This is a genomic window from Spirosoma migulaei (assembly GCF_054776855.1).
This window is the reverse complement of sequence record NZ_BAAHBG010000008.1, coordinates 155,807-249,779: the sequence shown is the minus strand read 5'-3', so window position 1 is coordinate 249,779 and position 93,973 is coordinate 155,807. Positions and strand designations below refer to the sequence as shown.

Sequence of the window (93,973 nt, the reverse complement as noted above, 5' to 3'; positions counted from 1 at the left end):
CATATTGGCTTCGGCCAGAAAGACCACGCCGGGAAAATGATCGTCTACATGTTTTCGAAGCTTTTTAAGAAAGGCATGCGTTTCGGGCAGATTTTCGCCGTTCGTCCCTTCGCGTTCAAATAAATAAGGAACGGCATCCAGCCGAAACCCATCCACACCCAGCTCGCACCAGTAGTCGATCATCCTGAACACTTCATCCTGAACCAGCGGGTTGTCGTAATTCAGGTCGGGCTGGTGATGGAAAAAGCGGTGCCAATAATATTGCTGAGCCTCGTTATCCCAGGTCCAGTTCGACTTCTCGAAATCCTGAAAAATAATCCGAACGTCTTTGTATTGAGTGGGATCGTCGGTCCAGACGTAGTAATCCCGCTCTGGTGATCCTTTGGGAGCTTTTCGGGCGCGTTGAAACCAGGGATGCTGATCGGAGGAGTGATTAATGACCAATTCCGTAATGACTTTCAGATTGCGCCGGTGAGCTTCATCGAGCAGGATTTTAAACTGTTCGATATCTCCATAGGACTTATTGATGGTGTAATAATCGGCAATATCATAGCCATCGTCGCGCAGGGGTGATGGATAGAACGGCAGTAGCCAAATGGCCGTCACGCCTAACTCCTGTAAGTAATCTAACTTTTCGAGCAGGCCCTGAAAATCACCGATTCCGTCGCCGTTACCGTCGCGGAAGGCTTTGATGTGTAATTCGTAAATAATGGCGTCTTTATACCACAGGAGATTATCGGATAGGTCCAGATTAGTTTTTGACATAAGGAGATATAATTAAGGGTTATTAGCCGCTTACCAGTAGGCTATGCAACTTTACCCGGCAGCATGGACTGGTATTTCTGGCTAAAACGTTGAGCAGAACTAAAGTGCAGCAAGTTGATTCATTAGACTAAGAATGCGCTTATAATCTGCTTAGAAACTGCTTAGAAGCCCAAAGACCTGCTTTGTTGGAATACAATCGGTGGCGTAGTGTTACCTGTTAGAAAACCTTATCCATAAGTGAACAGAAGTAAGAAAGATAACCACCTTTCTAAGGAGTTTCTAAGTATTGCTTAAGTCCCTTCTAAGTCGCTGGTACGTCCTTTGTTAACTACACTGGGCGTTCAGTAGCGCATCAACTCTATGAAGACTTCTAAAGCCTCATTTAAACGATTATTGATTGTTTCTTACCGGCTTCCGTTCACTATTCAGCAAACTAATAACGGTTCCGAACTCCAACAGAATTCAGGTGGGCTGGTTTCGGCTGTGCTGTCGATGGCGGAGCAGATGGGCCAGAATCAGGGGAGTTTACCCACAAAAATTCACTGGGTTGGGCATGGTGATCAGTCACTTCAACAACTCGACTCATCCGCCCTGGAAAATGATACATTTGTGGCCCATCCGGTTTTTATGGATGAAGCTGTTCATAAAGGGTTTTACGAAGGATTTAGCAATGATTTAATCTGGCCTTTATTTCACTACTTTCCGTCCTACGCATCGTTTAAAGAGCACGATTTCGACTGTTACAAGCAGGCCAATACCCGTTTTCTGGAGGAACTAACGGCCTTAATCGAACCCGGCGATTTAGTCTGGATTCACGATTTCCAGTTAATGCTGCTGCCCGATATGTTGCGCCAGGCCATGCCTGAGGCAACGATTGGCTACTTCTTTCATATTCCTTTCCCAACCTATGAGATCATAAAACTATTGCCCCGCACCTGGCGGCAAAGCCTCATCAATGGAATTCTAGGAGCCGATGTCGTAGGGTTTCACACGACCGATTACGTGCAGCATTTTATGCAGAGCGTTTCAGAGGTTCTGGATCTGCCGATTATTAATCAACGTATAATCCTGCCCGACCGGGCGGTGATTGTCAACGCTTTCCCGATTAGCATCGATTTTAATAAGTTCAACTCAAGTGGACAAGAGGCTGACGTTTTTGCCACCCAGCAATATTTCATGAATTTGCTACGGCACAACAAGATCATTTTTTCGGTTGATCGGCTCGATTACACCAAAGGAATTACCTCTCGATTGCTAGGGTATGAACGTTTTCTGATTCAGCATCCTGACTGGCATGATAAAGTAACCTTTGTGATGACGGTAGTGCCATCACGCGATAAAATCGCTCAATATCAGGAGTTAAAACGGGAGATCGAAGAAACCGTTGGCCGTATCAATGGCCTGTTTGGTACCATTGGCTGGCGGCCTATCGTGTATTCGTACCGATCGCTAACCTTTACAGAGCTAATGGCCTTGTATACGGCCTGCAATATTGCCCTCATTACACCTGTTCGCGATGGGATGAACCTGGTTTGCAAGGAGTTTGTGGCAAGCCGCCAGGATCTAAAAGGTGTACTGATTTTGAGTGAATTAGCCGGAGCCGCTCAGGAGTTACGGGATGCCATCATCATCAACCCAACCGACACTCAGGAAGTAGCTGATGCCATTAATCAGGCATTAGTCATGCCATTGGCCGAACAGGAACGACGCTTGCAGCATATGCGAAAGCATCTACAAAACCATAATGTTTTCCGATGGAGTCACGATTTTCTTTCCGCATTCAACGATATGATTACCAACCAGCCCAGTTTAGAAACCGACCTGCCGATTCAACCATTTATCAGTGCGTTTAGTGACGCCCATAAACGGCTGCTTTTAGTTGACTTCGACGGCACACTAGCCCCCATAGTCAATGATCCGGCCGATGCCCGACCCTCTGAAACATTACAGACTATATTACGGAATCTGGCCGAGAGTAGCGATGTTGTGGTCATCAGTGGCCGAAACCGATCGTTTCTGGAGAAGACGTTTGTGGGTATTCCCGTTTTCCTGGTCGCCGAGCATGGCGCTTTCCTGAAAAAACCGGAACAGCCCTGGCAACAACTCGATCTATCGGCCGATGATTGGGTCGACCCGGTGCGCTCAACGATGAATTATTATGTTGATCGTTTTCCAGGTTCATTTATTGAAGGAAAAGAAACGGCCATTGCCTGGCACTATCGGAAAGTGGAAACTGATGATGTTGAAGGACAGGCCATTGACCTGGCGACCCAGTTACGGCGCGTTTCTTCCTCTATTCCACTCACGGTTATTCAGGGCAATAAAGTGGTGGAAGTAAAACCCGCCCAACACAGTAAGGGAACTGTAGCACTCGCTATTGCCGAACAAAAACCCTACGACTTTATTATTAGTATCGGCGACGATACGACCGATGAAGATATGTTCCGGCAGCTTCCGAACTGGGCGTACACCATGAAAGTGGGGTCAGGGATGTCATTTGCCCGCTATCGGCTGGCTCGGCAACAGGATGTAGAAACGCTGCTGCAACGCATGAATGATGAATTGATCGAGGTCTGATTCTTCGGCTTATCGTTTCGTGACCACCTCATCTTTTAACACATTTTCTGGACCTTCACCCCGTTTTTCTTTTTCCTTTAAACGGCGGAGTAAGTGTTCGTAATGAGGGGGCAATTTGTCGGTATCAGAGGCTTTAACGCCAAACCTGGCGCTGGTAAAATAACTGAGTACACCGAGTATACTAATTATGATTGCGATAATAAGAAACGTCATCATGCTCGTTCGGTTTTAGTAGAGCGCGAGAAATCACTTATTCATGAGGGTTGACCCGACCCGATCAGTGAGAACGTAGGCGCACGGGTCAACCTCATGAATAAGTGCCTATGCACGCTTAATTCCCGAAAAGTATAGTCGAGTGATAAGGAGGAACTTAACGAAACCTTAGAATTTGATTAGAGCCCAAAACATTAGGCTCGCTAAGCGCTTAATTACCTGTGTACCCAGTTTACTCATCACCGTAAGACGGGCAACTGGGTACCGAACAAACTACCCGTTGCGCCACCAACTATGAAACTCCTAATCGTTGAAGACGAACCCAAAACGTTGCAGGCAATCCAGCAGGGACTGGAAGAAAGCCAGTTCGAGGTCGATATTGCCTACGATGGGCTCATTGCCAAACGACTGGCCCTGAAAAATAATTATGCCGCCATTATTACCGACCTGATCCTGCCGGGTTTGAATGGCTATGAACTCTGTCGGCAACTACGGGCCGAAGGGTTAACGACGCCTATTCTGATGCTGACTGCCCTTGGCGAAACTGAGGATAAAATTTCGGGCTTCGATGCCGGTGCTGACCAATACCTGACCAAACCGTTTCAATTTTCTGAACTGTTGGCGCGCGTACGATCACTGACAAAGCGCGGCACGCAGGTGTCGCTAACGGCTCAAACCTTACGCTACGGCGGCATTGAAATGAATCTGGATGCCAAAACCGTTACGCGCGACGAACAACCCATTGAACTGACCGCCCGCGAGTTTGCGCTCCTGGAATTTCTCATGCGCAACCAGGGACGGGTTCTATCGAAACCATCCATTGCCGAACACGTCTGGGATTTAAACTTCGATACAGGCACCAACGTCGTAGAAGTGTACATCAATTACCTGCGCAAAAAGATCGACCGCGATTTCCCAAAAAAGCTGATTCACACCCACTTCGGCATGGGGTATATGTTTAAAGAAGAATAAAAAAGGGGAGGAAAGGGAGGAGGGGGAGGAAAGGGAAGAGAGGGACGAAATTACCGAACCCTTCCTCCCTCTCCTTCTTCCTCCTCCTTTCCTCCCTCCTTTCCATGACCATTCGCAAACGGCTAACGTTACGCTTCACAAGCCTGGTATCCAGCATTATCCTGCTGGCGTTTGTGAGTATCTATGCCTTTTGCTGGTATTTCATTTCATCCGACTTTTACCGACGGCTCGATCGGAAAGCCAATACAACGGGCGATATGCTCATTCGGCATCGCCTGGATGCGCAACTGATTCGGCAATTGGGGCGAATCCGGAAAGATCAGTTACCCAATCAGAATATCATGGTGTTCGATAGCCGGGACTCGATCATTTTTATTACCAATGAACGTCTGCCGATCACCATACCCAAATCGGTGCTGGCCGATATCCGGCAGGATAAACAAAAGGATTTTCAACAGAAAGGGTACTATTTGTCGGGCACCCGGTTCATGACGGCGTCGGGCCAGTATGTGGTCATTGCCAGTGCGGTGAACGTTTATGGCGATGAGTTTCTACGGCGGCTTTTATGGGCCTTAGCGGTGTTGTTTTTCCTGATTGTGGGCATTACTGCCTTTTCGGGCTGGTTTTTCGCAGGAGATGCCCTGCGACCCATGCAGCAAATTGACCAGATTGTCAGTGATATATTCCCACGTAACCGGGATGAGCGCCTGCTCATCAATCAAGACGACGATGAGATCAGTCGGTTGTCATCGACTATCAATCGATTACTGGACCGGGTCACGGAGTCGTTTCGATTACAACGGATGTTTGTGGCCAACGTATCGCACGAGTTGAAAAATCCGCTCACACAAATCAGTTCGCAATTGGAAGTAAGCTTGTTAAAACACCGTGAACCGGAGGCTTACCAAAAAACGATTCGTTCGGTACTGGATGATGTAAGTGATCTGGCAACGCTTACCCATGAGTTATTGAAACTCTCTCAGGTGAATCAGGAAGATGCCATCGGGCTCTTAACCGATACCGTTCGACTGGACGAAATCGTTTGGGATATTCGGGATGAGGTAACAGCCATCAATCCTCGTTATCAGGTAACCATCGAATTCGGTGCGCTTCCCGATGACCCCGACCAGCTAGCGGTGCAGGGCAATAAAACCTTACTGGCAACGGCTTTAAAAAATCTGACGGAAAATGCCTGCAAATTTTCTGATGATGGGCAGGCGCTGATTCACGTTAGTTTTGATCCCAACTGGTTAACGATTAGCATTCAGAATAGGGGTCAATCCATCCCATCAGCCGACCTACCTTATATCTTTGAGCCCTTTTATCGCAGCCGCCAAACCGCCGATGTGCGCGGTTACGGGGTAGGTTTATCACTTGTAGAGCGTATCATTCGGCTGCATCAGGGCAAAATCCAGGTTACCTCAACAGCGGGCAAACCAACCGTATTTAGCATCGAGTTATCCCGGCAGACGCGCCAATTCTAAGCAGTTTCTAAGCAGTTTATCAGTGAATCCTAAGTCGTGCTTAGCAACTTTGGCTATCCCTACGTATCTAACTATAACGCGATGATGACTGAAAAAACCGCAATTCAACCCTACTCCCCGTTCTTTCCCCCAGGTCCGGCAACCCCATCGAAGACGCGCCCTAAATCAAAATACCTGTACGAAGAAGATCCAAAAAAGCCAGACTGGTTACTCTTATTAATCAGTGCTTTGGTGCTCTTGACCCTGCTCATTGCCTGGTTTGTCGATATTCCTGCCTTATTCCACTAGTAGTTTGATCCGCTTACTTTTGGTACGGCTCTGAAGCCACTTTTCAATGCGTTGCTTTTCAGCGTTCGTATGCTTTCGGGAGAACCGGGCATAGACGAGCATGACCGTATCGGGCCGGGTGCTGTTTCGGTTCATCACCAGCGATTGGGCAGCAGTAAAGGTCTGTACATCGGGCATGAGCGTCTTAAGCTCATTTCGCAGGTCGGTTACCGACAAATTCGCGGAATGAGTCAGATCGATATACCGGCGAAGGGAGTCAATGATATGGTCTTTGCGGGCAATAGACGACTGGCTGTATTTTATTACCTGGTCGGTTACTGTATTCTTGAGCGCATCCACATCCACTTCCGTATCTTTAAAACTTCCCTGTTTCACCACAAGACTCACGTTGCCCAAACCGTAGGCTGGCATTTTGGTACGTAGTAGGTTGATTGAGTCCTTTGGTAGCGGCTCTCCCACCAGCGAGAGTTCCAATGTACTCTGCCGACGATTAAAACGAGCTGCGTATTGGATGACCTGCCGGTACTGAAAATTACATTCAGTTGTTACAAATCGCTTTGCTGATTCCTCAAATATGGTTTTACGAACAATTTGATAGCCAAGATAGCTACTGGGTACCACCACAATGACTACAGCAAACCAGATCGTATGCCGAACCCGCTGTTCAACCTCAGGTGTAGGATATTGTTTCTGGTGGTAACCCAGAAATCGGACGATCAGAAAGGTGGCAATACTAATACATATAGCATTGATAAGAAACAGGTAAAATGCCCCGGCAAAGTAGTATAGATTACCGGTAGCTAATCCGTAACCGGCGGTACATAAGGGCGGCATCAGCGCGGTGGCTATTGCCACACCCGGAATCACATTGCTCACTTTCTCCCGGCGCGAACCGGCAACAATCCCAGCCAGACCTCCCAGAAAGGCCACCAACGCATCCCAGACCGTGGGGGATGTTCGAGCTACTAATTCAGATTGAGCCAAATGCAGCGGACTTACGAAAAAATAGAGCGTGGAGGTCAATAAACTAATGAATACAGCCAGACCTAAGTTCTTCAACGCTCGCTGGATCATCGTCAGGTCGTTGATACCCACGCCCAGCCCTATACCCATAATAGGGCCCATTAACGGAGAGATAAGAAAAGCCCCGGTAATAACAGCCGGGGAGTTGATGTTCAGACCAATAGAGGCAATAAATATGGCAAAAATCAGCGTCCACAAATTAATACCCCGAAACTCGATTCCCCGGCTAATGGCTTGTATCACATCCGTTTCGTCGTCTTTATCTTCTTCTAGACTAAACCGTTCGCGCAGAAACGCGCTGAATTGGGCTAAGGGTTCCGACTTTTTGATTTTGGGTTCATTTTGATCGTCTACAGTCATTTTTAAGGAATACGGTTACTAGTTATTAACGCAAAACAAGATGCGGTTTTAATCGAAAGTTAATGTAAACTTGCTCAACTCCGCTACTCACTTCATGGATCTATTCACCCTCATTACCTTACTTATTGTTATCTCGGCCCTCTTCGCTTATCTGAATACGCGCTGGCTTAAGCTACCCGATGCCATTGGCATTATGGTTTGCTCATTGAGCTTCTCTGTCCTCTTAATTGCCCTAAACTCAATCTATCCGGATCAGTTGGCCTCTGTTCGCCAGACTGTTGCCCAAATTGACTTTGGAAAAACGCTTTTCGATGTCATGTTAAGTTTCATGCTTTTTGCGGGCGCCTTACATACCGATTCTGCCAAACTTAAGGTCGAACGGCGATCGGTTATGCTGTTTGCGTTTGTAGGGGTCTTACTGAGCACATTTTTGGTGGGCTCCGGACTTTATTTACTAACCAGGCATCTCGACCTGAATTTATCGTTCCCACTTTGCCTGCTCTTTGGCGCCTTAATTTCACCAACCGATCCGATTGCCGTATTGGGAATCTTATCCAAGTTCAAACTACCCGACAACGTTAAACTCAACATTGTGGGCGAATCGCTCTTTAACGATGGCGTAGGGGTTGTTGTGTTTGCCTCTATTTACCGAATTGTCATCAACGGGTCCGATAGTGTTAGTGCTGGAGAGATCGCCTTGCTGTTTCTCGAAGAAGCCGGTGGCGGTATTGTGTTTGGCATTGCTTTAGGGTATGGAATGTTCTGGGTGTTACGGTCGATCAACCACTATCAGACCGAAGTGATTATAACGGTAGCCGGTGTTATGGGTGGGTACTTATTAGCCCAAAAACTGCACATTTCCGGGCCACTGGCTATGGTGGTCACCGGCCTGTTGGTTGGTGGTCATCATAGCCGTCAGGATGCCATGAGCCAGCTCACCGAAGAGTATGTCGATAAATTCTGGGAGCTGGTTGATGGGATTCTGAATGCTTTACTTTTTGTCTTAATTGGCGTTGAGCTGCTCCTGATTGATTTTCAACTTACACAATGGTCAATTTATTTATTGGTCGTGCTCCTGGTCCTGATAGCCCGGTATGTAGCCATTCTGATCCCCTTTACCCTGGCTCGTCGCTGGCTTGATCTCGACCGGAATGCCCCTGTTATGCTGACCTGGGGCGGGCTACGGGGTGGCCTTCCCATTGCCATGGCGTTGTCCATTGATGGTTCGTTACCACAAAAAGAGTTTATTGTGACCATTACGTACGCAGTCGTTTTGTTTTCCGTCATTGTACAGGGTTTGACGATGGAACGGCTCATTCGGCGGCTATATCCACCTGATAAAGCGAGCTAAGAACAGCTACTATAAATCCTACAGCCCGGCAGACCGGGCTAAAAGTGGCTAGCATAAGCCCCTCCCCTGAAAACTTAATCTTGTAGGGATTTCACGTGGATGCGATGAACTATTTATTTTGACAGCTTTTTCACCCCTAAATCCCCTGAAGGGGACTTTGTCTGACGTTGAAATAAGTCCCCTTCAGGGGATTTAGGGGTGAAAAAGCTGATTTAAAACTAGGCTTAATTCAATTCTCAAAACCTCTACAAAATTAGCCTGAAAACCAGGAGAGGGATTGAGATGGGGTAGAATGCAGCCAAACAATAGAACTAGCACTTAAGTAGGGCTATTTAGCTGGCTCTGGCTCCTATCACTTTCCCTCTTTGGGCCACTGCCAACGGGCTGCGCCATTGTTTCCTTGACAAACCCAACTTTCAGGTGCTCATAAAACGAAACTGGATCTACCAATGATGCGGCTCCCTGCGCCATTAGACCACCCAACAGTAATTGAAAAATTGCCGAATGCCGGTCCGTCATTTCCAGCACCAGAATGGCCGCCGTAAATGGGGATCGAACAACACCGGTCAGGAAACTCACCATACTCACCAGAATGACCAGATTCGTATCGCTGGGCGTTACCCGGATAAGACGGGCCAGTCCATCGCCCAGAATGGCTCCGGCACTCAGCGAGGTGGCGAAAACACCGCCCGCAGCACCACTGCTGTAACTGAGGGCCATCCCCGCAAAACGAACGGGGAAAAGATACCAGGGCGTCAGGTGATCGTTTTGAAACAGGAGCCGGTTAATGATGGGCTTTCCCGTACCAACCGCATCGGTACCAACCAGGTAAGCCAGCCCGGCCAGTACCAGCCCGCAGGAAGCTACCCATACAGCCTGCTCCCGACTGGTGCGGAACCGTCGCCGGTAGGCATTGACCCACAATAACGCTTTGGCAAACACGGCCCCCGCTAAACCGGAAACCATCGCCACCAACACAACAACACCCAAAAACCAACCAGTTGAGACCGTTACTTTCGGAAAACCCAGGTACAAATAAGGCCCCTGAATGGCCTGCGCAGTCATCCCGGCAATGATTACGGCGGTAAACACAGCGGTACGAAAGCGGGTAATGTGTGTTTGGGTCAGTTCTTCCACCACGAAGACAATGCCACCCAGCGGAGTGTTAAAGGCAGCTGCCAAACCAGCCGCTCCACCCGTGACGAGCGCAATTTGCCGGGACAGTTGCGGCCAGCCAGCCGGTTGCAGCCGATTAATGGCACGAAAAATGGCCGCTGAAATCTGAATGGTCGGTCCTTCCCGTCCAATAACACCACCCCCCATCAGCAGTAAGACACTACTCAAGACTTTCACAATGGCTACCCGCATACTGAGCAGATACTCGGTACGACCGTGGGTAACCGGATTCGAGAGTTCGATACCAGCCATCACCTGCGGAATACCGCTACCCCGTGCCGCCGGAGCCAGTTTTACCACCACCAGCCACGAAAGCAGGAGGGCTATCGGTGTGGTTACAAACACAAGCATCGGGTGCGTCTGAATCCAGGTAAAACTGGTTTTCTCCGCCCAGACAAACAGTTCTTCGTAGCCAACGGCCACCAGTCCGGTCAATAGGGAGGCTACCCAAAATGGCAAACTTTGAAGAATAACTCGGCGCACACGTTCGGTGTATAACCGCTTGATAACGTGCTGATCGAGCCAGGCCAGCACCTGCGCATATCGGGAAGGTCTTTTCGCCATGCAATAATGATGTGTATCCAGTTTGTAGTGATAACGCCATCGGGAAGCAGATGATTAGGCGAAACCCAAAGTCTAAGCAAATTCTAAGTAGTCTTTAATTCCTTTATAACCCGTGGAGGTCACCTTTGTCTCAGTCTCTCATACACCAACAAAACACGATCCGTATGGAAACAACTCCACGAACATCAACACCGCTGACCGCTATGCTGGCTATGCTACTCACCCTTGGTGTGGTTGGTGGCCTGTATCTGGATAAAACCCGAACCCTGGTTGACCGCTTTGATCAGGAAGAACGACGGGCCGATTCGCTGCTGTCAGTCAAACTTCAGCTCGAAGGCGATGTCCGCAGTCTAACAAGTCAGCTGGAAACGGCCACCGGGGAGAACGAATCGCTGGGCAAACGCATCAGTGACTTACATGGCCAATTGTACCAACGGGATGCGTTGGAGAACCAGCTTCGTCAGCAAAACAGGTTGCGTACTGGTACCATTCGAGGTCTTACTCGAAATCTGGATTCTATGACAACCATTCGCGATAGTCTGGAAAACCAGCTAGCTGCCATGAACGATAAAATCAGCTGGCTGAGCGACTCGAATGGACTACTGCTCAAAGAGACGAAAGATCTGCAACAAAAAATAAATGAACTGAATACATCTTTACAAACAAAGGTGCCTCGCTCAGCCGTTACAGGCGATGAGTTTATGGTCGAAACGCGGAAGTCGAATCGAAAAGAAACCGCCAAAGCCAAAAAGGTGCATACATTGACTATTTCGCTCGATGTACCGCCGGAATTAGAGTTAGAGAACATTCAGGACGTATTCGTAAGCCTGACAGACCCTCAGCACAATCCAGCAATGCCACCCTTGAGAACCACAACGGTTGTCTTGTCAGATATCAATGAAGTCGTACCGATTCACGCAATTCAACGGGTGATTTTTACCGGAAAGCCAAAACGAATTTCGATCAGTTTGACGCCTGACAAACCCCTGAAGCCGGGTACCTATCGCGCTTCGGTCTATACCAAAACCGCCTATCTAGGCTCCGTTGAGTTTCAACTCCGGGATAGTTTCTGGTTCTTTTAGTCAAATAAATAACAAACCAACTGAACACAATGGAGACACTGAATTTCAGAACCAATCTGACCGACAAAAAAGCCATTGCCGCCGTAACGCTGCCCCTCAATGACATCGAACAGGTAGACGGCTGGAATGTTGACACTGACTCGCCCGACAACCTGCTGACTGTACAGACGACCGATAATCGAATTGCTGACCTAGTCCGAAATGCGGTCGAGCAAGCGGGCTATTGGGCAAGTCCTGTGACGGTGTGATTGCCAAAGAAGAAAATGCTTATTGATCGAAAAATACAAACTTGGCTGGGGCAAATCCCAGCCAAGTTTGTTTAAAGGGCATTTTACTCCTGTAAACTACACCCTCAGCCCCCTTAACAATCAGATAGTCAATAGCTTATTTCTCATAAATACGGGATAATCCCCATTGTTTACCTGATTGGTGTAGGTCTATATTTGAGCCTGCATTTGTTTACTCCAAATCCTACTTATTCGACTAAGCAAATGACATGCACTTATTGATCCACCCTTTAATCAATCAAAACCAATGAGCGATATTATTTTGTACTGGAATGCTGTGGCTATAGAGGCAAATCGCATTAGCCACACCAACCGGAAAATGGAACAAACTGGTCCTACCCTCAGCTCTAGGGCCCTGGCGATTGTCCATATTGCTATGCACGATTCATTTGTCGCGACAACTCCCGGGCTGGATTTTTCGACATACATGCCCCTCACCCACCCGGTACCGGCCGGGGCTACGGCCCGGGCAACCGTATCGGCAGCTGCCCATGCAACACTTTGGGCATTATTTCCCAGCCAGCGAACTTTATTCGATACCTCCCTGGCCGAAGCCGGGGAGGTATTGAATCCAGGCCATGAGCTTGGTCTTATGATAGCAAAGGATATCCTGACACTGCGGGCCGGTGACCCGGGAGCTAAAGATGACGGCTATACACCGTCGCTGGCTCGGGGAAAACACAAAGTAGATCCCGACAATCCGAGTCAGGGATTTTATTCGCCTTTTTACGGGGCTCAGTCGGGTGGGTTTGCCATTACAACCCGGCATACCTTGCTTGATCCCCCATTTCAAAGTCCAGCCTATACGAAGGCTTTACGGCAGGTGCGCGAGAAAGGCATTGCGACCAGTTTATTGGGCACAATTCCTAACCGCGCCCATTCCCGTACCAACGACGAAACAGTGATGGGTTTGTTCTGGGCCTACGACGGTGCTGTTGGTCTGGGAACACCCCCGCGATTCTATAATCAGATTATCCGCACACTCGCTATAGCCCGCAACAACACCGAGGCACAGAATGCCCGCTTGTTTGCACTGGTCAATGTAGCAATGGGTGATGCCGGCATTTTGGCTTGGGATGAAAAATACCGTCATAACTTCTGGCGGCCGATCGTTGGCATTCGTGAACATGACCAGTCGATGGGTATGGCAACAGCCCCAAATAACAACCTCAATAACGACTGCGACTGTAACTGGCTTCCGTTGGGTGGCCCGGCAACGAACGCTATCAACCCACAATATGATGCGCCCGCACAATCTGACTCCGGTACCTACCAGCGCAGCCAGGTTGTGCGGGAACGCCCAAAAAACTTTACGCCCAACTTCCCCGCCTATCCATCCGGTCATGCAACCTTCGGGGCAGCCGCGCTGCACATAACCCGGCTGTTTTACGGGGCACTGAGCGTACCCGCTAATACCCCGAACCCCATGCTGGGCAACCGGTCGGACGATCATCTGTTCGATGGATTGTCGGTAGTGTCCGAAGAAATGAACGGAGTTAACCAGGATAATCAGGGTACTGTGCGCCCGCGCCATGTTCGCAATTTTCCTGGTGGTCTTTGGCGAATGATCGTAGAGAATGGTCTTAGCCGCGTCTATTTAGGCGTTCACTGGCTATTTGATGCGTTTGCCGTGAGCAGTGATGATGAGATGGATTTATCGCAAAACATAGGAGGAGTGCCGCTTGGTCTCACTATTGCCGAAGACATTTATCAGAGCGGTATGCATGTGTCTCCTCCAGCTGCCGGCCCGCGCATACCGCCTACCGTGGCTACAGTTAACCACCGCTAACCCATTGGCTTGTTGAGCCACATAAGGGAGTACGTCACGGTGCATATTGGCCCTTCTACCAAATAAAAATGGTGACTTCGCTATTCAGCCATGGTCGCCATTTTTATTTGGCTACATTCTCTAAGCCTTTTCTAAGCAGTCTTTAAGCCCCTTCTTAGGTCTATGTGGTAGTTTGCATATGCCTCTACCGATGACAGTCTTGTCGTCTGGACAGAGAAAACCCTATGCAACATGAACACGCAACGAATCATTTTATTTCTTTCTGGTCTGGCCGGAACTGCCCTCGCGCAAACGCCCACACCTGACCCAAATACCCTCATGAATCTGGGCCGCTTCGAGGAAGCCACTCAGTTTCTGAGTCGAAATGCGCAACAAAGTCCATCCGCCCAAACCATTTTCGATGCGGGCTACGGCTATCTCCGTGCCGGTAAGCCCGATTCGGCCCGGATCTGGTTCGAGAAAGGCATTGCGATGGATGAAAAACGGACACCGCTCAATGAAATGGGCGATGCCATCACCTATCTGGTCAAAAATGACCCGGCCAATGCCGAGCCCAAACTGGCCGAAGTCGTTAAAAAGAGTAAGGGTAAAAACGCCGACATCCTGTACCGAATTGGCGAGGCCTATACGGGCTATCTAACACCTGGAAATGGCTCTATCAAACCACTCTACGCAAAAGTGGTCAACGCTGCTACCGCCATTGATTATTTAAGCCGGGCTACCGAACGCGATAAGAAGAACCCCGCCATTCAACTGGCGCTGGGCGATGCCTATTACCTGAATAAAGATGCGGGTACAGCCGTTACCCGCTACGAAAGTGCCCTCGAACTAGGCATGGACCCATCACGCGTGTACCAGCGAATCGGCGATATTTACTGGCAGGGCCGTAACCTGAATCTGGCTGTGGAGAACTACAAAAAAGCCATTGAAGCCAATGCGAACTATGCTGCGGCCTACAACCAGTTAGCCGAGTTGTATTTCCTGGTTAATCGGTATAAAGAAGCAGCCACGTATATTGACCAGTACGTAAACGTATCGAAGGATAAACGGCAGGAGACCCTGTTGCGACAGGCTCAGTTTCATTTCCTGGCCAAAGACTACCAGCGAACGGTCAATCTGATCGACAGCAACCGCACAGCCTTAGCCCAGAACCCAATCGTGTATCGGATAGAAGGCTGGGCGTACTCGTCTCTGAAAGAGCCCCAGAAAGCCATTCAGAACATTAATACGTTCCTGGAAAAAGCGCCGGGAAAGGTGATGCCCGATGATTACAAATACCTCGGCCTGGCCTATATGGGTATCGAAAACCCCGGCAGTGATTCTCTAAAAGCAGTCAATGACTCCATTGGCGTGACTTACCTGGCCAAAGCTGCTCCCTTCGATACAATCGAGAATCTGTATAGCGACATGGCCAAGTATTATTACCGGGCCAAGAAACACCCCGAAGCGGTAGCCGCCCTGGATTCGGCCGCCAAGCACAACTTCAAAGCCGATGTACAGGATTTATTCCGCTATGGCATGAGCAACTATACGCTGGGTTTCCAACGCGACAGTCTGGGGAAATTAGTACGGGATACGGTTCGGTTTGCGCAGGCTGATTCGGCGCTGGCTTTGGCTCAAAAAGCCTCACCTGATTATGCTCCGACAGTCCTCTACCGGGCCAAAGCGAACTACTATGCCTATACCCCCGAAGAAGCCGTTCGGAATGGCAAAGCGAAGCCCTATTTCGAGCAGTTTATTGCAATGGTTTCGGATAAGGAAGACGAACGGAATCGCTACAAAAAAGACCTGTTACTCGCCTTTAAGTACCTGATTTCGTATAATGAACTGGTGACCAAAGACGATACTGCCCGAACTGAATGGTTGACCAAAGCAAAGGCATTATTCCCGGACAATCAGGAGTTAGCCAAAATTGGGGCTCCAGTCGCTGGTGAACAATAACGGTTTCTTTTTTCATAGTTGAACATGCGAGTCCGACCGCTACGGGAGCCTGATCTCCGGTAGCGGTTTTGTGTTTTTACGGGGCACATCCTGCCGATTAGCGTATCTCTAAGGAAATTCTAATAATTTTCTAAGCTGGCCTTTACTTGCCGTATTGTATTTGCACAGGTAGCAAACAGGGCAATCAGCCCCAACTTCCTTATGCGATCTTATTCAGGCATACTTGCCCTACTTAGTACGATTATACTGGCCTCCTGCTCGGCTCACAACGAGAAAAAACAGGAGTCGGCACCAACGCTTCCGGTGATTCAGTTGACTCCACAGGATGCCACACTTGACCATGACTACGCCAGCAACCTGGAGGCCGTACAGAATGTGGAAGTTCGCGCAAGGGTAGCGGGGTATCTGGATAAAATTTTGGTCGATGAAGGCAAGCCGGTTCACAAAGGCCAGCTGCTGTTTCAGCTAAACCCAACCGAATATCAGGTTGAAGTGGATCGGGCACAGTCCAGTCTGGAAAGCGCTACAGCCCAGGCCGAATCAGCTGAAGTGGAAATGGGCCGGGTGAAACTGCTGGTGGATAAAAACGTGATTTCGCCTTCCGAACTAAAGCTTGCCAAATCGAAACTTGAAACTGCTCGGGCGGGCATCAATGGAGCCCGATCTGCCCTGAACAAGGCCCGTTTTCATGTCTCCCTAACCAGCATCCGGGCTCCCTTCGATGGGGTTATCAACCGATTACCGTTCAAACGGGGCAGCCTGATCGAAGAAGGCGCGCTGCTCACCACCATCTCCGATCTGCGGGAGATGTATGCCTATTTTAACGTATCGGAGAAAGAGTATCTGTCCTTCATCAAAAAACGGCTCGACCCCGAAAAAACGACCGTTCGGGAAGTAGACCTGCTGCTGGCCGATGATTCGCCTTACCCCTACAAAGGCAAAATCGAAACCACCGAAACCGTGTTCGAAGGCAATTCTGGTACCATTGCCTTCCGGGCTACCTTCCCCAATCCCAAACGCTTACTCCGCCACGGGGCTACCGGCAAAATCCGCCTGACCACCGACGTAGACGATGCCGTTCTGGTACCGCAGCGAGCCGTCTTTGAGGTGCAGGACAAAAACTTCGTGTATGTCGTTGACGCCACGAATAAAGTCCGATCCCGAAGTTTTGTGCCCAGCAGCCGGGTCGATCAGTTCTACATCGTTCAATCGGGCCTTAAACCCGGCGACCGGATTGTGTATGAGGGAATCCAGAGTCTGAAAGATGGCATGCACATTACCCCGAAAGCACTTCCCGCCAAAAGCCTACAGGCGTTATATGCCGCAGCGCGATAATAATTAATGGATAATGTAAAATGAACAATGTAAAATGAATAGAACACGTAGTAATCTACTGACGATCAGCGAATAGCCCATCATCCATTTTACATTATTCATTACCCATTTTACATTATCCATTACCCATTATTCACCCATTTCTCAGGCTCCTATGTTTACAATCTTCGTTAAAAGACCCTTACTCTCCACCGCCATTTCGGTACTTATTGTGCTGATGGGTGTTCTGGCCCTGACGGGTCTGCCCGTTACGCAGTTTCCCGACATTGTACCGCCATCGGTCACCGTAACGACTAAATACACCGGGGCCAGCGCCGATGTCTGCGTGAAAGCCGTGGCTACCCCGCTCGAACGAGCCATCAATGGGGTGCCCAACATGACGTATATGACCTCCATTTCGGGCAATGATGGCACTACCCTGATTACCGTTTTCTTTAAAGTCGGTACAGACCCCGACCTGGCGGCCGTCAACGTGCAAAACCGCGTGACAACCGTCATGGACGAACTGCCCGAAGAAGTGATCAAGGCGGGGGTCGTCACCGAAAAAGAGGTGAACAGTATGTTGTTGTACCTCAATATTGTCAGCGACGATCCGAAAGTGGATGAAAAATTCATCTACAATTTCGCCGATATCAACGTACTGGCCGAGCTAAAGCGGATCGACGGCGTGGGTTTTGCCGCCATTATGGGTAGCCGTGATTACTCCATGCGGGTGTGGCTCAAACCCGACCGCATGACGGCCTATGATGTATCGCCCGACGAAGTGGTGGCCGGGATTCGCAAGCAGAATGTTGAAGCTGCACCCGGAAAAGCGGGCGAAAGTGCCGACCGAGACCCGCAGACGCTTCAATATGTACTCCGCTACACCGGTAAGTTTTTTGAACCGGCCCAGTACGAAAACCTCATCCTGCGTACCAACGCCGACGGCTCTCCCCTGCGCCTGAAAGACGTGGCCGACGTTGAATTCGGCTCGCTGGATTATGGCGTACTCTCCAAAAACGACGGACGCCCTTCGGCGGCTATCATGCTCAAACAACGGCCCGGCTCCAACGCCAGCGATGTGATTGCCAATGTAAAAACGCGCATGGCCGAACTGAAAGAAAGCTCATTTCCATCGGGCATGACCTATAATTACGCTTATGATGTATCCCGATTCCTGGATGCTTCCATTCACGAGGTAGTCCGTACGCTGATCGAAGCGTTTGTGCTGGTATTCATCATCGTGTTCCTGTTTTTGCAGGACTGGCGGTCTACCTTGATTTGTGCTCTGGCCGTGCCGGTGGCCCTGATTGGTACCTTTGCGTTTATGAGCCTGATTGGTTTCTCGATCAATCTGCTCACCCTGTTTGCGCTGGTACTAGCCATCGGGATTGTGGTCGATAATGCTATTGTGGTGGTCGAAGCGGTTCACGCTAAAATGGAAGAACTCCACTTAACGCCCCGAGCCGCTACGTTTTCGGCCATGAGCGATATTGCCGGGGCCATTGTGGCCATTACGCTGGTGATGTCGGCGGTGTTTATACCGGTGGCCTTTATGTCGGGGCCAGTAGGCATTTTCTACCGGCAGTTCTCGCTCACCCTGGCTATTGCCATTGTCATTTCCGGCGTTAATGCCCTAACGCTGACCCCGGCCCTGTGTGCGATTCTGCTCCGGCCCGTTCATGGCCAACAGACCGGGTTTCTAGGCCGCTTCTTTACCCGATTCAACCGGGGTTACGAATCACTGGCGGGCAAGTATCAGGGCTTATTAAGCCGAATAGCGAATCGTAGCGTCGTAACCTGGGGGCTCTTGCTGCTATTTATTGTGGCTACCTGGGGTATCAGCACCGTTCTGCCCGGTGGTTTTATCCCGACCGAAGATCAGGGCATGATTTACGTCAACGTAACCACTCCCGCCGGGGCTACCGTCGACCGAACGGAGAAAGTCATGGACGCCATCGAAGCGATTGCTGCGGAGCAGGAATCGGTCGAAAACGTATCGACGCTGGCGGGCTATAGTCTGCTGACCGACGGCGCAGGCGCTTCTTATGGCATGGGCATGATTAACCTGAAGCCCTGGGAGGAGCGCCACGTATCGATGCAGGAGTTGATTGCCACGCTGGAGGAAAAAACCAAAGGCATCACCGATGCGACGATTCAGTTTTTTCCACCCCCAACTGTACCGGGATTCGGTAATTCAAGTGGTTTTGAGTTACGGATGCTGGACCGGGGGCGTAGTGGCGATCTGACCCAAACGGCTAAAGTAGCGCAGGACTTTATTGCGGCATTGAAAAAACGGCCCGAGATCAGTGACGCCTTTACCAGCTTCGACCCCAATTTTCCTCAGTATTTATTGCATGTCGACCAGGAAAAAGCGTCGCAGAAAGGGGTCTCCATCGACAATGCCATGAGCACGCTGCAAACGATGATGGGCAGTTTTTACGCATCCAACTTCATTCGCTTCGGACAGATGTACAAAGTGATGGTACAGGCCGCTCCCAGCTACCGAACCAAGCCCGAAGATGTACTAAACATGCGTGTTAAGAACGACCAGGGCGAAATGGTACCCTATTCCAACTTCGTTACCCTGGAACGCGTCTATGGACCCGAGCAACTGACCCGCTATAACATGTACACCTCGGCCATGATCAATGGGGATGCCGCACCCGGATACAGTAGTGGTGACGCAATCCGGGCTGTTCAGGAAGTAGCATCTCAGGTATTGCCCAAAGGCTACGCCTACGAATGGTCGGGCATGTCGCGGGAGGAGGTCGAGTCGGGGAATCAGGCCATCTACATTTTCGCGATCTGTTTAGTGTTCGTGTACATCCTGCTGATGGCGCAATATGAGAGTGTGTTCTTACCCCTCTCCGTTCTGTTGTCGCTACCCACGGGTATATTCGGTTCCTTTTTCTTTCTGTACCTGCTGGGTTTACAGAACAACATCTACGCGCAGGTGGCCCTGGTGATGCTCATTGGCTTGCTAGGTAAAAATGCGATTCTGATTGTCGAGTTTGCCAGTCAGCGGCAGAAGGAGGGCCTACCCATTCTGAAAGCAGCGGTGGAAGGGGCCGTTTCTCGTTTACGCCCTATTCTGATGACCTCCTTTGCCTTTATCGCGGGGCTGATTCCGCTCTGCATGGCCTCGGGTGCTGGCGCGTTGGGCAACCGATCCATTGGAACGGCAGCGGCTGGCGGTATGCTCACCGGAACACTGTTCGGGCTGGTTATCGTACCCGGTCTGTACGTGTTCTTCGCCAAACTCGCCGAACGGTTTCAATCCAAACCCCCGGTCGATGGCGAATCGCAGGACCACTACACCCAGGAGACCGAAATCGACATCATGCATATATCCACCCAAACGCACGTAAATGGAAAAGTCATTCAATAAATCAGCTAAAAATAGCCTCAACATCTTGAATAGGAGAACTATTTCACGTTCTAATAAACCTTTTGGCCAGACAATACGTGCTATGAGCCTTGTCCGCTTATATACCCCTAAATCCCCTAAAGGGGACTTTGTCCAAAGACGAGTCAAGTCCCCTTTAGGGGATTTAGGGGTTGATCCTCGCAGAACGTTCATTAAGCCTTTGCTCCGGTTGTTAGCCCCGTGTAGTGTGGCCTGTTTACTCTTGCTGAGTAGTTGTCAGTTGCCCAATACCATACTTCAATCCGCAAACCGGCCTATGCCTGTTTCCTTTGCGGGTCATTCGGATTCGGTTGGGATTGCCAGCCAGAACTGGCGGACATTCTTTGCCGACCCGCAACTGACGCAACTGATCGACACTGCGCTATCCAGCAATCTGGATTTGCGAATTGCAACCCAACGGATCGAAATGGCCAGAGCTTCCTTTACCTACAGCCAGGGTTTTCTAGCCCCGCAGGTCAACGCGGTGGCCTCGGCGGGAGTAGATCGCTATGGTCAGTATACCATGAATGGCGTGGGTAATTACGACACGAACTTATCGGACAATATTCGGGGGAGTCAGCTGACGCCCAATCCCACGCCCGACTATTTTCTCGGTGCCCGCAGCACGTGGGAAATCGATATCTGGGGAAAACTGCACAACCGAAAAAAAGCGGCTTACCTGCGATTGCTGGCTTTCGAAAAGGGGCGTCATGCCGTTGTAACCGCCTTAGTCGCTGAAATTGCCCGGCACTATTACGCGCTATTAGCCCTGGATGGCGAACTGGAAATCCTGCAAAAGAACATCGATTACCAACAAAACGCGCTGGCATTAGTTCGTATTCAGAAAGAAGCGGGCCGGGTTACTGAGTTAGCCGTTCAGCAATTCACGGCCCAACTGCTGAATACGCGCAGTCGGCAGGGGCAGGTTCAACAGCAGATTGTGGAGAACGAGAATCAGATGAATCGGCTACTGGGTCGGTATCCCCAACCCATTGCCCGGGGCAAATCCCTTCAGGAGCGAGAGTTGCCCGGCCAAGTGCTGACGGGCATTCCGGCGCAAATGCTGGTTCGTCGGCCTGATATCCGGCAGGCGGAACTTGATCTTCAGGCGGCCAATATTGACATTGACGTAGCCCGCGCCGAATTTCTGCCTAGTCTTAACCTGACGGCTTATCTGGGACTGAACGCTTTCCGAACGGCGGTGCTGTTCAACCCGGCGTCCATCGCTGCGGGTTTGCTGGGTGGTTTGTCGGCCCCCATCCTGAACCGGCGTTCGGTGAAAGCCAACTACCAGCAGACGGTGGCCCAGAGTCGGGAGTCCCTGTATCGGTATCAGCAGGCCATTCTGACCGGTTTCAGCGAGGTGTCGACCCAACTGCGGGGCGTCGAGAATTTTCGTTCGGTCGCTGAGTTACAGGCGCAGGAGGTAGCCGTTTTAGAACAGGCCGTTTCAACCTCAAACGATCTGTTTCGGGGTGGGTATGCGTCGTATCTGGAAGTAATCACGGCTCAACGGAGCGTGCTGGAAGCCGAACTGGCCCTCATCACCACCAAACAGTCGCAGTTTCTGGCAATAACGGATCTGTATCGGGCGTTGGGGGGTGGTTGGGAGTAGATTGGAAAACTCTCGAAAAAAAACTATAGTTTTACTTAGTATCAACAAATCTGGTTTATTGTGAACAATCCAAATGAGTCTAACGCTATATTCATCCATCAGCCTCTCCAATGGTTTATAGTACTGCTTTTCCTCCTGCTTGGCGCAAAAGCAGACCAATCTGCAGACCGAATCATAGGCCGGTGGCAATTTCCTTCCAAGGGATCTAGCGTTGATATTTACCGAAAAGGTAATCTCTATTTTGCCCGTGTAGCCGAGGTTGATCAGGCAGGCGAGCAAAACTTTGGCTTAATGAAAGATAGTCTTCTCATCCGCGACCTCCGTTTCGATGGAGAGGTTTGGTCTGGGGGACGCTTAATTCACCCAAAGACTGGAATGTCCTTAAACGCTGAAGTACAAATGTTCAGGCCGCAGGTCATAAACGTAACCATCTATAAAGGCATCAAACTACTTCACCGGAAATTCATAATGACTCGTCAGGAAAAGCAATAGTTTTTTGCAACGTTCCTGATAATTCACGTTTCAAATCTGTCAACTACTGCCCTTCGCAACGGATTATAGATACCGTTCATAGTCGGCCCATTCGTCAATATCGGTCAACTCATCAAGTCGGGCGAAGGTCCGATTATGTTGTAGAATCGCCAGTTCCGTGAGTTGGCAAAGTTCCGGCTGGCTCCAGGGCATGTCCTGAAATAGAAAGGGCTGTAGCTGATTCATCCCCAGTAAATAATACCCTCCATCGGTAGCCGGACCAATCACTACGTCCGTCGTATCAAGTACATTAAGCGCCCGGCGGATGTGGTCGGGGGTGATGGGCAGGCAATCGCTGCCAATGATTACGACTTTTTTGGCACCGGCGGCAAACTGTTCCCAAAAGGCATTCAACATGCGCTCACCCAGATCGACGCCGGTTTGCTGATGCTTTGGGTAGTTGTTCCAGCCATCATCCGGGTTGATAAAATCACCGTAGTACACGACACACTCGTCGGCGAAATCTTTTACAAGTTGTTGGGTATAACCCAGCAGGTGCCGATACACCTCAACCGCTCTGGCATCCCCTACGGTACGGGCGATCCGGGTTTTTACCTGACCCGGAATTGGGTTTTTAACAAAAACAATCAGACGGTCGACGGTCATGGATACACGGGACAAATGCGTACAGAATAACTGGCAGCTATCCGCCAAACGGCTAACTTGCAGAAAAAGTTAGACTAACGATCCAGTTTATATGCTTGAACAGATTCAGCAGGCGACCCAGTTTATTCAGTCAAAAACGCAGGTAACACCACGTATCGGGATTATTCTAGGCACCGGCCTGGGTGCGCTGGCCCAGGAGCTGACCATTGAGACTACCTTACCCTACGAAACGATTCCACACTTCCCGCTATCGACCGTTGAGTTTCATTCGGGCAAATTGCTGTTGGGTACGCTGGAAGGCAAGCCGGTTGTAGTGATGCAGGGGCGCTTCCATTTTTACGAAGGCTATTCCATGCAGCAGGTCACCTTTCCGGTTCGGGTGATGCACGCACTGGGCGTTCGAACCTTGCTCGTGTCTAATGCAGCCGGGGGCCTGAATCCGGCTTTCCAAACGACTGATTTGATGGTCATTGACGACCATATCAGCCTGTTACTCCCGCAAAATCCACTGGTAGGCCCCAATCCCCCTGCGTTCGGCGACCGCTTCCCGGACATGAGCGAACCCTACAGCAAATCCCTGATCGATCAGGCGTTTGCCCGAGCCACAGATTTAGGCATTCCCCTCAAGCGGGGTGTGTATGTAAGTGTTACGGGACCTCAACTCGAAACGCGGGCCGAGTACCGAATGCTACGCCAATGGGGAGCCGACGCCGTAGGTATGTCGACCGTGCCCGAAGTGATTGTGGCCAACCAAATGGGAATGGCTGTTTTTGGGGTGTCGGTTATCACGGATATGTGTTTACCCGACACGCTGGAAAAAGCCGACATCACGAAGATCATAGCAGCGGCCGGAACTGCCGAACCTAACCTGACCCGACTCATGAAAGCACTGGTTGGTCAGCTAAGTGACTGACCGTTCATCCTGGCTCTGGCTGACTGTTTGAGGAAGGTAGCTTTTCAGCCCTAACAGAAAATGGGCTTAATCTCCTCTTAATCCTCCTTGGTAAACACTCCCGGTACGTACAGGTTAATGGATTAAGCAGCGGCAATCAAAATTATTGACTGTGCCTCTGTTTCTCCAGCGTATGGTCACACACTTTATGTTTGCCACGGGCATCGAAAATAGCAATCCAACGATTCAGGGTGGTACCTATCGTCAGGATGAATTAGCGAAATGCGGTCATTATCAGCACTGGCAAACGGATTTTGATTTGGTCGAGCAACTGGGCATTCACTTTCTGCGCTACGGCCCGCCCATCCATACCACCTTTCTGGGGGCCGGAAAATACGACTGGTCTTTTGCCGACCTGACGTTTGGCGAACTGCGCAAACGCGATATTGTGCCCATTGTAGACCTGTGTCATTTTGGCGTGCCCGATTGGATCGGCAATTTCCAGAATCCCGATTTTCCGGCACTTTTTGCCGACTATGCCCACGCATTTGCCAGGCGGTTTCCCTGGGTTCAGCTCTATACCCCCGTCAATGAAATGTACGTCTGCGCCGAGTTTTCAGCGCTGTATGGCTGGTGGAATGAGCAACTTCGAACCGATACTGCTTTTGTGAACGCCCTGAAGCATATCGTCAAAGCGAACGTACTGGCCATGAGCGCCATTCTGGAAGTAAGACCCAATGCCCTGTTTATCCAGAGTGAATCGTCGGAGTATTTTCATGCCGAAAATCCGGCGGCTATCAAACCCGCCGAGATTCTGAATGCCAAACGCTTTCTGTCGCTCGATCTCAACTATGGTCGCCGGGTCGATTCGGAGATGTACGAATACCTGATGGACAACGGCATGACCCGAGACGAGTATCACTTCTTTATGGGTCATAACCTGAAGCAGTATTGCATTATGGGAAATGACTATTACCAGACCAATGAGCATCGGGTATCGGCCGACGGAAGCACGCGGGCATCGGGTGAAGTATTTGGCTACCATGTCATTACCACACAGTACCACGATCGGTATCGACTACCGGTTATGCACACCGAAACCAATCTATGGCAGGGGCCAAACGGCGACGAAGCCGTAAACTGGCTTTGGAAAGAATGGGCCAACGTATTGCGGGTCCGGAATGACGGCGTGCCGATGGTGGGCTTTACTTGGTATTCGCTCATCGACCAGGTTGACTGGGATTCAGCCTTACGGGAAAACAACGGCACCGTCAATCCGCTGGGTCTATGCGACCTCAATCGGCAGATTCGGCCCGTTGGTCAGGCCTACAAACAGCTTATTGATGATTGGCGGCAAGTATTGCCGGCCCAGAGTGTTTGTCTGGAAGTGCCGATTGTCAGGCCCAGTGAGAGTGAGCAACCCTGGGCTTACCAGAAGCAGAAGGAGGCTAAAGTGGCTCGACAGAATGTCACCAATACCGTTTCCAAAACTAACCAGCCCGACGCGTAAATACGATGCGATTTAAAGATAAAGTAGCGATTGTTACCGGCGGTGCCAGCGGCATTGGCCTGGCGGTAGCCAAACGGCTGGCTTCGGAGGGAGCTCGACTGGTGCTGGCCGATCTGCATGAAGACGCCCTCAATAAAGCGTTGCCCGACGTGAAAGCAGCCGGTGCGCCCGATGTTTGGGGTAGTGTTTGTGATGTCTCTGTTGAAGCCCAGGTAGAAGCCACCGTCGAGGGTGCGCTAACACGATTTGGCAGGCTGGATGTGGTTGTCAATAATGCCGGACTTATGCAATTCAAGGCGCTGGAAGAATTGACCGGTGATGACTGGCTTCGTATCCTGACTGTCGATTTGCTGGGTGCGTTTTACTTCACCAAACAGGCCTTTCTGCATATGAAACCCGGCGGCAGCGTAGTGAATGTGGCCAGTATCCACGCGATTGAAACCGAACCCCTGGTGGCTCCTTACGCAGCGGCCAAGGCTGCGGTACTATCGCTGACACGTTCGGCTGCTCTGGAGGGAAAACCTAAAGGCCTTCGAATCAATGCCGTTTTGCCCGGTGCCATCGACACGCCCATGTTGTGGAACAACCCAAATGTAAAATCTGGCGTAGAGAAGATTGATCGGTCCACTGTTGGCAAACCGGAAGATGTAGCGGCTACCATTGCGTATCTGGCATCAGACGATGCAGCTTTTGTACAGGGAACTGAGGTCCGCGTAGACGATGGTCGACTTGATCGGCTGTAGGGCAGTTCTCCCCTTTCTAGCGCAGAAATTATAAGTAATCCAATCCAGTAGTAGCTAGCTTTTCGCCTGCCTGGCCGATTCATGGCTGGATACCCAGTCCAGCGAGGAGATGGCTGCGGCCAGCGACAGTTCACCAGCCGCTACGACACCCGCCACAATCTCGGCGAATTTATAGACCTGCCCTGTACCGGAACAACCCAGTATGTTCAGGCATTCCTGCTGGGTGGGTAGACCCGTGCCTCCGCCAACGGTACCGACAATAAGCGAGGGCAACGTAATGGAGCCGTATAAATCGCCGTTGGGCAATAGTTCAGACGTAGTAATAGCAGCCGACGACTCCGCCAGACAGGCCACATCCTGACCCGTGGCAATGAATAAAGCGGCCAGCCCATTGACCGAATGCAGGCCATTGTTGTTCGTTCCGGCCATAAACGCACCTACATTCCCGATGCGGGCGTGTCGGTCGAGTTGCTCCGGTTCGACCTGTAATTCACGGAGGAGTAACTCTTTAGGAATAGTCACCTCGGCCGTTACGCGCTTACCCCGCGTTTGCAGCGTGTTGACAAACGATGGCTTCTTATCGGTCGCCAGATTGGATTCCAGATAAAAATGCTCCACATCCGCCACCTGTTGAAGCAGAAAATTGCAGGCCGCCAGTGTGGCTTTACTAACCATATTCTGGCCCGCAGCATCGCCCGTTGTATAGCCAAACCGCAGAAAAAGCAGACGTCCCGCCTGATAGGGTGTTATATACTTGAGCTTAGCATACCGCGACGTTGCCTCGGCTTCCGAACGCAGCTCCGGTTCATGCTCAGCCACCCAGCGAGTCAGGTCACGGGCAGATCGGGCATCCCGCATGACAAAGACCGGTGCTCGCTGCATACCTTCGTCGATGACCGTGCAGGTAACGCCACCGCATTGGTTGAGGAGTTTTATACCGCGATTATAGGATGCCACCAATGTACCCTCGGTAGTTGCTAACGGAATCAGAAACTCCCCTTTAGCATATTCGCCATTAATGAGCAGGGGGCCAACCAGACCAATAGGCACTTGCGCAACCCCAACGAATTGCTCGCAATTGCCCCGAACAAGCGCCGGATCGAACGCGACCGTCGTGAGGTAATTGGGTGATGTTTGGGTATACTGACGCAGAAAGTCCTGCCGCTCCCGAATGATTTCCGGCGACATATCATCAACCGGATGGCGCGGAATCGTAGCGTTTTTTTGCCCTGGTACACCCTCAGGTTGGATTTGCAAATCATCCTCAATGGTAATCGTCAACGTACCGAATGGCCGCGACTGGAGAATTACTTCAATCATGTGCCGACCGGGAGCCAGCGGTGCGGCAGTTGCCTGAACCACAACCTTCCGGCGCAGGGGGAACGCCAGTGGATTCGCGCTGGATATGGCACTGACTCTGACGGCTGCGTTGCCATCCAGTTCAAGGGTAAAGGCTTCGGGTGGGTAGATTTGGCCATCAATACGAACCTGCGTCAGTCCCGTAAACTGGGCGTCGGCCAGGCGGTTCTTCAGCGAAAAGGTAAATCCAGTGGATGTATTGTGTAAACTGCTGCGGGTATAGAGCTGCTTTAACAGCACATTGGGTATAAATCGAAACATAGTTGTTTTCTTCTACAGCAAAGGGTCCAGCACAAGGTAAACTCTCCGAACAAGAAAACAGTTATTTGGCAAACAGCTTGTGACAAGTATCTCCATCATTATCCCAACGGTCAATGAAGAACGGACACTGGCCCGAACGTTTCGGCAGCTTCAGCAATTATACCCCGCTCCCGACGAGCTGATTGTGGTTGATGGAGGCAGTACCGACCAAACGGTGTCAATCATTAAGCAGCAGATCCAACTGCAAACAGGCCTGACTGATTATCCCCCAATCCGGCTGATCCAAAGTCCGGTTGCCCGTCGTTCCTATCAAATGAATCTGGGGGTTCAGGCAGCTACGGGCGAATACCTCTGTTTTCTTCATGCCGATACGGCCCTGCCCGATGATGCACTGCTGGTGATCCGTGACACGCTGGCCCAACCTACGGTAGCGGCAGGCGGGTTTATATCACTGATGCGCGGTCCACTGAAAACCCGCTGGGTTACCTCGTTTCATAACTTCATTAAAACGTATTACGCTCCGCTCTTTTTCCGGCCATATTTGTTCTTTTTCAAGGGGGCCAGATTACTTTTCGGCGATCAGGTTATTTTTTGCCGACGGCAACAGTTTCTCGATTGCGGGGGATACTCCGACGATTTACCCATCATGGAGGAAGCCGATATGCTGCTTCGTATAGTGCGTTTCGGACGAATCCGACAAGTAAACCGCGTGGTCGAATCGTCGGACAGGCGATTAGTCAAGTGGGGATTCTGGCGGGCAAACGCCCTGTTTTTGTACGTAGGCGTTTTATGGGGGGTAGGCTACTCTGCCGAGAAGCTGAAACAGTTGTACGAGGATATACGGTAAGATAAAATATACCTTAACCACTATAGCTTTCCTGCTTAACTGCCCGGCCAATCATTGTAAAAACTGAACAGTATGTCCACCATCCCTTTCTTCGATTCTGTCGGCTCACCGCTACTGGTTCTGTTTTTTGCTCTGATGCTATTTCTGCAATGGCGTCGTCCGTTACGGGTGTTGCATTTTAAGCCATTGCGCCGGGTGGTTCGAAATATTGGCTTTGCCCTACCGGCCTTTGTTACGCTCCGGCTGGCCTTATTGCCGATTCCGCTCCTGGCTGCCCGGTGGGCGCACGACCATCAGGTGGGATTGCTGAACTGGATACTCCCCTCAACCAGCATTGGCACATGGGTAGGTGGCATACTGGGGTTTCTGGCTTTCGATTATGCCTATTACTGGTGGCATTACGCGACCCATAACGTGCCGTTGCTCTGGCGTTTTCATACCGTACACCATACCGATCTGGACATGGATGTCTCAACGGCCGTTCGTTTTCATGTTGGCGAATTACTGCTCAGTATTGGCTTTCGGGTACTACTAATTCTGGTGTTGGGAATTAGCTTCTGGTCGGCAATCCTCTACGAAGTATTTTTTGACACAGCCGCCCAGTTTCACCATGCCAACTGGCGGTTACCCAGAAAAGTAGAACAGCTAATCAATATTCTCTTCGTAACCCCGCGAATGCACGGCATTCACCACTCAATTGTGCGCAATGAATTCAACTCCAATTGGGGAACACTTTTTTCGGTTTGGGACCGGCTCCACGGCACCCACCGCATGGACATTCCTCAGGACGATGTTACGCTGGGAGTTCCGGCCTTTCGGGAGGAGAGCGAACTGACAATAGGCCACTTATTTCGTATGCCATTTGAGAAACAACGGGATTGGAAACTGCCCAACGGCGTCGAACCCGTTTCGCGGAGGCAATCGCCTACAGCTACGAGCGTCAATACAGCCACCGAAGAATAGTCTTCGCCCAAGCTGGAATATTTCCCTTCAATTGCTCTAAAAGAGCCGATTTGCTAACCCTCGACGCGACCGGATACGGATAGATTTTCTTCTGAATAGCGCCTGCTCCCAACCCGACCGTGCTGGCCAGAATCAAGTCCTGAATCATTTCGCCCGCCTGGGGGGCTACAATAGTCCCACCCAGTACTTTACGTTTCCCGAACAGTTTATTTCCTTTAGCCAGGTAGAGCCACTGTTTGCCGTAGGTATAATTGTCGATAACCGCCCGGTCGTCCTCCGCAAACCCGTACACGATCTTCTCAAAAGCAATTCCCTGTTGGCTAAGCTGTTTTTCCGAAAGGCCGAAAGTGGCCACTTCGGGGTCGGTGAAGGTTACCCATGAAAAATGGGTGTAGGAAACTTTCTGTTTGAACGGCGACAGGAAGTTATTAATGAGCAGGGGGGCCTGCATTTCTGGGGTGTGCGAGAAATAAAGCTGCCCCGTTACGTCGCCAATGGCATAAACGCGTGGATTGGTGGTACGCAGATATGCATCTAGTTTGAGCTTACCAGACTCCGTTTCAATACCCGCAGCTTCGGGCTGTAAGGCATCTACGTTGATCTGACGGCCAATGGCGACCAGTACAGCATCGAAGGTAAGTTGTTCTTTTGCACCGGTGTTGTCCTCCAGGATGGCGGTGGTAGCCGAGTCAAATGCACTCACCTTCGTTTGTAGCCGAAAAACAATACCCTCATTCGTCAGGCGATCCAGCAACAGCGCAGACACTTCCGGCGACTCTTTATCCAGAATACGCGCACCCGACTGTACAACCGTCACCTGCGAACCCAGCCGATGAAACGCCTGGCTCAATTCGAGGGCAACTGGTCCACCCCCAACCACCAGCAATCGGTCCGGCAGGGTAGCCGCCGTAAAAATTGTCTGGTTATCGTATTGGACAATCTGCTCTACCCCCGGAACCTGAAGCGGAACGGGTTGCGAGCCGGTAGCAATCACAATTCGCTTAGCGGTGAAGGTTTCACCCCCCGCTTCCACTCGGTCCTTTCCCGTAAAGCGAGCCGTACCGATCACCACATCGATGCCCTGCTTCCGAAAGAAATCGGCATTTTCGTGTTTACGGATCAGGTCTATTCGCTCCTGAATGTAGTGCTTGACCTGCTCAAAGTCCGGTTTGCCGGTGCTTGTTAACCCAAATTCCTGGGCCGCTTTTGCCTGATGAATAAGCCGGGAAACGTGGATGAGTGCCTTGCTCGGAACGCAGCCAGTATTCAGGCATTCGCCCCCGATGTTCCCGGCATCTTTCTCGATAAACAGGACTTTAAAACCCAGTTCGTGCATGGTCAGGCCAATGCTGAGACCGCCCGAACCGGTGCCAATAACCAGCAGATCATATCGTTTCATAGGCTTCTCAGGCGGTTGTCCCCCCGCAACTTGAACCCGCTCCGGCCGTGCAGCCGTAGCAGTGCTGATTAACAACCACGGCCCGCTGACCCAACACAGCGCCATCAAAATCCCGAACATGTTGTACCGGACTGGCAACTTTTAAATCAAGCATCTGGTTAAAATCGCAGTCGTAGATAAAGCCGTCCCAGCCAATGGAAAGCGTATTTCGACACATCACGCCCGCAGCCGCAACTGGATTAAAGCTATTGACCAGCTTCTCCATGTAGTTGTCGTAGTTACCCGACGAGATAAGGTAATCGAGATACCGGCTGATGGGAACATTGGTGATGGCATAGAGGTCGTTAAAAATCACCCCGAACTCATCCAGCAACGCTCGCTTGAACTGACGTTTCAAACTTTCCTGCGAACCGGGCAAAAAAGCCCCGTTAGGATTATACACTAGATTGAGCAACAAGCCCGAATCCGGTTGCCCATACCCAACGGCATTGAGCATGCGCAACGACCGAATGGAACTATCAAAAACACCTTTACCCCGCTGCCGGTCGGTTTTATCGGCATTGTAAAAAGGCAGTGAGCTAACCACTTCAACCTGATGCTCCCGGAAAAACTCAGGCAAATCATTGTACTTCGGATTAGCGACGATGATGGTCAGATTACAACGCACCATCACCTTCCGACCCAGTTTGCGTATTTCTTCCACGAACCAGCGAAAGTCAGGATTCATTTCGGGCGCGCCACCCGTCAGATCGACCGTCGGGATGGTTGTCTTTGCCAGCGCATCGAGACACAGTTGCATCGTTTCGCGGGTCATGATTTCCTGACGATCAGGCCCGGCATCGACGTGGCAATGTTTACAGACCTGATTGCACATCTTGCCCACGTTGATCTGAAAAACCGCCGGTTCGAGTGGCTGTAACGGAAACAGCCCGGCACTAGCCAGTTTCTGATGAAAGGGCGGCAGTTGTAACGTATCGGCCAGTTCGCTCTGCAACGACTGCAACTGAACGGCTGAGTTTGCGAGAGGATGTCCGCTGGCTTTTAGGGATTTCATAAACAAAGGGAAGAAAGGGAGGAGAGGGAAGAAAGGAAGGAAAGGGACGAAGGGGACAACTCCTTCCTCCCTTTCGTCCCTCTCTTCCTTTTTCTCCCCTATTCTTACATAGATATTTCCTTGGCTTTGTTCATCATCTGAACGCCATGCACTAGGGATGCCCCGCCCCGAATAGCAGCCGCTACGTGAACGGCTTCCATCATTTCGGCTTCTGAGCAGCCTTTCTCCAGCGTATCGGTCGTGTAGGCATCAATGCAGTAGGGACACTGGACCGTATGCGACACCGCGAGTGCGATGAGCGATTTTTCGCGGGCAGTCAACGCACCTTCGGCAAATACAGCACCGTAATAGGAGAAAAACTTGTCGGCCAGTTCTTTTTGAAACTCACCGATTTGTCCAAATTTTTTGAGGTCTTCGGGATTATAATAGGTTTCCATAAGATTGGGTTATACGGATAAATATACGAAAAACAGCCGTATGTCGATTGTAACCCGACAGTCTGCCCTTTACATGAATTGACGGGCGACAGTGGCTGGTGCTTCTGTACCGCCACTATAGACATAAGCGATCGTCACCAGCTATTGATAGAACCCAGAAGTACCTTGTTAGTTTCCTACTCGCATCAGCCCTAGCCAAAAAACAATCAACTCATCTTAAGGTTAAAGTAAAGCTGACCGTTCGGTTTGCGGAGTTCTAACCTTCTAAAAACGGTTGCTTATGGAACGGAGCTATTCGCTTATTTTTTGCCTCATCGGGGGCCTATTAATTTCCCAGTACAACCTCGTTTTCGCCCAGTCTGCACCTCCCACGTCAATGCCCGGTGCCACGTTAAAGGCAAATGGCGTAAAGACCGGCACCAGCCTGGCGCTCAGCGCGGCCCAATCGCCTGATCATACGACCTTGCTTCAGTTACTGAAAGCATCGGGTTTAACTGAGCAGGCTTCAGGCAAAGGCCCTTATACCGTATTTGCTCCGAACAATGGGGCTTTCTCGGCGCTGTCGGAACCTTCGTTGTCTGAACTATTGCTGCCTTCGAGCAAAAACCGGCTTATCAAGCTGCTGGCTTATCACGTAGTGAAAGGTCGGATAACGTCTGATCAACTGAAAGACGGTCAGACACTGACCAACCTGACGGGCCAGATATTAACCATCCATAAACAGGGGAATGACATTACCGTAGAAGATGGGCGGGGTACCGTAGCCGACGTGATTCAGGCCGATGTCAGAGCAACCAATGGCGTAGTGTATTCGATTAACAAGGTGCTTCAGCGCGACTCGCCTAAAGGGCCCATTGTCCGATAACCAGTGCTCAGGTCAATTTTGTCGCATCACACGCCTATATGCCTACCCGCCTTCGCCAGTATTGGCAACAATTGCAGGAATCCCTCTGGTTTGTACCGGGTCTTCTGGTTCTGGCTTCGTTTGGATTAGCCTATGGTCTGGTAGGGTTTGATGCGCATACCAGTTGGCATGGCGAAAAACAATTCCCGCTCCTCTTCGCGTCGGGAGCCGATGGAGCCAGAGGCATGTTATCGGCCATTGCTGGCTCCATGCTGACCGTAGCCGCCCTGGCCTTTTCGCTGACACTCGCTACCATTTCGCAGGTAAGCAGCCAGTATTCGCCCAGAGTGCTGCGTAACTTCATGCGCGACCGGGTCAATCAGGTCGTTATGGGTTATTTCGTCGGTGTATTTTCGTACTGCCTGATTGTGCTGGGTACTATTCGGGGTACCGATGAGGTGAAGTTTGTACCATCAACGGCGGTTTTGGCGGGTTTATTACTGGCTTTGGGTGGTGTAGCCGCCCTGATTTTCTTTATTCATCATATTGCCGAATCGCTCCAGACGGGTACAATTGTCCAGCACATTTTTCACGAAACAAACAACGCCATCGATGAGCTGTTTCCCGACCGGTTTGGCGAACCCATTGATGATCCAGAAAAGGCGAAAGCTGCTCTGGATTACGCCGACGAGCAGACGGGCTGGCGACCCGTTATGGCCAGGAAGACAGGCTATCTTCAGCAAATCAATACGGATGGTTTGTTGAGCTGGGCCACCCGGCACCGAGTCGTATTACGAATTGAGAAAGAGATGGGTGCCTTTATCGGCGAAGGTTCTGTACTCTTTAGTGTACGCAGTGGTATGGAACGATCTGAACCTGAAGAAGCTGACTGGCCCGATGATCTGATGGAGTATGTGAGCATAGGGCGACATCGAAACGTTGAACAGGACGTTGCATTTGGCATCCAGCAGTTAGTGGATATTACCCTGAAAGCCCTTTCGCCCGGTATTAACGATACCACAACTGCCATTATGGCAATCGATTATTTGGGAGCTGTTGGTGAACGACTGGCCCGACGTGAGTTCCCAGCCCGGTTGCGCTCGGATGGGAAACACCTGCGCGTACTGGTACGTAGTACGGATTTTGAGGATTACATCCGGCTAGCATTTGACCTGCCCCGCATTAATGCAAAAGGCAATCACGCTGTATTTCGGCGGTTGCTGCGGGCGCTGGCCCTGGTCTATGCGGCAACCTGCTCCGATGATCGGAAGCCCATCCTCCGCCAACAAGCCGATCTACTGAAAACCTACGCCAATCAAACGCTCGCTACCGACTACGAGAAGAAAAATATACAAATCCTGTACAGGAAATTATTAACGCTGTGGGCATAAGCATCGGGGACTTAGCCAAAGCTGCTTCTAATCAAATTCTAAGGTCTCGTTAAGGTCTGCCTAAGTAGTTCGGTGTTTATTAACGTAATAGCCTACAATGAAATGGCTATATGGGCCGCTTAAGGCCCTACTGAAATTTCAACGAATCCTCTACGACAATGACGGCTGAACATCCTGCGAAACAGAAAACAAGTACCTCCAAGATTAACCCAAAGCATGTGTTTTATGGTATCATTATTTTGCTGGGGCTTGGCATTAGTTATCTTCTTTTCCGGAATTGGCAATTAACCAACCAGTTTCGGCATGAGCGTAACACAATGCGCGTAACAGCAAAAAACAACCAGCTACTTGTAAACCAGCAACAGCTTACGTTTAGCATGAAAACCTTTGCCTGGGCTGTCCGAAACGCCCTATTACAAAACAAAGCAGGGGAAATAAACGAGTATTTTAACACGCTGGTCAAAGACAAAGGCGTACAGGAAATGCTATTGGTAGACGCAAAAGGGATGGTTACACTCTCTACGAACAAGAAAAATCAGGGTATCTTATTCGCAAATCGCTTCCCAGGTTATCTGCTCCAACAGCAGACTATTTATTTCAACAATAAAAACCCGTACGAACTCTCTGCCCCGGTCATGTCCACCAATAAGCGACTTGGCACGCTGATAATGTTCTACAAACCTATCCCTATTTTACCTTCAACGTTAACCGACAATTAATTTTCTTCTCGACCTTTTTGCAACCCAAGCGGGCTAATGAACCGCCCTTTGTCGGGGCCAGTATACTATAGCTTATCCCATCAATGCAAATCGATACGTCTACGAAACGGTTGGGGATTCGGGCTGATCCTAAACAACCATACGACCTTCACCGTTTAACCTGATACGTAAAACTCAGAAAGAATGAAAACGATCTATATTATCGCTACGATTTTGGTTACGCTCATAGCACTTAATTCATGTACACCCAAAATGACGTTTGCTACGTCTTCTATTGTTCCGGCGGCATCTGGAGCGGCAAATGTAAAGAAGGACAAGAATAAAAATTACGTCATAAACGTTAATGTGCAGAATCTGGCGGAGCCTAAAAACCTTAGTCCATCTAAGAATACCTATCTGGTATGGATGGAATCGAACGAGACATCAGCCAAAAAATTAGGTCAGTTAATGCCAAGCGGCAAGACGCTCAAAGCAACCTTATCGGCTACCTCAGTAAACCAGCCAAAGCGGGTTTACATTACAGCAGAAGACAATGCCGACGTTCAATATCCAGATGGGCAAGTCATATTGACCACTCCATAGCAGCCCCTTAAAATTCAATCAATTACCATTACTAGACACCGTATTCAACGCATAGGACGGGCGACTCACTAGGGTTCAATCTGCCATCAAATTCATCCTATAAGGAGCGTATATGGACAACGAGTGCCCTGTACACGAAGTTGTTCGGGTATGATCAGGCAGATCGCTAAAATTTCTGCCGATATTCTTCAGTTCGTCCTCTTTAATAACATATACATTGCGCTTTGCGCTGTCATGATGTGCCAGGCAACAGCCCAATTGTTCCGGCTAAGCCTGTCGGGTACTTATCTATTATTCCTCTTTTCTGGCACGCTATTCCTTACATTGGTAGTTGACCGATTCATCGACTGTAGATACCAAGAGAGGCCGTTTCTCTTCGACTTACTGCCTGTTGTTTGGCTGACGTTTCTATACACAGCGCCTAAAATCAACTGGTGATTATTTATCATCCAGCGCCGAATTGCGGTATTCAAATCGGTCTACCTTTCCCTCATCTGGACCTATGTTACTGCGGCTGTTCCATTGCTACTAGCCAAACCCACCGAACTACCAGTCGGGTTATTCATAGGAGCCTGGCTCCTGAACCGATTTTTATTGATTTACAGCATTGCACTCTGGTTCGACTATCCCGATCGTGCCGTTAACCGCCAATCAAAGTGGTTAACGATTGCGTCTATGCTGACCGAGGCCCAGGTTCGCAGATACTGCTACGGCATTATGTTTTGCTTTGGATTAACTAGTGTGGTTTTGTACGAACTGGGATTAACAGTTCAACGCATCCTGGCTCACCCCTCGGATTATGGATATTACGTATACCTTGATGGATTACTCATGCTGTTCCTATAAATAAATTTGCCGTTCTAACTACGGTTATCATTTTTGCTGTTGTTCGGCTTATTAAATAAAAATCACGAATGAATAATTAAAAAGAAAATCTATAACAGTCCAACAAAAATTAATAAATCAACATTGCCTGAACGCATATCCATCTATTGATTAGAATAGTGCGTTGACTTCCAAATAAAGCGAAAACCATTCGCGAAAACCTCCGATTCAAATCGAGACCCCGTGCAAAAATTCTACTAGCTGTCAACCGCAATCAATTGTATACGTTATTCGTGTAAATCATAAGAATCTACGTGCTATACCAACTCCCGCGTTGATTTACGAATCACCAATGCCGTATCCAGTACATGCGTTTCGGGCATAAACTGTTGAGGAGCATTGATTTGCCGTAGCAGGAGTTGGGCTGCTAACTGGCCAATCTCGTGAATGGGCTGCACGACGGAAGTCAATGGGGGCGTCACAAACGTACTGTGGGGCGCATTGGAAAAGCCAACTAGCGCAATATCGTTCGGGATAGACAGGCCGTTTTCCTGAATGCAGATAAGGGCTTCTACCGCCGTTGGGTCATTGACGGCAAACAACGCATCGGGCCGGTTGGGCATATCCAGCAGTACTTGTGTACAGCTTCGGGCGCGTCCTTCCACAAAATCGCAGTGCATAATTAAGGCTTCATCAATAGGGAATTGATGGGCTTTTAAGGCATCGAGATAGCCATTTAGGCGATTTCGGCCGATGGTCATATTCTCCGGCCCTGCCAGATGGGCAATTCGTCGGCAACCCGTCTGAATGAGGTGCTGAACGGCCATAAAGGCACCTTTATAATCATCTACCATGACTTTAGAGCCTTGCAGCTCATCGACAATCCGATTAAAAAACACGATCGGCAAGCCTTTTCGCTGGGCTGCTATAATGTGTTCGTAATCATTCGTTTCCCGCGTAATGGCCAGAATCAGACCATCGACCCGGCTCGATACCATGGCTTGCAAATTATGCTTTTCAATGTCTAATGATTCGCTGGATTGCATAACCATTACTTTGTAGCCAGCCGCATTGGCCACTTCCTGAATACCCAGAATCACATTGGGGAAGTAAGCGTGAACAAATTCGGGTACCATCACGCCAATAATATCCGTCTTGTTCTTTCGTAGGCTGGCCGCAACGGTGTTCGGTTGGTAATCAAGTTGATGCGCCAGGTCCAGTACCGCCTTTTTGGTCTCAGGATTGATGTCGGGCGCATTGCGTAAGGCCCGGGAAACAGTTGATATAGAGACATTCAACTTAATGGCAATGTCCCAGATAGTGGGTTGTTTACTTCTCATAGCTCAACCAGTCCGATTGATGCGTTTAGCCTGTTCATTATTGTATTTTTTAACGATGGGCTTTCTCCTGGGAAATGCCTTGAAAAAAGCCTGGACTGAAACGATGATAGCTCATCAATTGACGATTCATCATCGTTTCTGAAAATTTAGGCATACCGATTCTGTTTCCGATAACGTTTCCGGTAACGTTTTTTCACAAGAAAACCTCAGAAACAGCCAATTCTACTTGTTATCCAGCCACTAATTCCTATAAATTCGATAGTGGTTCAGCCAATGGATCTGCTATCTGGAGGCAGTATACAGCCATTCCTAATCACCTCTATCTGGTACGAAAGATCTGTACAATATAACTATTCCAATCCGTATATACTCATGAACGAATCTCTAAAACAAGTAGGATGGGTCTTCCTCTTTTTATCCTTACTAACTGTCAGTACAACGCTGATGGCGCGTGGCAAAGACGGCATGGCTCCCAGGGCTATTCTCATTAAAGGGACCGTAACCACCGAAACCGGGGAGACTTTGCCGGGCGTGACCATTGCCGTAAAAGGCACCACCATTGGCACAACAACCAATGAGTCGGGCCAATACAGCTTTAGTGTTCCAGACGGGAATGCCATACTGGTGTTCAGTTCGGTAGGCTATGAAAAGCAGGAAGTGTCCATTGGTACTCGAACGACGATTGACGTCGTATTACAGCCCGATACCAAAGCGTTAAGTGAAGTGGTCGTGGTGGGTTACGGTACGCAAAACCGTCGGGACCTGACGGGATCGGTGGGGTCGGTAAAAGGGAAAGAACTGGAAAATCTGCCCGTTCGGGGACCGCTCGAAGCCTTACAGGGGCGGGTTGCCGGGGTACAGATTACGAACAACAGCGGATCGCCCGGTGCGGCTCCCAATGTTCGGATTCGGGGTGTTACGTCGCTCAATGCGGGTAATGATCCCCTGTACATTGTCGATGGGGTGCCCATTACGGGTGATATCAGCGTCGTGAATCCGAATGATATTCAGTCGATGGAAGTGCTGAAAGATGCCTCGGCAACGGCGATTTACGGTGCCAGAGGTGCCAACGGCATTATTATCGTGACCACAAAACGCGGAAAATCGGGTAAAACAGCAATTGGCCTGAGTACCTACACCGGTTTTATGGATGTCAGAAAAACCGTACCGATGCTGGATGCCTATCAGGAGCGGGATTATATCCTGAATGCCGTGGCCAACGCCGGAGTTCCTGAGGTACGACTGGGCCTGGACACGCTCTTTCGGAATGGCGTTGCCCTGTATAATACCAACTGGCAGAACGAGATTTACCAACAGGGGGCCGTTTCCAATTACGAAGTGTCGCTGCGGGGCGGAAACGACAAAACAACCTATGCGGCCAGCCTGGGGTATTTTAACCAGAAAGGCATTATCATCAGTTCGGGCTATGATACCTACCGGGGCCGCTTCAGCATTGACCACCAGGCTTCCGCCCGCTTTAAAACAGGGGCTAATATTCTGCTTTCTACCGCCAAGCGCGACCGCGTTCCCGAAGGCGATGACATCAATGCGATTATACCAAATGCCATGCGGAATCTGCCTTTCTCACCAGTGTATAATCCTGATGGTTCGTATACCTTCCTTGACCAGATTCAGCGGCCTAATCCCGTAGGACTAGCCATGCTAACTTCCTGGTTTACTGTCAGCAATCGCCTGGTGGGGAATGTGTACGGCAACTACGATATCTGGAAAGGCCTGACCCTGCGCTCGACAATCAATGTCGATTATGCCGGCACCCGCGACGAGCGCTTTACGCCCAGTACCATTCAGGGTGGATCGGCCCGCCCCGGTACGGCTTCGTATGGTGACGTATTTACCTGGGTCAACGAAAACACGTTGAACTACACCCATACCCTTGGAAAACACAGTCTGTCGGGCCTGCTGGGGTATAGTGTACAGCAATCGAAAAGTTTCAATCTGTCGGCGGCTGCCAGCCAGGGTGCCACCGATAACATTACTACGCTGAACGCAGCGGCCAGCCCAACGGGGGCTTCCAGTAGTAAATCGTCCTGGGGACTGGTCTCGTATTTTGCCCGCCTGAACTACAGCTATAACGATAAATACTTACTGGCGGCTACAGTACGTCAGGATGGCTCGTCCCGCTTCGGGGCCGACAAACGATATGGGCTATTCCCATCCGTTTCGGCGGGTTGGCGTATTTCGGAGGAGCCGTTTATGAAAAATAGTTCGTTTATCAGCGATCTGAAGTTACGCGCCAGCGTAGGTGTTGTTGGCAATCAGTCGATCAGTGATTTTGGCGCACAGGGCTTGTACAGTACCGGTAGTAACTACCTCGGAAAAGCGGGTATCGCCCTGTCGGCTATTCCAAACCCGTCCCTGAGCTGGGAATCGACCACCCAATCGGATGTTGGCCTGGACATTTCCTTCTTCCAGAACCGAATTAGCCTGACGGCCGATGCCTACCTGAAAAAGACAAACGCGTTGCTGTTATCGGTAAACTTACCCACCACAACGGGCTTTGGTTCGGCCCTGCAAAACGTGGGTAATACCCAGAATAAAGGACTGGAATTCAGTATTGCCAGTCAGAATATTGTAGGTGGTGCCGGGGGCTTTACCTGGAGCACAGCGTTCAATATCTCCTTCAACCGAAATAAGATCCTGAGCTTATCGAACAATAACGCCGACATCATTCAGACCAGTGCCGATGCCACCTTCTATGGCACGGCTCCGCAGGGGCTTGGTCGGGTAGGGGAGCCTATTGGTGTCCTGTTCGGGCAGGTCTATACGGGTCGGGTATATGCCACCTCCGAAGAAGCCAAAGCCGCTAACATGCGGGACGGCAGCGCGTCGGGGCCATTTTATGTAGCTGGCGATATGATCTACAAGGATTTGAACGGAGATGGGATCATCAATGATGCCGACCGGACAATTATCGGCAATGCGAACCCCAAACACATTGGTGGGTTGACGAATAATTTCTCCTACAAGGGATTCGATCTGTCGGTGTTTTTGCAATGGTCGTACGGCAACGATATCTTCAACGAGACCCGCGAGGCTTCGAACCGGAGTTTCGTTTATAATGCCGCCACCACCGAAGTGCTACGGAGCTGGCGCAAAGAGGGTGACATTACGGATGTTCCCCGCGGTACGCCCAGCACCATCAGCCGGAACGGATTTGCCTCCAGTCGCTGGGTTGAAGATGGCTCCTATCTGCGCGTGAAAACCGCTACGCTGGGCTACACGTTTCCGGCGGCTCTGCTCAAGCGCGTAAAGATCGATAATCTACGCCTGTATGTGTCGGGCCAAAACCTGTTCACCTTCACTAAATACTCAGGCATGGACCCCGAAGTAAACTTCCGCAGCACCTTACCGCTGCTCCAGGGAATTGATCTGGGCACCTATCCGCTGGTCCGTACCATCACCTTTGGCCTGAATCTGGGACTCTAAACCTGACCTTACTTATGAAAAAAATTAGCTATAGCACCCTGGCCATTACCCTGATTAGTCTGGCAACGGGCTGCACCGATGTGCTTAATCAGGTGCCGGTTAGTGCCCTGACCCAAAGTTCCTTTTTCCAGAATGCCGCCGATGCGGAAGCGGCTATCATTACCGGCTATGATGCCTTGCAGGGTGATGAAGTGCGGCAAATTGCCTGGGGGGATGCGCGGGCGGATAACCTCCGGGTGCCTGTGAATGAAATTGGGATTACCGATGGGGGCGTACTGGATTTTCAGAACGACAATATCAGTACCAGCAGTGGTTATGCTACCTGGAGTCGGTTCTATTCGGGGATTAACAAAGTCAACAACGTACTGGCCCAGGTGCCTGCTATCAAAAGCCCAACCATCACCAGCGTACGGGACCGGATTATGGGCGAAGCGTACTTTCTGCGGGCGCTCAATTACTTCTACCTTGTGCGGTTGTGGGGCGCAGTGCCGCTGGTGCTGGAGCCAACTCTTTCTCTGGATAAAGATTTGCAGCCTGCCCGAACCCCTGCCGATAAAGTACAGGAGCAGGTTATTGCCGATCTGAAACAGGCCGAGAAATTGCTACCGCTTACCTACGCTTCGGCAATTGAAACCCGGGGGCGGGCCACGCAGGGGGCTGCTCAGGCGCTGCTGACGAAGGTTTATCTCTGGCGGAGTTCGTACAACCAGACCAATGAGTGGCAACTGGCAGCCGATTACGCGGCCAAGGTGATTGCCAATCCAACCTACAGTCTGGTGTCAGGAGCCAACTACAGCACCATTTTCAGAACGAAAAACACGAGCGAATCCATTTTCGAACTCCAGTACAATTACAACAATCAGGAAACGAATGGTCTGTCGCCCTATTTCCTGCCCCGTAGCAGTAAAGTAACAACGGGAGGCAACCAAACCGTGATTCCGACCCAGAAACTGGTCGATGCCTTCGAGCCGGGCGATGTTCGGAAAGCGGCCAGTATTTACTACAGTGACCCAGCCACCGATCAGTTTCCCAACCTGCCCACGGTGGCTAAATACCTGGGTACCGTGGTAGGCACCACCCGCTATAGCGACAGCAATTTTATTTTTCTGCGGTTGGCCGATATAATTTTAATGCAGGCCGAAGCATTGGCGCAGTTAGGGCAGACAGCAGCTTCCATCGCGCTGGTTAACCGGATTCGGACCCGCGCCGGACTGGCTAATACCACCGCTACGTCGAAAGACGCTGTTTTGTTAGCCATTGAGCAGGAGCGTTTTGTGGAACTCTGTTTTGAAGGGCAGCGCTGGTACGACCTGCTTCGAACCGGGCGGGCGAAAGCCGTGCTAGGCGTCGATAAAAAAGCGTTGATGCCCGTATATTTCACCGAAATTCAACTGAATCCGAATCTGCTGCCTCAGAATCCAGGCTATTGAAAATGATCCCTAACCTCAGGCTGCGATAGTCCCTCTCCCATTCTGGGTGAGGTACGGTCCGACGCTTCGGTTGGGGTGAGGGGAGTCATTAGAAGAGAGTAACTTTAACCTCACTCCGTTATCACTCGGCGAAGCCAAGCGAGCACATGAGAACATGAGCCTGATTCCGTAGATTTTATCGTGAACGATCAATACATAGACTTTACTCCAAAAATTACAAACTTCATGCGCGTACTGTCAAGAATCGTATGTACCTGGCTGACGATTGTGGCTACCCAATTTTCTGGGACACTTTACGCTCAGGATAATCGGCACATCACAAGCGGAACCATTATCCCCGACGAAACCTACAGCGACCAGCCGTATATCGTAAAAACCAACGATGGGGCGTGGCTGTGCGTGCTCACCACCGGAATGGGGCACGAGGGGGCAACAGGTCAGCATATTATTACACAACGAAGCCTCGATCAGGGTAAAACCTGGATCGACCGGCGCGATGTGGAACCCGGTGATGGGCCGGAAGCATCCTACGCCGTGCTACTCAAAGCGCCATCGGGTCGAATTTTCGTGTTTTATAACCACAATACCGATAACATCCGGGCTGTAAAAGGCGACAACCCGCCCTATCCCGATGGGCTGGTGAAACGGGTGGATAGCCAGGGGTATTTTGTCTTTAAATACTCCGACGATAATGGCAAAAGCTGGTCCGCCAAGCGCGTGACGATTCCCATTCGCAACTTTGAGATTGACCGAAAGAACCCCTACCAAGGCAAGATTCAATACTTCTGGAATGTTGGAAAAGCATTTGCCGATAAAGGAGCGGCTTTCGTTCCCGTACATAAGGTGGGTGGTTTTGGCGTTGGCTTTTTTACGTCGAGTGAAGGGGCTTTGCTGCGAAGTGCTGATTTGCTGACCGTAACGGACCCGGCGAAGGCAACCTGGAGTACACTGCCCGATGGTGATATTGGTTTACGGACTCCCCCAAACGTAGGCGGCCCAATTGCCGAAGAACAGAGCTTTTCGGTTCTAAGCGATGGTACTTTCTACTGCGTTTACCGAACCATCGACGGGCACCCAGTTTACACCTACAGCCGGGATGGCGGGCATACCTGGGATAGCCCGCAGTATTTGCGCTACGCCAATGGTCGACTGGTCAAGCATCCGAGAGCGGCCAATTTCGCCTGGAAATGCGAAAACGGAAAGTTTCTGTACTGGTTTCACAATCACGGTGGGCACTTCATCCGAGACCATCCGAACCGCCGGAGTATGGCCTACGAAGACCGCAATCCAGCCTGGGTGATAGGTGGTATCGAAGCGGATTCGCCCAAAGGGAAAATCATTCGGTGGACACAACCTGAAATTCTGCTGTATGACGATGACCCGTTGATTCGGATGAGTTACCCCGATCTGGTTGAAGACAAGGGGGCGTATTACATTACCGAAACGCAAAAGGATATCGCCCGCGTCCACAAAATCGACGAAAATCTGCTGACCAAACTTTGGGGTCAATTTGATAACCGGACCAAAGCGACTGACGGACTGGTCGTTAACTGGGCCTATCAGAAAGGCGGCTTCCCGCAAACCGTTGACGCCCCAGCTTTGCCCGAATTTTACAAACGGGATACAAAAAAACTGGAGCAACCGGGCATGAGTGTTCCCAACGGCTTTACCATCGATCTGGCATTTACCCTGAAAAAATTAACCGCCAATCAGATTCTGGCCGATACCCGCGACAGTACAGGCAAAGGCTGGTATGTGCAGACCACAGCTCAGAAAACGATTGAGCTGGTGCTGAACGATGGCCGGACGCAATCGTCCTGGGCCTGCGACGAACGGTTACTAACCCCGAATCAGCCGCATTACGTCAGTATCATCGTTGACGGAGGACCCAAAATCATTGCCTTTGTGGTCGATGGCGTCATGAACGATGGGGGCGATACCCGGCAGTTTGGCTGGGGACGGTTTAGCCCATACCTGAAATCGGTGGCGGGTGCCCGTCAATTGACACTAGGCACTTCCCTCGATGGCCAAATTAGGCAGGTTTCGGTCTACAATCGGGCGTTGACTATTTCAGAAGCAATCGGCAACTACAATGCACAAAAAAAGTAAGCAAACCATTGAGCCCGGTGCTCACCAAAAGTACCCTTTAGATAGGTTGGTATTTAGTAAAGCCCCATCCACTTGTATGCCGGTTTTCTTAATTAAACTAATGAATAATGAATAATGAATAATGAATAATGAATAATGAATAATGAATAATGAATAATGAATAATGAATAATGAACTGATTTTCAGTACCTTGTTGATTGTGCATTATACATTTTACATTGTCCATTAATTCACTTAACCTTCTCTCCAATTTGTTCAAATGCCCTTAACCCCGTCTGTAGACGAGGATAGGCATCGCTTTTCCTGAAAAATCAAACACCACTAACCAATAAAGTTTATGCAGTTAAAACGATCCATTGTCAACGCCAGCATCAACACGGCGAAAACCGTTATTGCTCATTTCGGCATGCATTTGCCACCTTTTGCCCATTGGTCCGTTGAACAGTGGCAGCAAGCCGGGCCCGACTACAACGAAATCCGGGATTGCATGCTGGGTTGGGATGTAACGGACTTTGGCAGTAAAGACTTTTACAACATTGGCCGAACGTTGTTCACCGTTCGTAACGGCCGGACGAATAATTCGGCTTATCCGAAGCAATACGCCGAAAAATGGCTGATCGATCCTGAGAATCAGCGGGCTCCGGCTCATTTTCATCTCTCGAAACGGGAAGATATCATTTGCCGGGCGGGCGGTAATGTACTGGTTCAGCTGACCAAAGCCGATGCCGAGGGCAATCCGTCTAACGAAACATTTATAACCCAGGTCGACGGTTGTTCGCGTCGGTTAGGGCCGGGCGATATTGTCCGCTTACGACCGGGCGAAAGCCTGACGATTCATCCAAGAACGATTCACCAGTTCTGGGGTGAAGAAGGAACGGGCTGGCAGGTCGATGGGATCGGCTATACGCTGAGTGCCGAGATTTCGAGCGTTTGCGATGACCTGAACGACAACGTTTTTCTGGTCGATTACGGCGTTCGATTCCCGGAAATCGACGAAGATGAAGCCCGTATCTGTTATCTCTGTCATGAGTATCCATTAGCTCCTGCCGACCTTATTAACCACTAGTTCGCTTGCCTGACTCCTCATTCCTATGCGTTTCTCCTCAATTCTGTTGACACTGGCTAGCCTGCTACTGCTGGGTACGGGTGTACTCACGCTGGCAGGTAGCCCGTTTCCGGTAGGGCCACTGCTGGTGCTGGCCCTGGTTTTACTGGCCATTGCCTTTCGTGGCTTCTCGGCCCTGAAAGGGTTTTCGTATACGATCTGGATTCTGGCTGCGGTGAGCGTGGCCATGTTCTACCCGGCTTATTTCTTTACCGTCGGGGATTTTCAACTCAAGCGACTGATCGTCCCGTTTGTGCAATTGACCATGTTTGGTATGGGGGCGCACATGAGTTTCAATGATTTCAAAGGGGTGATTAAAATGCCAAAAGGCGTCTTTATCGGCATCGGCTGCCATTTCATTATTATGCCGCTGGTCGGGTTTTCGCTATCTCATCTATTCGACTTCCCTCCCGAAATTGCCGGAGGTGTTATTCTGATTGGTTGCGTGTCCAGTGCGATGGCATCCAATGTAATGTCTTATTTGTCAGGTGCTAATCTGGCCCTGGCGGTTACTATTGGCGCCTGCTCAACCATACTGTCGCCTTTTGTTACTCCGTTTCTGATGAAATGGCTCGGTGGGCAGTATGTCGAAATCGATATTGCCCACATGATGATCGACATCACGAACATGATCATCATCCCAATTGTGGCGGGTTTCATCTTTAACCTGTTCTACTACGGGCAGGAAACACAACGGGCTAAAACCATTCAGCTCGTTGCGTTCGCCGGAATTATTGGCCTGACCAATGGGCTGCTTCAACTCATTGTCAACCAACCGATCGGCAAGTTCCTGATGGCGCTGGGTACGTCCTTTTTCTGGTTTTATGGGCTACCCATGCTGGTTGCTATTCTCCTCAAAAAGCGACCACAGATTAGCCGGGCGATGATCGAAAACTGCCTTTCGTTTGCCGCCATGCTGGGTATTGTGATCAATACGGTGATCATTACTGCTTCCGGGCGCGATAATCTGTTACAGGTAGGGGGGCTGCTGATCATTACCTGTCTCTTACACAATATGATCGGTCTGAGTGTGGGTTATTTGACCGCCCTATTGGCTGGCCTACCCGAAAAAGACCGCCGGACGATTGCGTTTGAGGTAGGCATGCAGAATGGCGGAGTCGCTACAGGGCTGGCGTTGCAAATGGGCAAAGTGGCTACCGTCGGGCTAGCGTCGGCGATTTTTGGCCCGTTGCAAAATGTGACGGGTTCGGCGCTGGCTAACTGGTTTCGGAAACGGCAAGTGGAGGAGGCCAAACAAACCGAACTACCGGTTCAACAAAAACGAGGTCAGGAAAATTACCACAATATCCAGTAGCTTCACCCGGAGAACACGCAGGCATTTACTGATGTGAAATTCAATGGTTTTTTCGGCCAGCCCCAACAGTTCGGCAATTTCCTTATTGGCTAAACCACTCCGACTGAGTTCAAAAACCTGGCGGCTTTTTTCGGGCAGATTTCCCAGTTCCCGATCGTACACTTCCTGCACCTCGTTAAGTTGGATCCAGTCCTGCACCGTATTGGCGGAGTGCGCAACCAGCAACTCCGAATCCAGCTCGTTCAGGGAAAAGGATTGGTGAATTAGCTGTTTCCGCAGATGGGAAATAATTCGGTTTTTAAGGGCCGAAAACAGATAGACCGCAACGGCTTTTTCGATCGAAATATGGTCTTTCTGCACCCAGAGTGATACGAATAAATCCTGCACCAAATCTTCAGCCGCTTCACGATTGCCCGTTTTACGGTAGGCCAGGGCATACAGTTTAGCCGAAAAACGGCGATGCAACTCCGCAAAGGCGAGCGAGTCGGACTCTACCTTCACCAATTGCCACAACACCGTATCGTCAATATCGTCGTACTTGTTACTCATCGACTCGCCAACTCATGCAGTCGCAATACTACTAAACTTTCAAACAGCATTTATTATAAAATTTCTTCAAATCCCACTAGGGTTGTTGCCGTTTCGTGCGTCTTGTATCTATAAGCTGGTATTAATTGGGTATTTGACAGAACTAAATCATGAGCAAACATGCCATTTCGCCCGAATTGCTAAAACGGTATACGGAGGGAAACTGTACGGCGGAGGAGGTCTATCGGGTAGAAGAATGGTATGCATCACTGAATGAGGGAGAGGTTGACCAGTATGCGTTTGATCAGCCCCTGCATTTGAAAAAAGTGCAGGCTTTACTTGGCCAGAAAACCGATGGACAGCTACAACCCGTTGGCAAGATTCGCTCGCTTACAACAGTCTTTATTCGGTATGCGGCTGCCGCTATGGTGGTACTCGTAGCGAGTTTTGGCCTGTTCATGTATTTAAAGAAACCAAAAACGGAAGCCGTGTCCGTTGCGGGCGATGTCGTGATTGTAAATACCCAAACACGCGTAACCAGGCATCAATTGCCGGACGGAAGTTTAGTCTGGTTAAACCCAGATACCGAACTTCGCTATACGGCTGGCGCATTCTCTAAAACATCGCGTGAAGTAAGCCTTGAAGGAGAAGCATTTTTTGACGTAACCAAAGACCCAACCCGCCCTTTTCTGGTGAAGAGCCATGCCTTGCTGGTAAAAGTGCTGGGAACGAGTTTTAATGTCAAATCGACACCTGATCAATCCCGCTTTGAAGTATCAGTTGTAACGGGTAAGGTATCTGTTTCGATTCCGGATCGTAAAGGTCAGGAAAAAGCCGTGCTGTTATTGCCCCGCCAGCAGGCCGTTTTTGAGGCTTCGTCCGGTCAGCTAACCTCAACCGAAATCCCGAAAACGCAGGAGCAGGTGAACACCTGGCAACCCGTATCGCTCACGTTTGACGATGAGCCGCTTAGTGAAGTCATGAAGCGGCTGGAAAAGAAGTACGGCGTAACAATCCAGCTAGCCAATCCTAATCTGGCCAATTGCCGCCTGAAAGCCTCGTTCGATAACAGTCGCCTGTCGGAGATTCTGGAAATAACGACCCAACTGGTGGAGGCTAGTTATCAGATGCAGGGAAATCGCATTGTGATCAATGGCGAAGGCTGTAGTAACGTAGAGTAAAAAATGAGAAACCCTTAAACCTGTACCATTCTATGAGACAAAGAACCCCCCCGATCATTACCCGCTTCTAAAAAAAGGTCGGCCAAAACGAGTGATTGCAGCACTCGCTTTGGCAGCTCGACCTGATTCCGAACGAAGCCCCCTGAAATGCCATCACTTCTGAGGTGATGGAAGGCTTCTTATTGTTCAATTTAATCAATCCAAACTTATGAAGTTTTTTACGAAAAGCAAGTTGGCCTGCTTCATTATGCGGTTATCTGTACTACAACTTTTGCTGATTTCGCTACTCACAGCTGTTGCCTACGCGGGCAAAACCGATGCGCAGGATATTCTGAAAAAGCCTGTTAATCTGCGGTTAGACCATGTGTCGCTGCAAAAAGCGCTGGCCGAAATCGAGGGCCAGACCGGCGTTCGGTTTGCGTATAGCCGGAACATGATTCCGGTAAATGAACCTGTGAGTGTTAGCGTGGCTAATGAATCTCTGGCTACGGTTCTGGATAAATTACTGTCGCCACTACGCATCGACTATCGGTTTGTAAATGGCCAGATCATGCTCAAACGAAACCGTAAACCGGTCTCTAGTATAAGTCCCGACGAAGCCCAGAAAGTAGCTGCTGTTGTTCCTGTATTTTCGTCGGAGCAGGCAGACGACCGGCAACTCACAGGAACCGTCAAGAGCGAAACCGGTGAAGAGCTGCCAGGTGTTACGGTGGTAGTTAAAGGAACGACGCGTGGCACAACAACCGATGCGCGGGGTATGTATCGGATTGGCGTTCCCGATGCGAACGCCATTTTAACGTTCAGCTTCGTCGGTTATAACGCCAAAGATGTTACAGTGGGCAATCGAACCGAAATCAATGTTCAACTGGAAGCGAGTAATAACCAGCTCACCGAAGTAGTGGTAACGGGCTATACTACCCAGCAGAAAAAAGACATTATCGGAGCGGTGTCCGTTGTAAAAGCCAGCGATCTGAATGCGACTCCTTCCGCCAATCTGGTCGCGCAATTGCAGGGTCGGGCAGCGGGTGTTACCGTTAGTAGCACCGGCGATCCCGGTAGTTCGGCATCCATTCGTATTCGAGGATTTGCCTCCTATGGAAACAACAATCCACTTTATGTGATCGACGGTGTTCCAACAACCGATGCCTCACGAATTAATCCGCAGGATGTAGAATCGATCCAGGTGCTGAAAGATGCGTCCTCGGCATCGATCTATGGAGCCAGAGCTGCCAATGGGGTCATTATTATAACGACGAAAGGCGGAAAAATGGGCAAAACAACCCTGACCTACGATACCTATTATGGCGTCCAGTCAACCCCGCTCAACCGAATTCCTAAGCTGTTAAATACCAGTGAATTGCTGACGTATCTGGATAAAACAACCGCAACCACGTTTGTAGACCCAATTTTTGGGCAACATGGCTCGTTTGCCATTCCCGATCGCTACATCGTTAGCAATGGATTCAAAGGGGGTGTATCGGCGAGTGATCCCCGTGCGAATCCAGATTTATATACCATCGCTGATTATACGAATCCGTACCAGATTTTTCAGACGAGTCCGGGTACCAACTGGTTCGATGCCATGTCGCAAAAGGGCATTATTCAGAGCCACCAGTTAACGGCTAGCGGAGGCAATGATAAATCGACCTTTTCGCTGGGTATGAATTATTTTAATCAGCAGGGCACCTTTAAAAACACGGGCTACGATCGGTATTCGCTGCGGCTTAATTCCAGCTTTAGTCCGACCAGTTTCTTAACCGTGGGCGAAAACCTTCAGGTATCGTACGACAACCGGCGGGGTGATGCCACCGTAATTGGTGAAACCAGCGCCTGGGCGTATGCACTCCGAAGTGCCTCGTTTATACCCGTTTATGATATCAAGGGTGGCTACGGGGGCTCACTCGTTGGTGGAACGGCCGGTGTTGGCTATAATCCGGTATCGTATCTGGAGCGCCGGAAAGACTGGACCAACCAGAATCTGAGAGCGTTCGGGAATGTCTTTGCCCAGGTGAACATCCGCAAAGGTCTGGCCTTGCGAACATCCATTGGTATTGATGCACGCAACGGAACGCTTCAGCGGGCCTTTCTGAAAGAATACGAAGCCAGCCAGTCACGGAGAGTGACCCAGTTGACCGAAGCTTCGAATAATTACCTGAGCTGGACCTGGAGTAACACCCTGACGTACCAGAAAAAGTTTGCTCAGTTGCACGATATAAAGGTTTTGCTCGGTACCGAAGCCATTAAAAATACAGGACGAGGTTTGTTTGGGGCCAAAAGCAACTACGATTTTGAGTCCAACAATTTTCTATCGCTCAATACAGGTTTGCCACAGTCGCTGGGTGATGTTAGTGCCAACGACGCGGATATTAACCGGAACACGCTGCTATTCAGCAATTCATTGTTTTCCTACTTCGGTCGGCTCGACTATATTTTCAACGACAAGTATTTGTTCAATGCTACCTTTCGTCGGGATGGTTCATCGCTCTTTGGGCCCGATGTACGCTATGCTAATTTTCCATCTCTCGGCGTCGGCTGGCGCATTTCCGATGAAGCCTTCCTAAAATCGTTCAGCTGGCTCAATGAGTTAAAACTACGCGCTGGCTGGGGTCAGATGGGCAGTATCTCCAACGTGCCTGCCTTCAATCAGTATTCAACGTATAGCGCTGCACCGGGCAGTAATTACTACGATGTCAATGGCGTTAACATCGGCTCAACGCAGGGCTATGGGGCTAGCTCTCAGGGGAATCTGCAAACCAAATGGGAAACCACCGAAACCACCAATATTGGTCTGGATGCCACCATTCTGCAGGGAAAATGGAGTTTCGCGGTCGACGTCTATACAAAAAACACGCGCGACTTACTGGTGCCGAGTCTGCGAAATGGACTGGAATTGCTGGTGACCAAGCCATTGGTTAATCTGGGAACCATGCGCAATACGGGTATCGACCTGCAACTAACGAATCAGGGGCATATCACCTCAGATCTGAGCTATGATGCAACCCTGACATTTACTCACTACAAAAACCAGCTAACCAAACTCAACGACGAAAATACAGCGCAGCTGGTAGCCGCGAGCCGGATAACCAATGCCCTGATTACAACACAGGGGCAAGCTGTCTCGTCCTTTTACGGGTATCAAATCGATGGTTTTTATAATAACCAGGCAGAGGTCGATGCGGGCCCTAAAATCAATGGCGCGTCGGGTGTGGTAGGTTCCTGGAAATACAAAGACGTGAACGGAGATGGTAATATCACCACAGCCGACCGAACCGTACTGGGATCTCCTCATCCCAAGTTCCAAATGGGATTGAACCTCGGTTTTCGCTGGAAAGGGTTTGATCTGAGCAGTTTTGTGTTCTGGAACCAGGGAAATCAACTTTATAATTACACCAAGTACTTTACGTACATGGGCGTGTTAGGTGGCTCTGTTGCTTCTGGGAAGCTATATGATGCCTGGACACCCGAAACTGCCGCTACCGCCAAAACGCCCCAATTGGGGGTAGGGGCCACCAATGGCTATACGGCCTTTGTAACGGGTAATTCGAGTTCATTTTATGTAGAGAACGGGTCGTATCTGCGGGGTAAAACCATCCAACTGGGCTACAGCTTTCCCAAGGCGTTACTAAAGACTATCAAGCTGAGTAACCTCCGAATCTACGCGCAGGCGCAGAATTTCTTCACCATTACCAAATACACCGGAGCCGATCCTGACCTAGGACTCGTATCGGGCGCGTCGGTTGAGCAAACGGCCAGCAGCGACCAGAATCTGGGCGTTGACTACTCCGGCTATCCCAATCCGCGTCAGTTTTTACTGGGCCTAAACGTATCCTTTTAACTCCGACATTCCGCTATGAAACCGATTCTAACTAATACGGCACTCACCTTACTGCTTTCGCTGGCTACGCTTTCGGCCTGCAAGCAACAATTTCTTGACCTGGGGCCTCAGGGCGTTTATAACGAAAGTGATTTACTCAGCAAAAAAGGGATCGATGGGTTTTTAATCGATGCGTATGCGACGCTGGATGGGAATTTATCAGCCAATTTTCTGGGCCTGAGTGGAACCTACAACTGGATTTGGGGCAGCATAACCGGGGGAGATGCGTATAAAGGCGGCACTAACTTCACCGACCAAAGCGAAATTAACCAGGTGATGCAGTATGCAACTCCCACCACGAACTCTCAATTACTGGCCCGCTGGAATGGTATTTTCGATGGTGTTGGCCGGGCCAATATCGTCTTGAAAGAGCTAACGAAAGCAACCGATCCTGCCTTGACGGAGGCTCTGAAAAAACAGATCGAGGGCGAGGCTCGTTTCCTGCGGGCTTTCCATCATTTTGAGGGGAAGAAAATCTTTGGCAACATTCCCTTCGTGGATGAAAAAGCTACCGACTACAAAATCCCGAATACCGATGCAAGTGGTAACTATGTCAACATATGGCCCCAACTGGAAACCGATTTCAAATTTGCTTATGATAATCTGGACGAAGTAAAAACGGGAAAAGGCCGGGTCAATAAATGGACGGCAGGGGCGTATCTGGCCAAGGCGTATCTGTATCAGAATAAATTCACGGAGGCCAAGGCATTATTTGACGTTATTATTGGCCAGGGCAAAACCAGCCAGGGCGTAAAGCTGGACTTAACGACGGGTTTTGGTGAGAATTTTCGCATCGTGACCCAAAACAGTAAAGAGTCGATGCTGGAGGTACAAAGTGCCATTGGGGATGGGGCCAGCGACAATACGAACGGGTTTCGGGAAGCGATCCTTTGTTATCCCAACGGCATTGCGGGTGGTACGAACTCCTGGTTTTATCGGCCATCGCAAAACCTGGTCAACGCGTTTCGAACGGATGAAAATGGCCTGCCCCTGCTCGATACCTATAACGACGTTGATGTTACCTCGAATGAGACAGTGCCGGACGCCAGCCCGTTTACGCCCTATGCGGGGAATCTGGACCCTCGTTTAGACCATACCGTTGGACGCCGGGGTATTCCCTATCTGGACTGGGGTATGATGACGGGTGTGGCTTTCACGGCTCCTCCTGGCGAGTCGATTACCAATGGTGGACCCTTCACGGGGAAGAAACACGTTTTCTCCTCGGTCGAGTATAGTTCGGGGCAGGTGGTTCGGGCTAGTTTTGGCATTGCCAGCGCCTTGAATTATGATCTGATGCGGTTTGCCGATGTGTTATTGATGGCGGCTGAGTGCGAAGTAGAGGTGGGTAGTCTGGATAAAGCGCGTGAATACGTCAATCGCGTTCGTGCCCGGGCTGCGGCTTCACCCATCAAAACGCTGGACGGAACCGCCAATGCCGCCAAATATGTAGTTAGTCCCTATGCTACGGCCTGGGCCAGCAAAGATATTGCCCGAAAAGCCGTTCGGTTTGAACGGAGAATCGAGTTGGGGATGGAGGGTCACCGCTTTTTCGATCTGGTTCGCTGGGGCATTGCCGATCAGGTGATTAACTCCGAATATTTGCCCAGGGAAAGCGTGCGTCGTTCGCTGGCGCTGGGCAGCGGGGTTAAGTTTACCAAAAACAAAAGTGAATACCAGCCCATTCCAGATTATGCCATCACGCAGAGCTTTGTTGCTGGCCAGCCAACACTGAAACAGAATCCCGGCTACTAAGCGAATCTATAAGCTAAGTCGGTGGCATTAATTGAAAAATCCCGTCGGGATGGCCGATTTTATCGCCCTCGAATTTATTCGGGGAATTAGGAATTGATATCGGTCATCCCAACAGGATTTTTCAATTGACATTGTCTGGCGCATGGGACGGGCTGAAGCCGCGTCCCTACCATATAGGCCAAGCCTACGGCTTTTAAGTGGGTTAATCAGTGCTTAAGTTATAGGTATAATGAAACGCAGTATTCTTCCTGTTCTTTTTTTATTGGCCGTTATCTTAACGGCTGCTCAACTGATCTATATACCTGGAGAACCTGAGTCGGCTTCCGACTGGCCGGAGTATTTAGGCGGGCCAGACCGTAATCATTATTCAACGCTAACCCAGCTCAATACAAGTAATGTTAGTCAGCTTAAGGTTGCCTGGGAATATCATTCCCGCGACTCGGGTCAGGTGCAGTGCAACCCAATTATTGTGGATGGTACGCTCTACGGCGTCACGGCATCGAATCAGCTTTTTGCGCTCGATGCCGCTACGGGTCAACAGAAGTGGCGTTACGTGGAACCGGATACCAAAACGTTCAACACCAACCGGGGGGTTACGTATTGGAAAAGTAATAAAGCCGGAGACCCCGAACCCGCGCGACTGTTGTATGCCTATGGCTCCTGGCTATATGCGATCAATGCCCAAACCGGACAACCGATTCTCAGCTTTGGAGAGCATGGCCGGGTGAGTCTGAAAGTCGGATTAGGGGAATCGGCGAAGGCTAAATTTGTGATTTCGAATACACCGGGTACACTTTTCGAGGATTTGCTGTTCATGCCCCTACGCGTTTCGGAGGGAGCGGATGCGGCCCCCGGCTCCATTCAGGCGTTTAATGTTCGGACGGGTAAATTGGCCTGGGTCTTTCACACCATTCCGCACCCAGGCGAATACGGCTATGAAACCTGGCCTAAAGATGTCTATAAAAATACGGACGTAGGAGCCGCTAATAACTGGGCGGGCATGGCGGTTGATCGTAAGCGTGGGATTCTGTACGTACCGACGGGGTCGGCTGGGTTTGATTTTTATGGCGGAAATCGCAAAGGCCAGAACCTGTTCGCCAATTGTTTACTGGCACTGAACGCCCGGACCGGCAAACGAATCTGGCATTACCAACTGGTTCACCATGACATCTGGGACCGCGATTTACCAGCTCCGCCTAACCTGATTACTCTTCACCAGAAGGACAGGTCTGGCTTGATAAAGACGATTGATGCGGTAGCCCAGGTGACCAAGAGTGCGCATGTCTTTATTTTTGACCGTGTAACCGGTAAGCCGCTTTTCCCAATTCGGGAAGTGCCCGTTCCTAAATCGTCTTTGCCTGATGAAATGGCCTGGCCAACGCAACCCGTTCCAACTTTACCCTCGCCTTTTGCCCGACAAACCATTACCGAAACGGAGTTAAGCCCCTATGCTGCCAATCGTGATTCGCTGGTAGCGCAGTATCGACGGGCAAAGAAAGGACCGTTTCAGCCATTAAGCAAAACGCCGACACTGCTACTACCGGGTGCCGACGGTGGACCGGAATGGGGTGGGGCTGCGGTTGACCCTGACGGTATTCTATATGTGAATGCCAACGAAATGGCCTGGCTGTTCAGCCTTAGTGCTACACTGAAAGTGGACGAACTGGCTCAGTTGAGTCCGGGTAATCGACTCTATACAACCTATTGCGTGGCGTGTCATGGGCCGGACCGAAACGGGAATCCGTCAAGTGGTTATCCATCCCTGGTCAACATCAGCCAACGGCGCGACCGGGCGTATGTATCCAAGCTAATTACCAGCGGTAAAGGCATGATGCCTGGCTTCTCGGTTATTACGACCGAGCAAAAAGAGGCATTGCTCGCGTTTTTGTTTAATGATGAGAAAGTAGAAACAGTAGCTACGACCTCCGGCACGACCGCTAAACCTGGTCCCTACGTTCCTTATCGTTTCAATGGCTACACGAAATTTTTAGATAATAAAGGCTACCCGGCCATTAAGCCACCCTGGGGAACCTTAACGGCTATCGACCTCAATACGGGCCAGCAGGTTTGGCAAAAGACGCTGGGTGAATTTGCCGAACTGACGAAACAAGGCATTCCGCCAACTGGGACCGAAAACTACGGTGGTCCGGTCATCACAAAGGGAGGTTTACTATTTATTGCGGCTACCAAAGATGGGATGTTTCGGGCCTACGACAAGAAAACAGGCCACTTGTTATGGCAGACCCAATTGCCAGCGGCTGGTTTTGCAACGCCCAGCACCTATGAAGTGAATGGGAAACAATATATCGTAGTCGCCTGTGGAGGGGCAAAGTTAGGCGTCCCCAAAGGGGATAGTTACGTTGCCTTTGCGTTGCCCTAATGAAGTTTTCATATATGACTTCAAAAGAATAAAAAGCTTTTCCAAGATAGGTTAAGGTTGATTTGTAAAGCCCCGGTGGGATGTCTGCCGGGAGCTTTATACGTTCGCGCAGAAAGCCTCATCCTTGAAAACTGGCCGATCGACGCGAAAAGTGATATTTCGATGAACCACATTATGTTTGGCGAAATCGGGGCCTGGTATTACAAAGTCCTCGGTGGTATCAAACCAGACCCCGTGCATCCAGGCTTTAAAAACGTATTGCTGGAACCCCATTTCGTGACTGGCCTTGATCACTTCGAAGCTACCCACGACAGCCCGTACGGCACGATTCGGTCTTCGTGGAAACGGGTAGGGCAGGGTATCTCGTATTCGGTAACGATTACGCCCAACTCGATCGCTATGCTGAAACTGCCGGGTTCGGCGACCTCTCAAAAATTAGAGGCTGGGACGTACTAATTTGAGGTGAAGTGGTCTGTCGGGTTAATTGTTTTATTTAAAGGATGTTAAGGGTTTTTTGTGCCCTCGTTCTGTGTCCCCACTATAGCCGTCAGGTTAAGAATTTGCTCAGATGCTTATCTACTGGGAACTATCAGCAGGTGGGGGCACGCCGAATCGCTTTTGTGAACCTTTCAGTTCGCCGTGAGAATGGATAAGGAGAAATGTAAGCAAGGCAAAAAATGCGAGTAGTCCACCAAAATTGATCGCCCATTTTTTAGGCGCAAGGGGCTTACTTGTAAAGATGGGGTGGGTTTTGCCGATCAGAAATGCGACCACCACCCAGTTGGCGATGTATAAGTACTGCTCAATTCGATAGCCACTCATAAAAGCACCCGTAATCAATAAGCTGAACATGATGTACAGCCCCCAATGGCCAAGAGAGAGAGCAAAAACATCATGTTGTGAATAAGAGACCGGGCTGGATTTGTTCTGATAAAAATGGAACCAACACCAGATCGTCATGGAGAGCACCATGCCAATTGACACCAATTGAACACCCCAAAGAATGGGACTTTCGGGGGCCACTTCGATTTTGCTGAAAATTCCCTGAAGGCGTTCTAAATCAAATGATTGCTGCCACACAATGTAAGGAATCACCAACATTACTATCAGTAAAGGAAACCAGACCCGGATTTTTGGTTGCGTAGTTTCGCTCGATTCCCATTCGGATGTAAGGGTTCCGTAGGCCATGCTCAGGCCACCGAAAAAGCCTAGTGAATATTCCATAACGTTCCAAAAATTGAATTTGATTTCGGTCAGATGCCCCAGAACCTGGAGGAAATTACCAAAAGCAAAACCAAAGCCACCGCCTAAACCGGCAAACACGGCTACGCGTAAGGCCGAATCGAATCGGTGACGTACCAGATACCAGGTCAGCGCCACTGCCGCTCCGAAGCAAGCGGCCCACATTTCGGAACGGGGCGGGGTCATACGCCAGTCGAATTCTTCAATCATGAAAAAGTAAAACACCACCGCGCCTACAACCATTTCGACGATTACTTCAGACCACTTTACGGGTTTGGTCGCCGAGTCGGTTAGGGCTAACCCAAATAATCCCCCACCCAGAAAGCCATACAATCCGCCGATGACAAATAACATCGTTAGCCCGTAAAAGACATTGATAAACTCGGTGTCTCGACCATACCCTACGACAATGCCATAGCTTGCCAGCCCGCCTAGTCCCCAACCAATAGCACCAGCCAGGGTGGCAGTAAAAACCCTGGCGTACCAATCGGCACGTTTGGCAACGAGTAAAACACTCAGGGAACCAATGGCACCAGCCCAGGCCGCACCGTATTCATGGCCAAATTGCCCGCGAATGGCCCAGGCCGTTCCGAGCGATAAGCCCACCATAAGCATGGCAAAGAAAAGGGACTTGTTTTTCATACAAGAAAACGGTGATTATGAGTTTAGTATCATCTTTTTGATATACCGGATTTGGTTGCGAACAGGCTATTTTGTACTAAAAAATGGCCCGTTTCCCTAACATTAAGCTAGGGAAACGGGCCGAGGATATGATGGCAACAAACAATGCGCTGGGTTCGTAGTCCTAAGTTTGTACTGATAGATTGTAAAAAGTCACTACAAAAAGGATAGAAGCGTAGAAGCAACAAGGCCACAGATTTGACTAAATCTGTGGCCTTGTTGCTTCTACTGGACTACAACTCCCGAATCTGGATGTTCTTGTACCAGACGCGCTCTTTGGGGCTGTGATTTTGCAGGGCGATTTTGCCTTTAGCGTGTGCCGTAGCATAGGGCCAGTTGGCAAATTTACTTTTGGCTACCAGGGCTTTCCAATTGTCGGAGCCGTATTCGTAATCAACCAGTTTTTTGCCGTTCAGGAAGTGCTCAACGTGGTTTTTATTGACCACAATACGGCCTTTGTTCCACTCACCAGGTGCTTTGGCAACGCTAAAGTCCGAGGGCGGGATCATATCGTAGTTAGCGCCGGTCATTTGGGTATCTTTCAATTTGTAAGGCTTGCCGTCTCCGTCCAGGTAACCTTTATCGTCGATTACCTGATACTCAGGGCCCGACATATAGGTCGATTTGATATCGGGGCTGTCGATGATTTTGTAGACCACGCCACTGTTACTGCCTTTGGGAATTTTGAACTCGAACTCCAGCTCAAAGTTTTCGTACTCTTTGTCGGTTACGAGGTCGCCACCGGTGCCGTCGGGCGTGAGGGCACCATCTTCAATGGACCAGCCAACAACGCCATCTTTATGGTAACTGTGCCAGCCTTTTATGGTCTTGCCATCAAACAACGATGTCCATTTTGGGGGTGCTGTGAATGCGAACAGGCAATACACCAGCTCTAGCAAAAGTAGTTTTTTCATGGAGTTTAGAATTTTGAGTTAAAGGTATGTTTTAAACGCAAAGAGCGCAAAGGAGGAGCAAAGGTCGCAGAGAAAATCCTTAGCGAACTTTGCGCTTTCCTTTGCGCTCTTTGCGGTTTAAAGAACTATTAACTCGCCATTTCGCGGGCGGCTTCCGGATCATTATACTTCCGGTCGAGGCCTTCGGTTGATTTCTGATCGGAGCGATCTGGCCCCGACACCATGTCTTGTGCGGCTATACTACTTTCATCGGCCATTTCGCGGGGAAGTTTTTGGGCTTCTTTGGCTTCTTCAGGCCGCTCGCCGGGTTGATTGTCGGCAGTGTCTTTTGCGTTTACATCGTAAGGACGGGCTGAGTCGCCGGTGTCCGGCTTGTCTTCCATTCCTTCCTCGGTTCCAGGAACGGCTTTTGCGGCCTCTGGTAAACCTTCGTACTTCGTTTCGGCTACGTGTCCGTCTGGCTTTGGTCCGTTTGCCGGTACAACGCCAGGGGCCGCTGAGGTGAAGGTGCTGAGGCCCTGCGCATTGATCTCATGTGAACGATCGGGTTCGCTGGGGTCCTGAACTTCCGGTACGTCGGGCTTGGGTGTTCCCGGCATTTCAGGAATTTCTGGCCCTGGTACGGGTGGTGTTGGTGGTGTTTCCGGAATGCCCGGCACCGGTTGAATTGGATTTGGCGAGCCGGGTGTCGACGGAATCATATCGCCAGATGGGTAGTTGCCAAAGCCATTGCTGCTTCCGATGATGTTCCAGCTACCAAACGAATTGGTCGGTGTAGTGGGTTCATCTTCCGACGATAAACCCGTGGCTACGGTCGAACCTGCATCGGGATTTCCGGTAATGTCGCCAACGGCAATTGGATCGTTTGGCAGGTTGTCTTCATCTACGCCAGTACCTACATGTAAAGAGGCATCTGAATTTTCGTAGGTTTTACCGCGTGATGCGTCTCCCTGCAACGTCCGCTCTTCATCGGAGCTATATCGGTTAGCAAGTTGACCGTCTACTACGTCGTCTTCGGTATCGCCAATGGACGTTAGTTTACCGTCCACGAGTTTAACCATATTTGTTTCAGCCTGGTCGGCACCGAACATCGCTTCTGCGTTTTCGTTGGATACCAGATTGGCTTGTTGTGCTCCGTCACTAAGGGCTGAAGAATTTGAATTTTCCATGACTATTGGGAATGTTTTAGGTCTATGGAGAACCACTGAGAACGCAAAAGGTTTTTTGTAGCGTGACCGCGTTACATCAACGCATCAAACAAAATCTCGGCGGGGTGCTGGGCTTTACGGCCCGTTCCGTCTTTGATCTGATGGCGGCAACTGGTGCCTGCTGCTGAGATAATGGCGTTTTCGGCCTTACGAACGGCTGGGAACAACACCAACTCACCAATTTGCATGGACAAATCGTAATGTTCGGTCTCGAAACCAAACGAACCCGCCATACCGCAGCAGCCTGATGGAATTAGCTGGACGTTATAGTTTTTGGGTAACGACAACACCTTCTTGACTGGAATCATTGACGACAAGGCTTTCTGGTGGCAGTGGCCGTGAACCTTCACCAATTCAGTTTTAGTCGTGAACAAACTACGGTTAATTCGGCCAGCGTCGGCTTCACGAGCGAGCCATTCCTCGAACAGGAAGACGTTTTGGGCGATACGTAAGGAATCGGCTTTTAACTCTGCCGGAACAAGGTCGGGGTATTCATCCCGGAAGGTTAGGATAGCTGAGGGTTCCAGACCAATCAGGGGCGTTTCGTCGGTAACGATGTCTTTGAAGATCGTAACATTACGAATCGCCAGTTTCTTAGCTTCATCCACCAACCCTTTTGACAAATACGTCCGGCCACTTTCATCATGATTGGGGAGGGCTACTGTATAACCCAGACGCTCCAGCAACTGAATGGCTTTTTTGCCAACTTCTACGTCATTATAATTTGTGAACTCATCGGCGAACAGCAATACGGAACCGGGTTTTGGCTCCGATGCATCCGGTAGGCCTGATGGCGTGTAATTGTTTCGCTTCTCGCGGCCTATCCGTTCGTTTTCCTCTTTTTTCTGTTCCCACCACCACTTTCGTAAGGTCGTCTTTGCCATTTCGGGCATGGTCCGGTCGGGGTGGAAGCCAACGGCACGGTTCGCGATCCGACGTAGAGCCGATGTTTCATAGAACCCGTTGTAGGCCCAGGGTACGAGGCTGGCCATTTTCATCAGGCTGGTGAAATTGCCGATCAAACGCGCTCGTAGAGGAATTCCGCTTTCCCTGTATTTCTGCTGAGTGAACTCAGCTTTCATGCGCGCCATGTCCACGCTCGATGGGCATTCGGCTTTGCAGGCTTTGCATGACAGACATAAATCCAGCACATCTTTTACGGCCTCGTAGTCATTTTCGGTTGGCGTAGATTGATTGCTGTAAAAATGCCGCAGGATATTGGCGCGTGCCCGTGTCGTATCGTGCTCACGCCGGGTAGCCATGTAGCTGGGGCACATCGTTCCACCCGAGATTTCGGTTTTTCGGCAATCGCCGGAACCCGAGCACTTCTCGGCCAGTTCGAGCATTCCCCCATCTTTCGAGAAGTCGAAAATGGTTTTTGGTTGGGGAATAACCACATCGGCCTCCGACCGCAGCGACTCGTTCATGGGGGGCGTATTCACCACTTTGCCCGGATTGAACGTATTGTGTGGGTCCCACAGGTCTTTTACATCCTTGCACAACTGGAAGTTTTCGGGCCCGAGCATAAAAGCAATGCACTCACCCCGAAGTCGGCCGTCGCCGTGCTCGCCAGAGAGCGAACCACCGTATTTTTTGACAAGTGCCGCCGTATCCAGGAGCAACGCCCGGAAGTTCGCCCGTCCTGTTGACGACTTAAGATTGATCAGCGGCAGAACGTGGATTTCTCCCGCCCCGGCATGGGCTGAGTATTCCAGTTTCAGACCGTGGTTCTCCCAGGCCATTTTGTCCAGTTCATCGATATAATCGGGTAGGTCGTGAACATCTACGGCGGTGTCTTCAATGACGTTAGCTGGTTTCTCATCGCCGGGAATATTGTACATGATACTCAGTCCCGCCTTTCGCAACGCCCACGGTTTTTTGGTGTCTTCGTCGAACAGGATAGGATATGTATAGCCCAGTTCTTTCAGCTTCAACTCATCTACAAACGCCTTCGCCTTTTTTCCAACGCCTTCTACGGTATCGTCAAAAAATTCAACCATCAGAATGGCCTTTGGATCACCTTCTACGAACGCCCGGTTTTTAAGCTGCTCGATGTTGGTTTTGGTCAGTTGCAGGATGTAATCATCCACCAGTTCCGATGCCGAGCAGTTATGTGCCAGCGCCACCAGGTTCGCTTCGAGCGATTGGCGAATGGTTTGAAAATGAGCACAAACCAGCGCAGTTTCTTTCGGTGGCAGCGGGAGCAGATTGAGTTTTGCTTCGGTAATAAAGCAAAGTGTTCCTTCTGAGCCCGCGATGAGGTGGGAGAAGTTGAATTGGGGGGAGGAGGGGGAGTAAAGGGAGGAAGGGGAGGAGAGGAAAGGGGCTGACCGATTAGGGCTCCTTTCCTCCCTCTCGTCCCCTTTCTCCCTTTCCTCCCAAAATTTTATCATCGCATCCAGCGCGTAGCCTGTATTTCGGCGGGTGACGGTTGGTTTGGGGTAGCCTTCGCGGATGTGTTGTTGAACCGTCGGTTTCGAGAGCCAGTCGCGGAATTGAACGTATAGGCGCTGTTCGAGGGGACTTACTATGTTTTCACCGTTACATTTCGCGTCGAACTGGTCCTGCGAGAGCGGCCCGAAGGTGACCTCGGTTCCGTCGCTCAATACCGCCCGGACTTCAAGCAGGTGATCGCGGGTAGTGCCCCAGATGATGGAGTGTAAGCCGCAGGAGTTGTTGCCAATCATGCCGCCAATCATCGCCCGGCTGGCCGTACTGGTTTCGGGGCCGAACAGTAACCCGTGGGGTTTCAGAAAAGCATTCAGGTCGTCGCGGATAACGCCCGGCTGAACGCGCACCCATTTTTCGTCGGCATTGATTTCCTGGATTTTTCCAAAATACTTGGATATATCGACGACGATGCCGCTCCCAACTACCTGCCCGGCCAGCGACGTACCAGCCGCGCGGGGAATTAGCCCAATGTTATGCTGTTGGGCAAATCGGAGTAGCATCTTGATGTCGGCAACCGATTTAGGCAGCGCTACCGCTATTGGCATTTCCTGATATACCGACGCATCGGTTGCATACAGAATTCGTTGGGCCGTGTGTTCGGGCGATTCATCAAAATACAAGTCGCCCTCAAAGGAGGGAAGCAGGGTAGCAAAGGGAATTTTCTGGGTTATTAGGAACATAGCGAAGAGGCATCAAACGGGCTGTAAAGATACAAAAACCGAAACGCGTTTGTGGAAATAAGCCGTTTCAGCCATCAATCCGCTAAAGCACTTACTGCCATGACAACACGCCGAACGTACGCACCCGTCCGCCTTGATTTCGCTCCCTTTATAGGCGTAGCCTTATTGCTGATTGTGTTTTTTGTATTCACCAAAGCAACTCAACGTCCAGTCATTATGGGCGTTACGGTACCCAACGGTTGCCGTAAATATGAGTCACCTACGTACCCTAAAAAGCTGGTCGCGTTAGTTCTTCTGGATAAGGACAGAATTGGTGTTATCCAGCATTGGCATGGGGATGACATGGTAGAATTACAGCAAACGTCTTTTGGGCCGGAAGGTATACGTAATGTATTGGCGACTGTTGGGAAATCGGCCGCAGGCGATATGGCGGCTGTTATCAAGCCTACTTCATCGGCTACCTTCGGGAATGTAGAAGCTATGCTGAGGGAGCTTAAACGGGCTGGTACGCTTCCTTACCTGACATTCTCGGAACTCAGTGCGAATGATCAGCTTATGCTGAATTATTACGAGCGTGTTCTCATGCGTAATCCATCGATACGAGATGCTGTGTTTTTGAAAGTGCCACCGTATTATCGGTAGAGTTCTTTTGGAGGCTTGTGGTTTCCGAGGCTCCGTGGTGTCAGGTCCTCAGACCTGATACGGCAAGGTTTCTCAAAACCGTCCGTAATCAATATATAGAGGTTTTGAGAAACCTCGCTATGTCGGGTTGAAGAACCCGACATCACTGGAAGCTACTTATTCGAAACGGATAGCCTATAGGCCCTCACCAGGCTCATGAGCGTACTAATGAAGAATAGCGCTATAAAAAGAAAGGATGGCCAGAGACTAACCTGCTTCTGATGATAAGCGCTTGCCCAACTAATTTGACCAGCGATGCACAAAAATAATCCGACTACTAAAACCCGGATTGTCGCGACTAATTGATCGAAATTTTGTCGTTGGCTGGCTATATGCTCAGGCGTCCGTGGACCGGGGAAATTCATTAGTTCGGTAGGCGTATAGCGAATTGCCCAGAGGATTCCGACCATACATAGGCAAAGAATAGGTAACAGTAGCAATGTGTCGGGGCTTCCGAAGTGATCGGCCTGACCGTTTCCATTGAAATGGGTTGGTATTGGCCCGGTCAGCCAGATTGAGCCGGTAATAGATATACCAACTAACGTAAAGAGCAGGAGGATTGTCAGGCGGTTGGCGTTACGTTCGAACGAACTCATACGCGTAGAGTAGTGGGTCTTATGATTTGCTTCGCCCCGATTTGCTCCGATCCAGAATCCGTTTGAGCCGTCCGCCAACGAAACTCCCCACAAACGATAGAATCATGGAGCCATAGAGCCCAAAGTTTTCGAGTTCAATATGGAAATTATTCGTGGGGTGCACCAGAAAAAACATGTAGACAATCCAGATTGTACCTGCCTGCACCAACGCCAGAAACCAGCCTTTGCGGGGCTCCAGAAAACCGAGGATCGTTGCTAAAATAGTAGCTGCCAGATAAGGAAGATGGGCAGCAGTGGCGACTCGAATACAATACAGCAGAAAAGCGCTGCCTGGTAGCGTCAGAATAGTATTAATGACTAGTCGTCGGTCAAAAAACGAAGTGGACATAGAAAATGAAAAATGTAGAATGAGTAATGGATAATGTACCATCCCGGCATTATCCATTATTCATTCTACATTTTTCATTGATTACTGGTTCACATAAACGCTTCCGCTGCTGGCCGTCAGGGTTACAGGGATGCCACCACCGTTCAACGTGCCTCGGATACGATCTTTTTCGGTATCGCCATTGAAGTTGTTCAGTGGAATTTTAATGCTGTTGCCGCTCAAATTCAGTGTAATTCCTTTGTCGAGGGGCATCCGTACACGAACGCTACCAGCGCTGGTCGACAGCCGAACAGGGCCGGTCAGTTTCGTGATGCTCACATCAACGCCACCTGCACTGGTGCTGGCGTCGATGCTGCCAGCCACATTGGCAAGTCGTACCGATCCGCCCGATGTACTTGCCTTAATATCGCCCTCCAGGCTTTCTCCATTCACGCTGCCACCGCTGGTTTGTGCATCAATGTCACCCTTCAGGTCGGTAAGACGAATGCTGCCACCCGATGTGTGCAGGCGCATATTACCCGTCGATGATTTACCTTCAATCGACCCACCCGACGTTTGTAGGTCAAGGCGGCCCGAGGTTCCAGCCTGACAGCCATCAAAGTGAATGGAACCACCTGAGGTTTGTCCGTTGATATCGCCATCTACATCACTCATGTGCAGGCTACCACCACTCGTGCGGAACTTCTGCGTACCGCTCAGCGATGCCAGATGAATCGACCCACCCGACGTGCGCAGATCTGCGGTAACCTTACGGGGTGTGTAGAATTTGAAGCTAATGCTCAGGCTATTTTTCCAGTTGTTGAGGTTGTTGTGACGTTTGGCTGTGGCAACGATGGTGCCCCCTTCCTGGGAAATGGAGACGTCGTAGTCTTTCAGGCGATCTTCGATTTCGGCCTTGTCGAGGTTGCCGTTTCCGTTGTTGCCCCGTACATACATTTCCACCTTGGCGTTCATATCGGTGCCACCTTCAATGGTCAGGCTGCCGCCCGATGTTTCGGCGCGTACTGCATTAATATTGCCCGAAAAGGTTTTGGTTTGGTAAGGCTGGTCATCATAACGGGTAGGGGCAGCGGCCAATACTGTCAGCGAGAAGGTGGCTACGCCAAGAAGGGTTAGTAGAAACTGGTTGCGTTTCATAGTGATTGTTGGTTTATGCAGTAAAGATGCTGTTTGATAAACGAAGGTTGCATGATGCTGAATTTCTTCTGCTGTTAAGCAACTGACAAACGGGTAAGTATATAAGAGCAAGCGGCATGCCAGTCAGGTAAGGTGTTTTTAGTCAGTAGTTTAGCTGAAAAATATTTAGCGGAAAATGTCCGTTGGCGGACATTGGATGTTCGGTGATGGACACGGGTAGTTGACCGGGCTGGCGTACCAGTGAGGGGTATTTTTTCAACGGCCTCTGGCCGGAGAATAACACATTATGTTACATACGGGCCAGAGGCCCTTGAACGAATAGCGCTCACTGGTACGCCAGCCCGGTCGGATAGCCAAGCGAGAACGCAGGAACGCAGGCAGAGGGTACGCCCCTCTCCTGTTTTCAGGAGAGGGGTTGGGGGTGAGGTATTTATTTCTTCTTCTTAGTCTTGACTGGCTCCTTCACACCTAAATGAGTCAGTGCGGTTTCCAGCACCGTATCCCGACCCGCCTGCCAGTCGGCGGCTGTGGGTTTAACGAGTACGGCGGGCTGGATGCCTTTGGCGTTCCATTCGGTGCCATCAGGATACATGTCTCGTTTGGTACAAACACGGGCCATCACGCCACCGGGCAATGAGAACGCTAACGGTTGGCCGGTACTGCCACCGGTTGGCTCGCCAATGATTGTGCCCCGTTTCATGGCGTCGAAGACCACGGCAAAATCTTCGGCGGCCGAAAACGTTCGTCCACTGGTTAGTACGACGACCGGCTTGGTGTAGAGTTTCTTGCCGTTGGCAGGCCAGCCCCCATCGCCTGATTCAACGGGTTCGAAGACGACCGTTTCTCCCCGAGCCCGTCGTAATGGACTGTATATTCGCGATGAATAGGAGCCGGTTTGCATCGACTTATCGGTCAGATAGCCTAGTACGTTCCAGCCGTAGCCGCTATCTCCTCCACCGTTCTGCCGAACATCAAGGATTAATGCGTTGGTGGTGGCAATGGAGTCAAAAGCGGCTTTGAAGCCGTTGAGGGCCTGATCATTTTCGAAGTTGTTCAACTGCACATAAGCAACATTACCCGGTAAGATGCGGAAACTGAAGGCGGGTGAAGGCTTTAAATTGGAATAACCCGTTCGGGGTAGTAGTCGATTAAATGTTTTGCCGGATGGCTCCCGGAAGGTAATGGAAACGGGTTTGTCTTTCGGTCCTCTGAGCAACCGATACGTATACGTAGCCACATCGACGTTTTGTGGCGTAGATCCACTTTGGTAGGGCCGTACAAATCGGTCGGCGTATTCGTGGACGGGCAGGCCGTCGATACTGACGATTTCGAGCATGGGCCGAATGCCCGTTTTTTCCAGGCTATCGGACCGAACTTCCTGCACCAGCACTTTTCCATCTACCAATACCGACCAGATTGGCGGCTGCCGGGATGTTGAATCGGCCAGTGTTGCGTCGCTTGCCCAGACGTCGGTATGTCCATCGTGGAGTTGCGCACAGAACGATTGGAGGATTCGCATGTACTCGACCGTAGAGCGGGTAGCCCGAATTTTTGGCAGATAGTCGAGGTAGAGTTTATCCCAGTCTACATCAGGAATATGATCGAAGTAAGCAAAGTTGTATTTCGCTTCCGACCATAACTTCGAGAGTCCGGCCACTTTTTCGTCTTCGCTGATATTGGGTTTGTACGGTGTTTTGAGCGCTTTGGAATTAAATAACCGTTCTGCGGCCTGTGCTTTGGCTAATAGAGGAACCAAAGCCGGGTTTTGCCGGACGGCGGTAAACTCCGGCAACTCATTGATGTAGCCTGCATAGGCTGGGGCAAATTTTCCGGTCAATGGGTAGAGCAGTGTTTGGGCAGCCGCTTCGTTATTTCCCAGCTTCGCCTGAATACGGGCCAGATCGAACGAAATATCACTTTTTCGGTAAAAGAGCGATTGGTCTCCTTTGGCCAGTTCCTGCACATCTGGCCGATGGTAATAGATCAGCGCATCCTGTAAAATGCGCTCCGCTTTTTTCAGGCTGTCAACAGGTGGTTTATCGGTACCCTTCTGTACAGTCCGAGCGCGTGCCCGTTCATTTTGTAGATACTCGTAGGCCTGAGCGCTGGTTAACATAGACTGGGCGTAGGCGATACTATTCAGACCTATCAAGATCGTCAGTAGTCGGAAAATAGGATTCATGAAAGTTGATTTAGGACTCCTAAAGATGCACCAAGTAGGATGAAATGTCAATATAACCTGATGATTTGTAGTCTTTTAATCTCAGGAGAAAACAAGGGCTGTTGGCTAAGTAATTCCTGAAGAGGCACAATCTGTATAATTCTATATTGATATATTCTTTAAATTTTGTAAATTTTAAAGAATATAAAATTAAATTTGACTATAAATATTTATAATAGAATATAATTGGTAATTAATTGATTTATTCAAAATATAGTGTTGGTATTGTTCATTTAATGGAATTATATTTGGATTAAAAATCTACCCGTCCTGTGCGTGTATTTTTTAATACTGGTCAGGTTTTAACTGGCCTGATCATGTATCCGCAGCGAAGTCTCTGCTGCAAGCCTGCTCCGAGTTTTAATAGCGCTTATATAGATACGTACCTGTTGCTACAATAACTGACTAGTTGCTGTATTCACCTGTAATTTTTCCTTTTTATAAACCTAATCGTGAAGTGAGATGCGGAACAGAAGTTTACTACTCATGTTGTTTTTTGCCTTTTATGTCCCCTTACAGCTCTTCGCCCAGGGCCGGGTCATCAAAGGAATTGTTACATCCGGCGATGACAACGGTGGCGTTCCCGGCGTAAACGTCGTTATCAAAGGCACAAATGTGGGGGCATCGACAAATGCTGAAGGTGCCTACTCGATTACCGTTCCCGAGAATCTACTGAAAAACGGGATTCTGGTTTACTCCTTCATCGGCATGAAAACTACTGAGGTGCCTATTGGCAATCAGAGTACCATTACAGTCAAATTGCAACACGACGAAACCTCGCTGGATGAGGTGATTGTGAGTGCATTAGGGTTCAAGGAGAACGCCGATAAGCGGGGAGCAACAGCCTCGAAAATCGAAGCCAAAGACATCGTTCGATCCGGCGAAACGGGCGTGATCAACGGGATGTCGGGTAAAGCCGCTGGGGTTCAGATTACGAAATCGGCCGGTGATCCTGGTGCTGGTTCGTATATCCAGATCCGTGGCCAAAATACCATTACGGGTACTACACAACCGCTGGTTATTGTGGATGGTATCCCGATCAGCAACTCGACACTTGGTGATGGCGCAGCTGGCGTTACGCAGCAATCCCGCCTGAATGACATCAACCCCGAAGACATTGCATCGATGCAAATCCTGAAAGGGGCATCAGCAGCCGCGTTGTGGGGGTCGCGGGCGGCCAACGGCGTCATCGTTATTACAACCAAAAAAGGCGCTAATAGCGATAAGGTCAATATCTCGTATAGCACGACGGTTTCGTTCGATACGCCTAACCTGTTGCACCCGTTACAAACCAACTACGGTCAGGGATCAGACGGTGTGTATAACCCTACCGTTGCCAATTCCTGGGGCGATAAAATTGCCAATCGGGCTGGTGGCGATGATGTTGTTAACCTGACCGGTGCCCGTTTTGAGTCGTATAGTGGAAAAACGTACTACCCAATTCTTACCAAGAACTCGAAGGAAACCTACAATGACGCCCGTAAGGCGGCCGTCTTCCGGACGGGTACGTACATTGATAATAACCTCTCTGTCAGTGGTGGTAACGATAAAGGGAACTTCTATCTGAGCGTTGGTGATCTGCGTCAGAAGGGTATTATCAACGGGCAGAGCGATTACAACCGGACTACCCTCCGGTTCAACTCCGAGCGTCGTTTCAACGATATTATCAAAGCCTCGACCAACGCGACCTACGCCCGGACAACATCGAACCGAATTCAGCGCAGTAATAGTGTGAATGGACTGTACATTGGTTATCTCCGTTCGGCACCTGATTTCGACAGTCGCGATTACATCGGTAACTACTTCTCGTCGCCAACGGCCAGTGCCATTCCTAACCGGCAACGTTCGTATCGGAACTATCTGGGGGCGTTGGCCAACCCAATCTACAATGATCCGCTGTGGGCGATTAATCAGCTGACCAACTTTTCGGAAGTTGACCGTTTCATTTTGAGTTCAGAAATACTGATTACACCCGCAAGCTGGTTCGATATTACGGCCCGTGGAGGTATCGATGCCAACACCGATCACCGCATCACGAACTATCCGGTCAACTCGGCGGTCAATAGTGGTTTAGGGAGCTACGAGGAGGCTATCTATAAAGAATCGGAGATGAATGGTGACCTGATCGGCCGTGTTTTCAAGGATTTTGGTAAGAATATTACCAGCACCCTGATTGTAGGCTTTAACATTAATGATCGGAAATACCTCAATCTGGGTGGTACGATGAACACCTTCATCATTCCCGATGCACCGGCCAACTTTGGTAACTCGCTGACCTCAAACGATGCTCCTTACCGAACTACCACGCACCGCCGGATGGCCCGTATGTATTCTACCCTGAATGTAGGCCTTTATAACCAGTTATTCTTGAACGCATCGGTGGCGGGTGAGTCGGGATCTACGTTCGGTAGCCAAACGAAGTCGACGTTCTATTATCCATCCGCCGATCTGGCCTGGCAGTTTACGCAACTACCTGTTTTCCGCGACAATCCCGTGCTATCGTTTGGTAAACTGCGTGCGTCATATGGTACGGTGGGGGTACAACCAGATGCCTATAGAAACACCACCACCTACGTAAATGCGTCTTTTAGCAGCTGGGCCAACTCGCTTAGTGGCTCAGGCTACGGCAATGGGGCGTATGTTCGTAATGCAACCCAGGGTGATCCATTCCTGCAACCTGAACGGAAAACAGAATACGAAGTGGGTACTGATCTGCGCTTCCTGAACAACCGGTTAACGGCTGGCTTCACCTATTACTCCAATGAGATTACCAACCTGCTGCTGAACGTAGCTGCGGCTGGCTCGACGGGCTACACTTCGAAATACACCAACGCCGGTTCGATGACCAACAAAGGCTGGGAACTGGAACTGCATTACAATATCCTGAACAAGAAAGGATTTAACTGGAATGTATTTGGTAATGTGAGCCGGAACATCAACCGGGTAACCAACCTGGCCGGAACGGATATTATTACGTTGGGTGGTTTTAGCAGCACAGCGAGTACGGTAGCTAAAGTGGGCTACGCGATGTCGTCGCTTTACGGGGGTACGTATCTGCGTACCGAATCTGGTGCGCTGAATCTGAACGCCAATGGGTTCCCGCAAGTGGCTCCGCAGTTTGGTGTTGTTGGCGATCCGAACCCAGACTATCGTGGTGGGTTTGGCACGAATCTATCGTACAAGAAACTCTCACTGAATGTTCTGTTCGAGACCTTCCAGGGCGGGGATTTCTACAATGGCACCAGAGGGACGCTCTATAACTTCGGTACACACGCCGATGTGGGCAACGAAGTAACACTGACGAAGGATCTGAAGAACTACGCGGGTAAAACCATTGCTGCCGGAAGCACCGTTCGGGGTAATATTCAGGATTTCGGTGCCGGTCCGGTATTGCTCGATCAGTCGTTCTATACCTCAATTGGGGGCGGCTTCAGCACCTTGGTTGAACAGTTTGTAACGGATGCCAGCTGGACCCGTATCCGCGAAATTTCGGTGGGGTACTCGATCAGTTCGCCCAAGTTCCGTCAGAAAACCAAGTTGCAGTCGATCGACGTAACGGTAACGGGCCGTAACCCGGTTCTGTGGACCAAAATGGTTGGTATTGACCCAGAAACGGCTCTTAATGGCGCCAGCAACTCACGCGGTCAGGACTATTTTAACAGCCCTAATACAAAGTCACTGCTGTTCAGCATAAAAATCAATTACTAATTAAATGGAGAATGGACAATGTGAAATGGGTAACGAATAATGAATAATGTAAAATGAATAATGAAAAATGGGTAACGAGTGACACACACTAACAGCCATCCCATTATCTATTGTGCATTATCCATTATCCATTTCACATTGTGCATTCTCCCGTATCCATATTAATCTTATGAAACGTACATATAGATCATTTTTTGCCCTTGTCGCTGGTCTTCAGTTCTTCTCCTGTTCGTCTATTGTCGAGAACCTGAACGTTGATCCCAACAACCCAACTGCTTCAACAGGTAGCCTATTGCTTACCGGTACCGAAATTGCCAACATGGCTACCCAGGAGGGGATGGCCAGCCGCCTGACAACGATATGGTCTGGTTATGCAACCGGCGCTGACCGGCAATGGCTGGATTATTACAATTACAACGTAACAGCTGGCGTGTATGATGCTGACTGGAACCTGGTGTATCAGGCAACGAATGCCAATGCCCTGCTCACGATTGAGAAAGCAACCGCGCTCGGAAACCGTAAAATGGCGGCCATTGCCAAAATTTTACGGGCCAACGCATTAGCTACTGGTACCGAACTCTGGGGCGATATTCCATTTGATCAGGCAGGTGATATTCTTAAATACCCCAGTCCGGCCTTTGAGCCCCAGGCAACGGTATATACGAAGCTCCTCGCCTTACTGGATGATGCGATTGCCGATCTGAAATCGGGTGTAGGTACCGTTACTACAGAAGATATCCACTTTGGTGGCGATGCCACGAAATGGACGCAGGTTGCCTATACACTGAAAGCCCGCTTGCAGACCGACCTAAAGCAGTATGATGCTGCCTATACAACTGCCCAAACGGGGATTAGTGCCTATGCCAATTCGCTTTATGCACCACATGGCAATACGGCCAACGTAAACCAGAACGCTTATTTCTCCTTTCTGGCCAGCTCACGTACCGGCGATATAAACGCTGTGGGAGCGTATAACACAACGCTACTGAATCCGGCGAGCGCTAAATACAGAGGGAACTCGAAAACTATTGAAACTGCCCGGTTTAAGTTTTACTACCTGGAAGTTGGTGTCAATAGCCCCGGTAAAATGGAGCCAAATACGACCGGTACGACGGGTTTCTTCGCGCAAACGGCTAGTTTTCCGCTCGTTACGTATCAGGAAAATATCCTGACACTGGCCGAATCGGCCTTACGTTCGGGTAAGGGCTTTGCAACGGCGCTTGGCCATCTAAACGCGTATCGGGCCTGGTTGAATACGGGTGGCAACATCAATGCGGCTTATCTGACGGCGGGTTCCTACAAATATGAGCCTTATGTAGCGGCCGATTTTGAGGCTGGTGGTATCGAAAATGCCGCGGGGGGCATCAAGGCCGATAACGCCCTGTTACGGGAAATTCTGGAAGAACGCTATGTGTCGTTCTACGGTCAGCACGTTGGCTGGGATGATGAGCGCCGGACACGTGCCGAGGCCTATGGTATCAAGTTGACACCTAACAACGGTACGCAGCTTCCCTGGCGGTTCATTTACCCACAAAATGAATTGAACTCCAACGCCAATGCGCCAAAGCCAGTACCCGCAACATTCGAAGCACCTGCTATTTACAAATAGGATTTTTTTAAACACAGAGGCACGGAGAACACAGAGAGGTAAATTATCTCTCTGTGTTCTCCGTGCCTCTGTGTTTAAAAAAATCTTATCGAATTGTAATCTCTACCCGTCGATTTTTACTTCGTTCACTTTCTGCTGCATTATCGGCAATGGGGCGCGTGCCGCCGTATCCTGTAGCAGCCAGGCGATTTTCGGCAATGCCGTGCCGGATTAAGTAAGCTACAACCACTTTAGCCCGATTTTCTGACAACGCCAGATTCAGCCTTGGATCACCCACATTATCGGTGTGGCCCGCTACATCGATGTGCCAGAGTGGGTTTGCCTTTAGGGCAATTACGAGCTGATCCAGTTCAACCGATGATTCAGGTAACAATGCATAACTACTCTGTGCAAACTGAACCTGTCGAAGTGCAAACGTCTCCCCCGGCTTATGAGCGTTAAGCGGCTTTTGAGTTGAAGCTGATGGAGATACAACCGCTTTCGTAAGCGTATCTGCTGGGGGCTTAGGCCTTGCCACTGGTTTTAGTGCCAGCGGCAAGGGTAAGCGGGGGGTAGGTTTAGGCGTAATCGGTATAGACCGTTTGGGAACAACCCTGGCAACAGGTACTGGTTTGGATTTCGGAGGAATGGGCTTGGTTGGTTCTTTGATCACTGTGACTCGCTCGGGAGCCGCTTTCTGAAAAAAATGCTGGGCGGTTATGGATTCGCCGGGGTTGCTGATACCATTAAAAATCGTTTTCGGTGCATTGGGCAGTACCCATAACAGGTCGATTTCGCCTTCCAGCATATCGTTGAAATAATCGACTCGTAAATCGTAGAACTTTCCGGCTTCCAGAATCACCCGTCCACTGAAACGCTTCGAGTCATTTAATTGCCAGGCATCGATTACTTTTTTGTTGCCCACCCACACCCGAATACCATCATCTACTTTCGCATTGAAGGTGTAAGCGCCCGAAACAGGTGCCAGCAGTTTACCCGTCCAGCGGATGGAGTAATAAGAGCGAGGAATACCTGGCCCCGGATTCCGTTTTAACCAACTGAAACTGATCGCAGGATCGATCCGGGTGAAAACTTTTTTCTCGAAATTCGTTCCGGTATAGTACTCTCCTTTCAGGCCTTGCTGGGCCTGTGCCGATGGACTTAAAAGCCACAGGAATACGCTCCAAACTACCAGTATCGCTTTCAGTAGAGTTTTTATCAATTATCTGGCCCTTAGTAGCGTTCGTTGTTTGACTAAATCTTCTCGCTTAACAAATGTGATGGGTACAAACTCATCAGTCGGGGAGCCAATGTAATAAAGCGTCCAGTCGCGGTCATATTCGGCCAGTAGCTGGCGGATGCATTCTACCCGATCGAAAGTGGGCACCCGGCAGTCGCCCCAGTAAAATAGCTCGACACGATAGTGCAGCGCCTGCTTCTGACCGTTGATAGTCACGTCGATTTCGATGTCCTGTTTACCAGGCAACGAAGAGATGGGAATGGCGATGTATGACATAGTTTAAGGACAAGAATAAGTGATTGACTGTGTACGCGTTTACCGAATACCCTACAAACTGCCCAAATGTTATACCAGTAGTGTAATTGATTAATAATTAATTAGTTGCGCTAGAAAAATGAACGCACCGTGTCCGATTTCGGACACGGTGCGTTCAGAAGCGGACAGGAAAAATTAGGGGTAAATTATAATTATTTTAGGTGGGTCAATTCGGAAGCACAACGGCCCGCTCGTCCAGAGCTTTGGCAATCTGATTCGTCAACGCCGTAATCCGGGAGGCAGTCTTGCGGTCGCATTCGTTCGAGAGGACTACGATTCCCATGTTCAACTCGGGGAAGTTGACGCATAGACTGCTGTAGCCGGGAATATTGCCATCCTGCCAAATAGCCCGATAACCCGCTGACTTTAGCATTTGCCAGTTCAGGCCTGCCGAGTACCGGTCTATGTCGCCCCAGGTTGGCCGGTGGGTGAGTTTAGCCGCTTCGGTAGCCTCCGACACGTTCCACTGAATGTATTTCAGCATATCAGTCACAGTCGATTTTAGGGCACCCGCTCCCTGAAGTTGATCGGGTACCATTGGCATCTGTACACCCGTGCAATTGTAGCCTTTCGCAAAACTTGCCTGATCGGCAGGCGTCAGTTCAATCTTCGTATCGCTCATGGACAGCGGCTGCGTTAGTTTCTGGCGGACAAGCTCCTCGAACGGTAGGCTATATACCCGCTCTAAAATATAGCCCAGTAACTGAGCCCCTGCGTTGGAGTACTTGAACATATAGCCCGGCATGGCGTCCAGTTTCACTTTATGCAAATCTTCGTAGAAATCTGCCCGGGTATAATGTTGCAGGAGTTCGGTGGCAATGGCTGAGGAGGGTATGGCGGTATTGGCAAACGCATCCGGTACATCGGGCAGTAGGAACGGCAAACCCGACCGGTGATTGAGCAGATGAAAGAGCCGGATCGGTTGCCCTTCGTATTCCAGATTGGGATAGTTGCCCGTCAGGTATTTACGGATATCATCAGCTAGTTTTACCCGTTTTTCAACAACAGCCTGAGCGAGTAAAGCACCTGTAAACGTCTTGCTGATGGATGCAATGGCATATTGGGTTTGATCGGTTGGGAGTTGTTGTTTACCTTTTTCGACCGTACCGTAGTTGTACACATACGTTTGTCCATCCTTAAAAATACCCAGCGAAAGACCTACGGCTTCGGGGGCTGTCATGAATTCTTGAGCAGCCTGTTCAACAAGGGTATCGACCGATGTTTTCAGTGGATTATCTGTCAACGCCTTTATCGGAAGCGTGACGAGTGCAGAAGCGCGCTTCGGATAAATAAGCTCCGCTGGAAATAGCAGAAGAGCAGAGATGAGCCAGGCATTCATGGGGGTCGTCTGGTTTAGAGGCTTCTAAGAAGATGCAGGTTGTATCAGTAAGTTGCTGTTCCCGTGGCCGGTGAGGACACAGGCCACGGCGAAGTCTGACTGTTTTTAGAAAGATGCAGTTTTCCGCGTGCGGGTTGCTTGCTTTATTTCGCAACTGCAATTATTTCTGTTTTTAGCAGCTCTGGCTTCGGCACTAACTACTTTTCGGTAGACTCACCGACTTTTTTTAAGAACTCGATGGCGTTGGTATTCTGTGTATTTAAGGCCAGCGACCGCTTATAGTTCTCAATCGCCTGCTTGCGGTTGCCGATGCGCTCATAGGTTTCGGCGAGACTGTCGTAGGTGTTCCAGCCTTTAGGATACAAACTGACATTCAGCTTGAAAATTTCAAGGGCGTCCTGTAGTTTATTCTGCCCAGCCAGCGAATACCCCCAGCCATTCACGTAATTTTCGTTGAGATAAAGTTCGGGATGTTTTTTCCTGACATCCTTTACCACGTTGATAACCTGTGCATAACCCCGCTTTTTCAGTTCTGTATTCAGCATCGTTACAGCGATTGGTTCGCCGTAGAAGGCGTCTATAATCTTCTTAGACAACTCGCCGAGTTGATACTGTGTTGACTGATCGGCGTCATTGGCCAGCAGCACCAGGCCTACGTTCTGATCGGGATACAGATCACAATAGCTGGCAAATCCGAACGTGCCACCCGAGTGTTCTACCTGACGCTTACTGTCGATGGTTTTGTGCAGAAACCAGTTTAGGCCAAACGCCTGATTCTCGACGTTGCCCCAGGTTAGCTGATGCGCCAAGTGTATGGCTTTGTCACGCTCATCTAACTGATAGGCTGCGTATTTCAGCAGATCAGCTGCACTGTAACGAAGGCCACCAGCCGCCTGCATGGCTTTCATAGTAAACGCAGGCATCGGATTGCCTTTGCCATCGTGGCCTTTCGCAAACAGGTCAGGAGAAGCTGAACCAAACGTGTTATGCATCTGGAGCGGTTCTTCGATTTTCGTTCTGATTAACTCTTCGTAAGGCATCTGGTAAATTTTCTCCAGAATGTAGCCTACTAACTGAGCCGCTACGTTGCAATGACGCGGATTCTGACCGGGAGCTGCCTTAAGCTTCACGGCGTGCAGATCATTGAAGAAATCCTGCTTTGTGTAGCGGGTCAACTCACTCACTATCCTAAACGGCACCGAATCGGGACTGACCTGCTTGAATCGATCGGGCTGATCGGGGAAATTATCCGGTAGCTCAGACGTCCAGTTGGTGAGATTTACCAGCCGGATGGGCTTGCCTTCGTAGGCCAGGTTCGGATAATCACCATCGAGGTACTGGCGGATGTCATCGTCCAGGCTGGCGCGTTTTTCGAGTACGGCTCTCGCTAGCAACAGACTCCCAAACGTTTTACTGATCGAGCCAATCTCGTAAATCGTATGCTGCGTGGGCAACTGATTTTTGCCTTTCTCCGTCGTGCCGAAGTTATAGAACGATGTCTTCCCGTTTCGGACAATACCAATCGACAAGCCTACGTGTGTTTTCTCCTGAACAAAGGCCGTCCCAAGTTGCTGGATGGTAGTTTCTGGGGAGGCTTTTGCCGTGGGGGACTGCACCTGCCCCAACACTAGATCGGTTGTGAATGCGAAAAGACAGAGAGCAAGAATGAGATGCTGAGTACGCATGAATGTCGATTGGTATCATTGTCGAACCTGTTTTATACGGTTCTTTTATAGAAAATGATAAGCTATTTTTTGTCATTCCGACGTAGGAGGAATCTCAAGCTTGACTGATACGCGACGTTGAGATTCCTCCTGCGTCGGAATGACAAAACGCTCATTTGCAAAAAGCTTGAAGAGTAACGTCACTAGTGATAAGCGGAGTTTATTTCGCTTTGCGGATGTAAATATTCCCGTTCATGTTCTTCATCATGACTTCCGGGCCACCGCCGTTGATTTTGCCGTATACCCAATCTTCAATCTTCACCTGATACATACCCGACTGGCTGGTGCGGTTCACTTTCGGTTGGTTTTTGTCGACGTCGATGTCAAAGTCGCTGTAAATATCGCCCCGGTCGGATTTGAGTTTGCTGTTCGCTTTCACCGAAGAAGGAAAGGTTACATCGACATTACCGTTCAGGGTAGAAAACGCCATCGGTGTATCCGAATCAATGGATTTAAAGCTGGCAATGACGTTGCCGTTAACGGTAGTGGCTACCGCTGAACCCGCAACATTGGTCAGGTGGATGTAGCCATTTACGTTGTTGACTTCCAGGTTACCACTCACATTCTCGACCTCAATCGTTCCATTGTTAATGGTGCTGACCTTGAGCGAAAAACGTTGCGGTACTTTAATGGTCAGGTCGATGGTTTGTCTTGTGGTATTGGCGTTCACGTTTACGGTATTGTTTTTCTCTTCGGCGATAACGTCGAGGGGTAATCCCGTTGCAATCCGTTTCATGCCATTGGCTGTTCGGTCTGGGCGATCATCATCGTCGTCGCGTCGTCCGCGCTTTGGGCTGGCCACAATGTCGATCACTACATCTTTGCCACTATAGCCAACTACGTGAATAGAGCCATTGATTAAGCCTACCCGCAAATTGCCAGGTTTGGACGCGTCGCTCAAGGGAACAACTAATTGTTCTTTCACTTCATTCTGAGCAGCTACCGGGCGAGCGAGGCTGAGAAAGCAAATGAATAATGAATAATGGATAATGGATAATGACTTGTTATTCGTTTTCATTAGGATTGTTTTTTAATGTAAATGCTTCCGTTAAATGTTTCAAACTTGAAGGTCTTTCCGCCACTGCCGATGCGAATGGCGGTGTTTTTGTTGAGTTTATAGACGGTACCCCCATCGGTTTGCTGAGTAGTTTTGATAGCCTGCACGGGCAGAACTTCGGTGTTTGGGAAATCGGTGTAGAACTTGCCCTGAAAGGTCTTGAACTGTAGATCGGCCGATAGATTGCCAGGATAACTCACGTTAATGTTGCCGTTGAGGGTATAATAAGACGAGTTTTCGGGCGGGTTAGCTACGTAATCGACATCGAGATTTCCGTTGATGGTGTGGGCGTCTGTCGTACCTTTTACGTTGGTGAGCGTAATGGCCCCATTCACATTACGCGCTTTGAGCGTTCCTTCCACATCCTTGACGGTCACGTTGCCCCGGTTAACGGTCGACACAACGAGATTCATCCGATTCGGGACTTTTACCGTGAAGTTGAGCGTGAAATCATAGTCAACATCCCGGTCATTGTTCCAGTTGTTCCGGTTTCTATTACGCCGTGGACGTGAATCGAAGGGTTCGGCGATGTAGGCCACAATACTGTCGCCCTGTTGATCGAACTGAAGCTGGAATTCTTTTTTGCCGATCTCCAGGTCGCCATTGTTTTTAGCCGTAATGGATTTATCCACCTCGATCACGACCTTATCGCCCGAGTAGCCTTCGACTTTGATAAAGCCGTTTATGTTGTAAATGGCTAGCGCACCAGTTGATGCCTTCGATACGGTGAATTCTTTGCTGACATGCTCTTTAAATTCCTGAGCAGTCGCTGGCGATTGGGCACAAGAAAGCACCAGCCCCGCCAGTACGGGGATCATAAACAGTTTCATAGTAGTTGTTTGGATTTAAGGTATTTATTTTTGTCATCCCGACGCAGGAGGGATCTTAAAGCGTACTATTTCGAAGATCCCTCCTGCGTCGGGATGACAAAAAATCTCACGACAAGTCCCGGATACTCTGCTCGATTTTGCCTTTTACTAAGTGGTTCAGATTATCGTCGTGGAGTAGTTGCCGAAGCGGTTTAATGGATCGTTTCTCCTGTAGTTTTACCATTATATCCGCCAGTGCGGACTGGACCATTGGCGAATCCTGCTGACTAATTGACTGGACAAGCCCTTCCCGAACCTTTGCATTATCTGCCAGTTTAGCCAGGGCTTCCAGCGTAACCAGGCGCACATTCACATTGTCGTCGTTATTGAGCGTAGTCAATAAAGCCTCCACTACCTTCTCATCCACCTGGTTGATTTCTTCGGTATAACTCACCGCCCGGAGTCGTTCAGAAGCAGACGGATTTTCCAGCAAGGAGAGCATCATCATCTGGCGCATTTCCTGTACCTGGGTCGATAGCGTATCAATCTGTTGTTTGTAGGCTACCGCTGGCGAATTGGCATGGTTTAACCAGTACCCAACCGCTAGTCCAACCGTTAACAGGGCCACACTATAGGCTAAACGAAGTGCATATTGTGGTGTCCAAAGCTGCCGAAGTTTTGCCAGTAGATTATCAAATACGCTTTCGGACTCAGCGGCAACGGTATCTTTATACGTATCGAGCATTGCCTGAAACCGTACTCGTGCCATTGGGCTGGGTTCTGGCGTTGGCAGATTTCCCATCAATTGCCAAAGCTGCCGGGTCGACTCTGCTTCTGCCTGACAAGCGGGGCACTGCGCCAGATGGGCTTCCAGGCTTACCCGTTCAGCATCCGGCAATTGGTTGCTTAGCCAGTCGGTTAGCTGGTTGTTGATCTGTTCACAGTTTATAGGCAGTTTTTCCATTCTCAATTGTCAGATAAATTTTCTTTAACTCGTTCATTGCCCGGTGTACCCGCACTTTTATCGCTCCCTCTGTCGTATTCAGCACCCGTGCAATTTCCTCGTATTTCAATTCCTGGAACCGACTCAATACCAGTACTTCCCGATTCTCGGCACTTAACTTCGCCATGGCCCGATGCAGCATGTCCAGTTCCTGTTCTTTCTGCATCGATTCATCGGCAGCTGGGCCACCCCCAACTTTGTCGGCCACATCGGCCAAGTCATAGTTATGTGCCGAGCGTTTGTTTTGCTTGCTATGATCCACCAGTACATTTCTGGCCAGGTGGTACATCCAACTCTTAAACTCACCATCGCCCGTAAAGGTGTGGCGGTACTTGAGCATCCGATAGAACACCGTTTGTACCATATCTTCGCTGGCTTCGCGCTGGTTTGTCATATGGAAAAGGAAGCCGAGTAAGGGACGATTGTACCGCTCGAAGAGCAGGCCCATCGTGTCCATATTGCCTGCCTTTACCTGCAGCATCAGTGCATTGTCTGTCAGAGAGCTCAACCGAATTGGTACCGGGTTTAATGGATTTTGGACTGGAAACCGTGCGAAGTTGGGAAGGTTACAGAAAAAGACGAAAATTTTTTTGATGGCGCAAGGCTGGGCCATCGAAGTCATAAAAATCAATTCGCTACTTCAACCACTGCCCGAATCATCTGTGTATCAGTTAAATGATGTAGCATGAAATGGGCCAGATCGGCGCGACTAATCTGGAAACATTTATCTAAAAACGCATTGATGGCATAGCGATAATTTTCCGTTAGCGGCTTATTCGTTAGCCGAGGTGGTCGTATTGATGTCCAATCGACAGAACTTCGTTTTAATTCTTGTTCCATCAACCTCGTGTCGGCGTAAACGTGTTTGAATATCCGCGCTAAAACGTATTTCGTGAGTATGCGCAATACCCAGGGCAGTTTGGGGCTGACCTCAATTGCTGATGAAGAAATGCACAGCAGTCGACTCACATCTGTTCCCTGCATGGCCCTCAGGATGTTTGCTACACTGACAGAATATACGGTTGTGGGTTTTAACTTTTTAACCCCCAAACAAGAAACCACTGCATCGTGGCCTTGCACTTGTGTTGAAAATGTCTCAAGCACCATCGCATCGCCTTTGACTACCCGCAGGTTTGGGTGTTGCTGGGCGAGCGCGGCTGGATTGCGCACAATGGCCGTAACCCGATGGCCTGCTTCTAGCGCTAGTTTAACAAATTGGCTTCCCGTTCCACCCGTAGCGCCGAAAACCAGGATAGATAATTGCTTATGCGTTGGCGTATTCATCTTATTACTTCGGTTTCGTAATTGTTTGTGTAAATGTATAACGTTTACGAAATTAAAATATATCCGAAGCATTATTTTTATTTTTGCTACGAAAACGAACTAACTGTGAATAAAACCGTAGCCTTAGTCAATTTGTGGGGAGAATTTGAAGAGAAGCATCCGGAGGCCAGTATCGAGGATTTTTTTCGTTATCAGCTTGTCCATCAGCGCGAACGTGTTGCAGCAACCGATACGCCAATGGCGGGCGGCACGGCACCCATGCACCCAAATGGTCAGCTATTACGCCTGATTGGGCGAGTCAATAAATTGAACATGGTGTATGCCTATGCCGCTTTAGACGGTACGGGCGTCAATCAACTGGAAGAATTTGGGCTGCTGATGCACATTAGTCAGGCGAAAAACCCCCGAAAAACAGAAATTATTTACAGCAATCTGATGGAACTGTCGAGCGGAACCGACATGCTGAATCGCCTGAAAAACCGAGGGTTTATCCGGGAGTATGACGATACCGAAGACCGGCGTTCCAAACGAGTTGAATTAACCGAGGAGGGACTTGCCGTGATTGCAATTTGTCGGCAGCGAATCGGGAAACTCGCCGGTATGATGCTTCATAACATGGCCGACGATGATATACAGCTATGTATTAAGCTGCTGAAAGGTGTAGAGCAGGAGTTTTCTGTACGATTGCCCAACGATAAAGGAAAAGCGTTTGAGGAGGTTTTTAAAGAGGTGATGGGGGGATAAGCGGGGAGCAAGGCGCATGGAGCGGGGATACAACCCCAGCCTCACATCCCTGCTCCGCGCTCCCTGCCCCCTGCTTTATTCACTTCGCAAACTCTTCACTGGATTCATCAGCGCGGCTTTTACGCTTTGCAGGCTCACCGTTAGCAGCGCAATGCCTACGGCCAGCAAACCCGCCAGGGCAAATACCCACCACTCAATGTCGATTTTGTAGGCGAATGCCTGAAGCCAGTTGTTCATGGCATACCAGGCAATAGGCGAGGCAATGACAATGGCAAGCAGAACCAGTTTCAAAAAATCTTTGGAGAGTAGGGTAACAATACTGCTAACCGATGCCCCCAGCACTTTCCGTACGCCAATTTCTTTCGTACGCTGTTCGGTTGTAAACGCGGCCAATCCGAATAAGCCCAGACAGGCAATGAAAATGGCCAGCGCTGAGGCTAAGGTAAACACCTGGCCATATTGCTGTTCGCTCTGGTATTGCTTGTTGTAGTTTTCGTCGGCAAAATAAAACTCGAACGGATTTGCTGGATAGCTTGCCTTGTAGATACGCTCCAATTCGGCTAGTTTATCCTGAATGCGGCCACCCTGATTGGCATCTGTAGTTAATTGAACCGTCAAGTCGCTCACCGACCGGCGGGGCATGAAAATGACCGGTTCAATAGCCTGCTGCAAGCCCTGATGGTGATAGTCTTTCACGACGCCAACAATCTCGTAAGGCTGCCCCCAGTTGATCAATTGCCCAACAGCTTTTTCGGCCGGAGAAAATCCCAGTTGCCGGGCACCTGTTTCATTCACGAGCAGTTTGGCACTTTTCTCATACCCCAATTCAGCTTCCTGGATCGTGAAATTTCGACCGGCAACTAATCCAATTTCATAGGTTTTCAGAAAACGATCGTCGATGATTCCCATTGAGTAGTTTCTCTTTTCATCACCAGGTCGCGGGTTTTGTTTGGTAATTCCATTGGCCGTGAAGTTGTAGAAATTACCCGGTACAATGCCTGTCTGACAAAAGCTCTTGACATAAGGCAACTGGCTTAAGTCGTGCTCAAGTGCAGCTGTTCCTGGCTTGAATGAACCATTTAGATTGATGGCGGGCCCCTTAATGACTACACGCTGCGCCAGTTGAACCCCCAGGTCTTTATTCTGCATGTACTGCAACTGCTGGTAAAGGATCAGGGTAGCAATAACTAAAGCGATTGATGCACTAAACTGCGATACCACCAGTGCTTTGCGTAAAAAGCCACCCTTTCCAGCCTGGTAAGCACCTTTCAAGGTCTGGATTGGCTGAAACGAGGTGAGAGTGAACGCTACATAACCGCCCGATGCTACTGCACCAACCAGCAATAAAATCAGGCCAATAAGCCAGAATCCGTTTGCATTAAGTATGGTTAACGACAGCTCTTTCTGAACAAACTGGTTAAAAGCACCTTGCAACGACATAACCAGCATCAGAGCAACTATGAAGCCCAGACTATTGAGCAGGAGTGACTCGCCCAGAAACTGACCAATTAATTGGCCTGGTCCTGCGCCAACTACTTTCCGAACGCCTACTTCTTTCGCACGTTTTAACGCGCCTGCCGTTGAGAGGTTTATATAATTGAACCAGGCAATCAATAGAATTAAACCCGCAATACCACTCAGAAGATACACAAACCCTAAACTGCCGCTTGTTCGATAGATGTCACTCAGGGATGCCGCCAGATGCATGTTCGTGGCGGGTTGCAACAAAAACAGACTTTCATCTTCGGGTGTTCTTTTCTTTTTATAGGCATTGAGCTTGGCTTCCAGCGCTTTGTAATCGGCCGATGCACTGGATTGCTGTGGGTCGGAAAGTTGCAGGAACGTAGTTAAATAGGTGCCGTCAAAGCCATCTAATCGCGCCCAGCTATTACCACCGAGGTTGGCTGGATTTGCCAGCGTCTGTAGTGAAAATACCGCGTCGAAAGATAGATCTGAATTGGTCGGCATGTCGGCATAAACGGCCGTAACGGTGTATAGCGTTTTGCCAAACTGATTATTAAGCGTCAGCGTTTGACCCAGTGGTTTGGCACTACCAAAATATTTTCGGGCCTGCGATTGCGATATGGCCACGGTGTTCGGCTGCGTTAGCGCTGTTGCGGCTATTCCCTGCACGAGCGGGAAGGTGAAAAGTGTAAAGAAACTAGCATCGGCGTAGGCCAGTTTACTTTCTCTAAATGACTGGATCGATCCGTTACCCTTTTCATTGGCGAGGCTCACAAGGCCGTTGGCTGAATGCTCACCCACGCGGCAAAAATCCCGCACTTCCGGAAATTCCTGTTTCGCGAGTGGGGCTACGGCCGGGGCCATATCTACCCAGATATCCCCTTCACGGGTTTGCGTTAGGAGCCGATAAAGCGATGGTAAGTTCTTATGAAATGTGTTGACGCTTCGTTCATAGGCAACGTACTCTAAAATCAGTACGAAAGCGGCAATGCCAAGGGCCAAACCGGCAATATTGATGAGCGAAAACACCCGGTTCTTTCGCAGGTTGCGAAAAGCGATTTTAATGTAGTTAAGAAGCATAGTTTAGGGGTTGAAGCGTGACACAACTCTTGAGATAGTTGGTGTTTAACCAAAGAGTTTTAATTCAGGGAATTTTAGGCGAATTCGTTGCTGCTTTTGGTCTGGCGATACCTACTCGTTTATAGGCTTGGTATACTCAACAGCCATGCCACAAAGAGAAAAGGCCGTCTCCTGCTCAGAAACGACCTTTTAACGAAAAGCTTTGTCCGATACTGGACAGGTGCCTGTCCGAAAATAAGTTGAATGCTCTGCCCGTGCGGTTCATACCCGCACTAGCCTATACGTAGGTTACTGATTGCCTGTCTTGATACCAAAACTGCGTTCGGTTTCTTTGATGATGGCCTGCTTTTCGCGCTCCGATTTGCCGAGCACATTGGCCGTGCGTTCAATGATCAGTTCTTCGCCGTCTTTCTCGAAGGTGTACTGCATCCAAAGCCGCCCATTTTCCTTGTCTTCTTTAACTAAGACCGATGATGGCGCTACATCGCTGGGAGAGAGGGATGAATTGGAATTGGCTTCCATCCGCTCACGCGCCGATTCATCAGCACGAGAATAAGACGTCATCTGCACTTCGGTTTGTCTTTTTCTCGCCCGGGCTTCGTGTTTCCGATTAATGATCAGCTCACCCGATTGATTATCGACAAACCGATCCAGCGAATCAATAATGTGATTTTCCAGCGCTTTCACGTCGTCTTTATCCATGTCTTCGATATCGAACGAGCGGTTGTAATGGACGGAGCGTCCTTGCTGCTCAATGTCAACGCGAATACGAAGCTCCCGACCATCGGTCGTGACGTTTTTGCTGGACGACCGTTGGGCTACTGCCCCGAAACCAATCGAGAGTAGCAACAGGGTAAAGAGCGTTTTCATAGAACTGGCAGAAATTGCGTAGAATTTGAGGTAAGTAGAATTACTCCCTCTATCATCGTGCCAACTGCGTATCTGATTGTCTATCAATATGTTCTCTATATATGAAGAAATCGGTTGTCCGATAGCGGACACTTTTTCGTACGGCTGCGGACAAGGGGAGAGGGAGGAAAGGGAGGAAGGGGGGAAAGGAATAAAAAAACAATGCCTTCCTTATTTTACCTCTCCTCCCCCTCCCCCTCCTCCTTTTTCCCCCTTCCTCCCTTTCTTCCCTCTCTTCCCCTTTATTCCGAACGAAGTGATTTAACCGGATTCATCAACGCGGCTTTAATGCTTTGGAAACTAACCGTTATGAGCGCGATACCGACCGCCAGCACTCCGGCTAAAGCGAATACCCACCACGATAGGTCAGTTTTATACGCAAAACCCTGTAGCCATTGATTCATGACATACCAGGCAATGGGCGAAGAAATGACAATGGCAAGCAGTACAAGCCTGACAAAATCTTTGGAGAGTAAGGTCACAATACTGGCTACCGATGCACCCAGCACTTTCCGAACCCCAATTTCCTTGGTGCGCTGCTCGGCCGTGAAAGCCGCCAGACCAAACAGACCCAGACAGGCAATAAAAATGGCCATGCAGGCAAAAAGGGTAGCCAATGTGCCAACCACTGTTTCGCTTTTGTAGAGGTTCTGGTACTCGGCGTCCAGAAATGAATATGAAAAGGGAGTTTTGGGATTTAATTTCTGGCACAGTGCTTGGATACTAGCCAAAGCCTGTTTTGTCTGGCCCGGTTGGGTTCGTATCAGAATGTTGTTTGGCCACCAATGCTCACCCAGACGAATAATGAGTGGTCGGATGGGTACGTGTAATGAGTTGAAATGGAAATCTTCGATCAGTCCGACAATCTTTCCGGGCGTTTTGCCGAATGTAAGCGGTTGCCCGATGGGGTCTTTATACCCGATCCGTTTAGCGGCTGCCTGATTGATGAGGTAATTGCTTGAATCGGTGCCAAAGCTTGGCGAAAAATCACGGCCGCGAATTAGTTTTAGTTTAAACGTTTTGGTGTAATCGTATCCCACGGCCGTGTTATTGAACTGAATAGCGAGGGAGGGATCTTTGCCCACCCAGTGCACACCATCGGTTGTATTTCCATTCTGTAACGGGTTCGTCATCATGTGGGTAACGGACTGAATACCCGCTATTCGCAACAATTCCTGTTTAAACGTTGAATAGTTGCTGGCTAATTCACCTTCGCCGGGAATATTGATTATGTTCTCCCGATCATAGCCCAGATTCTTCGTTTGTATGAACTGGAGCTGACGATACACAACCACTGTTCCCACAATCATCAGCATTGATAACACAAACTGAAAGACCACCAGACCACGCCGAAACAATAAAGCTCCTGCCCCAAAACGCATGGTTCCCTTGAGTACGCGTACCGGATTGAGCGACGACAGAAACAAGGCTGGATAACTACCCGCCAGGCTACTCGTCACGAGTAATAAACCGGCCAATAATGCCCAGAAAGAAGCCTGATGAATCGGAATAGCTAACTGCTTATCGGTTAATTGATTGAATACGGGCAGCACTAGATTGACCAGCATAACGGCCAGACCAAGCGCCAGAATCGTGAGGAGTAAAGCCTCGCCCATAAATTGCCCAATTAGGGATGCCCGCTCCGCGCCAACTACTTTCCGAACGCCTACTTCCCGTGCTCGTTTCGTAGAGCGGGCGGTGGCTAAATTCATGAAATTGATCCCAGCAATGAGCAGCAGAAACACCGCGACAATGACGAACAGCTGTACATACTCAATACGGCCACCATCGCGCTGACCGTTTTTAAAATTTGAATACAGATACGCGTCTGTTTCGGGTTGTAGAAATAATTGAATGTTGAACGTGGCACTAATGTCCTTGTTCCTACCCTTCAGGAATGTTTTAAGTTTATCATTAACCTGACTGAGATTGGCATCAGGCCGGAGTTCGAGACGCGTATCGGGGCCACCGTTCTCCCAGCCATTAAGCCAGGGATTAACTTTCAAATAGCGTTCCCAGTTAAGCAAAAAATCATACTTATCGAGCGAATTGGCCGGGAGATTCTCAAACACTGCCGTTACTTGAAAGTCGGTATTGTTGTCAAATCGAACAGATTTCCCCAGCGCAGCTTGCGGATTGCCGAAATAGACTTCGGCTAGTTTTCTGGAGATGGCCAGATTGTTGGGTGCGTTGAGAGCCGTTTGGGCTGTTCCGGCCAGCAAGGGAATCCGGTATAACTTAAACCAGTCGGCCCCGGCATAGTGTCCGGTTTGTCGGCCTACTTTATGCCCGACCGTTAGTATATGCCCTTCTTTCGACGATAATCCTGCTGCATGAATAATCTCAGGAAACTGCCGCTTGAGTTCATCGGCCAAGAGTCCAGGAGTATCCTCATCCGTGACAATCCGACCATCGGCAATCTCATTTTCCATCACACGATAGAGATTGATTGCGTTTGGGTATTGCGTTCCTACACTCAGCTCATCCTGTATCCAGAGGAAAATAAGCAGACTGGAAGCCATGCCCAGCGCCAGCCCCACAATGTTAATGGTGGAGAACGTTCTGTTCCGAATCAGATTCCGAAAGGCTATTTTGAGATAGGAATGAAGCATGGAAGGGAGGAGAGGGAGGAAAGGGAAGAGAGGGAGGAAAGGGAAGAAAGGAGGAAAGGAATAAAAAAACAATGCCTTCCTTATTTTACCTTTCCTCCTCTCGTCCCCTTCCTCCTCTATTTTATTCCGAACGAAGTGATTTAACCGGATTCATCAAGGCGGCTTTAATGCTTTGGAAACTCACAGTTATGAGTGCGATGGCTACGGCTAGTATACCCGTCAGGACAAACATCCACCAGGCGATGTCGATTTTGTACGGGAAGTCGGACAGCCACTTGCTCATCACATAGCCGGCTATGGGCGACGCGATGACCAGCGCTACCAGGACCAGCTTAACAAAATCGACCGAGAACAGACCGAAAATATGGGCTGTTGATGCGCCCAATACTTTCCGAATACCTACCTCTTTGGTTCTTGATTCGGCCATGAACGCCACGACGCCGTAAAGACCTAAACAGCCAATAAATATGGCAATACCTGCCAGCAACCGGAATAGCGAATACATGCGTTCTTCACTTTTGTAGAAGTTTGCCAGTCGCTGATCCAGAAACTCGTAGGTTAAGACAAAATCGGGGAAGGTGGCATTCCAGTTGGTTTCCACATCGTTGATCAATCGGTTGATGGCTTCGGTACCGCCCTGCTGCTTTGATAGTTTAATGCCTAGTGTATGATACGCGTCGCGCCGGGTTGTCAGAATGCAGGGGTTAGTTTCCTGATGCAGCGAGAATGTATTGAAATCCCTGACAACCCCTACAACCTGCTTTTTAGGATGCGTGGGGCCACCTACGATCATGTACTTGCCAAGAATCTGCTGCGGGTTCCGAAGTCCTAATTTCTTCACCAGCGATTCATTCACAACCAGTTCCCGCGCCGTATCGGCGGGCTGATACATCCGCCCGGCAATCAGTTTCAGTCCATACGTGTTGAAATAGGCCGTGTCGGCAAACCGCATGACCACGCCAAAATCAGCGTCTTTCTCGGCATTCTCGTAGCGAAAACCCGTCCACCAGTTTCCATCCGACGATGGGATTGAAATGCCATAACTCAGCGATTTTACGTTAGGCAGGGCCGCCAATTTGGCCTGGAGTACTTCCAGTTGGCCCGGTTTATTCTCTGGTATGTTTACCGTCAGTACAGCGTCTTTATTATACCCCAGATCCGCCGTTCGGACGTACTTCATCTGGCTGTAGGCGATGATTGTACCGATGAGCATCTGCGAAATGGCAAACTGAAACACAATCAGGCCCCGGCGAAGGGTTAACTGACGGCTACCTGTCATCTTTATTTTTCCGCGAAGGGCCACTACCGGCTGATAACCCGACAACACCAGGGCAGGATAAAACCCAGCTAATACCGTTTTCAGTATGGCTAGTAAAACCACAAAGCCAATCACCGCTGGGTCGAATAAAACCAGCGAGGCCGCTTTAATGTCGAGCAATTCGGCTACGTAGGACATCGATGTATTCGCCACCAGAAAAGCCAGTCCGACGGCTATGCCTGTGAGTAGGCCGGTTTCGCCCAGAAACTGTCGAACTAACTGGGCCCTTGAGCTGCCCAGAACCTTCCGCACGCCCACTTCTCGGGCCCGTTTTATGGCCTGAGCTGTAGCCAGATTGATGAAGTTCACGCAGGCTGTAACCAGAATAAACAAGCCGATCAGCGCCATGGCCCAAATCATTTGTTTGCTAACCGTCCGGCCCGCTGAGTTTTCTGTTTGGGGGTCGAAGTGGATACTGGTCAGCGGCTGTAATTCGTAGTGCAGAAGTTTAGCCTGCTCTGGTTCCATGTATTTTTTTACAAACGGTGCCAGTCGCTGCTCTAGTTGGGCCGAGGCTACGTTCTCGGGCAAGGCCATATAGATCTGAGCACCGCTGTAGGTAGAACCCCATTCATCCCAGCCGCCGTTGGCCCCGTATTGCTTCAGGGATGGAAAGGATAGCATGACCCCAAACGGCAGGCTACTTGTTGCGGGTGGGTCCTGCACAACGCCCGTCACAACGAAATCCATTTTATTCTCTACCCGAATCGATTTGCCTACCGGATCTTCGTCGCCAAAGTATTTATGCGCCATGCGCTCCGACAAGACAACCGTTTGTGGGTTCGTCACAGCCGTTTTCGGATTGCCTGATTTCCATTGATAATCGAACAGACGGAAGTATTCGGGCTCTACGAAAGCAACTTCGCCACCTTCTTCCTGAAACTTGCTGGCCTTTTTCGTATTCACTTTCACCATCGCCCCATACAGCCCGTAAACCATGCTTAGCTGGTGTTTCAATTCCGGAAAGTCGTTCCGAAGGGCCGCTAAAGCAGGCAGTGGAACACCTACACTACGATTATCTCCTTCCGGGCTTTTAAAGCGCGAAACGAGTCGATATGTACGATCGGCGTTGGCATTGTGCCTGTCGTAGCTCAATTCATAGCGAATGGCCAGAAACAGTATTAAACAACAAGCCAGACCCAGAGTAAGCCCGGCAATGTTGATGGTCGTATAATTCCAGTTGCGCTTCAGCGCACGGAGGGCGGTGGTGAAATAGCTTTGTAGCATAGGGCAGGGGGCGTGGAGCAGGGTGCTCGGGGCAGGGTGTTAGCCGCGCCCCGAGCACCCTGCTCCACGCAGTTATTATTCAGTCCGGCGGATGGTTACTTCGCCAATTACCAGGCCTTTGCGCAGGTTACCATCACCCGCGTACTTGATGTTGGATTCACCGAATGCCATGACGCCGATCCGATTGGATGCGTACACCTTTAACTGACTATCGCCATAGGAATGAACTGAAACCAGTTCACCGGTCAGTTTCTCGGTGTCAAGTGTATTGTCTCCGTAGATACGATAGTGTTGTCTGGCCACCTTGCCCGACCGGATCGTCACTTTATTTTCGCCGTATAGACTGACTTTGAGTTTATTGGCGGTCAGCCCCGCCAGATTAACCGTGGCTTGCCCGTACACCTTCAGTTTGAACGAATCACTTGTTAGCTCGCTCTGGCAGGTCGCTTCTTCTTCGCCCCGGATTTGGAGGTTTCTCAGGGTTTTGTAGGTTACGTAAGCCGTTACTTTTACGCTCTTATCGTAAATGGGTCTTGTAAATTCCATATCCCCATCTTTCCATTTCCGGTTCTTTACCGTGATCCGGGCATCGTCGAGGTAGATGCTCAGGGTTTTGTTTTCAACAACATAGTTGACTTTTTCTGGCTCGATATTCTGGTACTGCAACTGAATGTTTTCCTGGTCACCTGCTACCAACACAATACTGACGTGTGGGCTGG

Annotated in this window: 70 protein-coding genes; 37 read left to right on the top strand and 33 right to left on the bottom strand. The window is 49.9% G+C overall.

All coding sequences use genetic code 11. From position 1 onward, the window contains the following. Positions 1 to 765, bottom strand: a 765-nt coding sequence (locus ACYVGO_RS10615; protein WP_460969242.1) for an alpha-amylase family glycosyl hydrolase, incomplete at its 3' end; no start/stop codon positions are given. 360 nt (positions 766 to 1,125) lie between these two features. On the opposite strand from ACYVGO_RS10615, the gene ACYVGO_RS10610 reads away from it, so the two are divergent. Continuing rightward, positions 1,126 to 3,342 carry a bifunctional alpha,alpha-trehalose-phosphate synthase (UDP-forming)/trehalose-phosphatase gene (locus ACYVGO_RS10610; RefSeq protein ID WP_460969241.1) on the top strand — a complete coding sequence of 739 codons (2,217 nt, stop codon included), beginning with the start codon at positions 1,126 to 1,128 and terminating at the stop codon, positions 3,340 to 3,342. A 9-nt stretch (positions 3,343 to 3,351) separates the two neighbouring features. On the opposite strand, the gene ACYVGO_RS10605 is transcribed toward ACYVGO_RS10610, so the two are convergent. Further along, entirely contained in the window at positions 3,352 to 3,558 is a 207-nt protein-coding gene (locus ACYVGO_RS10605; RefSeq protein WP_460969240.1) for a hypothetical protein, read from the bottom strand. A gap of 291 nt (positions 3,559 to 3,849) precedes the next feature. On the opposite strand from ACYVGO_RS10605, the gene ACYVGO_RS10600 reads away from it, so the two are divergent. The 3 genes from ACYVGO_RS10600 (at position 3,850) to ACYVGO_RS10590 (ending at position 6,299) form a co-directional block, all read left to right on the top strand. After that, positions 3,850 to 4,527: a response regulator transcription factor gene (locus ACYVGO_RS10600; protein WP_111349117.1), complete on the top strand. Its 678-nt coding sequence runs from the start codon at positions 3,850 to 3,852 to the stop codon at positions 4,525 to 4,527. A gap of 104 nt (positions 4,528 to 4,631) precedes the next feature. Continuing rightward, positions 4,632 to 6,011, top strand: coding sequence for a sensor histidine kinase (locus ACYVGO_RS10595; RefSeq protein WP_460969239.1), 1,380 nt, complete (start codon positions 4,632 to 4,634; stop codon positions 6,009 to 6,011). Between the two features lie 81 nt (positions 6,012 to 6,092). Continuing rightward, positions 6,093 to 6,299 carry a hypothetical protein gene (locus ACYVGO_RS10590; protein ID WP_460969238.1) on the top strand — a complete coding sequence of 69 codons (207 nt, stop codon included), beginning with the start codon at positions 6,093 to 6,095 and terminating at the stop codon, positions 6,297 to 6,299. Here the strand turns inward: ACYVGO_RS10590 and ACYVGO_RS10585 are convergent. Beyond that, positions 6,288 to 7,682: a DUF389 domain-containing protein gene (locus ACYVGO_RS10585; RefSeq protein ID WP_460969237.1), complete on the bottom strand. Its 1,395-nt coding sequence runs from the start codon at positions 7,680 to 7,682 to the stop codon at positions 6,288 to 6,290. The genes ACYVGO_RS10590 and ACYVGO_RS10585 overlap by 12 nt on opposite strands. 94 nt (positions 7,683 to 7,776) lie before the next feature. Between ACYVGO_RS10585 and ACYVGO_RS10580 the strand changes: the two genes are divergently transcribed. Next, a complete protein-coding gene (locus tag ACYVGO_RS10580) occupies positions 7,777 to 9,033 on the top strand; it encodes a cation:proton antiporter (RefSeq protein WP_460969236.1) in 1,257 nt (418 codons plus the stop codon). A gap of 318 nt (positions 9,034 to 9,351) precedes the next feature. On the opposite strand, the gene ACYVGO_RS10575 is transcribed toward ACYVGO_RS10580, so the two are convergent. Continuing rightward, positions 9,352 to 10,773: a chloride channel protein gene (locus ACYVGO_RS10575; protein WP_460969235.1), complete on the bottom strand. Its 1,422-nt coding sequence runs from the start codon at positions 10,771 to 10,773 to the stop codon at positions 9,352 to 9,354. Between the two features lie 164 nt (positions 10,774 to 10,937). Between ACYVGO_RS10575 and ACYVGO_RS10570 the strand changes: the two genes are divergently transcribed. The 8 genes from ACYVGO_RS10570 (at position 10,938) to ACYVGO_RS10535 (ending at position 22,702) form a co-directional block, all read left to right on the top strand. Beyond that, positions 10,938 to 11,855, top strand: a complete 918-nt coding sequence (locus tag ACYVGO_RS10570) for a hypothetical protein (protein ID WP_460969234.1) — start codon at positions 10,938 to 10,940, stop codon at positions 11,853 to 11,855. Positions 11,856 to 11,884: 29 nt separating this feature from the next. Beyond that, the gene (locus tag ACYVGO_RS10565; RefSeq protein WP_460969233.1) at positions 11,885 to 12,103 is read left to right on the top strand and encodes a copper chaperone; all 219 of its coding nucleotides are present in this window, start codon (positions 11,885 to 11,887) and stop codon (positions 12,101 to 12,103) included. A gap of 286 nt (positions 12,104 to 12,389) precedes the next feature. Next, a complete protein-coding gene (locus ACYVGO_RS10560) occupies positions 12,390 to 13,931 on the top strand; it encodes a vanadium-dependent haloperoxidase (protein WP_460969232.1) in 1,542 nt (513 codons plus the stop codon). A gap of 231 nt (positions 13,932 to 14,162) precedes the next feature. Further along, a complete protein-coding gene (locus ACYVGO_RS10555; protein WP_460969230.1) occupies positions 14,163 to 15,872 on the top strand; it encodes a tetratricopeptide repeat protein in 1,710 nt (569 codons plus the stop codon). 201 nt (positions 15,873 to 16,073) lie between these two features. Further along, positions 16,074 to 17,207: an efflux RND transporter periplasmic adaptor subunit gene (locus tag ACYVGO_RS10550; RefSeq protein ID WP_460969229.1), complete on the top strand. Its 1,134-nt coding sequence runs from the start codon at positions 16,074 to 16,076 to the stop codon at positions 17,205 to 17,207. Between the two features lie 154 nt (positions 17,208 to 17,361). Beyond that, positions 17,362 to 20,577, top strand: coding sequence for an efflux RND transporter permease subunit (locus ACYVGO_RS10545; RefSeq protein WP_460969228.1), 3,216 nt, complete (start codon positions 17,362 to 17,364; stop codon positions 20,575 to 20,577). A gap of 295 nt (positions 20,578 to 20,872) precedes the next feature. After that, complete coding sequence (locus ACYVGO_RS10540) at positions 20,873 to 22,210, top strand: TolC family protein (RefSeq protein WP_460969245.1); 1,338 nt, start codon at positions 20,873 to 20,875, stop codon at positions 22,208 to 22,210. Positions 22,211 to 22,270: 60 nt separating this feature from the next. Next, positions 22,271 to 22,702: a DUF2147 domain-containing protein gene (locus ACYVGO_RS10535; RefSeq protein WP_460969227.1), complete on the top strand. Its 432-nt coding sequence runs from the start codon at positions 22,271 to 22,273 to the stop codon at positions 22,700 to 22,702. Between the two features lie 63 nt (positions 22,703 to 22,765). Here the strand turns inward: ACYVGO_RS10535 and ACYVGO_RS10530 are convergent, their stop codons facing one another. Then, complete coding sequence (locus ACYVGO_RS10530) at positions 22,766 to 23,347, bottom strand: TIGR04282 family arsenosugar biosynthesis glycosyltransferase (protein WP_460969226.1); 582 nt, start codon at positions 23,345 to 23,347, stop codon at positions 22,766 to 22,768. Positions 23,348 to 23,438: 91 nt separating this feature from the next. Between ACYVGO_RS10530 and ACYVGO_RS10525 the strand changes: the two genes are divergently transcribed. From ACYVGO_RS10525 to ACYVGO_RS10515, 3 genes are all read left to right on the top strand, one after another. After that, positions 23,439 to 24,260, top strand: coding sequence for a purine-nucleoside phosphorylase (locus tag ACYVGO_RS10525; RefSeq protein ID WP_460969225.1), 822 nt, complete (start codon positions 23,439 to 23,441; stop codon positions 24,258 to 24,260). A gap of 172 nt (positions 24,261 to 24,432) precedes the next feature. Continuing rightward, a complete protein-coding gene (locus ACYVGO_RS10520; RefSeq protein WP_460969224.1) occupies positions 24,433 to 25,749 on the top strand; it encodes a family 1 glycosylhydrolase in 1,317 nt (438 codons plus the stop codon). Positions 25,750 to 25,754: 5 nt separating this feature from the next. Beyond that, a complete protein-coding gene (locus tag ACYVGO_RS10515; protein ID WP_460969223.1) occupies positions 25,755 to 26,492 on the top strand; it encodes an SDR family NAD(P)-dependent oxidoreductase in 738 nt (245 codons plus the stop codon). Between the two features lie 54 nt (positions 26,493 to 26,546). Here the strand turns inward: ACYVGO_RS10515 and ACYVGO_RS10510 are convergent, their stop codons facing one another. After that, entirely contained in the window at positions 26,547 to 28,112 is a 1,566-nt protein-coding gene (locus ACYVGO_RS10510) for a hydroxymethylglutaryl-CoA reductase (RefSeq protein ID WP_460969222.1), read from the bottom strand. A 79-nt stretch (positions 28,113 to 28,191) separates the two neighbouring features. Between ACYVGO_RS10510 and ACYVGO_RS10505 the strand changes: the two genes are divergently transcribed. Continuing rightward, the gene (locus ACYVGO_RS10505) at positions 28,192 to 28,959 is read left to right on the top strand and encodes a TIGR04283 family arsenosugar biosynthesis glycosyltransferase (RefSeq protein WP_460969221.1); all 768 of its coding nucleotides are present in this window, start codon (positions 28,192 to 28,194) and stop codon (positions 28,957 to 28,959) included. Between the two features lie 72 nt (positions 28,960 to 29,031). Further along, complete coding sequence (locus ACYVGO_RS10500) at positions 29,032 to 29,922, top strand: sterol desaturase family protein (protein WP_460969220.1); 891 nt, start codon at positions 29,032 to 29,034, stop codon at positions 29,920 to 29,922. Here the strand turns inward: ACYVGO_RS10500 and ACYVGO_RS10495 are convergent. The 3 genes from ACYVGO_RS10495 to ACYVGO_RS10485 form a co-directional block, all read right to left on the bottom strand. Continuing rightward, on the bottom strand, positions 29,900 to 31,321 hold the full coding sequence (locus ACYVGO_RS10495; RefSeq protein ID WP_460969219.1) for a dihydrolipoyl dehydrogenase family protein: 1,422 nt from the start codon (positions 31,319 to 31,321) through the stop codon (positions 29,900 to 29,902). The genes ACYVGO_RS10500 and ACYVGO_RS10495 overlap by 23 nt on opposite strands. A 7-nt stretch (positions 31,322 to 31,328) precedes the next feature. After that, positions 31,329 to 32,375 carry an arsenosugar biosynthesis radical SAM (seleno)protein ArsS gene (arsS, locus tag ACYVGO_RS10490; RefSeq protein WP_460969218.1) on the bottom strand — a complete coding sequence of 349 codons (1,047 nt, stop codon included), beginning with the start codon at positions 32,373 to 32,375 and terminating at the stop codon, positions 31,329 to 31,331. Between the two features lie 104 nt (positions 32,376 to 32,479). Next, on the bottom strand, positions 32,480 to 32,812 hold the full coding sequence (locus tag ACYVGO_RS10485; RefSeq protein ID WP_142774428.1) for an arsenosugar biosynthesis-associated peroxidase-like protein: 333 nt from the start codon (positions 32,810 to 32,812) through the stop codon (positions 32,480 to 32,482). Positions 32,813 to 33,092: 280 nt separating this feature from the next. On the opposite strand from ACYVGO_RS10485, the gene ACYVGO_RS10480 reads away from it, so the two are divergent. The 5 genes from ACYVGO_RS10480 to ACYVGO_RS10460 all read left to right on the top strand — a co-directional run bounded on the left by ACYVGO_RS10480 (position 33,093) and on the right by ACYVGO_RS10460 (position 37,194). Further along, positions 33,093 to 33,677 carry a fasciclin domain-containing protein gene (locus ACYVGO_RS10480; RefSeq protein ID WP_460969217.1) on the top strand — a complete coding sequence of 195 codons (585 nt, stop codon included), beginning with the start codon at positions 33,093 to 33,095 and terminating at the stop codon, positions 33,675 to 33,677. Between the two features lie 38 nt (positions 33,678 to 33,715). Continuing rightward, a complete protein-coding gene (locus ACYVGO_RS10475) occupies positions 33,716 to 35,047 on the top strand; it encodes a DUF2254 domain-containing protein (RefSeq protein WP_460969216.1) in 1,332 nt (443 codons plus the stop codon). A gap of 158 nt (positions 35,048 to 35,205) precedes the next feature. Continuing rightward, positions 35,206 to 35,766, top strand: coding sequence for a hypothetical protein (locus tag ACYVGO_RS10470; RefSeq protein ID WP_460969215.1), 561 nt, complete (start codon positions 35,206 to 35,208; stop codon positions 35,764 to 35,766). 183 nt (positions 35,767 to 35,949) lie between these two features. Beyond that, entirely contained in the window at positions 35,950 to 36,348 is a 399-nt protein-coding gene (locus tag ACYVGO_RS10465; protein WP_460969214.1) for a hypothetical protein, read from the top strand. Between the two features lie 522 nt (positions 36,349 to 36,870). Beyond that, positions 36,871 to 37,194, top strand: a complete 324-nt coding sequence (locus ACYVGO_RS10460; RefSeq protein WP_460969212.1) for a hypothetical protein — start codon at positions 36,871 to 36,873, stop codon at positions 37,192 to 37,194. A gap of 296 nt (positions 37,195 to 37,490) precedes the next feature. Here ACYVGO_RS10460 and ACYVGO_RS10455 read toward each other — a convergent pair whose 3' ends face one another. Next, on the bottom strand, positions 37,491 to 38,513 hold the full coding sequence (locus ACYVGO_RS10455) for a LacI family DNA-binding transcriptional regulator (protein ID WP_460969211.1): 1,023 nt from the start codon (positions 38,511 to 38,513) through the stop codon (positions 37,491 to 37,493). Between the two features lie 372 nt (positions 38,514 to 38,885). On the opposite strand from ACYVGO_RS10455, the gene ACYVGO_RS10450 reads away from it, so the two are divergent. The 5 genes from ACYVGO_RS10450 (at position 38,886) to ACYVGO_RS10430 (ending at position 47,919) form a co-directional block, all read left to right on the top strand. Beyond that, positions 38,886 to 41,960, top strand: a complete 3,075-nt coding sequence (locus ACYVGO_RS10450; protein WP_460969210.1) for a SusC/RagA family TonB-linked outer membrane protein — start codon at positions 38,886 to 38,888, stop codon at positions 41,958 to 41,960. Between the two features lie 14 nt (positions 41,961 to 41,974). Next, positions 41,975 to 43,390, top strand: coding sequence for a RagB/SusD family nutrient uptake outer membrane protein (locus tag ACYVGO_RS10445; RefSeq protein WP_460969209.1), 1,416 nt, complete (start codon positions 41,975 to 41,977; stop codon positions 43,388 to 43,390). A gap of 225 nt (positions 43,391 to 43,615) precedes the next feature. Continuing rightward, positions 43,616 to 45,499, top strand: coding sequence for an exo-alpha-sialidase (locus ACYVGO_RS10440; RefSeq protein WP_460969208.1), 1,884 nt, complete (start codon positions 43,616 to 43,618; stop codon positions 45,497 to 45,499). A 337-nt stretch (positions 45,500 to 45,836) separates the two neighbouring features. Then, positions 45,837 to 46,565, top strand: coding sequence for a D-lyxose/D-mannose family sugar isomerase (locus ACYVGO_RS10435; RefSeq protein ID WP_142770916.1), 729 nt, complete (start codon positions 45,837 to 45,839; stop codon positions 46,563 to 46,565). Between the two features lie 25 nt (positions 46,566 to 46,590). Further along, the gene (locus ACYVGO_RS10430; RefSeq protein ID WP_460969207.1) at positions 46,591 to 47,919 is read left to right on the top strand and encodes a bile acid:sodium symporter family protein; all 1,329 of its coding nucleotides are present in this window, start codon (positions 46,591 to 46,593) and stop codon (positions 47,917 to 47,919) included. Here ACYVGO_RS10430 and ACYVGO_RS10425 read toward each other — a convergent pair. Next, positions 47,869 to 48,468, bottom strand: a complete 600-nt coding sequence (locus ACYVGO_RS10425) for an RNA polymerase sigma-70 factor (RefSeq protein WP_460969206.1) — start codon at positions 48,466 to 48,468, stop codon at positions 47,869 to 47,871. The genes ACYVGO_RS10430 and ACYVGO_RS10425 overlap by 51 nt on opposite strands. A gap of 149 nt (positions 48,469 to 48,617) precedes the next feature. Between ACYVGO_RS10425 and ACYVGO_RS10420 the strand changes: the two genes are divergently transcribed. The 5 genes from ACYVGO_RS10420 to ACYVGO_RS10400 all read left to right on the top strand — a co-directional run bounded on the left by ACYVGO_RS10420 (position 48,618) and on the right by ACYVGO_RS10400 (position 58,090). Beyond that, complete coding sequence (locus ACYVGO_RS10420) at positions 48,618 to 49,628, top strand: FecR family protein (protein WP_460969205.1); 1,011 nt, start codon at positions 48,618 to 48,620, stop codon at positions 49,626 to 49,628. 208 nt (positions 49,629 to 49,836) lie between these two features. Continuing rightward, the gene (locus tag ACYVGO_RS10415) at positions 49,837 to 53,463 is read left to right on the top strand and encodes a TonB-dependent receptor (RefSeq protein ID WP_460969204.1); all 3,627 of its coding nucleotides are present in this window, start codon (positions 49,837 to 49,839) and stop codon (positions 53,461 to 53,463) included. Between the two features lie 15 nt (positions 53,464 to 53,478). Then, complete coding sequence (locus ACYVGO_RS10410; protein WP_460969203.1) at positions 53,479 to 55,254, top strand: RagB/SusD family nutrient uptake outer membrane protein; 1,776 nt, start codon at positions 53,479 to 53,481, stop codon at positions 55,252 to 55,254. A 229-nt stretch (positions 55,255 to 55,483) separates the two neighbouring features. Further along, positions 55,484 to 57,634 (top strand): outer membrane protein assembly factor BamB family protein, encoded by a 2,151-nt coding sequence (locus ACYVGO_RS10405; RefSeq protein ID WP_460969202.1) that lies wholly within the window; start codon positions 55,484 to 55,486, stop codon positions 57,632 to 57,634. Positions 57,635 to 57,796: 162 nt separating this feature from the next. Further along, positions 57,797 to 58,090: an alpha-L-rhamnosidase C-terminal domain-containing protein gene (locus tag ACYVGO_RS10400; RefSeq protein ID WP_460969201.1), complete on the top strand. Its 294-nt coding sequence runs from the start codon at positions 57,797 to 57,799 to the stop codon at positions 58,088 to 58,090. A 120-nt stretch (positions 58,091 to 58,210) separates the two neighbouring features. Here the strand turns inward: ACYVGO_RS10400 and ACYVGO_RS10395 are convergent, their stop codons facing one another. The 4 genes from ACYVGO_RS10395 to ACYVGO_RS10380 form a co-directional block, all read right to left on the bottom strand. Further along, the gene (locus ACYVGO_RS10395) at positions 58,211 to 59,518 is read right to left on the bottom strand and encodes a hypothetical protein (protein WP_460969200.1); all 1,308 of its coding nucleotides are present in this window, start codon (positions 59,516 to 59,518) and stop codon (positions 58,211 to 58,213) included. Positions 59,519 to 59,790: 272 nt separating this feature from the next. After that, positions 59,791 to 60,471: a 3-keto-disaccharide hydrolase gene (locus ACYVGO_RS10390; RefSeq protein WP_142770925.1), complete on the bottom strand. Its 681-nt coding sequence runs from the start codon at positions 60,469 to 60,471 to the stop codon at positions 59,791 to 59,793. Between the two features lie 128 nt (positions 60,472 to 60,599). Further along, positions 60,600 to 61,640, bottom strand: coding sequence for a hypothetical protein (locus ACYVGO_RS10385; protein ID WP_460969199.1), 1,041 nt, complete (start codon positions 61,638 to 61,640; stop codon positions 60,600 to 60,602). Positions 61,641 to 61,711: 71 nt separating this feature from the next. Next, positions 61,712 to 64,810 (bottom strand): FAD-binding protein, encoded by a 3,099-nt coding sequence (locus tag ACYVGO_RS10380; protein WP_460969198.1) that lies wholly within the window; start codon positions 64,808 to 64,810, stop codon positions 61,712 to 61,714. A gap of 99 nt (positions 64,811 to 64,909) precedes the next feature. On the opposite strand from ACYVGO_RS10380, the gene ACYVGO_RS10375 reads away from it, so the two are divergent. Beyond that, positions 64,910 to 65,452, top strand: a complete 543-nt coding sequence (locus tag ACYVGO_RS10375) for a biopolymer transporter ExbD (protein WP_460969197.1) — start codon at positions 64,910 to 64,912, stop codon at positions 65,450 to 65,452. Positions 65,453 to 65,604: 152 nt separating this feature from the next. Here ACYVGO_RS10375 and ACYVGO_RS10370 read toward each other — a convergent pair whose 3' ends face one another. From ACYVGO_RS10370 to ACYVGO_RS10355, 4 genes are all read right to left on the bottom strand, one after another. Next, on the bottom strand, positions 65,605 to 66,087 hold the full coding sequence (locus ACYVGO_RS10370) for a DUF1648 domain-containing protein (RefSeq protein WP_460969196.1): 483 nt from the start codon (positions 66,085 to 66,087) through the stop codon (positions 65,605 to 65,607). Positions 66,088 to 66,106: 19 nt separating this feature from the next. Further along, on the bottom strand, positions 66,107 to 66,475 hold the full coding sequence (locus ACYVGO_RS10365; protein ID WP_460969195.1) for a hypothetical protein: 369 nt from the start codon (positions 66,473 to 66,475) through the stop codon (positions 66,107 to 66,109). Between the two features lie 81 nt (positions 66,476 to 66,556). Then, a complete protein-coding gene (locus ACYVGO_RS10360) occupies positions 66,557 to 67,612 on the bottom strand; it encodes a DUF4097 family beta strand repeat-containing protein (RefSeq protein WP_460969194.1) in 1,056 nt (351 codons plus the stop codon). A 430-nt stretch (positions 67,613 to 68,042) separates the two neighbouring features. Next, positions 68,043 to 69,794: a S41 family peptidase gene (locus tag ACYVGO_RS10355; protein ID WP_460969193.1), complete on the bottom strand. Its 1,752-nt coding sequence runs from the start codon at positions 69,792 to 69,794 to the stop codon at positions 68,043 to 68,045. Between the two features lie 501 nt (positions 69,795 to 70,295). Here ACYVGO_RS10355 and ACYVGO_RS10350 point away from each other — a divergent pair. Together ACYVGO_RS10350 and ACYVGO_RS10345 are read left to right on the top strand one after the other, a co-directional pair. After that, complete coding sequence (locus ACYVGO_RS10350) at positions 70,296 to 73,541, top strand: SusC/RagA family TonB-linked outer membrane protein (RefSeq protein WP_460969192.1); 3,246 nt, start codon at positions 70,296 to 70,298, stop codon at positions 73,539 to 73,541. A 169-nt stretch (positions 73,542 to 73,710) separates the two neighbouring features. After that, positions 73,711 to 75,150 (top strand): SusD/RagB family nutrient-binding outer membrane lipoprotein, encoded by a 1,440-nt coding sequence (locus ACYVGO_RS10345; protein ID WP_460969191.1) that lies wholly within the window; start codon positions 73,711 to 73,713, stop codon positions 75,148 to 75,150. 85 nt (positions 75,151 to 75,235) lie between these two features. On the opposite strand, the gene ACYVGO_RS10340 is transcribed toward ACYVGO_RS10345, so the two are convergent. The 9 genes from ACYVGO_RS10340 to ACYVGO_RS10300 all read right to left on the bottom strand — a co-directional run bounded on the left by ACYVGO_RS10340 (position 75,236) and on the right by ACYVGO_RS10300 (position 83,900). After that, a complete protein-coding gene (locus ACYVGO_RS10340) occupies positions 75,236 to 76,351 on the bottom strand; it encodes a PA14 domain-containing protein (RefSeq protein ID WP_460969190.1) in 1,116 nt (371 codons plus the stop codon). Next, complete coding sequence (locus tag ACYVGO_RS10335) at positions 76,352 to 76,645, bottom strand: hypothetical protein (RefSeq protein ID WP_142770935.1); 294 nt, start codon at positions 76,643 to 76,645, stop codon at positions 76,352 to 76,354. A gap of 205 nt (positions 76,646 to 76,850) precedes the next feature. Next, positions 76,851 to 78,023, bottom strand: coding sequence for a serine hydrolase domain-containing protein (locus tag ACYVGO_RS10330; protein WP_460969189.1), 1,173 nt, complete (start codon positions 78,021 to 78,023; stop codon positions 76,851 to 76,853). 197 nt (positions 78,024 to 78,220) lie between these two features. Continuing rightward, the gene (locus tag ACYVGO_RS10325) at positions 78,221 to 79,708 is read right to left on the bottom strand and encodes a serine hydrolase (protein WP_460969188.1); all 1,488 of its coding nucleotides are present in this window, start codon (positions 79,706 to 79,708) and stop codon (positions 78,221 to 78,223) included. Positions 79,709 to 79,907: 199 nt separating this feature from the next. After that, complete coding sequence (locus ACYVGO_RS10320) at positions 79,908 to 80,765, bottom strand: DUF4097 family beta strand repeat-containing protein (protein ID WP_460969187.1); 858 nt, start codon at positions 80,763 to 80,765, stop codon at positions 79,908 to 79,910. After that, complete coding sequence (locus ACYVGO_RS10315) at positions 80,765 to 81,634, bottom strand: DUF4097 family beta strand repeat-containing protein (RefSeq protein ID WP_460969186.1); 870 nt, start codon at positions 81,632 to 81,634, stop codon at positions 80,765 to 80,767. The genes ACYVGO_RS10320 and ACYVGO_RS10315 overlap by 1 nt, the downstream gene beginning before the upstream one ends. 106 nt (positions 81,635 to 81,740) lie before the next feature. Then, a complete protein-coding gene (locus ACYVGO_RS10310) occupies positions 81,741 to 82,577 on the bottom strand; it encodes a HEAT repeat domain-containing protein (protein WP_460969185.1) in 837 nt (278 codons plus the stop codon). Further along, positions 82,552 to 83,097, bottom strand: a complete 546-nt coding sequence (locus ACYVGO_RS10305; protein WP_460969244.1) for an RNA polymerase sigma factor — start codon at positions 83,095 to 83,097, stop codon at positions 82,552 to 82,554. Before ACYVGO_RS10305 ends, ACYVGO_RS10310 begins: the two co-directional genes overlap by 26 nt. 146 nt (positions 83,098 to 83,243) lie before the next feature. Beyond that, positions 83,244 to 83,900, bottom strand: coding sequence for an NAD(P)-dependent oxidoreductase (locus ACYVGO_RS10300; protein ID WP_460969184.1), 657 nt, complete (start codon positions 83,898 to 83,900; stop codon positions 83,244 to 83,246). Between the two features lie 105 nt (positions 83,901 to 84,005). Between ACYVGO_RS10300 and ACYVGO_RS10295 the strand changes: the two genes are divergently transcribed. Beyond that, complete coding sequence (locus ACYVGO_RS10295; RefSeq protein WP_460969183.1) at positions 84,006 to 84,644, top strand: MarR family winged helix-turn-helix transcriptional regulator; 639 nt, start codon at positions 84,006 to 84,008, stop codon at positions 84,642 to 84,644. Between the two features lie 75 nt (positions 84,645 to 84,719). Here ACYVGO_RS10295 and ACYVGO_RS10290 read toward each other — a convergent pair whose 3' ends face one another. The 5 genes from ACYVGO_RS10290 to ACYVGO_RS10270 form a co-directional block, all read right to left on the bottom strand. Then, complete coding sequence (locus tag ACYVGO_RS10290) at positions 84,720 to 87,188, bottom strand: ABC transporter permease (protein ID WP_460969182.1); 2,469 nt, start codon at positions 87,186 to 87,188, stop codon at positions 84,720 to 84,722. 288 nt (positions 87,189 to 87,476) lie between these two features. Beyond that, the gene (locus ACYVGO_RS10285) at positions 87,477 to 88,058 is read right to left on the bottom strand and encodes a hypothetical protein (protein WP_460969181.1); all 582 of its coding nucleotides are present in this window, start codon (positions 88,056 to 88,058) and stop codon (positions 87,477 to 87,479) included. 281 nt (positions 88,059 to 88,339) lie between these two features. After that, the gene (locus tag ACYVGO_RS10280; protein WP_460969180.1) at positions 88,340 to 90,709 is read right to left on the bottom strand and encodes an ABC transporter permease; all 2,370 of its coding nucleotides are present in this window, start codon (positions 90,707 to 90,709) and stop codon (positions 88,340 to 88,342) included. Positions 90,710 to 90,830: 121 nt separating this feature from the next. Continuing rightward, entirely contained in the window at positions 90,831 to 93,254 is a 2,424-nt protein-coding gene (locus ACYVGO_RS10275) for an ABC transporter permease (protein ID WP_460969179.1), read from the bottom strand. Between the two features lie 75 nt (positions 93,255 to 93,329). After that, on the bottom strand, positions 93,330 to 93,973 hold a 644-nt coding region (locus ACYVGO_RS10270), incomplete at its 5' end, for a GIN domain-containing protein (protein ID WP_460969178.1).

Bases quoted from the DNA above. Each gene is read 5' to 3' on its own strand.
- ACYVGO_RS10610 (WP_460969241.1), top strand. From the start codon at position 1,126: ATGAAGACTTCTAAAGCCTCATTTAAACGATTATTGATTGTTTCTTAC.
- ACYVGO_RS10605 (WP_460969240.1), bottom strand. From the start codon at position 3,558: ATGATGACGTTTCTTATTATCGCAATCATAATTAGTATACTCGGTGTA.
- ACYVGO_RS10600 (WP_111349117.1), top strand. From the start codon at position 3,850: ATGAAACTCCTAATCGTTGAAGACGAACCCAAAACGTTGCAGGCAATC.
- ACYVGO_RS10595 (WP_460969239.1), top strand. From the start codon at position 4,632: ATGACCATTCGCAAACGGCTAACGTTACGCTTCACAAGCCTGGTATCC.
- ACYVGO_RS10590 (WP_460969238.1), top strand. From the start codon at position 6,093: ATGATGACTGAAAAAACCGCAATTCAACCCTACTCCCCGTTCTTTCCC.
- ACYVGO_RS10585 (WP_460969237.1), bottom strand. From the start codon at position 7,682: ATGACTGTAGACGATCAAAATGAACCCAAAATCAAAAAGTCGGAACCC.
- ACYVGO_RS10580 (WP_460969236.1), top strand. From the start codon at position 7,777: ATGGATCTATTCACCCTCATTACCTTACTTATTGTTATCTCGGCCCTC.
- ACYVGO_RS10575 (WP_460969235.1), bottom strand. From the start codon at position 10,773: ATGGCGAAAAGACCTTCCCGATATGCGCAGGTGCTGGCCTGGCTCGAT.
- ACYVGO_RS10570 (WP_460969234.1), top strand. From the start codon at position 10,938: ATGGAAACAACTCCACGAACATCAACACCGCTGACCGCTATGCTGGCT.
- ACYVGO_RS10565 (WP_460969233.1), top strand. From the start codon at position 11,885: ATGGAGACACTGAATTTCAGAACCAATCTGACCGACAAAAAAGCCATT.
- ACYVGO_RS10560 (WP_460969232.1), top strand. From the start codon at position 12,390: ATGAGCGATATTATTTTGTACTGGAATGCTGTGGCTATAGAGGCAAAT.
- ACYVGO_RS10555 (WP_460969230.1), top strand. From the start codon at position 14,163: ATGAACACGCAACGAATCATTTTATTTCTTTCTGGTCTGGCCGGAACT.
- ACYVGO_RS10550 (WP_460969229.1), top strand. From the start codon at position 16,074: ATGCGATCTTATTCAGGCATACTTGCCCTACTTAGTACGATTATACTG.
- ACYVGO_RS10545 (WP_460969228.1), top strand. From the start codon at position 17,362: ATGTTTACAATCTTCGTTAAAAGACCCTTACTCTCCACCGCCATTTCG.
- ACYVGO_RS10540 (WP_460969245.1), top strand. From the start codon at position 20,873: ATGCCTGTTTCCTTTGCGGGTCATTCGGATTCGGTTGGGATTGCCAGC.
- ACYVGO_RS10530 (WP_460969226.1), bottom strand. From the start codon at position 23,347: ATGACCGTCGACCGTCTGATTGTTTTTGTTAAAAACCCAATTCCGGGT.
- ACYVGO_RS10525 (WP_460969225.1), top strand. From the start codon at position 23,439: ATGCTTGAACAGATTCAGCAGGCGACCCAGTTTATTCAGTCAAAAACG.
- ACYVGO_RS10520 (WP_460969224.1), top strand. From the start codon at position 24,433: ATGGTCACACACTTTATGTTTGCCACGGGCATCGAAAATAGCAATCCA.
- ACYVGO_RS10515 (WP_460969223.1), top strand. From the start codon at position 25,755: ATGCGATTTAAAGATAAAGTAGCGATTGTTACCGGCGGTGCCAGCGGC.
- ACYVGO_RS10510 (WP_460969222.1), bottom strand. From the start codon at position 28,112: ATGTTTCGATTTATACCCAATGTGCTGTTAAAGCAGCTCTATACCCGC.
- ACYVGO_RS10500 (WP_460969220.1), top strand. From the start codon at position 29,032: ATGTCCACCATCCCTTTCTTCGATTCTGTCGGCTCACCGCTACTGGTT.
- ACYVGO_RS10495 (WP_460969219.1), bottom strand. From the start codon at position 31,321: ATGAAACGATATGATCTGCTGGTTATTGGCACCGGTTCGGGCGGTCTC.
- arsS (WP_460969218.1), bottom strand. From the start codon at position 32,375: ATGAAATCCCTAAAAGCCAGCGGACATCCTCTCGCAAACTCAGCCGTT.
- ACYVGO_RS10485 (WP_142774428.1), bottom strand. From the start codon at position 32,812: ATGGAAACCTATTATAATCCCGAAGACCTCAAAAAATTTGGACAAATC.
- ACYVGO_RS10480 (WP_460969217.1), top strand. From the start codon at position 33,093: ATGGAACGGAGCTATTCGCTTATTTTTTGCCTCATCGGGGGCCTATTA.
- ACYVGO_RS10475 (WP_460969216.1), top strand. From the start codon at position 33,716: ATGCCTACCCGCCTTCGCCAGTATTGGCAACAATTGCAGGAATCCCTC.
- ACYVGO_RS10470 (WP_460969215.1), top strand. From the start codon at position 35,206: ATGACGGCTGAACATCCTGCGAAACAGAAAACAAGTACCTCCAAGATT.
- ACYVGO_RS10465 (WP_460969214.1), top strand. From the start codon at position 35,950: ATGAAAACGATCTATATTATCGCTACGATTTTGGTTACGCTCATAGCA.
- ACYVGO_RS10455 (WP_460969211.1), bottom strand. From the start codon at position 38,513: ATGAGAAGTAAACAACCCACTATCTGGGACATTGCCATTAAGTTGAAT.
- ACYVGO_RS10450 (WP_460969210.1), top strand. From the start codon at position 38,886: ATGAACGAATCTCTAAAACAAGTAGGATGGGTCTTCCTCTTTTTATCC.
- ACYVGO_RS10445 (WP_460969209.1), top strand. From the start codon at position 41,975: ATGAAAAAAATTAGCTATAGCACCCTGGCCATTACCCTGATTAGTCTG.
- ACYVGO_RS10440 (WP_460969208.1), top strand. From the start codon at position 43,616: ATGCGCGTACTGTCAAGAATCGTATGTACCTGGCTGACGATTGTGGCT.
- ACYVGO_RS10435 (WP_142770916.1), top strand. From the start codon at position 45,837: ATGCAGTTAAAACGATCCATTGTCAACGCCAGCATCAACACGGCGAAA.
- ACYVGO_RS10430 (WP_460969207.1), top strand. From the start codon at position 46,591: ATGCGTTTCTCCTCAATTCTGTTGACACTGGCTAGCCTGCTACTGCTG.
- ACYVGO_RS10425 (WP_460969206.1), bottom strand. From the start codon at position 48,468: ATGAGTAACAAGTACGACGATATTGACGATACGGTGTTGTGGCAATTG.
- ACYVGO_RS10420 (WP_460969205.1), top strand. From the start codon at position 48,618: ATGAGCAAACATGCCATTTCGCCCGAATTGCTAAAACGGTATACGGAG.
- ACYVGO_RS10415 (WP_460969204.1), top strand. From the start codon at position 49,837: ATGAAGTTTTTTACGAAAAGCAAGTTGGCCTGCTTCATTATGCGGTTA.
- ACYVGO_RS10410 (WP_460969203.1), top strand. From the start codon at position 53,479: ATGAAACCGATTCTAACTAATACGGCACTCACCTTACTGCTTTCGCTG.
- ACYVGO_RS10405 (WP_460969202.1), top strand. From the start codon at position 55,484: ATGAAACGCAGTATTCTTCCTGTTCTTTTTTTATTGGCCGTTATCTTA.
- ACYVGO_RS10400 (WP_460969201.1), top strand. From the start codon at position 57,797: ATGAACCACATTATGTTTGGCGAAATCGGGGCCTGGTATTACAAAGTC.
- ACYVGO_RS10395 (WP_460969200.1), bottom strand. From the start codon at position 59,518: ATGAAAAACAAGTCCCTTTTCTTTGCCATGCTTATGGTGGGCTTATCG.
- ACYVGO_RS10390 (WP_142770925.1), bottom strand. From the start codon at position 60,471: ATGAAAAAACTACTTTTGCTAGAGCTGGTGTATTGCCTGTTCGCATTC.
- ACYVGO_RS10385 (WP_460969199.1), bottom strand. From the start codon at position 61,640: ATGGAAAATTCAAATTCTTCAGCCCTTAGTGACGGAGCACAACAAGCC.
- ACYVGO_RS10380 (WP_460969198.1), bottom strand. From the start codon at position 64,810: ATGTTCCTAATAACCCAGAAAATTCCCTTTGCTACCCTGCTTCCCTCC.
- ACYVGO_RS10375 (WP_460969197.1), top strand. From the start codon at position 64,910: ATGACAACACGCCGAACGTACGCACCCGTCCGCCTTGATTTCGCTCCC.
- ACYVGO_RS10370 (WP_460969196.1), bottom strand. From the start codon at position 66,087: ATGAGTTCGTTCGAACGTAACGCCAACCGCCTGACAATCCTCCTGCTC.
- ACYVGO_RS10365 (WP_460969195.1), bottom strand. From the start codon at position 66,475: ATGTCCACTTCGTTTTTTGACCGACGACTAGTCATTAATACTATTCTG.
- ACYVGO_RS10360 (WP_460969194.1), bottom strand. From the start codon at position 67,612: ATGAAACGCAACCAGTTTCTACTAACCCTTCTTGGCGTAGCCACCTTC.
- ACYVGO_RS10355 (WP_460969193.1), bottom strand. From the start codon at position 69,794: ATGAATCCTATTTTCCGACTACTGACGATCTTGATAGGTCTGAATAGT.
- ACYVGO_RS10350 (WP_460969192.1), top strand. From the start codon at position 70,296: ATGCGGAACAGAAGTTTACTACTCATGTTGTTTTTTGCCTTTTATGTC.
- ACYVGO_RS10345 (WP_460969191.1), top strand. From the start codon at position 73,711: ATGAAACGTACATATAGATCATTTTTTGCCCTTGTCGCTGGTCTTCAG.
- ACYVGO_RS10335 (WP_142770935.1), bottom strand. From the start codon at position 76,645: ATGTCATACATCGCCATTCCCATCTCTTCGTTGCCTGGTAAACAGGAC.
- ACYVGO_RS10330 (WP_460969189.1), bottom strand. From the start codon at position 78,023: ATGAATGCCTGGCTCATCTCTGCTCTTCTGCTATTTCCAGCGGAGCTT.
- ACYVGO_RS10325 (WP_460969188.1), bottom strand. From the start codon at position 79,708: ATGCGTACTCAGCATCTCATTCTTGCTCTCTGTCTTTTCGCATTCACA.
- ACYVGO_RS10320 (WP_460969187.1), bottom strand. From the start codon at position 80,765: ATGAAAACGAATAACAAGTCATTATCCATTATCCATTATTCATTATTC.
- ACYVGO_RS10315 (WP_460969186.1), bottom strand. From the start codon at position 81,634: ATGAAACTGTTTATGATCCCCGTACTGGCGGGGCTGGTGCTTTCTTGT.
- ACYVGO_RS10310 (WP_460969185.1), bottom strand. From the start codon at position 82,577: ATGGAAAAACTGCCTATAAACTGTGAACAGATCAACAACCAGCTAACC.
- ACYVGO_RS10305 (WP_460969244.1), bottom strand. From the start codon at position 83,097: ATGCTGCAGGTAAAGGCAGGCAATATGGACACGATGGGCCTGCTCTTC.
- ACYVGO_RS10300 (WP_460969184.1), bottom strand. From the start codon at position 83,900: ATGAATACGCCAACGCATAAGCAATTATCTATCCTGGTTTTCGGCGCT.
- ACYVGO_RS10290 (WP_460969182.1), bottom strand. From the start codon at position 87,188: ATGCTTCTTAACTACATTAAAATCGCTTTTCGCAACCTGCGAAAGAAC.
- ACYVGO_RS10285 (WP_460969181.1), bottom strand. From the start codon at position 88,058: ATGAAAACGCTCTTTACCCTGTTGCTACTCTCGATTGGTTTCGGGGCA.
- ACYVGO_RS10280 (WP_460969180.1), bottom strand. From the start codon at position 90,709: ATGCTTCATTCCTATCTCAAAATAGCCTTTCGGAATCTGATTCGGAAC.
- ACYVGO_RS10275 (WP_460969179.1), bottom strand. From the start codon at position 93,254: ATGCTACAAAGCTATTTCACCACCGCCCTCCGTGCGCTGAAGCGCAAC.